The organism is Cupriavidus sp. GW823-FHT07A04 (assembly GCF_058794615.1).
In genome coordinates, this window is sequence record NZ_JBXAHA010000007.1 from 253,715 (window position 1) to 369,057 (window position 115,343).

A 115,343-nucleotide genomic window follows, 5' to 3' on the forward strand; every position below is an offset into this window, starting at 1 on the left:
GTCATACATCGGACTTCAGCGATGGGGCAACGCATCGCTGAGCTAAATCCAGCGCTGCCGTAGAGCAAACCAGCGTTGTGCATCTGTCCCGGCATGCATCGGACTTCAGCGAAGGGGCAAGGCATCGCTGATGCTAAATCCAGCGCTGCCGTAGCTCCCCTCTCCCGCCGTGCGGGAGAGGGGTTGGGGGAGAGGGCGGGCGTGCGCAAGAGCGAGGCGTTTCACGTTGCGCGAGCGCCCGCCCTTCACTCCGGCTCGATCCCCGCCGCCTTGATCACCTTCGCCCACTTCTGCGTTTCGCTGCGCACGAAGGCGGCGAGCTCTTCCGGGGTGGACGGCGCGGGCTCGCCGCCGGTGCGGCTGAAGTACTCGGCGGCCCTGGCGTCGGTCAGGCCCTTGCGCACCATCTGGTTCATGCGCTCCACCACGGGCCTGGGGGTCGCGGCGGGAAAGAATGCTGCGGACCAGGCCACCATCTCGTAGCCGGGCAAACCGCTTTGCGCCATGGTTGGCACGTCTTTCAGCACGGGATGGCGCTGCGCCGTGGTGACGGCGATGGCCCGCAGCTTGCCGCCCTGGATCAGGGGCATGGCGGGCGATATGTCCGAGATCATGAAGTCGACCTGATGGCCCATCAGGTCGGTGAGCGCGACTGGCACGCCTTTGTAGGGCACGTGGAGCGCTTGCACGCCGGCCATCATCTTGTAGAGCTCGCTGGCGATGCGGGTGGAGGAGCTGCCGCTGGCGAAGGTGAGCTTGCCGGGCGTGGCCTTGGCCAGCGCGGTCAGCTCGGCCACGGTGTGCACGGGGCTGTCGGGCGGCACCACCAGTACCAGCCCGCTCTTGGCGATCAGCGAGACCGGCGCGAAATCCTTGACCGGGTCATAGGGCAGCTTCTTGAACAGCGATGCATTGGCGGCGTGCGTGGTGTTGGTGGTCACCAGCATGGTGTAGCCATCGGCTGGCGCGGTGGCAACCGCCTGCGCTGCGATAAAGCCATTGGCGCCGGGCCGGTTGTCCACCACGACGGATTTGCTGGTCTGGCCGGTGACGGCTTCGGCGACGAAGCGCGCGCTGCTGTCGGTGCCGCTGCCGGCCGGGAACGGCACGACCACGCGTACCGGCTTGGCGGGGTAGTCGCCCGTATCGGAGGCGCGCGCCAGGCTGGCAGGCATGGCTGCCAGCGCCAGGACGGGCAGCAGCAACCCGGCGATCGCGCGCCGGGTGAGCCGGGTGTGCCGGGTGATGGGGTGCGTCATGTTGTCTCCTCGTTTACCACTTTTACGTTTTTTTATTACGCTTTTTTACAGCTTGTGCCTTTGCGGCATCTGCTGGGTTTCTTTCGGGGTAACGCTCAGCTGCGGCTGTCGGGTACCGCGAGCGCCGGGTAGCGATCGGCCAGGTGGGCGGGCAATTCCACGTCGAGGATGAAGCGGTCCCCGCGATACCAGAAACACCCCGCCGTGAGCACCTTGCCGTCGATATCCAGCGTGGTGCGCACGATCTTGGCGATGGGCGCGGCAAAGCCGTAGGCCAGCGCGCGCGCCATCGCATAGTCGGCGGGTTCCACCGTCATGGTCTGATGCATGATGCCAAGGCGCTCTCCCACGGCCTCGCGCAGCAGGCGGGCGATCTTGCGGTGCTTTTCACTGCCGCGCGGGAACTGGCTGAAGACGGACTCGGCCACGTACAGCTCGATCAGGCAGAACGGCTCGCCATCATGCACGTGCAGCTTGTGCAGCAGCACGTAGCGGCCCAGCGGCTCGCCGCGCGTGGGCAAGCCCGGCGGCAGGCTGACATCCCTGCGTTTGTCCAGGATGCGGATTTCCAGCTCGGTGCCGCCGACCAGCTCGTTGTTGATCGCGGATCGCATGCCTTCGCTCGGCCCGGGCGGCTGGCCGGTGACGTGCGTGCCGCGCCCGCGCTGGCTGCTGACCAGGCCCTCCTCGGCCAACACGGCAAAGGCTTGCCTGACGGTGACGCGGGCGATGCCGTAGGTCTGCGCAAGGCGCTCCACCGTGGGCAACTGGTGCCCAAGCGGCCATTCGCCAGAGATGATCCGGTGGCGCAGCACGCTGGCTAGCTGCCGGTAGCGCGCCACGCCGCCCGTGCCATCGTCTGGCAGCGCATGCGCCTCGCCGTCGGGGGCCGCCGCAGAGTCGGCCTTTGCCTTCATGCTCGTTGCCTCACGCTAAGCCTTTGCCTTTGCATTTTCCGATCCGCGCGTGGTGCCCGCGGCCATCATGCGGTCGATGGCGGTGTCGTCATAGCCCACCTCGCGCAGCACCTCGCGGCTGTGCTCCCCCAGCGCGGGGGCGTGGCGCTGGCTGGTGGGCGGCGTGCCCGACCATTCGCTGGGGACCGCCATCTCGCGGATGCGGCCCACGCCCGGGTGATCGGTCTCGCGGAAGAAGCCGATGTCGCGCAGATGCGGATCATCGAGCAGCGTTTCGAACGTGTGCATGGGGAACACCGGGATATCGGCCTCCTTGAGCAGCGCGCGCCATTCGTCCGTGGTGCGCTTGGCCATTTCGTCGCTGACCATCGCGTAAAGCTCCGTGATGTGGGCGGTGCGCGTGGTGATGCTGGCGAAGCGGGGATCGGTGTCGAACAAGCCGGCCTTGCCGATGGCCTTGAGGAAGGTGCGCCAGTGATGGTCGTGATAGATCAGGCAGCACACATGGCCGTCGCGCGTCTGGTAGGGCCGGCGCTCAGGCGACAGCAGGCGCGGATAGCCAAAGCCGCCGCGCGGCGGCACGAAGGTCTCGCCGTAAAGGTGGTCGCCCAGCACATAGGGCACCATGGTCTCGAACATCGGCACGTCCACGCGCTGGCCCTTGCCGGTGCGCGCTTGCGCGTACAGCGCGGCGCAGATCACGCCAAAGGCGTAGAGCCCCACCGAGCGGTCGGCAATGGTGATCGGGAGATAGCGCGGGATATCGCCGCTGCCCTTGGCCACCGCCTGGGGCAGGCCGCAGGCCGCCTGGATCAGGTCGTCGAACGCGGCCTGCGGCGCGTAGCGGCCGCGCTGCGAAAAACCGAACATGCCGACATAGACCAGGCGCGGGTTCAGCGCGGACAGCGTTTCGTAGTCCAGCCCCAGGCGCTGCATGGCTTGCGGCCTGACGTTGTAGGCCAGCACGTCGGCGTCTTGCACCAGCCGCAGCAACGCTTCGCGCCCGTCTTCCGATTTGAGGTCCAGCACGACGCTGCGCTTGTTGCGGTTCAGGCCAAGGTAGAGCGGCCCCATCTTCTCGTCGCCGCACGGCCCGATGCCGCGCGTGACATCGCCCTCGGGCGACTCCACCTTGATCACGTCGGCGCCGAGGTCGCCAAGCATCTGCGTGGCCGAGGGCCCCATGAATACCGCCGTGATGTCCACCACCTTGACCCCGGACAGGGCGCCAGCCGTCATCTCCATCGTCTCCCCCCAACGTACGTTCGAATAGTTCTATGAATGGGACTATAGGAAAATAAAACCGATGGGACAAGGAAGGATCCGAACGCCGCCGGGCGCGGGGAACCTGGTCGAACAGCCCCCGCCGCCAGCCATTCGAGCAAACCCTCTAACCGCTTGACAATTTATGGCGCCCCATGAACAAAGCCCGTTTTTATGGGTCGTGTTATCCACAAATACTGTGGATAACAGGCACCTTGCTTCCCGCCAACCGGCTTGCAGCCGCCAATCCGGTCGGACTGCCTATTGTTTCAGCAACTTGAAGATTTTGTGGCACATTCATGGCAGGGATGCCGTATCGAAGCCACGGGCGTCGATCGCCACCCTTTGCCGGGGTATCGCGCAAGGCCGCGATAATGTGCGGATTACGTCTCACCGGCTGCTGCTTGCTGCTTGCCGCTACTGCAGGAAATCTCCGTAGCGAGCGCGGATCTCTTCGAGATTGGCGAGCGTGCCGGAAAGATGCCGGCGCAGGCTGGCCTGGGCGGCGTCGGGGTCGCCGCTGGCGATCGCATCGACGATGGCAGTGTGATCCGCCACAACCGCGTTGGCCTTGCCGGCGATCGGCAGGTGCAGGCGGCGCAGGCGGTCCAGGTGGCCGCTCTGGCGGCGCACCAGCATCCACAGGTCCGGCACGCGGGCGGCTTCGTACATCTGGCGGTGGAAGGCCTGGTCGAACAGGGAGAACTCCGCGAAGTCCTGGGCGGCCAGCATGGCCTGCTGCCGCGCCACGCTCAGGCGCAGCCGCTCCACCAGCGCGGGGTCGGGTTGCTCGGCCAGCGTGCGCACGATTTCCAATTCCACGGAGCGCCGCAGGAAATGCGCCTGCTGGGCCAGCGCGATGCTGATGGGGCTGACCACGGTGGCGTGCTGCGGGAAGATATCGACCAGCCCTTCCTCGGCAAGGCGCATCAGGGCATCGCGCACCGGCGTCTGGCTGATGCCGTACTGCGCGGCGAGATCCGTGCGCGACAGCACCGTGCCGGGCGGCAGCGTCATGGAGATGATCATGTCCCGCATATGCTCGAACACCTGCGGCGCGGCATGCCGGGTGCGGTCGAACTGGAATTGAATCTGCGGGGCGGACAAGGTGGCTTCAGTGGCTTCAGTGGCTTCCATCGGGCGGTCTGGTTTCACTGCACGGGCGTGGCTTATCACGCACAAAGACGCTGCATTGCGTCTCATGGCAGCAGTTTAATGGAAAGCTTTACGGTTTGACACACTAATATATTAGTGCTTTAATCCATCCGACGATATCAGATGTCGTATCTCTACCGCCCAGTTCTGGCACCGGAGGTCCGGCCCAATGACAACATCCGTGGAAGAGACAACATGACGTCACGCAAGAAGACGCCCGAGACCCTGCGCAGCGCGCGCTGGTTTGCCCCCGACGACCTGCGCTCCTCCGGGCACCGCTCGCGCATCATGCAGATGGGCTACTCGCCCGACGAATGGCTGGACCGCCCGATCATCGCGATCATCAACACGTGGTCCGACATCAATCCCTGCCACTCCCACTTCAAGCAGCGTGTCGACGACGTCAAGCGCGGCATCCTGCAAGCCGGCGGCTTCCCGATCGAGCTCCCCGCCATCTCGCTGTCGGAAAGCGCGGTCAAGCCAACCACCATGCTGTACCGGAACATGCTGGCGATGGAAGCGGAGGAACTGATCCGCTCCCACCCCATCGACGGCGCGGTGCTGATGGGCGGCTGCGACAAGACCACGCCTGGCTTGCTGATGGGCGCGTCGAGCGCGGGCGTGCCGGCCATCTACGTGCCGGCCGGCCCGATGCTGCGCGGCAACTGGAAGGGCAATGTGCTGGGTTCCGGCTCCGACGCCTGGAAGTTCTGGGACGAGCGCCGCGCCGGCAATATCAGCAAGACCGAGTGGATCGGCATCGAGGGCGGCATCGCCCGCAGCCACGGCACCTGCATGACGATGGGCACGGCCAGCACCATGACGGCGATTGCCGAGGCCATCGGCATGACGCTGCCGGGCGCCTCGTCGATCCCCGCTGCCGATGCCAACCATATCCGCATGTGCTCCGAGGCCGGACGGCGCATCGTGGACATGGTGTGGGAAGACCTGACCCCGCAACGGATCCAGACGCGTGCCTCGTTTGAAAACGCCATCGCCGTGGCCATGGCGATGGGCTGCTCCACCAACGCCATCATCCACGTGATCGCCATGGCGCGCCGCGCCGGGCATGACATCGGGCTGGAGGATTTCGACAAGACCAGCCGCCACGTGCCGGTGATCGCCAATATCCGGCCCAGCGGCGACAAATACCTGATGGAGGATTTCTTCTACGCTGGCGGCCTGCCCGCGCTGATGAACCGCATCAGCGACAAGCTGCACCTGGATGCGCTGACCGTCACCGGCCGCACGCTGGGCGAGAACATCGCGGGTGCCGAGGTCTATAACGACGACGTGATCCGCACCAAGGAAAACGCGCTGTACCAGGAGGGCGCGCTGGCCGTGCTCAAGGGCAATATCGCGCCGGACGGCTGCGTGATCAAGCCCAGCGCCTGCGAGAAACGATTCTTCAAGCACACCGGCCCGGCGCTGGTGTTCGACGACTACCCGTCGATGAAGGAAGCGGTGGAGCGCGACGATCTCGACGTCACCGCCGACCACATCCTGATCCTGCGCAACGCCGGCCCGCAAGGCGGCCCGGGCATGCCGGAATGGGGCATGCTGCCCATCCCCAAGAAGCTGGTCCAACAAGGCGTGCGGGACATGCTGCGCATGTCGGACGCGCGCATGAGCGGCACCAGCTACGGCGCCTGCATCCTGCACGTGTCGCCGGAATCGTATATCGGCGGCCCGTTCGCGCTGGTGCGCACCGGCGACATGATCTCGGTCGACATCGACCGCCGCAGCATCCACCTGGAGGTGTCCGACGAAGAGCTGGCGCGCCGCAAGGCCGCGTGGACGCCGCCGCCGCCGCGCTTCGGGCGCGGCTATGGCTGGATGTTCTCCAAGCATATCCGGCAAGCCAACGACGGCTGCGACTTCGACTTCCTGCAAACCGATTTTGGCGCGCCCACGGGCGAACCCAGCATCTACTGATAGCGGACCCATCATGACCGATACCACGACCGATACCACGACCACGACCCAGGCCGGCAAGCTCAGCCAGCAGACCATCGAGCAGTTCAAGACCGTCAGCACCGCGACGTTGTGCACGGCGCTGTTCAAGCGCGGCTTGCGCAACCAGTTCATCCAGGACGTGCACCCGCTCAATCCCGAGCGCGGCAACATGGTTGGCGAGGCCTTCACGCTGCGCTACATCCCGGCGCGCGAAGACCTGAACCCGATCTCGGTGTTCCTGGATCCGAACCATCCGCAACGCCAGGCGGTTGAGCAGTGCCCATCCGGCGCGGTGCTGGTGATCGACAGCCGCAAGGACGCGCGCGCGGCCTCCGCCGGCTCGATCCTGATCACGCGCCTGATGCAGCGCGGCGCGGCCGGCGTCGTCACCGATGGCGGCTTTCGCGATTCGCCGGAGATTGCGCGGCTGGCCATGCCGGCCTATCACCATCGCCCCTCCGCGCCGACCAACCTGACGCTGCACCAGGCCATCGAGATCAACGGCCCCATCGGCTGCGGCGACGTGGCGGTGTTCCCGGGCGACGTGGTGGTGGGCGATGCCGAAGGCGTGATCATCGTGCCGCGCCACCTGGCCGAGGAAATCGCGGCGGAAGCGGTGGAGATGACCGCGTTCGAAGACTTCGTCACGGAGGAAGTGATGAAGGGCCGCTCGATCATCGGCCTGTATCCGCCGACCCAGGAGCAAAGCAGGCTGGACTTTGCCGCCTGGCGCGAAACCAAGGGCCGCTGAGCATCGCCGCCTGCCAGACGGGACAAGCCTCGGCAAGCTACGAACAAGCCAAAACAAGCCAAAACAAGCCACAAACAAGCCACAAACAAGCACATGAGCCAGCCGGCTCCCGACGCGAGGGGCAAGGCGGCCACGGATGGAGACAAGATGCATCACAACAAGCGAGGCGCGCTGCGCCGCCTTGGCGCCCTCGGCATGCTGGCCGCGGCCAGCGCCCTGTTCCTGTTCAGTACCGGCGCGCAGGCCGAGGACAAATGGCCGTCGCGCCCGATCACCTGGGTGGTGCCGTTCGCGGCGGGCGGCTCCACCGATATCGTCGCCCGTACCATCGGGCAGGAAGTCTCGAAGGCGCTGGGCCAGCCGGTGGTGGTCGAGAACCGGCCCGGTGCGGCCGGTGCGGTGGGCGCGGGCTACGTGGCGCGCGCCAAGCCGGATGGCTACACGCTGTTTGGCGGCACCATCAGCACGCATGCCATCAACGCGAGCCTGTACAAGAATCTCTCATACGACCCGGTCAAGGATTTCGAGCCGGTCTGCCTGATCGCCTACGTGCCCAATGTGCTGATGGTCGACGCCAAGCTGCCGATCCACAACGTGAAGGAGCTGATCGCCTATGCGAAAAGCCATCCGGGCCTGAGCTTCGCGTCGTCGGGCGCGGGCACTTCGACGCATCTGGCAGGTGAGCTGTTCGCCGACATGATCAAGGTGCCGATGACCCACGTGCCTTACAAGGGCAGCCCGCAGGCGATCCAGGACGTGGCCGCTGGCCTCGTTCCCTTTCTCTTTGACCAGCTGACCGCGGGCGACGCCATGATCAAGGCCGGCAAGCTGCGCGCGCTGGCCGTGACCTCGCCCAAGCGCTCCGCGCTGGCGCCCAACGTGCCGACCATGGCCGAGGCCGGTGTGCCGGGCTTCGAGATGGTGTCGTGGCAGGCGCTATACGCGCCGCACGGCACGCCGAAGGACGTGGTGCAGCGCCTGAACGCCGAAGTGGTGCGCGCGCTGAAGCAGCCCGCCGTGCAGCAACGGATGACGCAGCAACTGGGCATGGAAGTGGTAGGCAGCAGCCCCGCCGAACTCGCGGCGTTCATGGGCAAGGAGATCCCGCGCTGGGCCGAACTGGTGAAGAAATCGGGGGCGACGGCCAATTGATGGCTCGTCCGGCGTTGCCACGGTTTGCTCCCCTCTCCCACGAAGTGGGAGAGGGGAGCCGCGCAGTTGCGAAATGATGCGTTGGCGCTCTCGCTGCGCGTTGGATGGAAAGCATTAAGCCGAAACAAAAACGCACAGGAGACTACATGCACTTCTACACCAAGCCCATTGCCGCAGCACTAGCGGGCATCGCGGCCGCACTCGCCTTGGCCGCCCCCGCCACCCATGCCGCCGAAGGCAGCTACCCCACCAAGACCATCACCATCATCGTCCCCGCCTCCCCCGGCGGCGCCATCGACCTGGTAGCGCGGCTGGTGGGCCAGAAGATGACCGAAGCCTGGGGCCAGTCCGTGGTGGTGGACAACCGCCCCGGCGCCACCGGCATCATCGGCACCGACCTCGTGGCCAAGAGCCCGCCGGACGGCTACATGCTGGCGCTGGTGGCCAGCAGCCACGCCATCAATCCCAGCATGGTGAAGAAGCTGCCCTTCGACACCGTCAAGAGCTTTGAGCCGGTGGCGCTGACCCACGTGGTGCCGCTGATGCTGGTGGTGTCCCCTTCCCTGCCTGTGACATCCGTCAAGGAACTGATCGCCTACGGCAAGGCCAACCCGGGCAAGCTGTCGTTCGCGTCCAGCGGTTCGGGCGGCGCGCCGCATTTCTCGGGCGAGCTGTTCAAGAGCATGACGGGCATCGACATGGTCCACATCCCGTACAAGGGCAGCACGCTGGCGCATCCGGACCTGACCAGCGGCCGCGTGTCGCTGATGTTCGACACCGTTGCCGCCATCGGGCCGCAGGTCAAGGGCGGCAAGGTGCGCCCGCTGGCGGTGACGACCGCCAAGCGCTCATCGGCCGCCCCGCAGGTGCCGACCATGGCGCAGGCCGGGCTGCCCGGCTATGAGACCAGCACCTGGGGCGGCGTGCTGGCCCCGGCCGGCACCCCCAAGGCGGTGGTGGACAAGCTCAACGCCGAGATCAACAAGGCGCTGGCTTCGCCCGACGTGCGCGAGCGCCTGCAGAACGCCGGCATCGAGCCCGCAGGCGGCACGCCCGCGCAATTCGCCAGCTTCCTGCAAGTGGAAATGGGCAAGTGGGCCAAGGTGGCCAAGGATGCGGGCATCCAGCCCGAGTGAGTTGCCGCCGGGCAACCACCAACCCATGCGTGCCGGCGCCAAGGCGCCCGGCCAGCAAGCCGTACTTTCGGAGACAAGACATGCGCTCGCTCTACACCCCCACACTTGGCCGCCGCGCGGCCCTGATCGCCCTGGCCATCGGCGCCTGGCTGCCCGCCGCGCAGGCCCAGCCCGGCGTTGCCTGGCCGACCAAGCCGGTGACCATCATCCTGCCGTTCGCCCCCGGCGGCGGCACCGACGTGGGCACCCGCCTGGTGGCGCTGCGGCTCTCGCAACTCTGGGGCCAGCCGGTACTGGTGGACAACCGCCCCGGCGCGGCCGGCAATGTCGGGCTGGACATCGTGTCCCGCGCCAAGCCGGATGGCTACACGCTGGTGGCCGGCAATGTCGGCACGCAATCGATCAATCCCTCGCTTTACAAGAAACTCAACTATGACCCGGCCGCCTTCGTGCCGGTCAGCCTGATGGCGGAGTTGCCCTTTGCCCTGGTGGTAACGCCCAAACTGCCGGCCAGGAACCCGAAGGAACTGGTGGCGCTGGCCAAGGCGCAGCCCGGCAAGCTGACCTATGCCAGCTCGGGCAGCGGCGGCTCGCCGCATCTGTCGGCCGAGATCTTCAAGGCAGCTACCGGTACCGACCTGCTGCATGTGCCCTACAAGGGCGGCGGCGCGGCCATGACCGACCTGATGGCAGGCAATGTCGACATGCTGTTCGCCTCGATCCTGGAAACCGCCGGCCATGTGAAATCCGGCAAGCTGCGCGCGCTGGCCGTGACCAGCAAGGTCCGCTCGCCCGCGCTGCCGGACGTGCCGACGCTGGCAGAGGCGGGCATCGCCGGCGCCGAGTCGGGATCTTGGGTCGGCCTGCTGGCGCCGGCCGGCACGCCCAAGGACATCGTCGACAAGATCGCCGCCGGCGTGAAGGAAGTGGTGGCGATGCCCGCGGTGAAGGAGCAACTGATCGCGCAAGGCGCCATTCCCGTGGGCAGCACGCCCACGCAGTTCGCCGACCTGATTGCCACGGATCGCAAGCGCTACGCCAAGATCATCCAGGACAACAAGCTCAGCGCGGACTGAATCAAGCACCGCCGGACCACCATCACCATTTTCACCATTTGGATCTCTTCTCATGAAACCACGCCTTGCCCAGCACGGACGCCTGCCCGCCGCGCTTGAAGCCAGCCTCGCCGAGCACTACGACGTCCACCCGCTGTGGGCCGAGACCGATCCCGCCGCCTTCCTCGCCAGCCACGGCGGCGAGTTCGCCGCACTGACCACGCGCGCCGCGATCGGCGTCGACGCCGCGATGATCGCGGCCTTGCCAAAGCTGAAGGTTATCTCCAGCTTTGGCGTGGGCCTCGACAAGATCGATCTGGACGCCGCACGCGCGCGCGGCATCGCCGTTGGCTATACGCCCGACGTGCTCAATGATTGCGTGGCCGATACGGCCTTCGGCCTGCTGATGGACGTGGCGCGCGGCTTCAGCGCGGCCGACCGTTTCGTGCGGCGCGGCGAGTGGCCAAAGGCGCAGTTCCCGCTCGCCACCCGCGTCAGCGGCAAGCGCATGGGCATCGTCGGCATGGGTCGCATCGGACGCGTCATTGCCCGGCGCGGCGCGGGCTTTGACATGGAAGTGCGCTACCACAGCCGCCGCCCCGCGCAGGATGCGCCCTACCGCCATGAGCCCTCCCTGAGCGAGCTGGCCAGGTGGGCGGACTTCCTGGTCATCGCCACCGCGGGCGGCCCCGAGACCCGGCACCTGGTGTCGGCCGAGGTACTCGACGCGCTAGGCCCGAAAGGCTTCCTGATCAATATCGCGCGCGGCACCGTGGTCGACGAAGCCGCGCTGGTGGATGCGCTGGTGCAGGGGCGCATTGCAGGCGCCGGGCTGGATGTGTTCGAGAACGAGCCGCAGGTGCCGCAGGCGCTGTTCGCGCTGGACAACGTCGTGCTGCTGCCGCATATCGCCAGCGCCACGCACGAGACGCGCAATGCGATGGCGGATCTGGTGTTTGAAAACCTGCAGGCTTTCTTTGCCAATGGGGCGGTGAAAGCCTCGGCGGTGTAGAGCGGTTAGATCGACGTTAACTGGGGGGCGACGCGGGCCAACGCCGCGCGCCACCCCCGCGCTCAGAAGGGCTTTGACAACGCCACGTAGAAGCTGCGCCGCGGCGCATACTGCGGCGCGCCCACCCCGATGCCGGTCCCGTCGCGCAACTGGTAGTTGCGATCGAACAGGTTGATCACCGTCAGCCGGACTTTGAATTTGCCGATGACCGGCGCATCGAAGGCGTGTCCGGCGCCCACGTTGACCTGGAAGTAGGCGCCCAGGTGATTGGTGTTGGCGAAGCCGTTGCGCAAGCCGCTGCCGAACAGCGCATCCGCGCTCAGCAGCGTGCCGTGCCACGTGTACGAGGTACCGAACGAGCCCGCCACCGTCTGGTCGTGGTCGAGGTGGACCCAGTTGCTGGCGATATACGCCAGCTCATCCGCGCCGAAATGGAACTGCCCGGTCTCGACCCCCTTGGCCAAGGCGCGCGAAACGCCCAGGTTGGCGTAAGCGGCAAAGCTCCCCTGCCGGTAGTTGGCCGTGCCCTCCAGCCCGTAGATCTTGCCTTGGTCGTAGTTGAACGAGGAGAAGATCAGCGCGTTGCCGAACTGCCCTTCGTCTTGCAGGTGGCGCACCTTGCGGTAGTAGGCATCCAGGCCCAGCGTGAGGTTGCGCGTGGCCTGGTGCGACACGCCAAGGTCGAAGTAATCCGAGCGCTCCGAGCGCACGGCCGTGTTGGCGTCCGACGGCAAGGCGTTGGTGGTGCCGGCGAAGCTGGCCACCGAGGTGGTGTCGATCTTCTCGGTCGCCGGTGGCGTGAAGTAACGCGCGTAGCCGGCATGCAGGCGTGTGACGTTGGTGAGATCGTAGGTCAGCCCCAGGCGCGGGCTGATCTGCTGCTCGCTGACAACCGTGTTGACGTGGTCATAGCGCGCGCCGTAGTTGACCGTCAGCTTGTCGGTGGCCTTCCACTCGTCTTGCAGGTAAAAGCCCAGCGTGGTGCCCGTATTGCTGGTGTTGTCCACGATGGTGAATGGCACCCCGCTGGTCTGGTTGCCGTTGGCGTCGGCGGGAAGCACGCTGGAGGTGTTGTCCACGCCGTAATGCTCGCGCTGCACGAACACGCCGGTGCGCAGCGTGTGGCTGGGGTTGAGCACGTAGCTGCCGTCGGCCTGCACGCCGTAGGCTTCGTTGCTGCGCGTGATGTTGGCGGCAACGCCGGTGTAGGCCAGGTCGCCGATCGGGTCCGGGTTGTAGTCGACGCGGCTGGTGCGATGGAACAGCGACACCTGGAAATCGAGCGCGGACGATACCTTGTTCTGGTACGAGAGGATCTGGAAATCGGTCTTCTCGCGCTGGTTGGCGTTGAGCTGGTCGGAGGGCGGCGTGGCCACGCCGTCGATGGTAAACGATGGCGACAGGCCCGGCCGGTTCGGAATCTGGAAGCGGTTGTCGGCGCTGCCAAACATGAAGCTCACCCGGCTGTCCGGATTGATCAGGTAGGACAGCATGCCGAATGCCTTGCCCTGGTCGGTGTGATCGTGAATGGCATTGCGCCCGGCGGCGGGGTTCTCGATGCCGAGGTTGTTCTCGACAAAGGAGCCGCTCAGGAAATAGCTCCACGGCCCTTTTGCGCCCTGCACATAGCCGTTGAGCTCATGATCGGCGTGGCTGCCGAAGACCGTGCCGATCTCGCCGCCGAAAGCCTTGGGCTGCCCCTCCTCGTCGGCGGCCGCACCCTTGGTGCGGATGTCCACGATGCCCGCCGTGCGAAAACCGTACTGCGCCGGCAGCGCCCCGGTGATCAGCTTGATCTCGTCCGCGAAACGCGTATCCAGCATTTGCCCGAAGCCGCTGATCGGCTCGGGAATGATGACGCCGTTGATGCGGTATTGCAGGTTGGCGTGGTCGCCGCGCACGTGCAACTGGCCAAAGGAGTCCTGCACCACGCCGGGGGCTTGCAGCAGGACCTGGTTCAGCGGCGTGTTTTCTCCCTGGGGCAGCGCGTTGATGTCCTCGCTGTCGAAACGATAGACCGAGCTGCCGGTCTCGGGCGACAAGGCGTTGCGCGCCTCGTCGAGCCGCTTGGCGGTGACCACGACGGCATTCAGGGCCTTGGCGCTGGCTGCCGGCGCGGGTGCCGGGGCGGGAACCGATGGCGAGAATGGTGAGGAAGAAGACGGGTCGGCCGGCGATGACTGCGCGTGGGCGGACAGGGCGAGCGCCGACGCGGCGCCGGCCGCGATGGCTCGAAGCGGAAAACGGGACATGGGGTGCCTCTGACGGAATGGGAATGTTGCGCACGGCCCTCAGGCCCGCGCGCATGCACTAAGCGAACAATCCGCCAGTCAGAGGGGGGCCACGGCTGCGGGGCCGTGGCGAGGCGATGGGCGCGATGTGCCGCTCGGCGAGCAGCGGGTAGTGCCAGCGGCGGAAGCTGACGAGCAGCAGCCAGCAAGCCATCGACGGCATGCCCACGGCGGCGGCCGCGAAGGCCAGGCATTGCAGGCAGGCGTCGTGGCCGGGCCCGCACTGTTCAATGTCGGCCGGTGCCGCGCATGGATTGCTCTGCTGGGACGCGTGGAGATGGGAAAGCGCGTGGACGACCGCACCCGCCTGCCCGAAGAGCAGGAACACGCAGAGCAGGAGCACTAACGGGCGTCGCCACATGGGATGGCTGGGAGGGCGAGGGCGCGGGGCCATGAGCGGCCCGGCCTTCTATTTTTGCAACAGTGTTGCAAGTGTGCCATCAGGACCCATCAGGACACAAGCGAACTCAACACCCATGTACCTGGCTGCCTGTGCGGCCAACCACGTTGTGATTCGGGCCACACCCCCCTCCGTCGAGTGGTAGCGAGCCAGGTGTGCTTTTGCGCATACTCGCGGCTAGCAAAAAAATAGCGCGAACGTGCATAGAGGGGTCGGAGATGGAAGCAACCATTACGTTTGCGGGGTACCTGCTGGCGTTTCTGCTGGCGCTGGTCCTCGGGGCGAGAAGCGTGAACCGGCACCATCCGGCGCTGCGCCAGGAATTACCGGTTGCCGCGGAGCCGCAGCAGCCATAAACGTGGTCCTTGCGGCCCCCGCCAGCACTTAGCACTTAGCACTTAGGGTTCAGCAACCACCGCGACGTCGTCGCTTTCCCCCTGCGCCAGCGCCCTGAGCCGCGCCATCGAATTGCGGATATGCAGGCGGGCCAGATGTTCCGCCTCATCGGCATCCGCGCCTTCGATCGCCGCCACGATCTGCTCGTGCTCCTCGATGGCCGCCAGTGCCCGGTCGCGGGCAAACAGGACCCTTGGCGCAAACACCTGCGATGTCATATGCACAATGGGCACCTGCCGCGCCAGGTACTCGTTCGCTGCCAGCCCGATGATGGCCGTGTGAAACTCGACATTGGCCGCTGTATAGACCTCGGGCCGCCAGGGATCGAGGCTCCCCCGCTGCGCCTCGATGATGGCGCGCAAGGGCGCCCCGGCCAGCTCGCTGGCGCGTGATGCCGCCAGCCGGGCCGCCAGGCCGTCGATCACCTCCCGCAACTCGTAGGCGTCCATCAGCTGCCGGAAATCCGCGCTGACCACGGTCACGCCGCGTGCCGTCTCGGCGCTGACCAGGCCCTCGCGCTCCAGGATGCGCAGCGCTTCGCGCAGCGGCGTGCGGCTGATCTTCAGGTCCTCGGAAATCTCCACCTGGCGCAGTGGCTTGCCCGGCGGGTAGATGCCGCGATAGATGCGCTGGCGCAGGACCTGGGCGACTTCCTCGACCAGCCGCACCCGGCCTTGCCATTCGAATGTTTCTGCCATTTGCCCCCAATTTTATGAAACTTCGCGCAATTTTTCGCATCCCGGCGCCGTTTGGGCACGGGGTGATTCAGCTTGGGTGGCGCAGTTTACAAGGGCTGCCCACGGGTCTACTATAGCCGCAAACAGTGGATTCTGGATCCAAAAACCAAAGCCTCGCAAAGCGCGGCATCCAGCCCCCCGAGACACTTTCTGGAGACGCCCGCCGATGAGCGATGCGCTTTGCTTTCTGTCCGCCGCCGAGCTTCAAGGCCGCATCGCCCGCAAGGAAATCTCACCCGTCGAGCTCACGCAGGCCGTGCTCGACCGCGCCGCCCGGCTGCAGCCTGAGCTGAACTGCTTCATCACGCTGTGCGCCGACCAAGCCATCGCCGCCGCCCGCGAGGCGGAGCAAGCCGTCATGGCGGGCAAGCCACTTGGGCTGCTGCACGGCATTCCCTTCACCGCGAAAGACCTCGTCAATACGAAGGGCGTGCGCACCACATTTGGCGTGGCGCCGTACCGGGACAACGTGCCCGACCACGATGCGGTGGCCATCGCCCGCCTGCGCGAGCACGGCGCCATCCTGATCGGCAAGACCACCACGCCCGAGTTCGGCTCCAAATGCCTGACCGATTCGCCGCTGTTTGGCCGCACGCGCAATGCCTGGAGCCGCGAGCGCACCAGCGGCGGATCGAGCGGCGGCGCGGCGGTCGCCGTGGCTAGCGGCATCGCGCCGCTGGCGGTCGCAACCGATGGCGGTGGCTCCACTCGGATTCCGGCCGCTTGCAACGGCGTGGTCGGCATCAAGCAGAGCAACGGCGTGATTCCGCACAGCCAGGCGCAGGACCTGTTCGGCAACCAGACCTATGTCACGCCGACCACGCGCACGGTCGCGGATACCGGCCTGATGCTGCAGGCGATGGCCGGCGAGCATGCCTGCGACCCCTGGTCCATCGGCGTGCCCAAGCCGGACTATGTCAGCGCGGCGCGAGCGCAAGGCGATCTGCGCGGGCGCCGCATCCTTTACTGCCTGACGCCGCCAGGACGCCCGGCATCAGCGGAGGTGGCGCGGGCCTTCGAGGCGAGCCTGTCCAAGCTGGCCGACCTTGGCGCGGAGTTGGAACCTTTCTCCGGCGAAGGCTTCGACGTGGAGCCGATCTGGCGCGCCATCAACCATACGGTCTGGCGCGCGCGCTTTGCCGCTATTGCCGAGGAGCACGGCGACCAGCTCAGCGCCACGTTCCTGCGGCAGGTGGCCTCCGCCGCGCAGGTCAGCGGCGTGGAGTACCAGCAAGCCATGTTCGACCGCACGAAGCTGTTCCAGCGCGTGCAGGCGCTGCTGCAGCGCGCAGACCTCCTCGCCATGCCTACGCTGACGCGCACGGCGCTGCCCATCGGGCAGGACCTGTTCGGCACCATCGACATCGACGGCGAGGCTTTCGAAAACGTGCGCGCGCACTGGTTCCCGTGGACCATGCCGTTCAACATGACCGGCCACCCCGCCATCAGCCTGCCCTGCGGCTTCGGCAGCGACGGGCTGCCGATCGGCTTGCAGCTGGTGGGCCAGTTCCGCGGCGACGCTGAACTGCTGCGTGTGTCGGCGCTGTTCGAGGCGTCGCACGGGCTGCTTGGCCAGTGGCCGCAACCGTAATCCGCTGCAACCGCCTCCCCCTTCATCACCGATAGACTTCGCCACCGCATCCGCCATGACCCAAGCTTTACGCCGCAACCTCGTGATCCACACCCTGGCGCTGTCGGCCTGCGCCGTTGCTGTCCTCGCCCTGCCCCGGCCAGCCAGCGCGGCGGACAACCCGGATGCCGCGATGCACATCATCGTCGGCTACGCCCCCGGCGGCGCGGCCGACAGCCTCGCCCGGATCTATGCCGAGCAACTGCGCCAGGATGGGCATGGCACCGTCATCGTGGAGAACAAACCCGGCGCATCGGCCCGCCTGGCGCTCGACTACGTGAAGCGCGCCAAGCCGGATGGCAAGACCATCTTCATCGGGCCGTCGCCGCTGTTCACCATCTTCCCGCTGACCTACAAAAAGCTGGGTTACGACGCGGACAAGGACCTGGTGCCCGCAGCCGTGCTGACCGACGTGCCAACCGTGATCGCGGCGGGCGTGCAGCAGCCGTACAAGAACATGAAGGAGTTCGTGGAGTGGGCCAGGCGCAATCCCAATAGCGCCAGCCTGGGCCTGGCGACCATCGGCAGCGCCGGCCACCTGGGCACGGTAGCGCTGGGCAAGGCCGCCGGCATCGCCATCACGCCGGCCGCTTACCGCGGCGCGTCCCCGATGCTGGTCGACGTGATCAGCGGCACGGTGTCGATCGGCTGGGATGCCGTGGCCAGCATGATGCCGCTGTACAAGGGCGGCAAGCTGCAGTTCCTGGGCGTGAGCGGCACGCGGCGCGCCAAGGCGCTACCGGATGTGCCGACCTTGAAGGAGCAAGGCTTCAGCCAGTATGACTACGCCACCAGCTGGTACGGCGCGTTCCTGCCGGCCGGCACCCAGCCGGATGTCGTTGCCAAGGTCGAGAAGATGTTCATCGTCGCCTCCGGCAACGCCGCGACCGCCGGCAAGCTGGAGGCCCTTGGGCTGGAAGTGGCAGCCAAGCCTGGCCAGGAGGCGCGGCATCGCATCCAGCTGGAGCGCGCCGCCTGGAAGCCGATTGTGGAGGCTACCGGTTTCGTCGCGGAGGACTGATCAGGATCAGAGGAAGGGGCGGATGACTCCGCCCCTTCCTCCCGCTCTAATGCGCCGCGCCTTCCCTGAGCGCCTCGCGCACAGCCATCAGCGCAAATCCGAGCAGGTTGGGCCCGCGCCACTGATCGGGATTGGCCGCGCGCGGATCGTCAGCGGCCAGGCCAATGCCCCATATGCGGTCCACCGGGCTGGCCTCCACCAGCACGCGCCGCCCGGTGCCGAGCAGGTAGCCAGCGAGGTCCGGATTCTGGCGGAATTTTTCAATATTGCCCTGCGTCACCAGCGCCTGGCACGCGGCATTCCAGCGCCCTTCGTCAAAGCCGCGCACCTCGCGGCCAAGCCGCTTGGCCGCGGCGGGCGAAGGCGCCGCCAGGATACGCGCCAGGGCGGGCTCGTCGCCGAACAGGCGCGCCTTGCCAGCCATCATGAAATGCTCGGCGCTGGCGAACACCTGGCCATCCACGCTGAACCGCGCGGGCCACCACTGCGACAGGCACTCCTTGCCCACCGCGGCTCCCGGCCTGGCGCTGTGGCCCCAGAAAAACAGGTAGGCGGGCCGGTGGCCGCGCCGGAAGGCACTGATCAGGGAGGCGTGGTCATGGATATCGGGCTGGGTCATCGTAAGTCGGTATGGTCTGGCATGGATGGAGCCTGGGCGCCCCCAAAGCTCTCTAGTATTGTTCGCGGCAAAGGTGTGCGTCAAATGGCACAAGGCGCGTGTTCATGAGTAAGGCGTTTTGAGCGCCGGGGCACCGGATCCTCGCCAGCGCAAGCCTGTGGTATCATCTGCGCCGTCTTAGGGGAGTAGCTAGCCTCCAGTCCCCCTGGAGGAGCCTGCGTCAACATACTTGGTACAAAAAACCATGGCGCCGGCAGCCTGATTGGCTCAGCGAGACCTTTGACTTTTCTGTCCACCAGCTGGGGCTGGCACTGGGCAGCGAAGTCATTGGTTCGTTTGTTGCCGGCCCCCTTTGGATGTCACATGGAAGCACTCATTGCTTCGTTCGGTATGGTCGCCCTGGCTGAAATGGGCGACAAGACTCAGCTCCTTTCCTTTCTCCTGGCCTCCCGGTTTCCCGGCAAGCAATGGAGCATCATTGCGGGCATTTTCGTCGCAACGATCTTCAACCACCTCTTTGCCGCCGCCTTGGGCGACTGGGCTGCATCGCACGTCAGCCCGGATGTGACACGCTGGGTGCTGGGCATCGCCTTCCTGGCCTTTGCCGCCTGGGCGCTGATCCCCGACAAGCTGGACGACGAAGGGAACAACGGCAAGCGCGCCGGCGCCTTCGCCACCACCGTCGTCGCCTTCTTCCTCGCCGAGATGGGCGACAAGACGCAGTTCGCCACCATTGCGCTAGGCGCGCAGTATGCCAACCTGAGCATGGTCGTGGTCGGCACCACCCTCGGCATGATGGCGGCCAACGTGCCCGCGGTCCTGCTGGGCGAACGCCTGACCCGCATCATCCCGCTGTCCAAGATGCGCTTCGTCGCTGCGGCGCTGTTCGCCATCTTCGGCATCCTGATCCTGTTCAAGGTGAACTTTGGCCTGAACCTGGGGACCTGAGCCAGCCGCATGGCATGGTCAACTCGCATGGCCAACTCGTGTGCCTTCGCCAGCTTGCGCTTGCGCGCTGGCGTGGCAGGCGATTGGCCGCGATCGACGCTGGCCGAGCCATGAACAGCAACGCGCCGCCGCTGCACGCGCGGCGCGTACCACCGCAGGTGTCTATGGCGCCACTGCCCGGAGGCCAGTATCCTCCTACAGTTGCCCCGCCCCGAGCCCAATTCATCAGCCCAATGAGAACAAGAGCCGAAGTCGTCGTGCTGGCAGCCGATCTTGCCGGCACCACCGTGTTTGCCGTGGAGGGCGCCATCGTCGCCATGCGGCATGGGCTGGACTTTCTCGGCGTGCTGGTGGTCTCGCTGGTCACCGCGGTCGGCGGCGGCATCATCCGCGACCTGCTGATCGGCGCGGCCCCGCCCAATGCAATCCGGGACTGGCGCTATCCCGCCCTTGCCTGTCTTGCCGGCACCGCGGCGTTCGTATTCCACTCGGCGGCGCAGGGGTTTACCGGCCCGCTGATCATCGCGCTGGATGCTGCGGGCCTGGCGCTGTTTGCCGTAGCGGGCGTGCAAAAGGCGACTAACTACGGCGTACGCCCGCTTGTGGCGACGCTGATGGGCACGCTCACCGGCGTGGGCGGCGGCGTGGTGCGCGACATGCTGCTGGCGCAGGTGCCGACCGTGCTGAGCGCCGACATCTACGCCACGGCGGCCTGGCTGGGATCCGCGGTACTGGTCAGTGCCCGGGCCCTGCGCCTGCCGCCGAGCGTCGCGGCGCTGGCCGGCGGCGCCAGCTGCTTTGCGCTGCGGCTGCTTGCCGTGCAACATGACTGGCACCTGCCGAAGGTGCCGGTCTGGTGATCATGCCGTTGAAAGACACCCACCCCCCAAAGGACTGGGTTCTGCGCGCGCCGCAAGCAGGCCGCATGGAACGCATCGAGGCGTTCTTTTCCGGGCATGGCTACGATCCGCATCGCCACGATACCTATGCCATCGGACGGACGCTGTCGGGCGTGCAGCGCTTTCAATATCGTGGTGCAGAGTGCAACAGCGTGCCTGGCGGGACCATCGTGCTGCATCCCGATGAAGTCCATGACGGCGAGGCCGGCACCGAGGCTGGCTTCCAGTACCGGATGTTGTATATCGAGCCAGCGTTGATCCAGCAGGTGCTGGGCGGTAAGCCGCTGCCCTTTATCAAGAACGGCCTGTCCTCGGATGCGCGGCTGTGCGAAGCGACCGGCGTCTTGCTGCAAAGCATGGAGAGCCCGCTCGATCCGCTGGAGGAGGACGATGCGCTGTTCGATCTCGCGCATGCCCTGAGCGCCGCTGCCGGCGCCCGCGCCAGGCACCAGGGCTATGACTACCGGGCCGCAGAGATCGCGCGGGGATTTATGCACGGCGCGCTACACCGCACGGTCACCTTGAGTGAGCTGGAAGCGTGCAGCGGGCGCGATCGCTGGAGCCTGTCGCGCGACTTCCGCTTGCTGTTCGGCACCAGCCCTTACCGCTACCTGACCATGCGCCGGCTTGACCTGGTCCGCTCGCTGCTGATGCGGGGCCAGTCGCTGGCCGATGCCGCGCTGGCCGCGGGCTTCACCGATCAGAGCCACATGACGCGTCACTTCGGCAAGGCCTATGGCATGTCGCCGGCACGCTGGGTGAAGATGCAGCAAAGGCTGCGCTGAGGGCGCCGGCTGACAGCTTGCACGATCGTACAAGATTTCGCGCGCCGGCCTTGCTAACGTGTGCGTTCATGACAAGGCAAGGAGATACACACCATGCAACACGATCTGGCAAGCGCCCCACACAAAGAGCCCGGTGAATACAAGAGCCTGAACTTCGCGCAGAAGCTCGGCCTGATCCATGAGCGCTGGACGCCGAAAGTCATCGCCGAGATGAACGACTACCAGTTCAAGCTGGTCAAGATCGAAGGCGATTTTCTCTGGCACCACCATGCCGAGACCGATGAGGCGTTCATCGTGCTGGAGGGCGCGCTGCGCATCGATTTTCGCGACGGGCACGTGTGGCTATCGGCCGGCGAGATGTTCGTGGTGCCCAAGGGCGTGGAGCACAAACCTTTTGCCGAGACGGAGGTGAAGCTGCTGTTGATCGAGCCCCGGGGCGTGCTCAATACCGGCGGCGAAGGGGGCGAGCGGACGGCGGTCAACGACGTCTGGATCTGATCGCCCCGCCCGCCCTGCCCGCCCCGCCCCGCCCGATCGTCCCGGCGCTCAGGCCTTGCGATAGCGTGCGATGCCGTCCGGGCCCACCTCCATCACGGCCTCTTCCCGATGCACGAGATAGTTCAGGTGGGCAATGCTCTCGCCGGTTGCCATGCCGAGCAGCCCGGGCTCGGCGCCGATGGGGCGGGAGAATAGCTCGCCGAAGACATCCACCGCCCGCCTGGGCTCGGCCAGCGCGGCGCGCAGCCGGTCCAGCGCGTGGTGCTGGCTGCGCTCCAGATAGTCGATACGCGCGTGCAAGCCACGGAAGGGCTCGTTGTGTGCCGGCAGCACCAGTACGTCGTCCGGGACTTCCCGGCGCAGCTTGGCAAGCGAGGCCAGCCAGTCGCCCATCGGATCGGCATCGGGCTCGGTCGGGAAGACCGACACGTTGGAAGAGATGCGCGGCAGGATCTGGTCGCCGCTGATCAGGATCTTCAACGCCTCGCTATAGAGGCAGGCGTGTTCAGGCGAGTGGCCGTTGCCAACCACGACCCGCCACTGGTGCTCGCCAATCGTCAGGTTCTCGCCGTCGCGCAAGCGCCGGTAGCTGTCGGGCAAGGCATGGACGTACTTGCCGAAGCCGCCAAAGCGCACGCGGTAGGCCTCGATGGCATTGTCGCCCCAGCCTGCGCGGCGATAAAAGCGCACGCCGTCTTCCGGTGCCTCGCGCCCGGTGTCCGCCGCGAGCACGCGGCAGTTCAGGTACTCCAGCCGGGTCATCCACAGGCGGCAGGCAAACTTGCGGGTCAGCCAGCCGGCCATGCCGATATGGTCGGGATGCATGTGCGTGACGAAGAGCCGGGTGAGCCCGTCCGCCAGCGCCCCACCCTGCGCGAAAAGCTCGCTCCAGGCGGCGGCGGTTTCGCTGGTTTGCAAACCGGCGTCAACCCCCGCCCAGCCTGCGCCGTCGCGCACCGCCCACAGGTTGATATGGCTCAGCGCGAATGGCATTGGCATGCGGATCCACAGCACGCCCGGTACGATTTCAATCGCGCTGCCAGGCGCCGGCGCTTCTCCGCAGGGGTAGTCGAGAACAGGCTTGCTCTCGGTCCCGGGTGAGGGGGTCAGACTCTCGTCGCTCATGTTGTTGTTTTCCTTGGGTCCGTGCGGACATGCCAGTTGCGCCACGTGGCGCTCCGGATACTGCACCGGCATGGGGCAAGGCTGCGCATCCTTGCGTGCGACGCCGTGAGCGATTCTACCGAGGTCCGGCCGTTCGCGCAGCAGCACGTACCCGGCTCAGCTGGCGCGCGCGGGCGGCGCGTGATCGCCCGGACCCGCCGGGTCGGCCATCAGCGGCGCAGTCGCCACGCCCTTGGCGCCGCGGCGGCGCCAGCCTGCCGGCGGCATGCCGAACTCCGCCGGCAGCGCATCGATGCAACGGCGCACCGCCTCCACAAAGAGCAGTTCGGACAACCTGGCAAGGACGATCTCGGTACCGGCCCGCCATTGCCCCGCCTCGGCCGTTGCGAACTGCAGCAAGGCATCAAGCCAGGCCGAACGGGGATCGTTGCGCAAAACCATGTTCGGCGAGACCGCCCGGGCGATCCACACGGCCACCTGCGAGTTCACCTTCCGCTACCGCTCGCCGGCGCACTGGATCGAAGTGTTCCGCACCTGCTATGGCCCGATGCACAAGGCGTTCGGCGCGCTGGACGCCGGGAAGCAGGCGGCCTTCTCCGAGGAAGTGATGGCGCTGATGGTGAGTCGCAACCGCTCGGGCGATGGCACGCTGGTTTTGCCCAGCGAATATCTCGAAGTGGTGATCGAACGCCACCGCTAATGCGCAGCGCGAAGCGTGCCCTGAAAAACTGACAACCCTGGTGGAAAAAGAACTTCAGGCATTCGATCGCAACCGGCGCCAGCTCCCTACTCTGCTGGCTGGTATCCACCCCCTTTCAGCAGGGTACTGAAATTGCTGTACTGCAGCACACTTACCAACGGCAACTCGATTGACCCTGTTGTTGCCATTCCTTGAGGGTGTAGGCGATCTCCCCGGCCTACACCCCTTTTTCCCCTTCCTCTCTCCATTTGAAGGGCCAGGACGCGTCAATCCAGGGGCGTTTTCACAAAACCAATCCCCCCATCAGAGGGGATGAAAATAATAGATGCGGCGTAACTCCTGGCATTCCATCGTTTTTATGTCAGACATTAAAATATTGCAATGCGTATCACAAATAATCTCGGATATAGTGCGTCGCAACAATTGAATATTTAGCATTTTATTTATTTCATATCGATTTACTGCGGGAAGTAACTCAGAATATGAACGGTTCAGACCGACAGGCATGAACTGGCTATTTCAGTTTCCAGCACCGTGCAAGACAAATACAACGAGCGAGGCCGCAGCCGGCGCGGGAGGGGGGAACCTCCGCATCGTGCAGCCGACCCGCCGGACACATCAAACAACCACGCGGCACGCGCGGCGCTGCAAGCGCCGGGCGGCACGTTGTGGAATCGGTGAAAACGGGGTCCCACCAAAAGGTAGGGGGGCAAAAGTGCAGCACACAGGGGTATTCACGCGTCAGGAACTAGACAACTACTTTGCCTCGTACGTAGGGATGGAAGGCGGAAACCCCAGGGCCAGTCTCTGGATCTGCGACAGAAGCCCGCATCCCTGGTACGAGCGCCTGGCGGGGCCATTGCGGTCGCGCACGGAGCCACCGGCATGGGATGCGGAGTTTCGCGCGAAGCATCGGGAAGACATGGGCAAATGGCTGAACCACCAGCGCATTGCCCGCATCATGGCCGCAGCGCGCGCGCAAGCGCTCGGTATCCGGCTGGATGACAATGACTGGAAGGCGTACTACCGGGACGAGCTCTACGCACCCGACGGCGCGCAATTCAAGCTGAACCTGTTTCCGCTGCCCGTCATGCTCGATGGCCTGACACCCTGGTCCAAAGTGTTCCGCGGCCAGTCCGAACTCGTGCCCAAGGATCGCTACCTGGACCTGTGCCGGCATGGCGGGCGATTCCGCTTCCTGCGCACGCTCTGCGCGCACTGGCGGCCCAAGGTGGTCGTCTGCATCGGCTATCGCCAGGCCGACGACTTCGTACGCGCATTTGGGCTCGAGCAGGTCGCATGTGAAGAGCGGCAATTGCAGCCGGCAGACCAGGTAAGAATCCTGCACATCTACAAGAGGGATGGCACCACATGGATCGTCTGCCCTGCACTCGCAGGCAGCGCGGGGCTGACCTCCGACGTGCAGCTCAACGCGTTCGGCAAGCTGCTCGGCGCCAGCCTGGCGCCGAGCGACTTCGACCACCCTCCCGCGGCGGCATGCGGTCCGGGCAGATTGCCGGAGAGCCTGAATGCGCTGTTGGCCGGCAATGCATCTGGTGGACTGCCAAGCGGCGGATATCCTGCCCAACGGCATCACCACCCTGACCCAAGGGACGCGCGGCAACACAGATCCGATTTCGTGCCCCAGGCCATGTAGCCGCCAGGGCCATGCGCCGGGCCTACGGATTACGCCTATATTCAAAGACCGAACCAAGCGCACGGACAGGGAGCAGCCATGGATCCTGAAGCCTTTGCCGCTCTCCTCGCTCGCGAGGGGTTCCAGGAAGTCGTCACCGTCACCCGTGAGGCTAACGGATCTCTTGACGTCCATGCGCATCCCTTCGCAGCCAGGGCGCTGATTCTCGAAGGCATGCTCTACCTGGCCACCGAAGGCGAGGAACAAGCCTTCCGGGCCGGGGATGAATTCCACTTGCGCGCCAACGAAGCGCACTCGGAGCGCTACGGGCCACAGGGCGTGAAGTACATGGTCGGCAGGAAATAGCGCGCCGCGGCTGCCGGCCGCCCGGCGGGATTTGCACCAGTTGGCCAACTCATGCGAACATCCTTCGTTTTTTGGGAGCCCTGCCCATGAAACGCTCGACCTTGCTCGCATCGCTTGCCCTGCTCACGCTGGCCGTGGGGCAGCCCGCGCTCGCGGACACGCTGAAGAAACCCGGCCTCGACGCACTAGCCGCCGCCGCGCAGGCCAGCCCGCCAGCCGATTTCAACGCATTCCTGAGTGCGGCAGCCAAGGCCGATCCCTCGCTGGCAGGCAGTGTCACCGCCTATCAAAAGCACGCCCCGCTGCACGGCGACGACCTGACCAATATCGGGCGCCTGCTGGGCCTCTATAACCGGATTCACAACCACCAGGCGGTGATCGGCGCCATCGAGCGCATGGTGGCCTTGCGCACCGTGCGCGACGACAAGATCCCGCAGCATGAGAACCCCGCCATCATCGCCTTCGGCAACCTGGTGGAAGGCATGGCCAAGGACTTCGGCCTCACCTTCCGCAATGTCGACAACCGCGTGTTCGAAGTCACGCTGCCGGGCACGGGCAAGGAAGAATTCGGCTTGCTTACCCACGCCGACGTCGTCCCTGCCGTGGCGGACGAATGGGTGCTGGACGACGGCACCAAACTCGATCCGTTCAAGGTCACGCGCGTGGGTGATTATCTGTACGGCCGCGGCACCATCGACGACAAGGGCTCGATTGCCACCGTGCTGTATGCAATGAAGACCGTGAAGGAAAGCGGGCTGAAGCTCAACCGAACCATCCGGCTGATGATCGAGACCACCGAGGAAACGGGCGGCGACGGCATGAAATATTACCGGCAGCACACGAAGCTGCCCGAGTACAACATCGTGCTCGACAGCAAATACCCGGCCGTGGTGGCCGAGAAAGGCTCGGGCAGCCTGAAGGTGTTCTTCCCCGTGCAGGCCACCGACGGCAACGCTACCGCCATCGTCGGCATGAGCGGCGCGGCCGCCGCCAACGCCGTGCCGCAAACCGCGAGCGCGCAACTCAAGGGCGGCGACCTGAACGCGACCCGCGCCCGGCTTGAAGCAGCACGCGCCGCCTTTATCGAGAAGTACGCGCCGCAGGGCAAGTTCGCCATCGATATCACCCAGCGCGCCGACAGCCTGGAGGTCAAGGTCACCGGCAGTTCCGCCCACGGCTCCCGGCCTGAGGAAGGCGTGAATCCCCTGCCGCGCCTGACGCTGTTCCTGCGGGAATCCGGCATCGCGCTGGCCGACAACCACTACGCCCGCGCAGCGAAGTACCTCGACGACCTGTACGGCACGGGCTACTTCGGCGAAAAGATGGGCGTGGCCTACAAAGACGACTTCATGGGCCCGCTCACCCTGTCGCCCAACCTCGTCCAGGAAAAAAATGGCCAGCTGGAAGTCACCACCAACGTGCGCATGCCGCGCGGCAACACGCCGCAAGCCCTGTCCAAGGCCGTGGCCGACAAGATCAACGCCTGGGCTGGCGCCAACCACGCAACGGTGACCATCAGCCACGACCAGGGCGACTGGATGGCACGCGACCCTAAAGGCGCGTGGCTGTCCACGCTGCTCAACATCTTCGGCGACACCACGGGGCTGGAAGCCAAGCCCGTGCCCACCGCCGGCAGCACCACCGCCAAGCTGATGCCGAATGCCATCAACTTCGGCCCCGCCATGCCCGGCAAGAAGTACACCGCGCACAACGCCAAGGAGTACAAGGAAGTCACCGACCTGGACCTGGACATGCAGATGTTCACCGAGATGCTGATCCGCATCGGGGATCTGAAGACGATGCAGTGAGGACCTGGCGGCTGCTCAGTTCGTCATGCTATGCACCGCCAAGGAAATGGGGGGCTGTTCGCTTCATCGAGAAGACGATTCCCTTCGCCAAAGACGTGACTGAGAACACTTACGGCGATCTCAACCAGGGCGAGCGCATCGCCCTCCTGTTTCTGCTTCGCAAGATGATGAGTATGCAAGCGAATCGAGCGCGGATGGATCCGCGTCGCCAATCGCGCAGGGCCAAGTTGAATCCATGATCGATCCACACTCTCTTTACATGGCCACACATCGCTTGTTAACAGCGAGGCGCTCATCAGACGCATCGGCAAAGTAAGTTCGACCTTTAGTTGCAACCGCCAGAGCAACATGGACCGTGAAGGCAACAGCAAAGCCGATGTACGCCGACAGGCCTGCAAGGATTGGGTCCTTTGCGAAGAACCAGAGCCATGAGGCGACAATCGTGCCCGACAACAGCGCAATGACACCGACCGGATTGCATGCGCGGATGTGGCCGGTACGATATTCAATCGGGCCAGTCACGATTTTCAATGCACCGCGGACTACGACAATGTCCGATACGACACAGGCGACCCAAGAGAGCAAAAAGATGCCAGTCCATTCCAGATAGACGGTAAGGTTACCCAGCACGTTGAACCACATCAGGGCGATCGACGCAACAGTTACCATCAGGAGCCAGAATCGGCGGTGGAGCTTGCGTGCCCCGACGGCTTCGGCCCCGGACGCAAACGCTACGGAACTCACATGGAGATTCGTCAGGTTCACGCGGATTTGCGACACCCATGCCAGCGCAACACCGGGAAGCAATCCAATCAATCCGATGAAGTAGATCGATGGGTCCACGCTCCCGGTCACAAGCGTGAAATACATACCCAGGGGGATGGCCCCAAAGAAAAGCAGCGCATACGGCAGAACAACGCTGATGAGCGCCTTACGCTTGAACTCTTCGGCCCGGATGAAGCGATTGTAGTCCGCGGCCTCGAATGGATTGATACCCACCGTCCCCGCCAGCGCCGCAACAATCGCGATGGTGCCGGCGACACCCCCAACCGCGCCCGCGGGCATGGCCGTGAACATGCCGGAAGGCATTCCGGGATTCTTGTTCCACGCAGCCACAATCGCGGCCCCAAGGAGAATGACGTAGACCGGCACGGTCCATGCAAGAATCTTCGTCATGGTGTTAATGCCATTCCAGGCCATCGGCAGAAAGATCAGGGAGACCACCACGTACCAGATCTGCTCGGGGATATGAAAGATCTGGTTAATGGAGTGAGCCAGGATCTGCCCCTCAGTCCCGGCATAGATGACAAAGGTGCTTGCATAGATAGCGGAAGGGAGAATCGAACCCACTGCGCCAAAGCCAGTTCCCCGGGTCAGCAGTTCGGCGGTCAAGCCTTCTTGCGATGCGGTCCGGCAGACGATGAGCGTGAGGACGACCAAAATCACGAACGAAATGACGAGGCCGGACCACGTCGCGGCGGCGCCGCTCTTGGCCAGGAACAGCCCCCCGACGAGTACAAAGAAGAAGGCTGTGACGAAGCCAACCAGTACGGTGAGAATCGAGCCTGCTCCACGCTTAGCGTGATCAGGCACTCTCGAACGGGCATAGTCGTCATGCTCGCCGGAAGCGGCATCGGCTCCTGATGCATGCGGAACTACCCCGCTGCCAGGTGTAATTTCAGAGGTATTGGACATTTCGCTCTTTCGCCTGACTTCAGGCCCGATTGATTTGGTTGGTCGTACAGTCCAGCACATGGGCAGGTAGCTGGGGCCTTGTGGGCCGACCTGTCAGGCCTGTGCTGGCAAGCTTGCAATCCGCCAATAAAGCGCATGAGCGCGGGGCGAAAAGGCGGTCATTCCGCCGCGCGAACCTTCCTCATGCGCCGCGCTGTCGTGCCTCTTATGGCACCTCTGCATGCGTCGAGCGCGTATTCGATTCATTTGGGGTGGCGTGTCTACACGACTACTTGGCGATGCTCGGCAGGACGTTCGCTGTCATCGAACGATGAGGTGGGGTCCCAAGCTTCTCCGTCAGTTCGTCCGCAAGCATCAGGTCGACGAAGGTGGGATACAGGTTATTCAGCGTGGCGTTGTGTTCCTCGTCACTTAGCGTCGCGTTAGCGTCTGCAACGAACACGACGTCATAGTTCAACTGGTGGGCATCGCGCGCCGTGGACTCGGAACAGCAGTTGGTGAGTGTGCCGGTAATGATCACTGTTTCGATGCCGCGCTCCATCAGCCGTTCGTGCAGTGAACAGGTTCCGGGCGTAAATGCACTAAAGCGTGTTTTTTCGACGATCCAATCACCCTCTCGAACATCAAGTTCGGGCCAGAGCTGATGCTCTCGCGCACCACGGCGGAAAGCTGCGCGGGATAGAGCGGCGACTTCCGGGCCACAGAACCTTTCGTACCATCGCGTCCACGGGGTTCGCTCATGCGGATCGTAGGTATATCGCAGGAACACATTGACCCCGCCGCCCTCTCGCACTGCAGTACATATCCGGTTGACGTTCGGAACGATTTCACGCGCAACAGGCACTTCTACGGGAGCACCAACTTCCAGAAATCCCACCTGGAGATCGATGACAAGGTGTGCGGTGCGCGTTACATCAATCGGCCTTGGTGTCAGGTGTCCGCCACGCTGACGTTGGGCGCGCTCCACAATGTGGGGCGAGAGCTTGATTTGATGCATTTATCCCCTCTTGCTGTGCGAGACGGTTGAAACGAGTTCATCCGCCACTTTTGCTCATATCGAGTGTCTACACTCTATTTCATAAGAAGAAACAGGGAATATAGGTAGATACCATGAGCGTAGTCACTGTATTTAAGAGCGATCCCCCGCAAGTATCGCGCTAGGGAAGCCCTCCGATTGCAAGCTGCCAGATTGGTTGAAAATCAACGATGCTGCCAACAGGCCGATGGACTGAATATCTGGACGTACGAGGTGACGGGGCCCCGCAAGTCGAGGCGGCTTCACGGCTACCTTCTTGCAGACCCGAAGCGTTTCCTTGTCTCTCCCATCGGATGCGCAACAGGCCTCTTGTGCGCATCGTCGCCGGCCTCGGCGTGCTTCTCGCTTTCGATGGGCTCGACTTTGCCGTGGCTACCATCCTGATGCCGATAGTCCGGAGGCAGGTCACCACCGAGGCCATCGTCGCCTATGGGGTGGTGGCGTTCCATGATTTTCGAAGCGCAGGCCAAGGCAGTCGCACTCCCTAATGCGCCATCGACTGCATCCGGGATGCCAAGGGATCACTGATGCGCGCACAGCGGCTGTTTCAATTGCTGGGGGTACTTTCTATTGTGCATTGGACGCAGAAGTATGTACCCATCAAATCGCCACATGCCGCAGCGTGTGCGCGTCCTGATCCATTTCCTGCTACGCCGGCTGGGCCTATCTGCTTAGCAATCACGCTTGGCACGACGATGGACGCGCTCACCATCCTGAATCATGGCCGCCACAGGCAACCGCCCCGTTGAACACGGCCCGGCCCCCTCATGTGAGACAGAACGTCGGTTTTTGTGAGACACAGCGTCAAGTGACTAAACGATAACTCTGCAAAAATTGGCGCCGGTTCGTGGTACGCGCCACCCATCTAGCAAGAGCGCGGCCCGGGCCTGAGTGGCACGCGACCTTCGATGGCAAGCACGACTCGCTTGCCGCCACCTGGCCGCGCACGACCAGGCCACCCCAAAGGCTCTCGATAGCAGCCCGGCAGCGCAGCTTGTGCGCGGCGCAGCGCGCCGCGGCTTGCCGGCACCATGCAGTTCCTGCGGGATGCGCCCGGCACGAGCCATAGCGTACTGAAAACACAATATTGAAGGCGGGAAATCTCATGTTGAAAAGTAGGACGACATTCATATCGCTGACACTTCTGGCCGCCGCCGCGCTCTCGGCATGCGGAGGTGACAATCCAGAGAACGCGGCCGCGAACGCTCAGACGCCCGCCGCGCCCACGCCCACGCCGGTGCCCCCGGCGTCCACCTGCGCCGAAACCGGCGTGGATGCGAAGTTCGCCTGCCAGACCGGGGCCACGGAGCCGCTCTACATCTACCAATGGGCGCTCAAGCAGGCCACCAGCTACTTCAAGTCTTTCTCCGGGATCGCGGATGGCGTCACCGATCTCAACGTGGAAGACGTGCACGCCGCGGGCATCAAAGGCCAGGGCGTCAATGTCCTGGTGCTCGATGACGGCGTCGATATCGGCAATGAGGACCTGGCCGCCAATGTGAACAAGTCGATGACTTACAACTTTGACGACGGCACCAACAACCCCACGCCCGCCGATATCCCCAATAACGTTTCGGAGGCCCATGGCACCCATGTCGCCGGCATCATCAGCGCGGCGCAGAATGGGAAAGGCGTGATTGGCATCGCGCCCCGCGCCACCCTGGGCGGCGCGCGTTTCATCGGCACCGCGAATGCCAGTATCTTGCAGGCCTACGGCGGTGCCGACTGGTCCAGGAACGCCCACATCATCAATGCATCATACGGAGGCAATCCCGTAGTGCCGGACGAGTACGACACCGAATCCGGGAGCAGCTCCGTCATCAGGGCCTTTCCAAACCTGAGAAGCGGCAAGGGCCTGGTCATGGTGAAGGCCTCAGGCAATGAGTACAACAACACCGGCGGCGACAACCCCAGGTTTTGCCCGGATGTCGGTGGGATACGCGGCGTCATCAGTTGCGAGAATCCCGCGAACGACACAGAGGCGCTGGAGCCAGGTGTCATCCTGGTCGGCGCGGCCAACGCCAAGGGCATCAAGTCAAGCTACTCCAACGCCGGGGCGGTCAACTGGATCACCGGGCTTGGCGGTGAATTCGGAGAAGCGGGGCAATACGGCGAGCTCGGCTCCGGTCCGATGATCTTCTCGACCGACCTGAGCTCTTGCGCGAGAGGCTATAGCCGCAACTTCCTGGAACTCACCAACGCATTCAGCATTGGCGGCAGCGCAACCAACAAGAAAGATAATCCGAACTGCGACTATGCCAGCATGAATGGCACCTCGGCCGCCACCCCGACCGTTTCGGGGGTGGTTTCACTGATGCTGGCGGCAAATCCAAACCTGACGTGGCGAGACGTGCGCGAGATTCTGCGCGCAACCGCCAGGAGAATCGATCCGGACTATGGCTCGCGCGACAACCGGAATCTCCGGCTTGACCTGAAGCAGGGGACATTTACCGGCAGCGAAGATGCCGGCCTCGTCGATGGCAGCCAAACGGCACGGCTGGATCTGGGCTGGCAAAAGAATGCCGCGGGCAACTACTACTCGAACTGGTACGGCTTCGGCCTGGCGGATGCCGCGGCCGCTGTCAGGCTGGCGAAGGCGTACAGTGCCTACAAGCCGGCAACCCTGGCCATTGGCGACTTCACCAAGGCGTTCGCCGATAGCGCCCAGCTCAAGTACGGCTCGGTCCAGAAACTGGGGCAGTTCACGGTCGGCGGCAATGACAAGGTGGATGCCCTGCAGCTGAGACTGAGCGGCTCCATCTGCGTCGGCAGCGTTGGCGTCTTTGTCAAATCGCCCTCCGGGACCATTTCCGCACTCGCTGTTCCATACAACAGCTACTACAGCACGGGCGTTCCGGAAGTGAAAAGCTACGGGCTGGGCAGCTATGCATTCCATGGCGAGAGCGCCGCCGGGAATTGGGAGGTGTATGCGGTCAGCGTGATGCCGGCCACCGCTGCGCCCGGCACGTGCAGCAGTTTCCAGCCGGAAGCCGACGGCGTCAGCGTCAAGCTCAGCAAGCCCTTGGCTGTTGAATACCGTGTGATTGCCGCGAAATAACGGGGCGAGGAGAATGATGATGAAAATGAATTTGTCCTTCAAGGGCTTGCTGTGCGGCGTCGCAGCGCTGGCCACCACGCTGTGCTACGCAGGCGCGTCGACTTATGTGGCTGGGCAACAGCTGTCGCCCGCGCAATTGAAGAGCCTTGCGGGCGCAACGGTCGTTCGCCTTGGCAGCCAGTCGCTCCAGACGCTGCCGGCCTCGGCCACGGCGAAGAACGCGGGAGCCGTGGGCAGTGCGGTGACGCTGGTCGTCAACGATCGGGGCGTTGTGGGCGAAAGCCGCAACGAGGTGGTTGTTTCGCAAGTATCGACCCAGGAAGTCCAGCAGACGATCGGCAAGCTAAGCCACGCCGCAATCGGGGTCCAGTACTTTGACCACATGCGCATCAGCCAGTTGACGTTCGCTACGTTCCAGGACGCGGTCAGCGCCAGGGAACAGCTCAAGACACTGCTTGCACCGGGGGCGGCGGTCGATGTCCCGATCCGGTATGGCAAGCCCAAGGTGCGCTGAGCCGGCTTTCGCGGCCGGAGTCACGCCTTCCTGCCGCGCTTGAAGACCCCGGCCGCCCGGGGCGTTGCCAATGCGACGGTGCTTGCCTGGCGTGCTACACGCAGTGCGGCGGGCAAGCGATCGACATCGAGGATGGAGGCCTTGCAGTCAGGCGCCGGCACCGATGGCAGTGAATTCGCTCCGGAGGCTCTCCAGCCATTCGTTGATGGTGGCAGCTTCGCTGCCGTTGGCCGACGCCGCTGGCCAGTTGTTGCGGGGACGCTCCGCGAGCGCGCGCACCTCCCGCGGACTCAGGCTGAAGCGCCGGCGAAAGGCGCGGCTGAACGTGCTCTCGTTGGAATAGCCGTAACGATATGCCAGCTCGGCGATACTGAGCCCGCTGCCCTTGGATCGGGCCAGTTCATCGAAACAGCGATCCAGCCGCCTGCCCTGGATGTAGGCGTTGACACCGCCGTCGCTCTCGAACAGCCGATAGAGGCTGGCTCGCGACAGGCGGAAGACGCTGGCAACTTGCTCCGGCGAGAGCGCTTCCGTGGCCAGATGTTGTTCGATATAGCGCCGTACCAGCTTGCGCATGCTGCGGCGTGCCGCCGTTTGCACTTCGGGCTCGCTATCGCGCAGCTTGGCGCCGCTGCCCTCCAGCATGATCAGCGCCGCGGTGACCGATGCGGCCGTCTCCTGCGCTGTCAGGCTGGCGCCGGCCAGCATGAGTTGCGACAGGTGAGACGCCAGCAAGCGTGTGGAACCCTGGCCGGCATCCAGCACGGTGCCGTGCAGGTTGCAACTCCTCAGCGAGGCGGGAAGGCGGTCGCGCGGCACGGTGAGGGTGATGTTCGAGAACGCCGGCGTCCGGCTATCCAACGTCCGCCCCAGGTCGAGCAGGCTGATCGATCCCTCGCTCGCATGGAACGGCCGGTTGCCGTACTCGCCCTGAACGCCGCCCGTGACGTAAAGCTGGATCAGGATGTGGTCGATATTGCTGCGCCGGATCTCGACGCTGCCCCGCTTGAAGCGATGCGCCACGGAGCCCCCGACACGGGCGATCAGGCTGTCGCCCAGATGGACGCCCTTCAGCTCGGCCGAGAAAGCGTCAGATGCGGCACCAATCTCGACGTCAAAGAGCGGCGATAGCGCTGCGCGCCAGAGTTCGCCGGCGTCGGGAAGCGCCCGCCCATCAAGCCGGACATGCACTTGCGGCGGCGGCGGCGCCGCGCCGTCTGCCTGCGCGCCGGTTTCGGGTTCTGCCGCCATCTGTGCTGATGCTGGGCCTGCCACGCGGTTCTTTCCTTTTTGATTCATCCGACTTTCGTGTGGGTTGATGCATCGCTGGGCCAAATCCAGCGCTGCCGTAGCTCCCCTCTCCCGCATGGCGGGAGAGGGGTTGGGGGAGAGGGCGGGCCTGCGCAAGAGCGAGGCGCATCACGTTGAGCGAACGCCCACCCTCTCCCCCGGCCCCTCTCCCATTTCATGGGAGAGGGGAGCAAACCAGCGTTTTGCTTCCCGCCACTTATCCACGCGAAAGTCTGAATAACCTCTTTTTTGGGGGGCCGGTAAAAGGCTTCGGCGCGCTCCGCATCGGTACCCCGTCCACCCCACCCGGGTGTGATGCCATGCCGTAGCGTGCGCGCTGGTGCCGCTGCAGGGCACATGATATCGAATGGATGAAGCCATGCGTTAGCGCGGCGGCTTGCCCCAAATAAAAACGCCCCACCGGGACCGCGTGGGGCGTTGCCTGACTGTGCGATGTCTCTGCGCGTTACACCGGCACGTCCTTCATCGGGTCCGGTTTCCGGTTATCGAACCAGCGATACAACGTCGGCACCATCACCAGTGTCAGCAGGGTCGATGTGATCAGCCCGCCGATCACCACCACCGCCAGCGGGCGCTGCACTTCGGAGCCCGGGCCGGTGGAGAACAGGAAAGGCACCAGCCCCAGCATGGCGATGGTGGCGGTCATCATCACCGGGCGGAAGCGCTGGGTCGCGCCCTGGATCACGGCCTGGTCCAGCGACAAGCCGGAGTCACGCAGCGTGCGGATGTACGACACCAGCACCACGCCGTTGAGCACCGCCATGCCCCACAGGGCGATAAAGCCCACCGAGGCCGGCACCGACAGGTACTCGCCGGTAACGAACAGGCCGATGATGCCGCCGATGGAGGCAAACGGCAGCACGGTGATGATCAGCGTGGCAAAGCGCACGGAGTTGAACAGCAGGAACAGCAGGAAGAAGATCGCGGCGATGGTCACCGGCACGATGATCTTCAGGTGGCCCATGGCGCGTTCCATGTTCTGGAACTGGCCGCCCCACTCCAGGTAGTAGCCTTCCGGCAGCTTGACCTTGGCGTGTGCGGCCTGCTGCAGCTCGGCGACGAAGCCGCCGAGGTCGCGGTCCTTCACATTGATCATGACCACCACGCGGCGCTTGGCCATTTCGCGGCTGATCTGCGCGGGGCCGTCGGTGACCTCGATCTTGGCCACGCTTTGCAGCGGCACCTGGGCGCCGTTGGGCGTGGCCACCAGCAACTGGCGGATGGCCTGCACGTTGTCGCGGAACGCCTCGGGCAGGCGCACTGCGGCGGCAAAGCGGCGCTCGCCTTCGAAGATGTCCGTGGCGCGCTTGCCGCCGATGGCGATCTCGATGATGTCGTGGATGTCGGAGGCATTGAGCCCATAACGCGCGATGGCCTGTCGATCGATCTCGATCGACAGGTATTGCTGCCCGGAGATCCGCTCGATGCGGATGTCCTGCGAGCCCTGGATGCCACCGGCAACCCGCGCGATCTCGCCGGCCAGCTCGCGCAGCTTGTCGAGGTCGTCGCCGAACACCTTCACCGCCACGTCCGAGCGCACGCCGCTGACCATCTCGTCGACGCGGTCGGAAATCGGCTGCGCCATCACGATCTGCACGCCGGGAATGGCCTTGAGCTTCTCCCGGATGGCGTTGGCGATATCGTCCTGGGTCCAGCCGTCGGGCCACTCGTCGCGGTCCTTCAGGCTAGCAATCGGCGTCGATTCGTTCTGGCCCTGTGGGTCGGCCGGGCTCTCGCCGCGGCCCACACCAGACACCACCGACTTCACGCCGGGCACCGACAGCACCAGCTTGTTGGCTTCCATCTCCAGCTTGACCGATTCCTCCAGCGAGATGTTAGGCACGCGGTCCAGCGCCGGCACGATCGAGCCCTCTTTCATCTCGGGGATAAAGGAGGTGCCCAGCAGCGGCACGATGGCCACGGTGGCCATGAATGCCACCACCGCGCCAATCACGGTCTTGCGGCTATTATTCAGCGCCCAGTGCAGCATGCGCAGGTAGTGGCGCTTCATGAAGGCGATCAGCCAGGTATCGTGCTCCGCGCCGCCCTTGAGCAGGTAGGACGACAACACCGGCGAGAGCGTCAGCGACAGGAATAGCGAGATCGCCAGCGCAATCGAGATGGTGAACGCCAGCGGCGCGAACATCTTGCCTTCCATGCCGGTCAGCGTCATCAGCGGCAGGAACACCAGGATGATGATGCCCACGCCGACGATCACGGGCGTGGCCACTTCCTGCACCGCCTTGACCAGGATCTCGGTCTTGCTCATGCCGCTCTTGTCGCGGTGGCCGAGCCGCTCGAACGCGTTCTCCACCACCACCACCGAGCCATCCACCATCAGGCCGATGGCGATGGCCAGCCCCCCGAGCGACATCAGGTTGGCCGACAAGCCCACCTGGTTCATCACCATGAAGGTCATCAGCGGTGTCAGCACCAGCGTGGCCAGCACGATGACGGACGAGCGCACATCCCCCAGGAACAGGAACAGCACGATCACCACCAGCACCACGCCTTCGAGCAGCACCTTGGTGACGGTCCACAGCGCGGAGTCCACCAGCTCGCTGCGGTCGTAGTACGGCACGATCTGCAGCTTGCCCGGCAGCATGCCGCGCTCGTTGATCTCGGCCACGCGGGCCTTGACGCGGCTCACCACTTCCTTGGCGTTGCCGCCGCGCATCATCATGACGATGCCGCCGACCGACTCGGTCTCGCCGTTCTTGACCAGCGCGCCCTGCCGTACCTCGTGGCCGATGGTCACGTTGGCCACATCCCGCACATAGACCGGCGTGCCCGCGACCTCCTTGAGCACGATGCTGCCGATATCCTCTACGCCCCGGGCCAGGCCCACGCCGCGGATCAGGTACTGCTCGGCGTAGTGCGGCAGCACGCCGCCGCCGGAGTTGGCGTTATTGCGCGCGAGCGACTGGTAGACCTGCTGCAGCGTGACCTGGTAATGCCGCATGCGGTCCGGGTTGACCAGCACCTGGTATTGCCGGACAAAGCCGCCCTGCGAGTTGATTTCCGCTACGCCCGGGATGGAGCGCAACAGCGGGCGCACCACCCAGTCCTGCGCGATGCGGCGCTCGGAGAGTTCCTCGGTCGTGAGCGCGCGCTTGCCATCATCGACGCGGTCCAGCGTGTACTGGTAGACCTCGCCCAGGCCGGTGGAGACCGGGCCGAGCACCGGCGTCACGCCCTCGGGCATGCGCCCGGCCACCTCGATCAGGCGCTCCATCACCAGTTGCCGCGCAAAATAGACATCCGTCGCATCGGTAAACACCAGCGTGATCAGCGACAGGCCCGCCTTGTTGAGCGAGCGCATTTCTTCCAGGCCCGGCAGCCCGGTCATGGCCATTTCCACCGGCACCGTGACAAAGCGTTCCACTTCCTCCGGCGAGCGGCCGGTGGCTTCGGTGGCGATCTGCACCTGCACGTTGGTGACGTCGGGGAAGGCATCCACCGACAGTTTGGTTGCCGCGCGCAGGCCAAAGAAGAACAGCACCACCGCCAGCACGCAAACCACCAGCCGCTGTTTGATGGCGGCTTCCACAAGGGATTTCAGCATGATCGATTACCCCTGTTCCAGGCGCTTGCGCTCGTTGTCGAGGTGGAAGGCACCATCCACCACGATGCGCTCGCCCGCCTTCACCCCGCTTTGCACCACGCGCATGCCGTCGCTCTCGGCGCCCAGCTTGACCTTGACCTGGCGGTACAGGCCGCCGGCCTGCTCCACGTAGACCAGCTCGTCGTTGCCGTCGCGCACGATGGCGGATTCCGGGATCACCAGTTGCTCGGACGCAGCGCTGGCAATCAGCATGCTGGCCAGCATGGCCGGCTTCAGGCGCCCTTCGCGGTTATCCAGCTCGGTGCGGACCAGCACGGTGCGCGTTTGCGGATTCACGGTGCGGCCCACGTAGATGAGCTTGCCGGTGATCTGCTTCTGGCCCGCGCCGTTGCCAAGGGACGGCACCTCGATGTCCACGCTCTGGCCCTCGGCCACCAGCGCGGCCTGCTGCTCGGGCACTTCCGCCACCACCCACACGCGCGACAGGTCGGCCACGGTGTAGAGCGCATCGGCCGGCTGCACCACCTGGCCTTGCGCGACGTTGCGCTCCACCACGGTGCCGCTGATGCTGGAGAACACCGGCGAGTAGGAATCGATGCTGCCGCTCTTGGCCAGTTGCGCCACCGCGGCGGCCGACATGCCAAGCACGCGCAACTGGTCGCGATAGGCGCGCATCTCGGCCGAGGAAATGGCCAGCTCGCTCTCGCGGCGTTGCAGCTCGCCGCGGCCGATCACGTCGGCGGCGAACAGCTGGCGCGCGCGCTCGGCGTTGCGGGCCTGCAGCTCGGTCTGCGCCTCGGCCTTGAGGAAGGCCATCTGGGCCGCGCCCAGCTCGCTGCTATGCAGGCGGGCGAGCACCTGGCCCGCCTTGACCTCCTGGCCCAGGATGCCGTAGAGATCCGTCACGCGGCCGGTCACGCTGGCGCCAATGCGCGCCACGCGCTGCTCGTCGAAATCGATGCGTCCGGACACGCGCAGCACTTCGCTGAACGGGCTGGCAGCCACCGCGGCCACCTTCAGGGTTTTTTGCAGCGTCTCTTCCGGCTTGACGACGCCGGGCGGCTGCCTAGGCGGCTCGGCGGCCGGTGCGGGTTCGTCGGAGCAGCCAGCGAGGGAAAACAGCAGGGCTGCGGTTGCCGTCAGGGAAAGTAGAAAATGGGGGCGCATGCTTATTTGGTTTCCGTAGATGCCGGGGGAGCCGTGGGTACGGACGGGGCCGTGGGTGCCGCGGTCTGCCCGGGCACGCTCGACAGCAGCTTCTCGATCTGGATGGTGGCGGCCTGCAGCTCGAACTGCGCGGCAATCAGGTCGCTGCGCGCGCCGCGCAGCACGCGCTGCGCATCGAGGTAGTCCAGGATGCCGCGCTCGCCGAAGCGATACGCCGACTCGGCCACCGCCAGAGCGGATTCGGCCTGGCGCACGATGCCGCCCTCCAGCGCGCTGACCTGCGACTGCGTGATCTCGTACTGGCGGTAAGCCGATTCCAGCTCCTGCATGAGCTCGAACTCGCGGGCCTCCAGCGCGGTGCGGGCCTGGATCGCCTGCGCGCTCGCCTCGCCCACCGGGCCGCTGCGGCGGTCCCACAACGGGATGGTGAGGACCAGGCCAACCTGCGAGACCGTGTTGTCCGGCTGGCGCTCTGCGCTGGCGCGCACCGCCAGCTCGGGCAGGCGCAGCGAGCGCTGGTAGTCCACCGCCAGGCTGGCGCGGTCCGCCTCCAGGCGGCGCTGGGTCAGCTCGGCGTTGGCGCCGGTCAAGGTGTCGCGCAGCATCGGCAGGGCCGGCAGCGCGGAGGGCTGGCTCAGGCTGCCGGACAGCGAATAGGCCGCCGGCATGGCGCCGCCCACTTGCTGGCGCAGCGCCGCCTTGGCCTGGTTGACGCGCAACTGGGCGCTCTGCAGCGTCTTCTGCGCGCTCAGCAGCTCGGTCTCGGCCTTGATCAGCTCATAGCGCGGCGCTTCGCCCACCTCCACCCGCAGCCGCGCGCGGTCCTGGATCTGCCGCATCATGGCCAGGTCTTCCTTGGCCGCGGCCAGCTCCATCTCGCGCCGCAGCACATCGAAGTACGACGTCTTGACCCGCGCCGCCAGGTCCGCGCGGAACGCCTGGCGGCCGGCTTCGGTGGCCTCCAGGCTGCGCCCGGCGATCTCGGCGCGCAGCTTGCGCTGCTGCGGATAGTCCAGCTTCTGGGTGATAGCCATGGTCGGCGCGGCGCCACCGGTCACACCGGCAGTGCGCGGCGACAGACGGCCGTACATCACCTCGACCTGCGGATTGGGATAGGCACGCGCGCTGGTCACAGCGGCGCTGGCGGCATCGACGCCGGCCTGCGCCGCCTCCACGCCTTTGTTGGTGGACTGCGAAAGGGACAGCAGTTGCGGCAAGGTGAACGTTTGTGCCGCGAGAGCCGGCAAGGCTCCGAGCGACAGCAACGCCACCATGGAAAACATAGTGATCTGTTTGATCTGCATGACAAATGGGGGCAGGCGAAACGGCTGCGCGCCCGCCGCCGGCGCACGCAAAAAGCGTGCGCCGGCGGTCAGCCAGCGATCGCCGACGCGATCGGGCCAAGGCGCCCAGGCAATAGGAACGCAGCCCGGGCGCACAACGAGCGCGCCGGGGTTGCCAGGGCTGTCAGATCAGGGAGATAGGGGGCTTGAAAAACGCCGCGGGCAAAGGATCCGGACGTGCGGGCAGCTGTTGCGCGATCTCGTTGGGGGGCAACGACACACGCACGGTGGGCAGCGCGAAGAGCGCGCTGGATTCTTCGATCTCGTCGAGCATGTCGAGGGGGTCGAGCAGGTCGGCAGACCAGATCTCGCAGTAGCCGGGAGGATCGTCCTCCACCGCCGCTGCCACCATCGCTTCGCCCGCCAGGCCGTCGTCGCCCGGCGCCACGACGCGCTCCAGGCCGGCACTGCCGTCCAGCTCATTGAGGGTGCGGGAGAACGCCGGTTCGGCAATCAGAAGTTCGGCGCGAACAGGATCAAATGCGGGATCAAATGCGGAATCAAATGCAGGCCCCGGCATACCGGCGTGCGTGTTCGCCGCTGCCCCGAGGGACAGCGCAGACAAGCACAGAACGGTGATCAGGAGCAGCAGGGATCGCATGAATCGGGGTAGAACGACAAGGGCCGAACCGGCGCGGATGGTGATAAATCAGCCACCCAGCGCCGATGGTGCACCACAGCATTGTAACGCGGATGTAAGTCATAGACCGCCAAAGGGCCGGTGTGTTCCGGTCACGCGCGACAAAAGTTGCTTGCGCGCAGGCCGGGCTGGCACGGCGCCACGGGGACGGCGCCCTCGCCGGCCTCACTGAGCTGATGCTCATCTGCATCCCGGCGGGGCTGCCGCAAGGGATGGCGCTGGCAGCCATCTGAGCGCCATCGACAGTGCTGAATCACGCCAGCACTACCCGCCGCGACCGCGTCTGGCTCGCCGTCCCGCCGATCGGTAGCCCCGACGCCGGCACGGCCCGCTCCCGGCCCCAAGCCCGGATGGATTCGATCTGCTCGGGGCTGGTCTTGGACAACGGCACCAGGTTCTGGAAACTGCGGCGGAAGAGATCATCCGAGACAGCGCCGTCACCGTTCAGGTAAGCCTCCTTCACTACCTCGCGCACGGCCGATTCCAGGTCCGAACCGGCAAAGCCTTCCGAGGCCTCCACCAGTTCCGCCATCAGCGCCGCAGGAATCTCTCGCTTCAGGCCGCGCTGCACATAGATGCCAATGATCTCCCTACGCTCCTCGGCAGTCGGGAGATCCACGAAGAACAGCTCATCAAAGCGCCCTCTGCGCAGCAACTCGGGCGGCAGCCGCGACACATCGTTGGCCGTGGCCACCACAAACACACGCGAACGCGCCTCCTGCAGCCAGTAGAGGAACTGGCCGACCAGCCGCGTCGAGGTGCCGCCATCGCCGGCGCCCTGCGTCGCGCCGGCGAGGCCTTTTTCGATTTCGTCGATCCACAGCACGCACGGCGACACGTGGTCGGCGGTGCTCAGTGCTTCCTTGAGCCGGCCTTCGCTCTGGCCGAGGTACTGGCCGTGGATGGTGGAAAGGTCCAGCCGGTACAGCGGCATCTTCCAGTTATGGGCGATGGCCTTGGCCGACAGCGATTTGCCGCAGCCCGGCACGCCGACCAGCAGCACGCCGCGCGGCGGGCGAATGCCGCGCTCGCGCAGGTCAGCGGTGAGCAGCGGGCGCTCCTTGTCCAGCCACCCTTTCAGCCCGCCAAGGCCGCCGACGTTCAGCTCGGAGCCACGCACCTGCACGCGTTCTATGCCGGAGATATCGGCAAAGATGCGGTCCTTGGCATGGGTGAGCTCGGCCAGGTCGGCCTTGACGATCCGGCCATTGGCCAGCAGCGTGGCGACGATGTTCTCTGCCTCGATGCGTGATACGCCGGTAAGGATGGCGGCAGCCTCGCGCTCGTCGGCGTCGTCCCATTCAATCACGTAGTCGGCACGATAGGCGCCGATCTGCTCGTGGATGATGTCGAGCATTTCGTCCTCGGTCGGCGGCGACAGCACCAGGGACATGCCCAGGCGCTGCAGTTGCCCCCAAACCGGCTTGGTGGTGATGACAGCAACCGCGCCGCCGTTCTCGGCCGCCAGCATCACGGCGTCCAGCAACTGGCGGGCAAAGGGCGTGTCGTCCTCGGTGTCCGATACCTCGGTCAGCACGAAGGTGAGGCTCTGCCGCTGGCCGATCTGCTGGCTGGCAAAATCCAGCGCGCCGATCACCGATCGGTCTTCATTGGCCGACCTGCCGCTGACCAGTTCCTTGGTGCCTTGCGACAGCGTATGCACGTAGACAGGGGCATTGTTCAGCCCTTGCGCGATCTCGCGGACGATGTCGAGCACGCGGGCGCGTTCCGCGCTGCGGATGGAGATAAAGGGCACCCGTGCCTTGAGGTAACGGGTCAGGGTGCTCTTGAATTCTTTGGTATCGCTCATGTCTAGGCCAGGATGTTTCTGCGGCGCGGCGCAGGGCCGCCCGCAGGCGTACTCGCGGCAGGCTGCGCAACGCCGCCGCCGGATGTGGCTGCCGCGTTCGTGGGATTCGCGGAACTTGCAGGATTCGGTTCGGCGTCGAATCGCAGCAGCGAGTGGTTGCGGATGATGCTGGCAAGCAGCCCGCTGCGCTCGCTACGCGCGCTGTCTTCCAGCGATTGCTGGGCCTGCGCTGCGTACTTGCGCAGCTGTTCCTGCAGGCTGCCGGCCAGTTCGCCCGGCAAGGACGGCAGTTGCGCCACGCGGTTGAGCACCCACAGCTTGCGCCGGGCATCCAGCAGCGTGCGCGACAGCACGACGTGGTCGCTGCCGGAGCTTCCATGACGCAGGGCGCGCGTCATTTCGTCGGCAACGCGCTGCAGGCGCAGGCTGAACACTTCGCTGATGCGTTGCGCGAACAGCGGTGCAACGCCGCCGGTCCAGCTCAGCACGCCAGCGCGCATCGCGGCGATGGCCTCCTCGTCACTGCCGCCGCGAGCGAGGGCATCGATGCAGGCAGACCATTCGGCGTAGGTATGCGGTGGCGTCATGCGGCGGCGGCGCTGTCGCTCACCGCACCCGGCGCACGAACGGCGCGGCGGGCAGCAGGTCCCAGGCGGGGAACGCGCCGGCCAGGGCTTCGTTGAGCGGCGCCACTTGCGCAGCCTGCACCGGTTCGGTGGCTGCAGACGCGCCAGGCGTTGCAGCGACGGTACCAGCTTGGGCCGCGTCGCCCGTAGCGACGGCCAGGATCTGTCGGGTCATGTCTATTCCTTGTTGAGCATCAGGCCGCCGCGGCGATAACGCGGCGCGTGCTTTCGTGGGTGCTGAGCGTGTACTGCTCCGGCGAGATGGCATCGAGCAGCTGGGTCACCTGCACGGCAACCGCGTCGCGGGCAGCTAGCTCCCGGCGCCATTCGACCAGCTCGGCCAGCGTTGCCTTGAGGGCTTGCTCGCACTGCGCTTTCTTCTTCTTGGCTTCCTGGATCACGAGTTCCTTCGCCTTGGCGATCTTGCTGCGGGCGACCACGACCCAGCCGATGGCCGCGATGCCAACGAGGGCCGGGACCATGCCGCCCTTGATGGCCATCAGCAACGCCATCACGCCGACCACACCTGCCACCCAATGGCCCACGCCCAGCTTGAGCTTGGCCAGCGTGGCATCGCGCTCAGCGTCCAGGTGCGCGCCCAGGCCCGCCAACAGCTCGCGCTCGTTCTCGCCACCGCGGGTGTTGCCCGCCCAGCCTTCGATGGCCACTTCGGCTTCGGCCGGCACGGCATTGCGGAACGTGGCGCTCAGGTCATCGTGCGCATCGCGGATCCAGGCGCGCGACAGGGCAATGGCATAGCGCTGCGTGGCACGCGTTGCCTTGCTCAGCTCGGGGTTCATGGCGGCGTTGGTGAGCAGTTGCGTAAAGCTCACGCGCTCGTCGAGCGCCGCGTTCTCCAGCGCCTGGCGGCGCTCGGCGGCCTGCCGGTCGCCGGATTCGTTGATGATGAGCTGGTTGAGCCGGTCGTCCCGGCGCAGCGGTAGTTCCTCGTCGTCGAACTGGCTCACCAGCGTGTCGAGCAGGCCGTCCACCGCCGCGCCAATGCTCTTGGCGCTGGGCAGCGCGCCGTCGAAGATGCCCTGGAAGTGCCTGAGGACCACCTCATGGGTGGCGGCCTGGTTCATCGACTCGTTCAGGCGCGGCCACGTCGGGCTGAAGCGTGAGAGGTGGCTGTACTTGTCCGAGCGGTCGGGCGTGGGCATCTTGGTCAGCAGCCCGTCGGTCCACTGGCGGCGCTGCGTCTCGACAAAGCCGGCTTGCTCGCTCAGTTCATCGATCCACGACTCGATGCGGCGCGTGCACTGCAAGCGGATCTCGCCGCCGAAGATGCCGCTGGCCACGGCATCGACCAGGATGACGCTCTGCCGGTCGAGGCTGGTCGGGTCCTGCATGCCGAAGAAGCGATCAAGCCAGGTACGGCAAGCCTCGCCGCGGCCGGCACGCCGGCTGACCAGCGCGAAGAACAGCGAGGTCTTCTCGTCATCGCGCCGGATGGCTTCGGCCAGCGCACGCCTGGCCAGCTCCGCATGGTCGCTCAGCCAGGCGGCCAGCGCCACCAGCGCGGGCGCCAGCCAATAGCGCGGCGCCGACAGCATCAGGCTTTCGGTCGCGGCCTTGATGGTCTCGTTGCGGACCACGTTGACGTCCGCTGCCTGCAGGATGCCGGTGGCCTGGCGGCGGACTTCCGCGTAGTAGCCGTAGGTGGTTTCGAGTTCCTGGCGGATCTTGACCTGCCGTGTTTCCGCCAGCGACAGCTCCTTGGCTTTCAGGTCCGCGGCGACAAAACGCAGGAAGGCATCTTCCAGCCGCTTGAGTTCCGAGCGGGTATTGGACAACACGTTGCCGACATCGGACACCTGGCTGGAGACCGCTTCGATGTCCTTGTTGAGGCTGTGCAGGCTCTTGGTGATATAGGTCAGGTCCGCGACCTGGATAATGCGTTCTGCCGTGCTCATGTCATCCCTTGACGATAGAGGTGTCACCGGCGGCAGTCACCGCGATAACTTTGTCCGTGTAGATTTCTACGAATGCATATTGCGCGTGCACGGCCAGTGCCCGGCCTCTTGCCAGCAACGGCGGCAAGGATTCGAAGGTCTTGTAGTGCTGGATGATGTTGCCCTGCCGGTCCAGCGTGTGGACCTCATAGGGCGGGCCTAGATGACATCTGGCGACAATGCCGACCGGCTGCTGGTCGATGGTGATATCGGGAAGCTCTTCGCTGATCGCCGCCACCAGCGCGTCCACGGCGTGGCGATCGTGCACGTGAGTGCCGGCATCCAGCCGCTGGACCGCCTCCATATAGGAGGCCGAGCGTTTCTTGCGCAAGCGGGCCTGCAGTTGCTCCGCGGACAACGCAATCGTGGATTGCGGTCGCGACTTCACCAGCAAGCCCAGATCTGGACCTGCCCCCGGAACCAACAGCTTACGTACCATGGACGCCCCGATGCGCCTCGCCGGGTGTGGCCCCAGCTTGAGCATTCAATAAAAACAATCGGCCACATGTTAGCTATCAGGCATATCGCCGTCAATCGAACCGCTTCAGGTCAGCGATCTGGATTCCCGCCGTCGCCCCGATGTCACACCTAATGGCAGACTGCATCGATATCGGCAGCCAGCGGAAGCGGCAACACCCCTCCGTGGTTGGGTGTGGGCTGCCAGCCGCGCTATGCGGGCGCGGCCACCGGCGGGCGCAGCGCCGCGCTCTCGATCTGCGCCAGCCACAGGACCAGTTCCCACCAGCGCGAGGCGGTGTTCTCAACCGGCCCGCCGCCAAAGCCCGCCAGCGCGGCCTCGATGCGCAGCGCCGTCTCCACCAGCCCGGCGCGCGACAACGCCGCGGCTAGTTCGCGAGCTCGCTCAAGCGCGGCTGGACGCTGGTTGCGCAAGCCCTGGCGCAGCCACTGCGCCAGCAGCGCCAGCGCGGCGCCGGCCAGGGCGGCATGCGGCACCGTTGCCGCCGCGACGCAGGCCGGCATGGCGCCGGGGCTGGCGGGCTCGGTCGCCAGCACCACGGCGCGGGTCTGGGTCATCAGGGCCAGCGGCTCCATCTCCAGGGCGCCGCCAATCACGCGCACCGTGCCCGCCACGCGCTGGATGGCATCGCCTCCGGCCTCGGCAGTGCGCAGCACGCTCGCCAGCGCGTCGACGGCGCCGGGCGCGCCGCTGCCGTGGCGGCAGCGCAGCAGGCAGCGCTGGCCATCGGTGTCGAGCAGGCCGGCGAGCAAGGTCTGCGCGGCGGCGTCCCAGCCCCACTGCTCCACGGCCATCACGTCCAGCACGTGCAGGTGCCCGATGGCCTGGCGCGGCAGCAGGCAGGCGGGCGCGGCTTGCGTGAGATGCTGGCGCAATGCCGCCACCGTGGCAAAGGCCAGCGGTGGCCGCAGGTCGTTCCAGGCTTGGGCGGAGAGCGGCAGCACATTGGTCTGGCGCGCGGCGCTGCCGATCTCCAGCAAGCCGTTGGCGCGGCGGCGCGCCGCGCGCGTGACCACCTGGCTGGCGGCCAGGCGGCCCATCGGATTGCCCGCCACGCGCCGCTGCACCAGCGGCACCGGCGGCGCGGCGCCCTCCGACCTGGGCCAGCTGCGCTCGAGCGCGACAACGCCCATGGTGTCCGGATCCGCGAAGGCGATGGAGACTCCGCAGGCGGCATCGGGATGGTCGCCGTCGTCCCACATGACGGCGCCCAGCGAAACCAGCTTGAGGTGGTCGAGCGCGACTTCGCCCTTGACGCCAAGGCCGAGGATCTGGCGCGCCGGCAGCAGCGCCCCGGGCTGCCCGCCAGCCGGTCCGGCGGTGCTGGCGGTGCTGGCGCTATCGGCCGATAGCGCGGCGGCCAGCCGGCCTTGCAGGCACGCCAGCGCGTCCAGCAGGCGGCGCGGGTCATAGCGGGCACTGCGGTTGTGCTGGTCGTCGAGCTGCGCCGCCAGCGCGTCGACGTCGGCGCTGACCCACGCCGCGCCGAAATCGGCGGCCAGGCTGCGCATCAGACCCAGGCGCGGGGCGAGCGCCAGCGGCGCCTGGGCCGTGCCTTCCGCCCACAATTGCCGCGCCAGTGCATCGGCCGCAGCGGCAAGGGCACGCAGTGTTTCGGCATCGGCATCGGCTTGGCGTGTATCGGCATCGGCGGCGTCCGGCTCTGGCGGCGCGATCTCCACAGTGGCATCGACCTGGCCGGGATGGCGGCCGGCCGCAGCGCGAAAGGCCCAGACCGCCAGCGCCACGTGGGCGCAACTACTGCTCTCCTGGCAATCGCAACGCGCGTGGCCAAGGCTGTGGCGCGAGAAAAACCGCACCGTGCACATCGGCAGGTGTGCGGTGGGCACCGGCGCTTCCACGCGCCAGCCGGCCAGCCGCGCCACCGGCCGCGCGCGTGCCAGCTCGGCGGCCTGGCGCAGCGTGGCCGGGCGCAACGCGGCTTGCAACGCGCCGTCGTCGAAATCCGCCGGGGACCATGGGCCGCCGGCCAGCCCTTCGGGCGCGGTGACGGGCGTGGTGACGAGCGTATGGGCACTGCCCTCTTCCACGCTGGCCACTTCCCGGCAGGCCTGCTGGTAGGCCAGTACCAGCAGGATGCGGTGACGGCAGAGGCCCGAGGCAATGCAGCTACAGACCGCATCGCGCAGCGCGCGGCCTGCGGCAAGGCTGGTGCGGGTGCCGTCGGCGTACGCGGCATGCAAGGTGCCATCGGCATCTTGTGCAAGCTCGGGCGCCTTGCCCTCGGCCATTTCCTTCTGCGCACGCTTGACGAAGCCGGCATTGGCCAGCGCCACCAGCGCTTCGGGCGTCAGCTCCAGGAGATCGGCGCGGTCTGCCCTCATGCGACCAGCCCTCCGGGCACTTGCCCGCCGGCCTTGCCGGAGACTTTCTCGGCCAGCCAGGCGGCCAGCTCGCCAGGCGTCATTGCGGCCACGTGGGCGCCTTCGCACACCAGGCGGGCTGCCAGTTCGCGGTTAAAGACCGGCTCGGCGCGCGCATCCAGCGCGGCCAGGCCGAGCACGGTCACGCCGGCGCCGACCAGCGTCTTGACGCGGCGGACCAGTTCATAGTCGCTGCCGCCCTCGTAGAAATCGCTGACCAGCACCACGATGCTGCGTGTCGGCGTGGCGATCTGCGCCTGGGCATAGGCCACCGCCCGCGCGATATCGGTGCCACCGCCAAGTTGCACACGCATCAGCAACTCAACCGGATCGGCCACGTCGGCGGTGAGGTCCACCACCGCGGTATCGAACGCCACCAGCCTCGTGCGCATGCCCGGCAATTGCCACAGGCAGGCGGCCATCACCGCGGCATGGATCACCGAGTCCACCATCGAGCCACTTTGGTCAACCAGCAGGATGATGTCCCACGATTGCGCGTGGCTGCGCACGCGGCTGAAAAATGCCGGCGCCTCCACGAACAGCTTGCCGCGCTGCGGGTCCCAGCGATGCAGGTTCTCGCGCAAGGTACGCCGAAAATCGAAATTGCAGGCGATGCGCGCGCGCGAGCGTCTTCGCCGGTCGCGCGTGCCGGCGAAGGCCTGGCGCACTTCGGTGGCGAGCTTTTCCATGATGCGCCGGACCACCTCGGCCACCAGCTTGCGCGCGGCGGCCAGCACCTCTGGGTTCATCAGGTGCTTGGTGTGGAGCACCGCGCGCAGCAGCGCTTCGGACGGCTCGATACGCTCCAGCACTTCAAGGTTGGTGACCACTTCGTCGATGCCGTAGCGCTCCACGGCGTCCTGCTCCAGCCGCTCGATCACTTCGCGCGGAAAGAGGCGGTGGATCTCGTTGATCCAGTCAGGCGTGGTCAGTTGCGAGGCGCCGCCGCTGCCGGTGCGCTCGCCGCGCCGCGCGCGCTCGGGGTCGCGGCCATAGAGCCAGTCGAGGGCGGCGTCGGCCGCAGCGGCATCGGCATCGAGCTCGCCCAGCGCGGACTGCGCGGCTTCGCCCAACAGCAGGCGCCAGCGTTGCAAGGAATCAGGCAGGTGCAGGCTCATGGCGCGGTGGGCTTCGGGTTGGGATCGGGGGCCGCGCCGACGGGCACGCCCCAGTAACGCAGGCGCGCCGTCACGGCGGCCTCCAGCAAGCGCGCGGCAGCAATATCCACGGGATCATGCGCGCCCAGCGGCGCGGTGAGCGAGCGCTCGCCATAGGCTTCGCCGCCACGCAGAGCCAGCACCTGGCGCGCCAGCGCGCCGCGCTCCGCCGGCGGCAGCCAGGCAAAAGCCATGCGCATGGCGGGCAGCGCCTGCACGAAGGCCTCGTCATCGAGCTGCTGCAACAGGCCATCGAGCCCGCTGGCAAACCCGCCGGCATCGGTCAATACATCGCGCGCCAGTGCCAGCAGGCCGGCCAGCGCATCGCCGATGCTGGCCGGCGGCAAGCCCGCCAGCAGGCGCAGTGCGCCCGCGATGCTGTCGTCGCCGCCGCCGTCGCCGTCTTGCGGCGCAGCTGGTTCGTCCAGGCTCGCCAGCGCACCCAGCGCCGCGCCACGGCTGGCAGCCGCCGCCTGCGGGTCGCGCGCCTTGCGGCGCCACACAGCCAGGGCACGCTGCGGATCGAGCGCGGGCAGCGGCTGGCCATCGCCGAACGCGCCATTGCGCACATCGCGCACCACATCGCGCACCGCACGGAAGGTCTGCAGGTGTGCCCGCTGCTCGGCGCTGGCCACCTGGCCCGGCAGGTCGAGCAGCCACAGGGCGCGCTCGACCGCGGCCACCACCACCGTATGCAACACCGGCGCGCCGGCCATGCCGAGTACCTGGCCATGGCGCAGCAAGGCATGGAGCAGCCCCAGCGCCTCGCCCAGCGCCTCGAAGCGGGAGGCCGCGCCCACCGCCCGGCCCAGTTCAGCAAGTGAGGCGGCGCCGGCTTCCGGCAGCCCGGCAAACGCGGCATCGTTGAGCAGCGCTGCCAGCGCCGCCAGCTTGCCCGCGGCGTTGCGCAGCGTTTCCTCCAGCCGGGCGCGCGCGGCGTCGTGCAGCGTGGCGCCATAGGCGCCGGCCTCGATCAGCGCGGCACGTTGCTCCAGCGAGCCAAGCAGCCGCCAGTGCTCCTCGCGCTCGCCGGACAGCGCCAGCGACGGGCCCCGCTCGCGCTGGATCCCGGGCAACGCCAGGATGCGTAGCCGGTGCAGGCTGCGGCTGCGCTCGCGGTCGGCGGTTTGCAGCAAGTCCAGCTTGAGCTGCAGCGCACGGCCCGGCTGCAGCACGATACCGTGCGCGGCCAGTTCGGCGTCGACGGCATCGACCAGCGGCGGCTGCGGCGTGCCGGCCGCCAGCCCGCCAACCTGGTCGCCTGCCAGCACATCCATCAGTTCGACCAGCACGGGATCGGTGCCGCGCAGCAGCGGGCCGCGATAGGTCCAGGGCAGCGGCGCGTCGAGGGCGTCCTTGATCAGGGTGGCGGCGCTGGCGTCGAGCCAGTCGCAGCGCAAGGGCTGGGCATGGCCGCGCAGCATCGCCAGGCCGTGGGCATGCGCGTGCAAGGCCTTGAGATCGGCGGTGGAGGCGGGAAGCTTCTTCTCGCGCAGGCGGCACATGGTGCGGGCGAGGGCCAGCTTGCCGGCTTCGGCGCTGCCGTGCTGCCACATCCACGACTGGTACATCGGCGACGGCATGCCAGAGGCATAGCCAGCGAAGGCGTCGAGCCGCTTGCTGGTGTAGGGCACGAGGTAGCTGCCACTGCGCACGGGCGTTGCGCCGTCTTCAACGTCGGCGGCTACCTCTGGCTGCGGCACGGCGGGGGGCTCGCTGCCAGCCGCCTCGGCATGCCCGCGCCATAGCGCGCGCAGTGCGGGCGCGTGATAGCCGCCGCAAACGACCAGCACCGGCGCGCCCTGCGCCTGGCGCATGGCCCATGCAATCCAGCGCGACATCATGGCCTCGCGCTCGGCATTGGCAGGGGAGCCGGGATCGTCGCCACGCAACTGGCCAAAGTGCGTATCCAGCGCTGCGGCCAGCGCCGGCAGCGGCATCTCGCTCTCGAACAAGTGCTCCCACAACGCGTCGCGGCCGTCGATGCCCAGCGCGGTGCACAGCGCCGCCTCGTAGCCGGCGGCGCGCTCGGCGTGATGTTCGTCGTCAGCGTCGGCGTAGCGGTTGGTGCGCCCGGACAGTGCATCGTGCCAGGCCGGCAGGTCGATAAAGCGGGCCTGCGCGCCGATGCGCCCGGCGCCCTGCAGCGCCACCCATTCCGGCGAGTATTCGCAAAACGGCGTCCACGAGCCGCGCTGCGCGCCAGGGCCCGACAAGTAGCTGAAAATCGCCACCGGCAAGCGGTGCGGCAGGTGCAGCTCCGCCAGCCGCGCGTTGAAATCCGCCGGCCCTTCGATCAAGACGAAGCACGGGCGCAGTGTGTCGATGCGCTCGGCCACCAGGCGCGCGCAGGCGGGGCTGTGGTGGCGCACGCCGATCACATGCGGCTCGGTGTGCGGCTCGGCGTAGGGCATGGGGGTCGGCGCTGTCATCGGCCTGGGGCTGCGTGGCGTATCAAGGCAGGCGGTCGCGCGCGGCGAAATAGGCCTGCCAGTGCGATCCGGCGCGGCGCGAGACCTTTTGTTCGAAGTAGCGGCGCAGCTTGGCGCGGTCGTCGGCGTTGTCCTTGACCACGGTGCCGCCGATGCAGTCGACCAGGTCAGCCGGGCTGCCATCGCGTTGCTCCAGGAACCATGCGCGCACGCCCACCGCGTGCGCCACGTTCACGGCCTCGGCGGTGGACATGACTGCGCTCATGCGCTCGGCGCCGCCCTCATCCGCGTTGCGGCGCGGCTGCGTGCCCTGCCCGCGCAAGTCGCGGAAGGTGGTGACCAGCAACTCCAGCACCGGCTCCGGCACGCGCCGGGGAATGCCGCTGCGCGCCAGCAAGCGTGCCGAGGCCTGCTCCACCAGTTCCAGCTCGCGCTGGAAATCCAGGATCGGGAACACCGTCTCGAAATCAAAGCGGCGCTTGAGCGCCGCGCTCATCTCGTTGACGCCGCGGTCGCGCGTGTTGGCGGTGGCGATGATGTTGAAGCCTTCTCGCGCGTACAGCATGCCGGCGGCGCCTTCGAGCTCCGGCACCGCCATCACGCGGTCCGACAGCATGGCCAGCAGGCAGTCCTGCACCTCCAGCGGCGTGCGGGTGATTTCCTCGAAGCGCACGATGCGGCCCTGCTGCATGCCGAGATACAGCGGCGCGGGCACCAGCGCGCGCTGGCTCGGGCCCTCGTTGATCAGCAGCGCGTAGTTCCAGCCGTACTTGATCTGGTCCTCGGTGACCGAGGCTCCGCCCTGGATGGTCAGCGTGGAGGTGCCGCTGACGGCCGCCGCCAGCAACTCCGAGAGCAGCGACTTGGCGGTGCCGGGCTCGCCCACCAGCATGAGCCCGCGCCCGGTGGCCAGCGTGACCAGCGCCCGCTCGATCATGGCCGCCGGGGCCACCAGCTTGGCGGCGATATCGCTGCCGGCATCGCCCAGGATAAAGCGGCGCGCGGCGGTCAGCGACAGCGCCCAGCCTGGTGGGCGCGGCGCATCGTCGGTGGCGGCCAGCCGCGCCAGTTCGTCCGCGTAGAGCAGCTCGGCGGGCGGGCGCTGGAGCGTGGGGCTTGTCTTGTCAACCATGGTGGTTTTCCATTGGTGCGTTCAGCGGCGCCATCAGGAGCGGCGGGATAGGGGGCCGCGGAATAAGGAGCCGCGGGATAGGGGATGCATGGACGCAGGCGTTCATGCGCGCAGGCTCTCCATGTCGCGGATCAGTTCGCTGGCGGCGATCGGGTCGAGCCCGGCGAACTTCTTGCCGCCGTTACGGGCGATGCCCCAGCCGTGCGCGTCCACGCCGAACTGCAGGCTTTGCAAGGTCTGCTCCGGATATTCGTCGGGCATGCCCACGATCATGCCGGGATCGAACGTCAGTTCGATGGCCCGTCCACCCTCGACCTGCTTGGTGTAGTACCAGATGCCGCCACCGTCCTGCGCCGCGCCGCGCCGCCAGCCGCGGTTGGCCAGGCCGAACAGCTTGCCGGTGGGGATGACCACGCCCTTCCAGCGATCCAGGTCGATGGCCTGCCGCTCGGCCTCGGTCAGCGCGTAGGTGTCGCGGCCAATCTGCGCAAAGGGCTGCAGTAGTTCGTAGTCGGCGAACAGCTGGCCGAAGGCGGCGGCATCTGCGGCCGGCAATTCCAGCGCGTGGGGAATGCCCACGCGGATATCCTCGCCTTGCGGCAGCACGTAAGCATCGTCGTCGGCCGTGGTGTAGCTGCCGTCCTCGGCCACGCGAAAGCACGCCAGGAGTTCGCCGCCGCTGTCGCTGCCGTGCGCCACGCGGTACACGCCCCACGCCAGCCGCTGCACCAGGTGGCGCACCAGCGGATGCTGCGCCAGGAAGGGCTCGAACACCGCGGCGCTCCAGCGCCGGCGCGCGCACATGGCCAGCTCCAGGCGCAGCACCTGCTGGCTGGCGATGGTGCGGGCGTCTTTCTTGAGCGCCTTGAAGCGTTCCACGGCTTCCTTGGACAGCGCCGCGTCGTCGGTTTTCTTGGGCTTGGGCAGGTCGGCCAGGCGTGCGCCATCGGTGTCGCGCACGAAGGGCTTGAGGGCTTCGTCGAAGCCAACACGGAACTGGCGCGGCCCGAAATCCAGCAGCAACGTGCCATGCGCGTCCAGCCCAAGGTCGGGCGCGAGGCGGTCTTCGAGCTCTTCGAGCGAGAGCCCGCGCGCCTCGGCCACTTCGTCGATCTTCTCGCGGGCACGATCCTGCAAGCCCTTGAACTTGACCTTCTGCGCAATGCCGTTGAGGTGCATCAGCGCCACGTCACTGCCGATCAGGGCGAGCACATCCAGCCCGGCCACGGCGCGCGCATGCGCGGCCTCGCCGGGCCAGGCGCGGATATACGGGGTGAGCCGGCGCGCGGTATCGTCGTTGCCGAGCACGCCCAGCGCGCTCAGCGCCCAGCTCTCCTTGGCAGGCGCATTGACCAGCAGCCACGCCGCGAAATTGTCCCAGGCGAAGTCCGCCAGCGACTCCGGCGTGCAAGCCGCCTTGACCATGTCCAGGCCCGGATAGCGCCCTTGCGCCGCGGGAAACGCCAGCATGGTGCCCAGGTGCTGCAAGGCTGAATCCGGCAGCGGCTTGCCGGCCCCCGTGCCGGTGGCGAGCACGGGGCGGCGGAAGCTGCCTGGCTGGTAGAACTCGGGCAGCTTGGGCAGCTTGGCCGGGAAGCGCTGCAGCGGATCTTCATCCAGCACCCCGCGCACGGCGGCCACGATGGCGAGGTCCGCGTCGCGCTGGGCGAAACGCTCGGCCACGTCCATCACCAGCGCCTCGTGCCCCTCGCCGGCCAGCATGCGCAGCGCCGTGGCGGCGTTGTCGCGCGTCTCGCCAATGCGGCCCACCGCGGCCGGGATCAGGCCGGCGACGGCATGCTCCGGATGGCGCAGCAGCCAGGCCCGGCCCACTTCGCGCAGCGACTTGAGCCTGACCAGCGCGCGCGCCGCCGGCGCCGCCAGCTCGACCGCGCCAAACGGCATCGCCAGCGGCAGCCCCTCGGTGGGCGCGCGGCGCACCGTGCCCAGCACGCCGGGCAGTACCCGCAGGCCGAACCTGGCTGCCATATAAGTGTCGTTGTGGGTTGTGCTCTGCGCGGCCACCATATTGAACAGCGGCAGTGCCAGTTCCTCGGGCAGCAAGGCCGCCATCATGGCATCGAGCGAGCACCAGCTGGTGAGCTTGCGCAAGGCCTGCCAGGCGGCGAACAGCGCCTGCACATCGCGCTGGCGAATCGCCAGCATGGCCTGTTCGAGCAGGCCGGATTGTTTGCCGCGTGCGTTGCCGAACCCCAGGTCGCTCGCCAGCAGTTGCACATCACGGGCCTTGGCCTGGTCGTAGCGACGCACCTGCCAGTCGCTCATCGACGCCCATTCCTCGCGCTTGCCCTCGGCCCAGCGCTCGACCGCGGGAAGATCCAGCGGCGCCAGCGTCAGCGGGCCGACGGCGGCAACGCGCTTCTTGCCAAGCCAGGGCGGATCGGCCAGCACCGTGGGCAGGTCCTCAACGGCGGCCGCCTCGGCAGGCTGCGCCAGCCTGGCCTGCAGTTGCCTCATCAGGTCGCCCTCGGCCGGGCTCAACCACGGCAGCACGCGCTCGGCCCCGGCGGCATGCGCCTGCAGCAGCGCGGCCAGGCTGGCCGTGTACAGGCTGGCATCCTTGCCACCGGCAAGCGCCAGGCCGGGCAAGGCCCCAAGCGCCGCCAACGGCCAGCGGGCGGTAGCCTGCTGGAAGCGCGCCATGGCGGGCTTGCCGTTGGTCGCCACCCGCGCCAGCGCGGCAACGGCGTCGGGCAGGCCGATGGCCGCCAGGCCTTCGCCAGCCTCTTCGATGGCCGCGCCTGGCGCCAGGATGGGCAACGCATCGGCGCCGCGCTCGCGCAGCACGGTGGCCACCATGGTCTCCACGCCCCAGAAATTGCTGCCCCAGCCCTCCACCTTCTGCCGCTGCGCGAGCGCAAGCGCCACAGGATCGGTCACGGTCATCTGCAGCCAGTGCAGCGACGCCGGCGCCTGTGGCCCTTGCAGGCGCTGCGCGGTCTCGTTGCTGAGCTCGGGCAGGTCGGGCAGCAGCATGGCCATGACCGGCTGGCGCGACGGCGGCAGCAGCGGCAGGGCCGCGCGGATCTTGTCCGCGCAGGCTTGCCACTGCGCAGGCTCGGCACGCGCCAGCAGGGCGCGCAGCGCCCACTCGGCATCGCTGTGGATGCCCGCGTAGCCGGTGCCGTGCGCACTGTCGACGTTGTCGTTCAGGCTCAGGCGGCGCTTGCGCGTATCGCGCACCCAGCCGAGCTCCGTGCCCATGGTCTGCGCGGTCAGCAACGCATCCACCGCGCCTTCCAGGCCGAGCCGGCCCGCCATGAAGGCCATGCCATTGGCGCCCAGTTCCACGTCGTCGCGGTAGTGCTGGGAGGACAGCTTGACGAGGATCGTCATCAGCACCGCGTCGGACGCGGGCGAGCCCTCCATGCGGCGGCTTTCCACGCGCTGCCATGCCTCGGCATAAGCGGCCTGCCAATGGGCGGCACTGGCGTCGATTTCCGGCTGCAAGTGCTTGAGCAGGGATTCGCGCACGCGCAGCCAGGCCCGCATCGGGTCCAGCGGCTCGGCGGGCGCGGTGCCGGGATGGCGCCGGCTGGGCTGGGCCAGGTCCTTGAGCGATTCCGGCATCAGCTCGGCGGCGCCCCCCTCCAGCCAGGGCGGCGAATCGCCACGCGCGGCAGGCACGATGACGGCAGCAGGCGGCGCAACGGGTTCCGGTGCTTGCGCCCGGGGCGCAGAGGCCGGGGCGGTATCCTGGGGAATGGCGGCGGCGGCGGGCGCGGCGGCCCGGGGGGCGGGGGCGGCAGCAGGCGCCGGCGGCGCCGTGGCCCCGATGCTGGCGCCGGCCGCTACCTGCGCCTCCACATAGCCTTTGCCGGTTTTTTCGGCAATCAGCTTGGTCATTGCCGCAGCCGCCTTGGCGGCATCGGCAAACGGCTTGCTCTGGCTCTGGCCATGGGTGCCGATCTTGCCCCAGCGCAGGTTGAGCTGCGCGTCGTCCTGTTCCACTTCCCAGAATTTGCTGGAGCTGTCGCTGCGGAATTCGAAACGCCTCATACCTTGCTTTTCCTTTGGCTTCACATCGTCGACAAACCCACCGGGCAACGGGAATCGCCGTGGGTTCGGCGGGCGGCTATGCGGGTTTCCCGCCTGGCTGCGCCTCGCGCCCGCCCGATATGTTAAGAGAAAGGTACATTTTCGCAAACAAAGTTACATTTAGTTGGCTTTTGATTGGCGCTGGCGCGCCAATCAAGCGGCGGCCAGCACGGCTGCCACCGCCCTTTCCGCCGCCGGCGACAGCGTGCGCTGCGCCAGGTGCACGACGACAAAGTCCATGGCCATGGGGACCATGCTTGCCAGCGCCAGCGCTACCAGCGCGCCGCTCTCCAGCTCCGCCCTGAGCGCCCGCGCGGGCGCCAGCAGCACCACATCGGATTGGCACGCCAGATGCCTGAGCGCATGAAAATCATTGCTCTGCACCTGAAACGGCAGGCTCTCGCCCGGCCGGCAGCCGAGCAGCCTGCGCAACTGGTCGTGGCCTTGATCCGGCAACGGCACGGACACCAGCGTAGCCTCGCGCAATTGCGCCGGCGTGACACGCCCGCCCGCAAGGGGATGGCCCGGGCGCGCGAACCAGCCCGATGGCTCGGGCCGCAGGCGCCGGACTTCCAGCTCTGCCGCCGCCGGCATGGTACGGCGCTCGGCAACCAGAAAATCCAGCGTCTCCGCGTGCAGGGCGGCGAGCAGCGCCGGGGCGCTGTTGACCTCGGCCTTCACCCGCAGCTTCGGCCAGTCCCGGTTGAGGGCGCACAGTACCCCGGGCAGCAGGATGGCGGCGGGAAACGGCCCCATCCCCATCTGCACGCTGCCGATCTCATGCTGCTGCACCAGCGTGAGGTCTCGCGCCAGGCAACGCGTCTCGAACAAGATCCGCCGTGCCCGCTCCGCCACCATGCGCCCGGCCGCGGTCAGCGCCACGCCGCGCGGGCCGCGATCGAACAGCGGCATGCCAGCCTCCGCCTCCAGTGCCTGGATGCTGCGGGTCAGCGCGGGCTGGCTCAGGTGCACACGGCGGGCGGCCCCCGCCAGCGAGCCCTCTTCCGCCACCGCGATCAGGTGCTCCAGCCGTTTCAGGTTCAAGACATGCGCTCCTTGCATCGCTGAGATAAAAAACTTGCAATTGAATTATAGGTGGCGGTGGACTCCAATAGACGTCCTCTTCGTTTCGCCGAGCCTTGCCATGCCCCTTCGCCGCACCCTCCCCGCCATCCTGGCGCTCGTTGCCTTCCAGTCCGCCACCGCCCAGACGGCCAGCGCGCCTGCCTCGCCCGTCACCGCGCAAGCCAATGCGGCATGGCTGCAGGCACTGCCCTTTGGCGACCGGCAGGATTTCGAGGATGCGCACCGTGGCCTGGTGGCCCGCTTCCCCGAAGGCACCATCCGCGGCGCGGACGGCCGCGTGGCATGGGACTTCAACGCCTACGCCTTCGAGCGCGCCGATGCCGCGCCGGCCACGGTGAACCCGAGCCTGTGGCGGCTCGCGCAGTTGAACAATGAAGCCGGCCTGTTCAAGGTCACCGACCGCCTCTATCAGGTGCGCGGGGCCGACCTGTCGAACATGAACATCATCGAAGGCGACACCGGCATCATCGTGATGGACCCGCTGATCACTGCCGAGACCGCGCGCGCGGCGCTGGCGCTGTACTATGCGCACCGGCCGCGCAAGCCGGTGGTCGCCGTGATCTACACGCACAGCCACGTCGACCATTTCGGCGGCGCCAAGGGCATCGTCGACGAAGCCGACGTGAAGGCCGGCAAGGTGGCGGTGATCGCGCCGGCGGGCTTCATGGAAGAGGCCATCAGCGAGAACGTGCTGGCGGGCAACGCCATGAGCCGGCGCGCGCAATACATGTACGGCACCACCCTGCCCCGCAGCGCGACGGGCCAAGTCGACGCGGGCCTGGGCAAGGCCACCTCGCGCGGCACGGTCACGCTGCTGGCGCCCACCGATCTCATCGCCAAGACCATCGACACCCGCCGCATCGACGGCATCGACATCGAGTTCCAGCTCACCCCCGGCACCGAGGCGCCGGCCGAGATGAACCTCTACTTCCCGCAGCTGCGCACGCTGTGCATCGCGGAGAACGCTGCCCGCACCCAGCACAACATCCTGACCATCCGCGGCGCGCAGGTGCGCGATGCCAAGGCCTGGTCGTTCTATATCGGCCAGGCGCTGGCCCGCTACGGCGAGCGCAGCGACATCCTGATCGCCCAGCACCACTGGCCCACCTGGGGCAAGGCGCGCATCAACGAGTTCCTGTCGGACCAGCGCGACATGTACGCCTACCTGAACGACCAGACGCTACGCCTGATGAACCAAGGCCTCACGCCCACGGACATTGCCGACACGCTGCGCAAGCTGCCTGAGCCGCTGGCCAGCAAATGGTATGCGCGCGACTACTACGGCTCGATCAGCCACAACGTGCGCGCCGTGTACCAGCGCTACCTCGGGTTCTACGATGGCAACCCGGCCCACCTGAACCCGTTGCCGCCGGTGCAGGGCGCGAAGAAGACGATCGAATGGATGGGCGGCGCGGACGCGGTCCTGGCCAAGGCGCGCGAAGCCTACGCCCGCGGCGAATACCGCTGGGTGGCGCAGATCGGCAACGAGCTGGTCTTTGCCGAGCCGGCCAACACCGCGGCACGCGCGCTACAGGCCGACGCGCTGGAGCAGCTTGGCTACCAGACCGAAAACGCGACCTGGCGCAATGCCTACCTGACCGGCGCGCAGGAACTGCGCAACGGCATCAAGCGGGGCGCGCCCAGCGGCACGACATCGCCCGACCTGGTGCGCGCGCTGACCGTGCCGCACTTCTTCGACTACCTGGCGGTGCGCCTGAATGCGGACAAGGCCGCCGGCAAGGCCATGACGCTGAACTGGAACTTCACCGACCTGCAAGAGCGCTACGCCATGACGCTGCGCAACAGCGCCCTGACCTACCTGGCCAACGCGCAATCCGCGCAGGCCACGGCAACCATCACGCTGGACAAGGCCACGCTCGACCGCATCAGCCTGAAGCAACTGACGCTGCCGGACGCGATCCGCGATGGCAGCATCCGCATTGACGGCAACCCGCAAGCGGTGGCGTCGCTGTTCGGCATGCTGGATACGTTTGACGGGTATTTCAGCATTGTGACGCCACAAGCGGCGCCCTGAGGGGGGACGGGCAGCACGTCACCGGCGAGGGCTTTTAGCGCGGTGGGGGCGGCCCTGGCTTGCCCAGGGCCGCCTCGAAAAACTGCATCAATGCCTGTACCCGCGCCGTGCGGCCCCGCCGCGTGGGCACCAGCAGGGTCACCGGCGCGCTGTCGAACTCCCAGCCGGCCAACACCCGGACCAGCGTGCCGCGCGCCACCGCATCCGCCGTATCCCACTCTGAGCGCAGCACCAGGCCAAGCCCCTGTTCCGCCCACTGGCGCGCCACGCTGCCATCGTTGGTCGTAAAGGCCGGGACAACGCGCAGCGTTTCGCGGGCCGATGGCCGCCGCGCTGTGCCGGAACCCGCCCGGCGAAAACGCCACAGCGTCACGTCCTCGTCGTTCTCGCGAATGCAGATGCACGCGTGCCCCAGCAAGTCGCGCGGCTCTTGCGGCGTGCCGTGGGCGCGCAGGTAGGCCGGGCTGGCGCACAGCCAGCGTTCATTGGGGGCGAGCGTGCGGGCAATCCAGGATGAGTCCCGCACGGCGCCGATATGCACTACCGCGTCCGAGTCATGCTTGTCCGGCCAGGGCACCTCGCGCAGATCCAGCTGCAGGCGCAAGCCGGGATGGCACTGCGCAAAGCGCGCGAGCACCGGCGCCACATGGTGCCGGCCATAGCCGAAGGGGGCGGCGACGCGCAGCGTGCCCGTCAGGCGGCTGTCTTCCCGGCGGAACGACTCGGGCAGCGCCTCCAGCTGCGCCAGCAGCGCAGCGCCTTCCTGCGCAAAGCGCTCGCCCTCGGGCGTGAGGCTCAGGCGACGGGCGGTGCGGGTGGCGAGCGCCAGGCCCAGCGTGGCCTCCAGCTTGCGCAGGCGCATGGACAGCGCTGGCGGCGTCACATTGAGCGCGCGGGCGGCTGCGCTCAGGGACGGGGCCTGCGCCAGCGCCTCGACCAGCCGCAGGTCTTCGATCTGGATCATTCACTTCAGCTTAACGATTGATGTTCCGGCATTTAACCACGGACCACGTACTCCTTCCTACACTGAGGGCCTGATGTTACGCAGCGCCGCAGCTCGGCTATTGCGCTATTGCGCTATTGCGCCCACACAAAAAGGAACGTATGGAAATCCTCGACCAATCGCCCGCCCCTGCCTGGCCCCGCGCCGTGCTGTTCGACCTGCTCACCGCGCTGCTGGATTCCTGGACCGTATGGAACGCCGCCGCCGGCTCGCAGGCGCAAGGCCGGGCCTGGCGCGCGGAGTACCTGAAGCGCACCTACGGCTGCGGCGCCTACGTTCCCTACGAGCAACTGGTGCGCGAGGCGGCCAGCCACGTGGGCCTGCCCGCCAGCGCGCCGGAGGCGCTCGACGCAGGCTGGGACAAGCTCCCCGCGTGGGACGGTGCCCGCGAACTGTTGCGTGCCCTGCGGCCGCATTGCCGCCTGGCGGTGGTCACGAACTGCTCCGAGCGGCTGGGGCGGCGCGCCGCGGACTTGCTGGAGATCGACTGGGATGTCGTGGTCACCTCCGAGCAAGCGGGCTTCTACAAGCCGGATCCGCGCCCCTACCAGCTCGCGCTGAAGCAGCTGGGCGTGCAGGCAACGGATGCCGCCTTTGTCGCGGGCTCGGGCTACGACATGTTCGGCACCTCGGCCGTGGGGCTGCGCACCTACTGGCACAACCGGGTCGGCCTGGCGCTGCCCGCCGGCGCGCCAGTGCCCGATGCGGAGTTCGCCACGCTGGAGCCCGCGCTGCCCTGGTTGCGGTCCTTTCATGCGGCAACCCCAACCCAGCCGCAGGCCAAAGTCCAATTGCTGGACTGACTGATCACTCTCAAGAACGCGATGAACACTGCCACCCACACACTGGCGAGCCTGGAAACACCGGCAGCGGTGATCGACCTCCCCCGCATGCAACACAACATCCAGCGCATGCAGTCGCGCATGGACGCGCTTGGCGTGCGGTTCCGCCCGCATGCCAAGACCAGCAAATGCTCGGCGGTCGTGCAAGCCCAGATCGATGCCGGGGCGCGCGGCATCACCGTTTCCACCCTGAAGGAAGCCGCGCATTTCTTTGCCGATGGCATGACGGACATTCTCTACGGCGTCGGCATGGTCTCGACCAAACTGCCCCAGGCCCTGGCGCTGCGCCGCCGGGGCTGCGACCTGAAGATCGTCACCGATAGCGTGACGTCCGCCGCGGCCATCGTCGCATTCGGTGCCGCGCATGGCGAGTCGTTCGAGGTCTGGATCGAGATCGACACCGATGGCCACCGCTCGGGCATCCGCCCGGACGAAGCCGCGCTGATCGACGTGGCCCGCGTGCTGCATGAAGGCGGGGCCCGCCTGGGCGGCGTGATGACGCACGCCGGCTCCAGCTACGACCTGGATACGCCCGAAGCCCTGGCGGCGATGGCGGAGCAGGAGCGGGCCGGCTGCGTCATGGCGGCCGAACGGCTGCGCGCGGCCGGGCTGCCATGCGCGGTGGTCAGCGTCGGATCGACCCCCACGGCGCTATCCGCAACGAGCCTGGAAGGCGTCACCGAGGTGCGCGCGGGCGTCTACGTGTTCTTCGACCTGGTGATGCGCAACGTCGGCGTATGCGCAACGCAAGACGTGGCGCTGAGCGTGCTGACCACCGTGATCGGGCACCAGGCGGACAAGGGCTGGGCCATCGTCGATGCCGGCTGGATGGCCATGAGCCGCGACCGTGGCACGCAAAAGCAGAAGTGCGATTTCGGCTACGGGCAGGTCTGCGGCATCGACGGCACCGTGCTCCCGGGCTATGTGCTCAGTGGCGCCAATCAGGAACATGGCATCGTGTCGCGGGAAGGCGCGCCCGAGCCGGACATCGCGACGCGCTTGCCCATCGGCACGGTGCTGCGCATCTTGCCCAACCACGCCTGCGCGACTGGCGCGCAGTTCCCCGAATATCACGCGCTTGCGCAAGATGGCACGCTCGCTACCTGGAGCCGGTTCCATGGATGGTGATCAGGCGAGCGCCGCGGTAAAGACGGTCAACCCTGCCGGGCTATCCGCGCCGGGCGGGCACTACAGCCATGCAACCGTGGCCAACGGCTTCGTGTTCGTATCCGGGCAGTTGCCCATCACGCCCGCCGGCGAAAAGCTCGCCGGCGCGCCCTTCGAAGATCAGGCGCGCCAGGTGCTGGCCAATGTGGAAGCGGCGCTGATCGCCGCCGGCAGTGGCATCGGCGGCCTGGCGCAGGTGCGGGTCTATGTGGACGCCATTGAAAACTGGCCGGCATTCAACGCCATCTTTGCGTCGTGGGCAGGCAGCGCGCGCCCGGCACGCGCCGTGGTGCCGACCGGCGCGCTGCACTTTGGCCTGAAAGTGGAGGTGGAAGCGGTGGCGGTGCTCCTGCCCGCTACGTAGCCGCTAAGCGGCTACGCAGCCAGGCGGTGGCGTCAGCCCATCTGCGGCTGCGTCGCGGCAAAGCTTGGCCGCTCGCGCATCACTGCCTGCGCGCGCCGCACGTTGGGGCACTTCTCCAGCAAGGCGGCGCCCTCGGGAAACATGCCGACGTACGCCAGGATTGGCGCGAGAAACAGGTCCGCCATCGACATCGCCGTACCGACCAGGTAATCGCGATTGCCGTAGGCTTCGTCGAACGCGCCTAGCTGCGTGGCCATCTCCGGCAGCGCGGCTTCGATCACCGCGCGGTCGGGCTGGCCGTTTTCGCCCTTGGGAAAGATGTACTGCAGTACGTAGCGGCGCACCATGGCATCGTAGGCATGGCAATTGATCACGCTGATCCACTGCTCGCAGCGCGCATGGCCAATGGCGCCAGATTGCTGCGGGAGCAGGCTCGGCCCCTCGAAGGCTTCCTCTATATAGGCCAGGATTGCGCGGGTCTCATAGAAGGAAAGCGGGCCATCGCTCAACACCGGAATGCGGCCGAACGGGCTATGCGCAAGCACCTCCGGCGAGTGCGGCGGCACGGGCTGCAGCTTGTAGGCCACGCCCTTTTCCTCCAGCGCCATGCGCACCGTGCGGCAATAGCTGCTGCGCGGGTCGCCGATCACGGTGATGGAGCCGGCGCTGCCCTCCGGATCCAGGAAATCGCTGAGGCGATTGAACACCGATTGCCAGCCGCCCGTGTGCGAATCGCGCTCGCCCGCCTCGGGAAAGCCGCTGTGGCGCATGTGCAGGTGGGTGCCGCCATCCTTGGCCGTCAGCGTGACCTCGATCAGCGTCTTGATCTCCGGCGGCATCGGGCCGGCTTCCCAGGCCCAGGTATAGGCGAGGAAGTCCGCCCGGTCGATTGCCTGATACTCGCCGCCCACGGTGTACCTGGCACCATCGCGCCCGCCCATCACGATGCGGTACTTGCCGCCGACCCGCGCATCGGCGCTAGCCTCCAGCACGTGCATGCCGCGCGGGCAATGCCACTCGGACAGCGCGGCCTGGCTGGTGAATGCATCGAACACCTTCTCGCGCGGAGCGCGGATGAAGCGGTCCATTTCCAGATGGAAGGTAGCAGCTTGGGTCATGATCTTTTCCCTCGGGCTTTGCCTGCGTTGCTGGTGCCTTCGGTCGAGCCCGCCGCATGGGTGCGTTCGACGAACTCGACGAGGCGATCGAGATTGCCCTCCCAATGGCGCCGGTAGGTGCTCAGCCAGTCATGCGCGTCGCGCAGCGCATCCGCACGCAGATGGCAGATGCGCCAGCGGGCGCTGACCTCCCGCTCGATCAGCCCGGCGTCCGCCAGCACGCGCAGGTGCTTGGAGATGGCCGGAGCCGACATGTCGAACGGCCGCGCCAACTCGCTCACCGGTGCCTCCCCTTCGGCCAGGCGCGCAAGGATGGCGCGGCGAGTGGGATCAGCCAGTGCGGCAAAGATGGGGGTCAGCGGGTCGGTGGAGGATGGCATGGCTTCATTTAACCAACAGGTTAAATGAAAGTCAAGAAAGTAGATGGCGTGCGGGCGGCGTGTTGCCGCACCCGGCTAGCTGACGCCAGCACCACGTACGGCAACGGAGCCTGGGGTTGTCCTAAGCCCAACGCGTCGCAATAGCGTCTGAATGGCAGCTGCGGCAACGTCATCCGTTTCGTGCACATCCTTGAGCACCGCCCGAATCCGCAAGGCCAGTGCTTCGGCAAGCCTTGCAGCAGTCACGCGCAGCGGACAAGAGTCGCATCGCGCATAAAGCGCAACATCCCTGACCAGGGTGTCGCCTCGATAGATAGCCACCAGGACCTTTGGTTGGTAGCTACCGTCGACGAGCGCCTTTGCGCGCGGCGTGACGCGATAAGTCACCGCCTCAAGCATGGACATCTTCCGATCGCTGCAAGAGCCTGCTCCAGTCTCGTCACTCGATGACAGCAGTATTGAAATCCGCGATGCGGACATCGGTCACTCGCCGTCCTTCTTGGCCAGAACCGTGGCGCCAACCTGGGGTCGGGTTGCATAGGCCACCCCATGCTGCTCCAGATAGTCGCGAATCAACTGACGCACGACCTGTGATGGCGTTTGATCCTGCGCCGCGCACAGTGCCTCAAAGGCCTTCTTCTTCACGGGGTCGATCAACACGGTGAAACGGGCAGTCTTGGATTCCATACGCTTCAGAGTAGTATTGTATGATAATAGCATTATCATTATATACAACTGATCGACCAAGTGCGGCCTGGCAACGGCCTTCGCCAGAAGGCTTTGAAGGCATGCCAGAACCACGCAATGCGATCTTTAAATATCTTTTATGCCCCTCAGGACCAATCCGACGACGCTTTTTCGGCCTGAGGCGGAAATCCGATGGCCTGGCGCCTGCAAGTTGCTTAGGGGCCGCTTTTCGTTTGAGGGCGATGTGGTAGACGCGACAATTGAGAAGTCATCGCCGCGCTGTTGACTGAGTGACAAATCGAATAACAAGCCTGATCGAGCCCGCAGATGGATCCCAGCCGTACATCCTTTGAAGCCTACTTGAAGTTCCTCTCCGAAGCCCCTGACGACGGCACCCCGACTGTGCTGGAAACCCCGCTTGCACTTTCACTGCATTTCGATGCGCTGGCGACCCAAAGCATCATGTCGCGGCATGACCCCGACAAGCTTGTGCTCGGCTACACACGGACGATGATGGCATTTCTGCTGCTGCAGCCGGCACCCACCAGGATCTCGATGATTGGCCTGGGCGGGGGATCATTGCTCAAGTATTGCTATCGGCATCTTCCGCAGGCAAAGGTTGTTGCCATTGAAATCGATCCGGCAGTGATCGCCTTGCGCGATACGTTTCACATTCCGCCCGACGACGAGCGGCTCGAAGTGGTCTGCGCGGATGGCGCCGAGTACGTCAAGAGTCAGGACGCGCGGCCGGAGGTCATCCTGGTGGATGGCTTTCTCGCCCATGGCATGCCGACACAACTGGGGAACGCCGCCTTCTACGCAGCGTGCCATGCGCGGCTCGCCGACGACGGGGTATTGGTGGCCAACTTCCTCGACAGCGATGCTGATATCCCGTTCTACCTGGAAGAGATCCGTTCGGTGTTCGGCGAGTCATTTTCCATTGCCCTGTCCGAGGACAGTTGCAACTACACGCTGTTCGCGTGGAAGGGGGCGCGGGCGCTTCCCTCCCAGGACGAGCTGCTGACGCGGGCTCGCGCCCTGGAAACCACGCACCCGCTGAATCTGCGATCGGCCGCGCGTCGCCTGAAACAAGGCAAACGGCTCGCGTCGGATCGCATATTCTGGCAAAAGCTCGCGGGCTGAAGGACACGGCCTGAATGGCTATCGCAGCGAGCCGTGAATGTTCCGCACCCGATGCCTGGGCGTACGCAAGCGGCCACCAGGCCAATCATAGGTACGCAGGCAGGCCAATGAAGAGGGACGTCAAATGATCAGTCAAAAAATCAGGTTCTTCCGCTCACGGATTCCCGCATTCGCGTGCACCCCGGGCTGCCACGACTGCTGTGGGCCGGTGATGACCTCGACGCACGAGATGTCGAGGCTTCCCGTCAAAAGCGATGCCGAGCACGAAGCCGCGCTGACAGACCTCAGTTGCCCTCATCTTGGCAGCCAGGGTTGCCAGGTCTATGCCGAGCGCCCGTTGATCTGCCGCTTGTTCGGCACGACGCCGCGGCTGGCCTGCCCGAATGGGAACCGGCCCGAGGAGATGGTCGATCCGGACATAGATCGCCAGATTCAACGCTTCTTCGTTGAAACACGTCACGTGCTGGTTTGAACTGATTTGAAGCAAACAGCGAGTTCACTGCCCCGCGCGGGCGGGAAGACTAACTGCCGCGCGGGACGTAGTTCAGCCGCCCGTCAGGCCGCGGGCACCAGCACGCTGGCAATCGCTTGTGCCACCTGGGTCACGTTGCGCTCGTTCAACCCGGCCACGCACATGCGTCCCGAACGCAGCAGGTACACGCCGTGCTCCGTGCGCAGGCGGTCCACCTGATCGGCCGTCAGCCCGGTGTAGGTGAACATGCCACGCTGCGTGAGGTAGCGCGACAGCGCCTCGCCACTAACGTGGGCGGCCAGGCCCTTGTGGATGGCCGCGCGCATCTTGGCGATGCGCTCGCACTTGCCCGCCAGCTCGCGCTCCCAGATCGTACGCAGCGCCGGCGTGGTCAACACCCGGGCCACCACCCGGGCGCCATGCGTGGGCGGGTTGCTGTAGTTGGCGCGCACCGCGCCCGTCAGCTGGCCGAGCACCCGGCCGGCTTCTTCGGCGCTGTCGCAAACCACGCTCAGCCCGCCGCAACGCTCGCCGTACAGCGAGAAGTTCTTCGAGAACGAATTCGCCACCAGGCACGGCACGCCCTGGGCCACCAGCTCGCGTACCGCGAAGGCGTCGTCGTCCAGGCCGGCGCCAAAGCCCTGGTAGGCCATATCGACGAAAGGCAGCAGCTCATGCTGCTTGAGCAGCGTGATGAGCTGGCGCCATTGGTCGTGGTTCAGGTCCACGCCGGTGGGGTTGTGGCAGCAGGCGTGCAGCAGCACGATGCTGCGCTTGGGGATCAGGCGCAGCGCGTCCAGCATGGCGTCGAACTTCAGGCCGCCGGTGGCGTCGTCGTAGTACGGGTACGTGTTGACGGTGAAGCCCGTGCGCTCGAAGATCACGCGATGGTTCTCCCAGCTCGGATCGCTGATCCAGACCTGGGCGTCAGGGAAATAACGCTTGAGGAAATCCGCGCCCACGCGCAGCGCGCCGGAACCGCCCAGCGTCTGCACCGTCGCGATGCGCCCCTCGGCGCGCGCCTGGCACGGCTCGCCGAAGACCAGCGCCTGCACGGCGTCGCGGTAGGCCGCAAACCCGGCCATGGGCAGGTAAGGCCGCGGGCCCATGTCGGCCATCAGCTCGGCTTCGGCTTTCGCCACGGCCTGCATCACCGGCAGCCGGCCTTCGTCATCGAAGTAGATGCCGATGCTCAGGTTGACCTTATCGGTCCTGGGATCGAGTTGAAAGCTCTCGTTGAGGGAGAGGATCGGGTCGCCCGGATAGGCATCGATGTGTTCGAACATTGGATACTCTGGCTGGAGTGCTGGGATGGGTCGGAGCCGGCGGCCAGTGGCCGCCAGGGTCATCATTATGCCGATACGCGTTCGGGCAGGGCCGGTTCGGCGCGCTTTTGCTTTTGCCTGAGGCGGTAGCTCAGGCCCAGTACGGCCAGCCATGCCGGGATCAGATACACCGAGACGCGCAAGCCGGGCGTGAGGTACATCACGTAGAGGATACCCGCCAGGAAGGCCAGGCACACATAATTCGTCAGCGGATAGCCCAGGCTCTTGAAACGCGTTTCCTGGCCGGCTGCGCGCTTGTCGCGGCGGAACTTGAGGTGAATGATGCTGATCATCGCCCAGTTGATGATCAGTGCCGAGACCACCAGCCCCATCAGCAGCTCAAAGGCCTCGCCGGGCATGAAGTAGTTGATCACCACGCAAGCCGCGGTGGCCAGCGCGGAAACACCCAGCGCGGCCAGGGGGATCCCGCGCTTGTTGACCTTCAGCAGCGCCTTGGGCGCATTGCCCTGCTTGGCCAGGCCGTACAGCATGCGGCTGTTGCAATACACACCGCTGTTGTAGACCGACAGCGCGGCGGTCAGCACCACGGCGTTCAGCACCGTGGCAACGATCTCGCTGTTCATCGCGTGGAAGATCAGCACGAACGGGCTGCCGCCGGTGACGACCTTCTCCCACGGGTACAGCGAGAGCAACACGCCGAGAGCGCCAACGTAGAAGATCAGGATGCGATAGATCACCTGGTTGGTGGCTTTGGGAATGGTCTTTTCCGGCTCATCCGCTTCTGCCGCGGTAATGCCCACCAGCTCCAGCCCGCCGAACGAGAACATGATCACCGCCATGGCCATGACCAGGCCGGAGATCCCGTTCGGGAAAAAGCCGCCGTGCTGCCACAGGTTGGACACGCTGGCCTGCGGGCCGGCCGTGCCGGACGCCAGCAGGTAGCCGCCGAACACGATCATGCCGACGATGGCCAGCACCTTGACGATGGAGAACCAGAACTCCATTTCGCCGAAGGACTTGACGCTGGTCAGGTTGATGGCGTTGATCATGAGGAAGAACGCCAGCGCGGAAACCCAGGTGGGGATGTGCGGCCACCAGTACTGGACATAGATGCCCACCGCCGAGAGCTCCGCCATGCTGACCAGGATATACAGCACCCAGTAGTTCCAGCCCGACATGAAGCCCGCGAAGCTGCCGCAGTATTTGTTGGCGAAATGGCTGAAGGAGCCTGCCACGGGTTCGTCGACCACCATTTCGCCGAGCTGGCGCATGATGAAGAACGCGATGATGCCGGCCACCGCGTAGCCGAGCAGGACCGAGGGCCCCGCCATCTTGATGGTCTGGGCAATGCCCAGGAACAGCCCGGTGCCAATCGCGCCACCTAGCGCAATCAGCTGGATGTGCCGGTTTTTCAAGCCACGCTTGAGCGTCGCGTCTGTATTGTCGGAAGCGTTGGGAACCATCTTTGTCTCTCTACCCACTCTTTTGGAATGTCGGCCTGCGCCTCTCGCGTGTCGCGGGCGCTTGGGCTTCGGCCAGGCACCACCGGCGCGCAGTCATGCTGCTGCGCCGGCGGTGTTGATGCGGTCAGTGCCGGGCGTGCCGGCTTGCCTTGTGGGCCTCAGACCTTGAGCGTGCCGCGCTCGATCTGGTCGCGTTCCAGCGATTCGAACAGCGCCTTGAAGTTGCCTTCGCCAAAGCCTTCGTCGCCCTTGCGCTGGATGAACTCGAAAAACACCGGGCCGAGCGAGGCCTTGGAGAAAATCTGCAGCAGCAGGCGGGGCTTGCCGCCTTCGGTGGTGCCGTCGACCAGGATGCCGCGCGCCTTGAGTTGATCCACAGGCTGGCCGTGGCCGGGCAGGCGCGCTTCCAGGCCGTCGTAGTAGTAGTCGTTGGGTGCCGTCATCAGGGGCACGCCGGCCATCTGCAGGCTGTCGATGACTTCGATCAGGTTGTCCGTCAGGAAGGCGATGTGCTGGATGCCTTCGCCATTGAAGGCCATCAGGAATTCCTCGATCTGGCCGCTGCCCTTGGACGATTCTTCGTTCAGCGGGATGCGGATCTTGCCATCCGGCGCGGTCATGGCCTTCGAGGTCAGGCCGGTGTATTCGCCCTGGATATCGAAGTAGCGGATTTCGCGGAAATTGAAGAGCTTTTCGTAGAAATTAGCCCAGTAAGCCATGCGGCCACGGTAGACGTTGTGCGTCAGGTGGTCGATCAGGCGCAGGCCATGGCCCACCGGATGACGGTCCACGCCTTCGATGAACTCGAAGTCGATGTCGTAGATGGACTTGCCTTCTTCAAAGCGGTCGATCAGGTACAGCGGCGCGCCGCCGATGCCCTTGATCGCCGGCAGGCGCAGCTCCATCGGGCCGGTGGCGATTTCCACCGGCTGCGCGCCGAGTTCCAGCGCGCGGGCATAGGCCTTGTGCGAATCCTTCACGCGGAACGCCATGCCACAGGCGCTGGGGCCGTGCTCGGCGGCAAAGTAGGCAGCCGGGCTGTGCGGCTCGCGGTTGACGATGAAATTAATGTCGCCCTGGCGGTACAGCACCACGTCCTTGGAGCGATGGCGCGCCACCAGCGTGAAGCCCATCTGCTCGAAGATCGGTTCCAGTAGGTTGGGAGTAGGCGAGGCGAATTCCACGAATTCGAAGCCCATCAACTGCATCGGGTTTTCAAACAGATCGGCCATGGTGTGCTCAACGAAAAGTTGGGGGACGAGAGAAATAATATTGCGGCTCCTGCGCGCCAGCGCATCGATGCGCAGTGCCAGGCACGTGCGGAACAGGCTCTCATTTACCCGTCCGCACTGCTAATCTGGAGTTCAGTGTATATTCCGGGCCGCAAAATAGGATTTCGTAATCCACGCAGGCAAACCCTAGATCATGAGATAAAATTTCATGATTCACGGCAGGTAGGAAACAAAAGTGCACAAAGATGAGCTAGACCGCATCGACCGGCGCCTGCTGGGGGCGTTGCAGGAAAATGGGCGCGCGTCCAACCTGGAACTGGCCGAGGCCATCCGCCTGTCGCCAGCCCAGACGCTGCGCCGCCACCGGCGCCTGGAAGAGCTTGGCGTCATCAAGCGCTATGAGGCCCGGCTGGACTCCGCCAGCCTGGGCTTCGGCGTGGTGGCCTTTATCCATGTCACGATGGAGCGCGGCCATATCCGGGACCTGTCGAACTTCAAGGGGTTGGTCGCCGAGCTGGCGCAAATCCAGGAGTGCTTCTCCGTGACCGGCGATATCGACTATGTGCTCAAGGTGGTGGCGCGCGATCTGAAGTCGCTGTCGGACTTCCTGCTCGACACCCTGATGCGCATCCCGGGCGTGAGCGGCGTGAAATCCAGCGTTTGCCTGGACGAGATCAAGTGCACCAGCGCCATGCCGCTGGAGCCTTGAGCCAGGTCCTCTGACTGCTGGATTGCCGAGGCCGCGGGGCAGCCACAGCCAGCGCACGATCAAGCTTGCACCGCCGCGAGCGCGCCGATGCGGTCGAGCGCGGCAAGCAGCTTTGGCGTGGCCGGCTGGGCGCAATTGATCCGGACATGATGCGCGTACCGGCTGGCGTCAGGGCAGAACATGGCACCCGGACCGATGCTGATGCCCTCGCTCGCCGCCGCCTCGCACAGCGCTAGCGCGTTGACATGGGCAGGCAGTTCCACCCACAGCAAGAAACCATCGTCGGGCGCGCGCAGCTTCGTCCCCGCTGGCCAGGCGGCCGCGATGCGGGATGAGAACGTGCGCACCGAGTCCTTGATCCGCTGGCCGTAGCGCCGCAGATGCCGGTCGTAGTCGCCGCTCGAGAACATGTCGGCCAGCGCCGCCTCGAACAGCGGCGATCCGGCCAGGCTCGCCTCGACCCGCGCCTCCAGCACCGCCTCGAAGCGGTGGCCCGGCGCGATCCAGCCGATGCGCCATCCCGGCGCCAACGTCTTCGACACCGACGTGCAATACAGCACATTGCCGGACTCGTCGAACGCCTTGCAAGCCGGCGCCCGCGGCTTGCCGGCCGAGAGATCGCCGTACACGTCATCCTCGATCAGCGGCACCCCGGCATCGTCAAGCAGTTGCACCAGCGTGCGCTTGTCGGCGATGGACATCGTGAAGCCCAGCGGGTTGTTGGCGGTGGGCACCGACACCACGGCGCTAACCCGATGCCGCTGCAGGATCTGCGCCAGCGCCGCCAGGTCCATCCCGGTACGGGGATGGGTGGGCACCTCGATGGCGCGCAGCCCGAGGCTGCGCAGCAGCATCAACGTCCCGAAGTAGCAAGGCGACTCGACCGCGACCACATCGCCCGCTTTGCAGGTCACCTGCAGGGCAAGCCGCATGGCCTGGCTCTGCCCTTGTGTGAGCACCAGTTGATCGGGCGAGATGTGCAGGCCCCAGCGCGCCGCGCGGCGCGCGATCTGGCTGCGCAAGTCGAGGCGGCCCGGTGGCACGCTGTAGGCCAGGCCAGACGCCCCGAGCCTGCGGGCCGCGCCCAGCATGCTGCGCGCCAGCGCCTTGTCCGGCAGCCATGCCGCGCACGGCGATGCGGCCCCCAGCGCAACCGGGCCGGGCGCGCGCACCTGGGCGAATAGCGCATGCACATTGGCGGTCAGCGTCACCGGCCGGGCCGTGGCACCAGGTTGCGGGGCCAGCGGCTCGGCGGGCATGTCCGCGCAAACGTAGAAACCTGACCTTGGCCTGGCCACCACAAGGCCGCTCGCCTCCAGCACCCGCAGCGCGTGTTCCGCCGTTGGCGCGCTAACCTGCTCGATCTCGGCCAGCCGGCGCACCGACGGCATTTTGGCGCCGGGTGCCAGGTCGCCACGGCGGATGGCCGCGCGCAGCCGGTTGGCGATCACCTGGTAGTTCGGAGGGCTGTCCGCCATCTCTATCTGCTATCTGTATAGCTATGAAAATTGATTGATTGACTATACAGCCAAGTCGCGAGCGCGGTGAGAATCCCGTCTCCGAAGCGGACATTCCCTTCATTGATCCAATAGGAGAACCCGATGAACATTGCCATGCTGGCTTACGATGGCTTCACCGACGTCGATCTGTTCCTGCCCTGGGACCTGCTCAACCGGGTCCAGGACCCAGCCTATGTCGGCTACGCCAAGCCTTGGTCGGTGCGGATCTGCGCAGACACGCCGCAGGTGACCTCCAACACCGGCATCACCATCACGCCGCATGGCGGCTTGAGCGAGCTTGCCAAGGCCGATGCTGTGTTCATTGTCAGCGGCCCCGGGTCGCGGGCCAAGCTCAACGATCAAGGCTTCATGGGGCAGCTCAAGCTGGATCCGGCCAGGCAGGTGATTGGCGCGATCGACTCGGGTGTACTGTTTCTCGCCCGCCTGGGGCTGCTCGATGGCCTGAGCGCGACCACCTACCCGGGCGTGTTCGAAGAGCTCGAGGCCATGGGCGTGAAGACCGAGCATCGTCCGCTCGTGGTGCACGGCCAGATCGCCACGGCGGGTGGATGCCTGGCGACGCAGGATCTGGCGGGCTGGATGGTCTCGCGGCTGCTTGGCCAGGATATTGCTGACAGCATGCTGGAGATGATCGCCAAGGTCGAGTGACGAACCGAGGCCGCGGGGCTTAGCGCTTGATCACGGACGGGCTGGATGGGCTGAAGAAATACGGCGCCACGGCAAGCGCCACTACCGCGGCAGCCGTGAGGAAGATCGTCGAATAGGTCTTCGCCACCGGCCAGTGCCGGGCATCGCCCATGCTGGCGATCAGGCCGAATCCCCACGACGTCAGCGCCGAGCCCAGGAACACAAAGGTGTTGAGCACGCCAAGCCCGCGCCCGCGCGAAGACGGCGGCACCAGGCCGCGCCCCTGCGCCATGACCAGCGGATGCAGCATGCCGATGGTCGACAGCAAGGCCATCAGCCCCACACCGGAGACGATGCCATGCGTGGGCCAGAGGCTCAGCAGGATGGCGCCCGACATCGCAAAGCAGGACCATCCCGCGATGGTGGTCTTGAGCGAGCTGCGCCGGACCAGCACGGGCAGGAAGAACGCCGTCAAGAACCCGCTCACGCTCAGCAGCGTCAGCGCGATGCCCCGCGAGCCGGAATCCAAGCCGTACACGCTGGCCAGGTAAGGGCCGCTCCATGCGTTGCGGAACGCCGTGCCTGCCGCCATGGCCACGCACATCGGGATCAGGGTCCACAAGGGGACGATGGCCAGCAGCTTCGCGCTTTGCGAGAGCATGGCGCCCAGCGGCACACCACGCGCCTGGGCATGGCCATCATCCCGCACGAAGCGCCAGACACCGTAGCAGGCCACCACCATGCACAACGCCGCGGCGGACATCGCCACGCGCCAGCCGAGCAGATGCATGGCCCATCCGAGCGGCGCCGTGGCGCACAGCGCGCCGATCATGCCGGTGGCATTGGACTGGCTGACGACCCGCGTGTAGTTTTTCTCGGAAAGTTGCTCGGAAGCAAAATGCAGCAGCCCCATGAAGACCGGCGCGCAAGCCAGCCCCAGCCCGGCCTGCGCCAGCATGGCGACGGTACCGTTCGGCGCCAGCGAGAACATCACGGCGGACACCGCGCCAATGGCCAGCAGCAACGACGTCGGCTTGCCCACGCCATACCGGTCGAACGCGATCCCCACGGGAATCTGCGCAACCGCGAATGCCAGGAAGAAGGAGGAAGACAAGGTGCCGAAGCCCGCCGCCGACAGGCCGAAGTCGTGCTGGAGCTCCGGCGCCATCACCGCCAGGCAGCTGCGATAGAACTGGCTCAGCGCGAACGCGAAGGTCAGCAGGAAGATGCCCCTGCGCGCGCGCCGCGCCAGAGTCGCGGCGTCAGCCACGGAGGTGAGCTCGCGATCATGCGCAGCGCTGGCCGGATTGTTCAACTTGATGTCTCTTCTCGTAGTAGGGCTGCCTTTTACCAGGCTTGTCCCGCAACTTGCCGGAGCATTCGGGATGCAGGACCGGTATTTTACGCCCGCTCCCGCTGGCCTGCTCCGGCCGGCCTCTCGCCCGCGTTATGCCCCGGCGGTGAACAGCGCAAATGAGGCAATGATCGCGATCAGAAGGATCGGGAACGCCCAATACTGCATGGGAATCCAGAACAGCGTATGGCGCTTGCGCAGTTCCACGGATTCCTGCGTGTTGGGATCGACCAGGATGCGGCCCGGACGCGAATTGAGGCGTTTGCCAAGATAGAAGACTGCCGCGGCCGACAGGATCAGCGATAGCACGATGGTCGCGATATTGGAGAGATTCACCAGCGCGCCTAGCAGGCTCATGACAAGCAGGACGGCAAGGGGCAAGATGACAACGAGAAAACCTAAACCTTGCCAGATCAGAAACATGGAACACTCCCGGGTATGGATATCAAGCGGATATAAAAAAAACGAATGCCCCGGATCCGGGGCATTGACGACGAATTATATCCATGCGCCGGATTAATCACAAACCAGAATCCGGGGCCGCCTCGTTATGTCGGGGGCCTGGTCACAACAAGAGCCATCAACAAGCGCGGCTTAGCGCGCCAGCAACTGCTTGGTCTGGTCCGTCAGCGCCTTGAGCCCTTTCTCCACGATCTCGCGCCAGTCGTCCCCGGTCACCATCTGCTTGGACTCGGACACCTCGGTCTTCAGCACCTGCTTGTCCTTGATGCCACCCACATTGCCCTGAAGCTCGACTTCCGATTTCTGGTTGGTCGTGATCGCCCAGAACCCCGGCTTGATCCACGCCCAGCCAGCGTCAGTTGGAAAGAAAAGATCCAAGCCTGGCCGCAATGAGGAAGATGGCAAAGGCGCGGCACGCCGCGCCATTTCCCCTGTATCAGCAACGCAGGCTCAAGTAATGTATCGACAACTTTTTCTGAACCTTTAGCGGTGCGTGACGCCTCCCCTCTTCAAAACCCAACGTTGTCACGCCCCTTCAGCTTCAGCAAATTCCGCGCCTCTTCCGGCGTGGCAACCTCAAGCGACAAGGCTTCGATGATGCTGCGCACCCGCAGCACCTGCGCGGCATTGCTGTTGGCGAGCTTTCCCGGGCCATCCCATAGCGAATCCTCAAGGCCAACGCGCACATGGCCGCCGACCGATGCGCTGATCGCCGCCGCCGGCATCTGGCTGCGCCCTGCCCCCAGCACCGACCAGACATAGTCCTTGCCGAACAGCCGGTCCGCCGTGCGGCGCATATGCATGAGGTCTTCCACATGCGCGCCGATGCCGCCGCGCAGCCCGAGCACCGACTGAATCAGCAGCGGTGGCGTCAAGAGCGCGCGATCCAGGAAATGGGCTGCCGTGTACAAGTGGCCGATGTCATAGCACTCGATCTCGAAGCGGGTCTGGTTTGCGCTGCAGGACTGCAGGATATAGGCGATGTCCTTGAACGTATTCCTGAAGATGCCGTCGTAGCTGCGCTCCAGGTAGGGGCGCTCCCAATCGTGCTTGAGGTCTTTAAAGCGGTCCAGCAGTTCATAAAGGCCGAAGTTCATCGTGCCCATGTTCAGCGATGCCACTTCGGGGCTTAGCTGCAGCGCGGGCTGCAGGCGCTCCTCCACGCTCATGGTGGGCGCGCCGCCCGTGGTCAGGTTGATCACCACGTCGCACGCCCCCTTGATGGCGGGCACGAACCGGCGAAACAGCGCCGGGTCCTGCGAAGGGCGTCCATCCCCGGAGTCGCGCGCGTGGAGATGCACGATGGCGGCGCCGGCCTGCGCGGCGCCGATCGCGCTCGCGGCGATCTCATCAGGCGTGAGCGGCAGATAGGGCGACATGGACGGGGTGTGGATCGACCCGGTGATGGCGCAGGTAATGATGACTTTGTTCATGGCGACGTCTTTGTCTGGGTAGGTGGTGCTGCGGCATGCATTGCATGCCGCTGCCCGTCAGTGTTCCGGGCGCGAGCCGGCCGGCGCATCCCGGGCCGTGGCGCGCCTTGCGAATCCGGCGCGCGCCTGGCGCTCGCGGACATGCCCGTAGCCACGCACACTGGCAGGCCAGGAGAGCAGTTCCCGCAGGCGTGCCTCGGGCCATTGCGCTGCCGCGTGCCCGATGTCATCCAGATCCTCTTCGTAGGCATCGCGCACACGGCGATTGAGCTGCGCTTCCACGCCACGGGCAAAGGGATCGAGCCAGCTGCCGCGCAGGAAGCGCACGCCAGCCAGCAGGCGCATGGCGGGCCGGATCCAGCTGCCAACCGCCGTCTTGCTGATCTTGCCGGTGACGTTGTCTAGCTTGCCGAACGGGCCGCCCGCCAGATGGAACCTGACCTGGAACTCGCCTTCGAACGCCTCGTTCAGGGACTGCAGGAAGGCCGGGCGCGAATACAAGCGCGCCACCTCGAACTCGTCCTTGACCGCCAGCACGCGGAAATACTGCGTCGCCACCTGCCGGACCAGGGCGTCGGCATCGCTTCGGCCTGCCAGCATGCGCCGCACCGATTCCATCCGCTGGCGGTAGCGATCCGCCAGCGCGGTGTTTTGATAATCGACAAGGCGCCGTGCCCGGTCATCGATCAGCGCCGCCAGGGATCCCCCGGCGTTCATCGTCAGCTGAACGACCTGCGCGGGCGCCATCAGGCGGCGCACCGCCGCGTTGTCATGCGCGAGCCAGCGGCCCAGCGCGAACGCCTTCAGGTTGGTGTCGGTCGATACGCCATTGAGCTGTATCGCCTTTTCCATCGCTGCCCGCCGCACGGGGATCGCACCTTGCTGCCAGGCATAGCCCAGCAGCAACATGTTCGACAGGATCGCGTCGCCCAGCAGATGCTGCGCAAGCACCGTCACGTCGATGCACTCGGCGCGCCCGCCCAGCGCTTCGTTCAGGCGGTGCTTGAGCCCGGCCTCATCGGCGGCCCAGTCGGGCTGGCTGGTGAAGTCGCTGGTGGGAACCACCTCCGTGTTGACAAAGGCGCGCGCCAGCCCGGGACGCAGCCTGGACAGCGCGTCCGCGCCGGCCGCGACGATCAGGTCGCAGCCCAGCAGCACGTCGGCTTCGCCGGTGCCGATGCGCGCGGCGTGCAGCATGGCGGCGCTCGGGGCAATGCGGATATGAGAGCCCACCGCGCCGTACTTCTGGGACAGCCCGGTGACATCCAGCGAGCTCCCGGCCCTGCCGTCCAGGTGCGCCGCCATGGTCAGTACGCCGCCAATCGTCACCACGCCGGTGCCGCCGATGCCCGCGACGAGGATCGCCATGGGCTCGAAATCGCCCGGGATAATGGCGTCGGGCAACGCGGGAATCTTGAAGCCCGCCGCCGCCGCGCCTTGCGGCCGGCGCGGCTTTGCTCCCTGCAACGTGACAAAGCTCGGGCAGAAGCCGCGCACGCACGACATGTCCTTGTTGCAGGACGACTGGTTGATCTTGCGCTTGCGGCCCAGCGCCGTCTCAAGCGGCTCGATGGCGAGGCAGCCGGACTGATCGCCGCAATCGCCGCACCCCTCGCACACCTCGGGATCGATATAGGTGCGCACCTGCGGGTCGGGCAGCTTGCCGCGCTTGCGCAAACGGCGTGCCTCGGTGGCGCAGGCCTGGTCGTAGATCAGCACCGACAGCCCGGGATACGCGCGCAGCTCGATCTGCACTGTCTCCAGCGCCGCCCGGTCGTACACCGGCACGCCCAGCGTGGCCCGGCGCGGCGCATCGTATGCCGTCACGTCGTCGGTGACCACGACCAGCTTCTTGATCCCCTCCGCCCGCAGCTGGGCCACGGCCTTGTCGACGCTAAGCTCGCCATCCACGGGCTGGCCGCCGGTCATGGAGACAAAGCCGTTGAACAACAGCTTGTAGGTCATCCGCAGATTGGCCGCAAGCGCCTGGCGGATGGCCAGGTAGCCGGAATGGAAATAGGTCCCGTCGCCCATGTTGGCAAAGACATGGGGCTCGCTGGTAAACGGCGACTGCCCCATCCACATCATCCCCTCGCCACCCATGTGCGAGACGGTGTGTGTCTTCTTCGGGTCATTGAGCATGGCGATCGTATGGCAGCCGATGCCCGCCAGTGCCCGGCTGCCATCCGGCAAGCGGGTCGATGTATTGTGCGGGCAGCCCGCGCAAAAGCTCGGGCGGCGCAGCGGCACGGCTTGTCGCGGCTGGTCCACCGCAACGGCATCCGGGGCCGCGGTCTCAAGCCCCAGCAAGCGCTGGATGGCCTCGGCGATCTGCAGCACGCTCAGCTCATTGCAGATAGGCAGCACCGGCGCGCCTCGGGAGGCCGACCATTCCGGCGCGCCTTCGAACTTGCCGCGCACCACCGGCGGCTGCGCCATGCGCGCATCGAAGAGGATGGACTTAAGTTGCGACTCGAGCAGCGGGCGCTTTTCCTCGATCACCAGGATGGTGTCGAGCCCGTGCGCGAAGGCGCGCACGATCTCGTCCTCCAGCGGCCACACCATGCCGATCTTCAGCACCCGCAGCGCGGCGCCGCGCGCATCGCTGGCGTCGATGCCAAGGCGTTGCAACGCCTGCATGGTGTCGGCGTAGGACTTGCCGGCGGTGACGATCCCGACCCTGGCGCTCGTGCCAGGCCACACCAGGCGGTTGAGCCCGGCCGCCCGCGCGAACTGCACCGCAGCCGGCAGCTTGTGCACGTACAAGCGCTCCTCCGCCGCCGGCGCCATTTCGAAGGCGCGGATATGCAAGGGCCCGTTGGCGTCAGGCAACGCCCCCAACGGCTCGTGCTGCCCCACGTCGACTTCGCCGGCGGACTCCACCACGTCGGTCACCAGCTTCATGCCAACCCAGCATCCGGTGCGCCGCGACATCTCGATGCCACGCAGGCCGAAGTCGATGATGTCCTGCACGTTAGCCGGATACAGCACCGGTATGCCCGCCGCGATCAGCGAGAAATCCGACTGGTGGGCGGTGGTCGACGACTTGGCGCTATGGTCGTCTCCCGCCAGCACCAGCACGCCGCCGGCTGCGCTGGTGCCGGCCAGGTTGCCGTGCTTGAGCGGGTCGCCGCTGCGATCCACGCCCGGCCCCTTGCCGTACCAGATGCCAAACACGCCATCCACCGTGGCGCCGGCAAAGGTACCGACGTACTGCGTGCCCCACACCGCGGTGGCGGCCAGGTCCTCGTTGACGCCGGGCTGGAAGCGCACGTTCGCGGCCTGCAACAACGGCTGGATGCGCCACAGCTCCATGTCCAGCCGGCCCAGCGGCGAGCCACGGTAGCCGGAGATAAAGCCTCCGGTGTTCTTGCCGAACCGGGCATCGATGCGGCGCTGGTCCAGCGCGATGCGCAGGATCGCCTGGTTGCCGGTGAGGAACACCTTGCCGGCCGGCTGCTCGAACCGGTCGTCCAGGCGGGGCGGCTGCAATGCCGCTGGCTCCGTCCGCGTGTTCATGCCGTACCGCCGCTATGTACGATTGCAGGGGCGGTTGCTAGCCGGTTGCCGCGAGAGCGCGGAAGAAGACAAGCCGTCATCGAAACAAACTCCGTGATGAATGAACAGAAAAAGCGCCGGGGGCAATCAGAAGCGCTGCGAGTACTGCACGCCAATGCTTTGCTGCCGCGTTGCCAGGGTCTCCTGGCCCGAGACCGTGGCGTTGCCCGAGAGCTGCGTGGCCACGGCCGACCCCAGCGCCGAGCTGCCCGAGGTGGTGTGGCCCGGCGACAGGGAGTAGAAGACCGACCAGGTGGCATTGGCGGCGGTCGCATAGCCCAGCCCGAGCGTGTAGTGCCGGCGGAACGTGGCCGGCGAGGTGACGTTGTTGGCCGTATCCACATCCGCGTAGGCCGCGCTGTTCAAGGAGACGCCGCCCGACACGTGCCAGGCCGGCGTTACCTGGTAGCGCACGCCGAGCTTGAAGACATTCATGTCCTTCCAGCCGTTGCCCGGGCCACCGCTGCTGCCGCGCAAGGCGGTGCCATCGAACGCGCGATTGCCAAGGCCCGACGTGCCCGAGTAGTTGATGCGCTGGTAGTCGAACAGGAAGGAGAGATCCTGCCTCGGCGACCATTGCATGCCGAGCAGCAGGTTCTCCGGGATATCCAGGCGGCCCTGATCCGCCAGCAAGCCCTCGTACTCCTTGAGCCGCCCCATGCGGATGCGGGGCGAGTACGCCGCGCCAAAGCTCAGCGCATCGCTGGCGCGCCAATAGGACCCAACCCGCATGCCGATGCCAAACGACGACGCCGTGCCCTGGTTGGTCAGGTGGTTCGGCGCCGCCGACTGCGGCGCAAGTGCCTGCAGGCCCTCCGCGCTGAAAAGCTGCCCCGCGATCAGCAGCGAGAAGCCCACCGAGAACGACTCGGAGACCTTGGCGGAGACCGTCGGCGCCATCGTCAGCTGCTTGATCGTGGTGGCAGCCCTGCCGCTGCCGCATAGCAAGTTGCCACGATAGGTGGTGCCGGCCGGTGCCGGCGACGGCGCCAGGCAGGTGGTGGTGTTGCCCTCAAAGTACGTGCCAGCGCCATTGCTGTAGCCGACAAGACTCAGCGACAGGTCCGGATTGATCATGCGGCTGTACGCGATATCGGCCAGCGGCACCCAGCGGCTCTCGCTGTCCGTGCGCGTGTCGAGCACCCCGCCCACTGGCGCCGGCAGGCCCGCTGCGCGGCTCATGCTGGTCCTGCCGTTGATCGCGATCAGGTTGCCGTCGAAGCGGTTGCCGGCCCAGACGGTGGTGGCGGGGTTGCTCGCGCCGCCGAACGCATCCCGCGTCGACGCCGCCGCGGCGCCGGCCACGCCGCGCGCTTCGGCGCCGTAGCCGATCTGGAAGTAGCCGTTGTCGGCCAACGCAAGCGCGGGGCACAGTGCTGCCGCGGATGTGACGATCCACTGTCTTGAATTCACTGCTGTCTCCATTGTCGTTGTGATCAAAGCGGGATCGTCTTTGCGCTCCTCGCAGTAAATTTTTGGGAGGATTGCTACGGTTGATGTCCGGTGATCGAGTTCGTCAGCATGCCAAGCCCGGCGATTTCCACGTCGACCCGGTCGCCGTCGTCCAGGAAGCGCCATTGCTCGATGCCGGCGCAGTTCGGCACGCAGCCGGTGGCCAGCAGCTCGCCGCCGTGCAGCGTCTCGTTGGCCGACGCATAGCTGACGATGCGGTCGATGCGATGGGTCATGCCAGCCGTGCTGCCTTCGCCGCGCACCTCGCCGTTGACGCGCACGGTCACGCCCAGCGCGTGGGGATCGCGGATCTCGTCCGCGGTGACGATCCAGGGGCCGAGGCTGTTGCTGCCATCGAAGTCCTTTCCCTTGGCCGGGCCCGCGCTGGGCCGGGCGCGCATCTCCCTCATGAGCTGTGCGCGTTCGGAGAAGTCGTTGAAGATCACGTAGCCAAAGACATGCGACATCGCCACCGAGGCGTCGATGTTCTTGCCGGGACGCCCGACAACGACGCCCAGTTCGGCCTCGTAGTCCAGCCTGGCGCCGGGATCCGGCCGCAGCACCTTGCTGCCATGGCCGGACAGGTTGAGGCGCACGCCTTTGTAGTAGATCGGTGTCTCAAAGAAGGCCTTGGGCACCTTGCCGGCACCGAGCGCGCGCATCAGCATGCCCGTCGCCGGGCTCACGCCATGCGCCATGACCTGTTGGAACGCATTCTTCAGATGCTGCTCGTACACGCTGAAGCAGCGGATCTGCGGGGGACGGTATGGCACCTCGAAGCGGACTTGCCGCAGCGCATGCGCCGGGTGCGCGCGGCCCGGCTTCGTGCCTTGCGCTTCCAGCTTGCGCAAGGCGGGCAGCGTTTCGTCCTGGTGTTCGATCAGCGCCAGCAAGGTGGCAAAGCGCGGATCCCCGGCAAAGGATGCGGTCACATCCAGCACGCGGTCGCCCGCTAGCGCCAGGCCGACGTGGCTCGCCACATCCGCGGTGGAAAACGTACACAGTCTCACGGTGGGCGGCCTCTCAACGCAACGTCAGGAACTGGCGGCTGGTCACCTCGCCGGGACGCATCAACAGCGCTGCGGGCTCGCCCGCCTGGTAGCGCTCCAGCAGATGCTCCGGATCGAACTCGACGCCGATGGCGTTCTCGGCGAACGCGCCGGAGTGGAACCAGGCCTCCAGTTCCTCCGGTGTGGCGAAGTTGTCGACCTGAAGCTCGGCCTGGATGCCGTCGGGATCGCGGTAGTACAACGACGTGGTCGGCCCGTGGTTGATGCACCATTGCGGGCGCAGGCCGTGGCCCTTCAGGCGCTCGTAGGTATGCAGCAGGTCGCCGAGCGAGCCGAAGGTGAATGCCACATGGTCCAGGCCTGTGCTCTCGCGACGCTTCGGCTCGAAGTTGGCGGCATTGATCAGGGCCAGGCGGTGGTGCTCGTCGTCGTAGGAGAGGAAGCAGAGCAAGGCGTTGCGGTACATCACCCGCGCGCCCAGCACCACGCTCCACCAGTGGATCGTCTCGTCGAAGCGCCGCGTGGTGAGCACGATGTGCGCAAGCTTCTGCGGCGCACGGGCCTCCGGGTCCGGGCAGGGGATAGGAAACTGGTCCATGCTGTCGCTCATTGCATCTCCTTGGTGAGGCTGATGGGGCTGATGGGGCTGATGGGGCTGGGGGGACTGGTAGGGCGTGCCGGCGGTGCTGCGGGGATGGCGGACTGGGACACCAGGCGCGAAATCACATCCGGTAATGTCGCGCACGGATCGGCGCACTGACGCCGGCTGCGCCAGGCCACGATGCCGTCGCCGCGCAGCAGCACCGCGCCGGACTCATCGATCTCCATCGCAGTGGCGAAGGCCGAGGGGCGGATGCGAAACTGCGCGCCGTCTTCGGTCCCGATGCGCGGACAAGCCACGTCGATGCCCCAGTCGGCACGCAACTGCGTCAAGGCCGCCTGCCAGCGCACCCGCTCCCGGTCGCCCACCAGCAGCGTCAGCGGCGCGCGGCGCGCGAGGTCCCGCGTCGACAGCGACTCGCCAGCGGCCTCGCTCCAGAGATGCGGGATCAGCGAGCCCGGGCTGGTGGTCGGCCAGTACTCAGTGCCGCTGTGCGGGGACTGCGGATGCGGATGCGGCTCGCGGCAGACGAATCCACTCGATAGCGCATAGCCAAGATCGGTACCGAGCGTGACAAAGACTTCGCGTTGCTTGTCGATCGCCCTTCTGACCTTGGCGCGCACGGCAACTCCCGCGGGCGCGGTGCTCGCCAGATGGCGCAGGGGTTTCAGGCCGGCCCCCGCCACGGTGCGCAACAGTGTGCGCGCGGCGCGCCTGGGCAGCAGGCGGACCACCGTGGAGCGGGAGAGCGCGGCCAGCGTCTTGAGGCCGGCGGGGTCCGCACCGGCGGCACGCAATACTTCGTCGGACAGGTCGCTGAGCTGCTGCGTGCGGTGCGCGTGGGCGGCGGCGCTCTGCGCGCGCTCGGTGGCATAGCTGGACAACAACCCGTGCGCAAGGCCTTCTGGCACATACCCGCCCAGCAGCAATTGCAGCCGCCACGCCAGGCTCGCGGCGTCTTCGATCCCATGGTTCATGCCAAAGCCGCCGATGGCGGAGAAGCCGGCAGCGGCATCTCCCAGCAACACCACCCGGCCCACCCTGCTGGTCTCGGCGCGGCGCAGCGCCATCGTCCAGGGACGGATCGAGACAATGCTGGCATCGACGCGTTCATCGCCAATCGCCGCACGCACCAGTGCCAGCGCCCGCGCTTTGGGCATTTCGCCGGCGGGCTCGATCTCGGGCAGCACCACCGTCGACAGGACCCAGTCTTCGTCGTCGGCGGTGTGGGCCGTGAGCGTGCCCACGACGTCGGGGTTGAGAATCCAGTACAACGGGCTGGGCCGCGACGTGGTCAGCCTGCCCAGCTTGGCGCGGAAATGGATCTGCGCGACCGCTTGCAATGGGGTTGTGGTGGAGCGCACGCCAAGCAGATGCCGCACGGTGCTGTGCGCGCCATCGGCGCCCGCAACGAAGCGCGCGGTGCGCCGGACGACCCGCCCGCTGCGCAGCTCGCGCAGCGTCAACGTGCAGGCGTCATTGTCCTGCGACAGCGCCTCCAGCTCATGCCCTGCCAGCAATTCGATCAGCGGGCTGTCGGCCACGCGCTGCCGCAGGATGGGATCGGCCACGTTCTGGGACAAGTGCAGCGGGCGGCAAGGGCCGCTGCCCAGGAGGCGGGCGGTATGCACCGGGTCGTTGCCGATCGGCACGCAGCGCCCGAGATCCACCCCTGCCAGTGCCGTGCACCACGTGATGTAGCGCAGCTTGAGCGGCGGCGAGCTGATCTCGCGCAGCGCCTCGGCCAGTTCCGCATCGATCGAGCGGATCACCTCCATGGCGCGGGCCGACCAGACATGTCCGCGCGGATGCGTATCCGTGCCAGGCTGGCGGTCGACCAGCAGGCAGCGAATGCCGCGGCTGGCCAGCAAGAGCGCCAGCACGGAGCCGGCGATGCCGGCACCGATGATCGCCACGGGGCTGGGCTGCCCGGCCTGTCGGAGAGGCACGGCTTCGGGATCGATGTTCACGGGTGGACCTTTCTCTTGAGCTTTGGTGATGTCAGGCACGGTCATGCACTGACAGGCACGGGGACTTGCAGCACTTCGCACAGGGCGGCCAGGACGTCGCCGGGCGCTACGTCCGCCTGCAATGCGTAGCGCCATGCAACGTGCCCATCGGGGCGCACCAGGATGGCGGCGTCGGGAAGGCCACCATTCCACGCGGCAAGTTGCGGGTGGTCGTCGCGATGCGCGATGGCATCGAGGTCCAGACCGCGCACCGGCACGCCTAGCGCCTGGCTCACGCCATGGCCGAGCGCGGCGCACGGCTTGCCATGGCGGCCAAAGCCGGCGAGCAGGAAGTGCGCGTTGCCAACGAGATCGTGCGAAGTGGCCGGCGCCCCCGGGGCGCCTTGCAACCGGAAGTGCGGCAGGCGTGCGCCCGGCGTGAACGACTGCGCCACCTCCAGTACGGGATGTACGGGATGCGATGCGATGGGCACAACCGGCGTTGCGGCGCCGCTCGCACAGATTGCCGCGCTCCGGTAGACGTAGCCCAGGTCCAGCCCCAGTGTATTGAAGTGTTCCATCTGCGCTTCGGCGGCCCGCTGCACGTCTTGCCGGATGCGGGCGAACTTTGGCGAGGACGCTTGCTGCACGTTCCGGGTCCGCGCTTCCACGCTCGCCACCAGCAGGCGCTTGACCGCCGAGCGCAGGGCGCCGGGCAGCACGCGGGCCGGGGCGCTGGCGCGCAGCCGCGCGAGCGTCGGCAAGCCCGCTTCGTCCAGGCCCAGCGCCGCGGTCACCTGCCCCATCTTTTGATGGTTGGCCACGCTGACGCGGCTGTTGGTCTCGGCAACCGGCTTGCGCTCGGCGCCATACGTGTCGAGCAGCCCGGGCGCCGCTTTGCCCTGCATGACAAGGGCCAGCTTCCACGCCAGGTTGTGCGCATCGGCTGCGCCTGTGTTCAGCCCCAGCCCGCCCGTGGGCGGAAAGCGGTGGGCGGCATCGCCGATCAGGAAGGTGCGCCCTTTGCTGTAGGGCTCGGCAATGTGCGCCTGCATCGTCCAGTTCGACAGCGACGTGATGCGCAAGGGCAGATGGCGCTCGCCAAGCGCTGCCCGCAACATGCGCTCGCACCTGGCCACCGGGAAATCGGCCGGCGATTCGTACGCCGGGAAATACGGCGTCATGAACACGGCGTAGCGCGCCGCATCGTGCACGATGAAGGTGCCCGGGGCCTGCGCCGAGAGGATCCAGAACAGGATCGACGGACTGTCCTTGACCAGATGCCGGATGTCGGCCTCGAAGTTGATTGTGATGAGATGCGCCAGGTTGGTCTCCCCCACCATCGGCAATCCCAGCCCACGGCGCACGGCGCTGCCCGCGCCGTCGGCCGCGATCAGCCAGTCGCTGCGCACCCGATACGCTTGGCCGGTGACGGCATCGCGCACCTCTGAGGCCGCGCCGTGCGCGTTATGCTCCGCGCTTTGCCAGACGTGGCCGAAGCGCGCCTCGCAGCGGGCGCGGCGCGATACCTGCGCAAACAGCAGGCGCTCAAGATGGTGCTGGGGAATATTCGCGGTCCGCTTGCTGCTGGCCGCCGCCAGATTGGCAAGGTAAGTGTCGCTGGCGATATCGATGCGCGCCAGGTCTGCCTCGGCCAGGTTGCGCCGCCAGGTCACGAAGCGCGCCCCGGCCGCATGCGTGGTGATGCCGGCCAGGTCCTCGTGCGTGACGCCGATGCCGGCCAGGATCTCCTGCGTTCTCGCGTTGATGACATGCGCCTGCGGGGCGAGATGCAGGTCATCGCGCTGCTCGATCAGCATCGACTCGATCCCCTGGTCCGCCAGCAGCGCCGCCATGAGCATGCCAACCGGGCCCGCGCCCACGATCAAAACCGGAACTTCCAACTCCCGCATACCTGCCCCCAATGTTGCCAGCCACCTCACGGCCGCCATGGGACGTGAATTTATACAAGTATAAGTCAGCGGCACACTGGTACTTATACTTATATCAGGATGACTAGCAAAGGACTGGCAAGGAACTGGCGTTACCGGTTACCGGCGTTCGGCCGCCCGGATTCAAGCCCGGGGCATGTGGGAGAATGACGGGATCGTTACCGTGTGCGAAACGCGTCGCTAGCCAACATGACCCCTGTCGAGACCCGACGCCCCAAGACTTCCGCCCGCAAGCCAGCCGCGCAGACACCTGTGGCCACGGCGAGCGCATCCCGCGCCGCCGAAGCATCGGGGCGGCAACGGCTGATCGAAGCCGCCGAGCTCGAGTTCACGCAAAAGGGGTACGACGGCGCCTCGGTGCTGTCGATCGCCAACCGCGCGGGCGTGAAGCAGCCCCTGCTGAACTACCACTTCGGCAGCAAGGAGGGCCTGTGGCGCGCGGTGGTGGAGAACGCGTACACGGGATCGCTCACAACATCCCGGCAGGCAGCGGATGCGCCCGAACCCGCCGATCCGCTCGCGCGGCTGCAAGCCGCGCTAAGGGCTTTCGCGGTCAGCAATATCCTGCATCCGGCGGCGCACTCGCTTGTGCTGATGGAAGTCGCGCAGGATGGCCCCAGGCTGGACTGGCTGGTGGACAACTACATGAAGCCGTTTCATGACAAGCTCGATGCGCTGATCGCGCAGTGCCACGCGGCGCAATTGCTCAAGCCCTACCCGCCCGAACACGCCAGCGTGACAATGACCGCCACGCTCACGGCGGTTCAGTCGGCCACGCATCTGATCCAGCGCCTTTACGGCGTCGGCCCCATGACGGCCGAACAGGCGGAGCAGCACGCGGAACAGGTCATCGACGTGCTGCTTAACGGCATGCTTGCGCGCCCCGCCAGCCGCCGGCGGACGGCCGGCGCCAGGTAGCGTTCAGCGCGCGGCGACGCCTTTTTCGATGTAGCGCGCCAGCTCATCGGCGCTCACGCCGATATACGGCCTGGCGCGCGCCTTCATGCTCATGTCGCAGTTGCCAGCCTTGGCGGCGCCTTGCATGACATGGCTGATCGCGCCCGCCATTTCCGGGCTGATGGCCTTGCCGGCATTGCCCAGCTGCCATGACAGCACATCCGCCACGGCCATGCCGCAGCGTTGCGGGTCGCGGTATAGCGCGGCGTCGTGCTCCAGCAGCATCTTCACCTTGGCTTGCTGGCCCAACTGCATCATGATCACCAGCGGCAGCGCGTCGTTCTGGTCCACGCCGTTGATGCGCATGCCACCGTCGCTGCGGTCGGTCTGGTCGGCCCCTGCCTTCAGCCACGCCAGGTACAGGTCATCCGGCAGCCATGGCGCGCTCAGCGGCGCGATCGCGTTGTCCTTCATGCCCTGCACGCTGTTCTGGTATTTGAGGCTGACGCCGGCCGCGACCATCCGCTCGGCCGTGGCACGCGCGCTGGCGCGCAGGCCGTCCCATGCGGGGCTGTCCTTGCTGGCTTGCGCACGTGCCTCCAGGTAGCTCCACGCGCGCAGCAGGGCCGACAGGGGCTCGCTGGTCAGCGGCGCCGCCGGCTTGCGTGAGGCCTGCACCAGCCGGTCTACCAGCGCGGGCTGCAAATAGGAGGCCGAGACGCTCAGCGCCTCGTCCAGGCCGTTGCGCGCCACGGCGTCCTTGCCGCCATAGCCGCCCACCGAAGCGTCCGCGCCACGATCGAGCACAAAGGCCACGCGCTCCGGGATGGCGAGGGCCGCGCCCGGCTTGAGCTCGCCACTCGACTCGCGCAGCGCTTCCAGCAAGGGCGTTTCCCACATGAAGCTACTGCCGTAAACCATGCGGATGTAGGCCGCGTTGATGTCGGCGCCCTTGGCCAGCAGTTGATCCGCAAACCAGCGCGTGCGGAAGTTGCTGATGGCGGCGTGCAGCACGGTGCGGCCTTTTTTTTCATGCGTGTTCGGATCGGCGCCGTGGGACAGCAGGTATTCCAGCGTGGCGCGATCATCCCCATAGTAGGACGTGCGCGTGATCAGCAAAGGCGTGCCGTTGATGTCGGGCGCCTCCAGCGAGGCGCCCGCCGCCAGCAGGATGTCCGCGATGGCATAGCGCTGCGCCAGGGGCCGCTGGTCGCGCCCGTCCGGCATGGCTGAAGCCATCAAGGCCGAGCCCCGGTTCGGCCCGTCCACCCTGGCGCCACCGGCCAGCAAGGCGCGCACGATCTCCTCCTGCTGGTAGTACACCGCCACGCTCAGCGCGGAGACGCCATGCTCGTTGACCCCGTTCGGATCCTGGCCGCGCGCCAGTTGCAGGCGCACCGCCTGCAGGTCGCCGGCCTTGATCGCCGGGAAGATCTCCAGGCGCGGCCGGCAGGTGGCCGCGGTCAGTTGCTTCTCGTCCAGCGCGGTGCTGATGCGGGCCGCCACGTTGGACGGGATGGCATTGTTGGACACCAGCCGCAGGCTGCAGTACTGGCGGTAGTCCTCGCGCGCCAGCGCCAGGTAATAGTCGCGCTTTTCCGGGTTGCGCTCGCGCTCGCGCTGCTGCCAGCGCGCGTCCGCGCGGTTCAGGTAGGCCGCGATGCGCGACGGGTCCCGGCGCAGCACCTCGCCCAGGATCAGGTCGGCCTGGGCCGCATCGCCGGCCTCGGCCAGCCAGAATCCATAGTCGTTCAGGGCGACCAGTGTGTCGGGGTAATCGCCCTTGGGATCGATCTCGCGATAGTCCTGCTCCATGACGAAGGTGCGCAACTGCGCCAGCGCGCGGGCGAATTCCGCGGTCTTCGAACGGGGGATGACGCGCGCTGCCTGGTGCAGCGCCCGGAAGGCAGCCAGCGTGTCGACTGGCGGGCGCTGCACGAAGCGCAAGTCGGCCGGCATGGCCGTCAGGCGGCTGGGGTAGCTCACCAAGGCTTTGCGCAGCGTGGCCATGGCCTGCGCCTGGCGCGCCGCGTCCCAGGGCCGCGTGCTGGTCACCGTTGCGGTGCTGGCGTCGGCGCGCACCGTGATGGCTTCGCCGGCTGTGTCCACCAGGTAGCCGTTCACCTGCTTGCCGTCGACATCGTTGTAGGTGTAGGCCACCCAGTAAAAGGTCTCGTCGCCCCTGGGCGTGGTGACGGACACGTTTTCCTCGTGCGCAGGCCGCCAGGTGTCCGGGTCGATCACCAGCGGTGGCGAGCGGAACGCCAGCCTGGAGGTGCCGCCTTCGCGCACATAGCGGTAGAAGAACAAGCGGTTTTCGACCTGGCCGACCAGCAGCGCATCGCGCGCGTTTTCGGTGCCCCACACGCGCCGTTCAGGCGCGTTCAGGGCATAGCGGCTAAGGCGCATGGCGTCGATCACCGCGCCGATATCGTATGCCAGCGCGGGGCGCGGCGTGCCGGCGAGGCAGGCCAGTGCCAGCGCCGCGGCGCCGAGCAAGCGGGAGATGCCGGGGAAGCGTGGAACGAAGGAAACGTGGAGAGCTTGAGATTGAGCCGTGGCAGGAATGCGCAACATCCGGGACCGGGAAGAGTGACAGGCGGCCCGATGATACTCCGCTCACCCGTCAATGCCACGATTCGTTCACTTTTAACGCGGCATTCCGTATCGGCAGGCTAAGCCACATCCTTCTGCATGAACACGCTCAGCGGATCGTGCGCATAGTCGCCGAACGGGTCGCACCGCAGGTAGCCGGCCCGGGCGTACAGCGCCAGCGCCTCGGGCTGGCTGACGCCCGTCTCAAGCACAAAGCGCGGACAGGCCCTGGCCACGGCCTCTTTCTCAAGCGTGGCCAACAGCCGCATCGCAATGCCGCCGCCCCGGTTCGCCGGGCGCACGAACATGCGCTTGATCTCGCCGAACTCCGGCTGCAAGACCACCGCCCCGCAACCAACGGCAATGCCCTGCTGGTCTCGCACGACGGCAAAGAGAACGTTGGGTTGGGCCAGCGCGTCAATGTCGATGCCGTGGTGGCTCTGCGGCGGGTACAGCGGCTTCTGGTAGGCGTCCAGTTCGTCGATCAGGCGGATGACTTCTGCCTGCCTGGGGCTTTCAAACGCAATGCGCATGTTTCGTAGCGTTGGTGCGAAAGCATGGGATTTTATTCCCGCATTGGATCGTACGGCAAAACCTGCTCGTGCTCGTCCGGCTGGTTGCGCGCAACGATGGCTTTAGCGGGCATCGTCGCACTCAGGTTGAACGGCTGGTGCGGCACGCCCGGCGGTATGAACAGGAAGTCGCCGGCTTCGGAGATGACCGACTGGCGCAGCCCCGGCCCGTAGCGGGTCTCGACACGCCCTTCGAGTACGTAGATGCCCGTCTCGTGGCCGCAGTGCACGTGCGGCTCGGCGTGCCCGCCTGGCGGCACGACCACGAGGTACATCGACAGGCCCTTGGCACCCGCGCTAAGCGCGGAAATGCCGACGAAGTAGGGCAAACGCTGGCTGGTTGCAATTTCCCGGTCGGGGCGCACCGTGACCAGGCTCGCTTCCACACTGGATGAAGGGTCCGGCATGTGCGCTCCTCTCGGTATCCCGACGAGGAATTCTACGCCGGAAAACCGGCAGGGAGGCCACCAGCGGCCCACACCCTGCCCGTTCCGCCAGCGGCAAGAGGCCGCTCAGAGATGGCGCGCGGGCGTGTCCACCTTCTGGTGCGCGTCCGCGTCGAGCGACTTTTCCGCATCGTCCCCCGAGAGCCCCTTGTAGTACAGGTGCACCCCGATCGCCAGCGAGTCGTGGCGGATTTCCTGGAACGCTTTCCATGCCTTGGCGGGGTCCTTGAAGACCAGGTAGTGCGCTTCCTGCGAGACCAGCGTCGCCACCTCGTGCAGGCCGTGGCCGTGCAGCGTGCTGACCAGCGTGTCTAGGCTTTGGTGCGTGCGCGCGTCGGTGCGCGGGTACAGCATGTGCAGCACGGCCACGCGCTGGTCGGCTACCAGCGCCGACAAGGCGACGACGATCTCCTGGTGGTTGAGCGCGGTAACGACGCTGCCGGCGGCGCCTTGTTGCTTCGGGAACAGTGCTTCGATCGTGGAGCTCATGGGTTCACTTCCTTTCCTGCAGACTTGGGTGAAGGCGCACCGGGGTGCGCCCGGGCACGAGGCTGCGCCAACGACATGAAATCCTGCTTGCCGCTGGCAGAGCGCGACATGATCACTGGACACCCTCGGGTTAACGCTGCGCCCGGGGTTTTCGCCGACATCCAGTGCGGCATGCCGATGCGTGAATTTACTCCTGTCCGGGGACTAGGGGAAACCCTGAGATAGACCGATACACTTTCCTGCACGCCAGACAATGCCGCCCGGCCCGCGCCAGCACTGGATGAGGCACCTGCGTTTCTTCTGGTGCAATGCGTCAATCCGGATTCCGCAACGCCCGGCGATCACGCCGTGGCGTCGAATGCCTCGTGATTGCGCGCGGCGCCTGCGGCCCGGCCACCCGGTCAAGTGCCCCTATCGCCGAGGACTGTTGAATCGCGGTCAGATAGACGAGTCCTTCCGTATTCACCCAAAGGCGGACTTCCACCAGGACGGGCTCGGGCAGACGCTTTCATTTCATGCCGGCGCTGCCCGCGGTGGCCGCCCTGCCAACGTCTCGCAGATCAGATCCGCCGCCTGCTCCGGCCCGACGACTTCGGTATCGATCTCCAGGTCTGGCGCAAAGGGGGCTTCGTACGGGGCGCTCAGGCCAGTGAACTGGCTGATCTGCCCGGCCGACGCCTTGGCATAGAGCCCCTTGGCATCGCGCCGCGCGCAAACCGCGAAGCTGGCGCTGAGAAACACTTCAAGGAACGCATCGCTGCCGATGATCTCGCGCGCCTGCTGGCGCTGGCTGCGCAGCGGCGAGATGAATGCCGCCACCACCCACAGGCCGCTGCGATTGGCGAGCCTGGCCACTTCAGCGGCGCGGCGGATGTTCTCCGTGCGGTCCGCGTCCGAAAAGCCCAGATCGCGGTTGAGGCCAGCGCGCATTTCATCGCCATCGAGCAGCAGCACCGGATGGCCGGCGGCCAGCATGCGCTTGCGCAGGGCGTGGCTGAGCGTGGTCTTGCCCGCCCCTGATAGCCCGGTGATCCAGACCGTTCCCGGCCGGCGCCCGGTGTCGTGCGATGAATTTGGCGTGAGGTGCGTGAGGTGCATGCTGTGCGTGATCCGGTATTTGGCGTCGGGCTGCGGGATCAAAGGCCGCGTTCGCGCTGCATCAGACCCAGCAGCGCGGTCCAGGCATCGCCCGCCAGGCTATGGCGCTGGCGTGCCAGCAGCACGGTACCGGGCAATTCGCGAGACAGAGGGAGCGAGTCGCAATGCGACAAGCGCACGCGGAAGATGGCCGTGGTTGGCGCCAGCCCATTGTGCTGGCTGCGCGTGACCGCGATGGGGCCGCCATAGAGGCTGGCCAGCGTGCGCTGCTCCAGGCCGGCGACATTGACCTGGTCCGTCTGCGCGGCGGCGCAGCGCACCGAGCCGAATTCCGGGAGATTGGCGACAAAGACGCCGCTGCTGCCGGCGGTGAGCGCGGCATGGTCCTGCTCGCCGATGAAGGCCTCCGCCTTGAGCTCGCTACCCTGGCCGACGATATGGTAAAGCGGTTCGCCGCGCGCCAGCCACGCGCCATCGGCGAGGAACAGGTTGGCGTCCACCACGCGCCCGGCGAACGGCGCGCGCACTTCCATGCGCTTGCGTTCTTCGGCAAGGCCCGTCACCTCCGCCTGGGCGGCGGCCCAGCGGCGGCGCAGCACATCGCCCTCATCGCGCAGTTTGGTGGCAAACGGCTGCTGCTCCATTTGCCAGCGCAGCTGCTGCGCCTGCGCCTGTGCGGCGGCCAGGCGGAAGTCCAGTTCCGGCGAGACCAGTTGCGCCAGCAACTGGCCCGCGGCGACGGTCTGCCCGGCTTGCACCGCGCCACCGCTCACATAGCCGGGCTGGGCCGCGTAGAGCGACTGGCTCTGGCTGGCGCTAAGCACGGCCGGTGCGCGAATGGTGCCGCCCCAGGGGATCACGACCAGGGCCAGCAGCACGCCGAGCAAGACCACGGCGCGCCGGGTCCGGGCGTTCCAATGGATATCCGCACGGCGGTGGCGCCACACCAGTAATTCGCGAACGACTGGCATGACGATGAACACGCCTAGCTCGATGGCCAGCAGGGCCAGCCCCAGCGTCTTGAAGAACAGGTGATAGACGGTCAGCGCGATGCCGAAGAACAGGCCGAGCCGGTAGAGCCAGGTCAGGATGGCGAAGACAATGAGGAAGCGGCGCCGCGAGGCGGAAAAGGATTCGGGCGCCGGATCCGCGAAGCCGAACAGCCGCTCCCGCAGCCACCAGCGCGCCATCGCGAATGCCCGGTCGTGCAGGTTGGGCATGTTGAGCCAGTCCGCCAGCAGGAAGTAGCCGTCGAAGCGCATGAACGGGCTGGCATTGATGGCGAGGGTCAGCAGCCACGTGCTGGTTGCCAGCATGAACGCGCCCGCACGCAGCGGCCCATCCGGCAGGAAGCTCCACGCCACCGTGGCAAAAGCGGCCAGCGCCAGCTCCGAGAGCATGCCGGCGGCGCCGATCTTGAGCCGGTCCTCGCGCCGCATCAGCTTCCAGGCTTCGTTGGTGTCCGTATAGAGTACCGGCCACATCACCAGGAAGGCGACCCCCATGGTGGGTACGCGACAGCCGTAGCGGTAGGCGGTAAACGCGTGGCCCAGCTCATGCAGCACCTTGGCCAGCGACAGCGCCAGCCCGATGCCCAGCAATCCCTGCAGGCCCGCATAGGAGGCAAAGGTATGGGTGAATTCATCCCAGCGGCGCGAGACCAGGTAAAGGCCAAGCAGGGCCACCAGCCCCACGCCCCACCAGAAACGCGGCTTGAATGCCCACTCCACCCACGGCGCGCAACGCTGCAGCATGGGCATGGGCCGCACCAGCGGCACGCGGAAGAACAAGTAATGCTTGAGCAGCCACATGGCCTTGCTCACGCGGTGCGCGCCCGCGATGCGGCCCAGCCGCGCGCTGTCTTCTGCCCGCCACGCAAGCAGCAGGTTGTGCCGGTGGAGCAACTGCACCACCGCTTCGAGTTCGTCCTCGCCCACGGTCAGCGTGGTCTCGCGGTTCACCGCATCCAGCAGCGCGCGCGCGTCTCCAAGCGGCCAGCGCGAGAGGATCTCGAATGCCGGCCAGGATAGTTGATAGAACTTGTTGGCGGCCGGGTCGTGCAAGGTCCACGTGGGTGCACCGCTGGTGTCGGCCGGACCGGGGTGCAGCGTCAGGTCCTGACGTAATGGGGGCAACACGTTAGAGGCCTATCCACTGGCGCGCCACCGTCAACGGACGGCGCAGCGCATGATAGAGAAAAGGAACCCAGCCGGCCGACAGCCGCGCGGTGCCGCGCAGGCCTAGCCGCGGCAGGTCCTTGGCGGCAAAGCTCGCGCGCACGCGGTAGGCCAGCACGCCGCCATCGGTTTCGGCCGCGGCGTAGGACACGCTGATGATGCGGGCATCGAACGCCTGGGTCGGGTTGGCGTCCGGGTAAAAAGTGATTGTGTCGCCGGCCTGGATGCTGACCTGCTCCGCCACCGGCATCTGCGCGGTGAGTTCCACCTTGGCCGGATCGGCCAGCAGCAAAACCTTCTCGCCAATGGTGACGGCCTTGCCCTGCCAGTCGTTCACATCGCCGAAAACGGCCACGCCCTCGCGCTCGGCCTTGACCTGCACGCGCGCCAGCTGCCTGGCGGTGTAGTCGAGTTCCAGTGCCTTCTGGTCCAGCTCACCACGGGTCTGGGCCATCTTGAGGCGGCTCTCGTCGTCGGTCACCGCCATCTGCGCCGACTGGCGGTACGTCTCCTGCGCCGTATCGTAAGCGCGCTCGGCCACGGCGCGGCGGGTCTGCAGCGCCACTGTATCCAGGCTGAACAGCGGCGCGCCTTGCGGCACCGGCTGGTTCGGCTGGACGTACACGCGTTCGATCACGCCATCGAGCGGCGCGCGCACCAGGAACGGATCCCGCGCGGACACCTCGGCCGGCGCCAGCACGGTGAGCCGCATGGGAATCAGGCAGACCACCAGCAGGCCGAGCAGGACCCGGCGGCGGGTTCTCCCCGGCCGCAGCATGGCCTTGAGCCGCTGGCCCAGCGGCTGCGCGGGCCGGAACGCCGCCAGCGCGTGGCCATAGGCATGCGTGACTTCGGCCAGCACCGCCAGCTCGTGCTCGGTAAACGGCGCTTCGCGCGCGAGCAGCAACGCGCCGTCGCGCCGGCCGAGCTGGTCTTTGAGCGGCAGCCACAGGGCGTGCGCCGGCAGCCAGTCCGCCCAGTCCGCGCTGGCTTTAGCTGGCGCGGCACCGGCATCGACGGGCGTGGTATCGGCGTGCGCATGAGCCAGCCCGCGGCAGAGCTGGGTCAGCCATTGCAGATAAGGCGCGTTGGGGTCGACCTGCGGCAAGCCGGATACGGCCGAGACCTGGCCCAGGCCGCTCTCCAGCCAGACCGCCGCCTGCCGGTAGGGCACGAGGCTGAGCGTCTCGTTGGCCATCACAAACCCGAGCGCCTCCACGCTTTGCGCTTCCCGCGCGCGGCGCTCCAACTGCAGCAGTGCAAGCAGCGGGGCAACCGCCGTTGGTGCATCGGCGCCTTGCGTCATTTGTCCGGGAAACTCGCCCAGCCGCTCATGCCCGGCAGCAAGGAGGCCTGGCTGCCGTCGATCTTGCCGGTGATGGAAATCGCCTGGCTCACCGGGTCGATCCTGGCGCCGATGCGGCTGACCTTGGCCGGGAACGACTGGTTGAGTTCATCGACCAGGACCGTGAACGGCGTGCCGGGCTTGATGCGCGCCAGCCACCTGGACGGCACGATCATCTGCAGCTCGAGATCGCTGGAATCGACAATCTCAAGCAGCGGCTTGCCCGGCGTGACAAACTCGTGCGCCATCGCCAGGCGCTTTGTCACGCGGCCCGAGAAAGGCGCCGCGATGCTGCACTTGCTGACGGTGGAGCGCATATAGGCAGCCTCCGCGGCCGATTCCTTGGCCTTGGCTTGCGCCTGCTCGATCTCCAGCTTGCCGACCGAGTTCAGTTCCGCCAGGCGCTTGTTGACGGCAAGCACCTGCTGCGCGGCCTCGGCGGAGGCTTCGGCCTTGCGCAGCTGCGCGCTGAACAGCGCGCAGTCAAACGAGACCAGCGTCTGGCCGGCGCGGAAGCTGTCGCCGTCCCGCAACGGCAGGCGGTCGATCTTGGCGTTGATCTCGCTGGAGATAGTGGCGAATTCGCGCGCTGCCAGCTGGGTCCGGATACGGCCATCCTTGTCGGCGCCGGCAAACGTGGTGGGCGTGGCCACGGGTGCGGCATCGGCCGCTGCTGCCGCCAGCAGCAGCGGCAGCAAGGCAGCGGCGTTTAATGCAAAGCGTTTCATTACGGAGTGACGGTAAAACTGGATTACGGGATGAATGGCTTGCTCGATTGCTCGATTGCTCGATTGCCTGGTTACTGCGCCTGCTTGGGCGGCTCGACCAGGGTTTTCTCGTGCTCGGCGATGGCCGCGCGCAAGGTCGGCAGGTCATAGCCGCCAACCGCGGTCGGCAACGGGTCCAGGCCCAGGGTGGCCATCATCTGGCCAGAGGCATTCTGCAGCGCGCCGTAGGCTTGATACAGCCGCAGCTCGGACATCACCGCGCTGGCGCCCGCACGAATCTCGGCCAGCTTGCCGGTCGCATCGGAACGGGTGGCATTCTGCGTATGCGTCAGGATGCGCTGATCGACGTCGTTCATCTTGCCGGACAACTCGAAGGCGCGCTTGTAGCCAATGTAACCACGATATGCCACGTGCACCTGCGTCAGCACCGCCATGTTCAGCGCCAGGCGCTGCTGCTTGGCGACTTCATACTGCGCATCGGCGGCGGCACGGATGTTGCCGGCGTTGAGCAGGTTGAGCAGGTTCCAGCTCATGCGCAGGCCGATGTTGTTCCAGGCATTGTTCACCAGGAAGTTGTCGGTGTCGAAGTTCGCGCCCAGCTGGAAGGTCACGCCCGGCAGCAGCTTGGCGAGGGCCTTCTTGGTTTCATCCAGGCCAATGCGCTCGTTGTAGCCCGCCTCGACCAGTTCCGGCCGGTTGACGAGGGCGGTTTCTTCCATCTTGTCGGCGGCCACCGGTAGCTTGGGCAGGCTGAAGCCCGTTGGCGCGGCCAGCGTGTAGTCATCGCCCGGCGGCACGTTCATGATCGAGGCCAGGCGCGGCTTGGCTTGCGCAAGCTCGTCGCGCACGGCTTCGAGCTGGCGCAGGATGTCGAGCAGCTGACGCTGGTAGTTCAGCGTTTCCAGCGGCGACTGCAGCCTCTCCTTCTCGATGCGCTGGGAGTCGTCCAGCGCCGCTTGCGTCAGCTTGAGGATGGGTTCCACCTTGGCTTCGAGCTGCTGCGCGCCCACGGCTTGCCAGTAGGCTTGCCTGACCTGCTGCATCATCAGGTGAACCACCTTGCGGCGGCGCTCGCTCATTACCAGCACGCGGTCGGCCTGCTGGCGCGCGGTGTAGTAGCTGACGCCGAAGTCCAGCACGTTCCACGACAGGTTCAGGTCGCCGTTATAGTGCGAACGCTCGGACGAGGTCGACGGCACCAGGGACTGCTGCCCGGTGACCACGTCCCTGGAGGACGAGGCGAGTTCGTTGCTGCGCCAGGCGTAACCGGCGTCGGCCGTCAGGCGGGGCAGCATGTCCCAGCGCGACAGGTCGAGCTGGCGCTGCGCCATGGCTTCTTCCATCAGTTTGAGCCTGCCGTCGAGGTTGTACTTCAGCGCGCGCGCCATGGCCTCCTCGAGCGTAACCGGGCCGGCCAGCGCCTCCTGGTTCTGGAACATCGCCTGGCGTTGGTCAGGCAGTTCGGCCTGGCGCTCGGCCAGGGTGGTGGCGACGGGCTGAATGGCACAGCCACCCAGCATCGCGGTGGCGGCCAACACGGAAACCAGCCGTTTGGGTCCAGGTTGGACAAGGCGAGAGATAGCGTTCGACAACGGATTTTCCTCTTTCCGGGGTTGCTGCGTTTTATTTGGATTCATGGCGTGATTCGCTATCGGCCTAGGCCCGCTCCGGTTGTGCTGGTGCTGGCGCTTGCGGCTGCCGGCTCATTTGCAGGTGGCGCAGCAACGCCGCATTGGCGGCCTGTTGCGCGGGCCGGCCAAACTGATCGAACTGCACCGCCAGCGCCGGCTTGCCGGCTGGCTGCGCCGTGGCGGCTTGCAGGAGGCCGGCCAACGGATCGGCATGGCTGCCGTCGCCCTGTGCGAGCGTGTCGGCGTGCTCCAGGCCCGCACGCGAGTCGGCCGACGCTTTCACGTTCAGGTCCAGGTGGCTGCTGGCGCGATTGCCCTTGCTGTCCCGTGCGGTGACTTCGATCTGGAGTTGCTGGTTCATGCCTTGCGGCGGCTTGCCGGCCAGCGTGCCGGTCACCGGATCGAACTTGAGCCACGGCGGCAGCGGGCGCCCGTTGGCCAGGCGCACTTCCACCGTCACCGTGGCTTCGCGGTCGCTCGCGCGGAACAGGGACGCCGGCAGCGCGATGCTGACCACCTCGCCCGCCCGTGCCGAGAAACTGCCGATCTCCGGCATGGCTTGCAGGCCAATGCTGCCGGCGCCACCAACGTCGACCAGATTCATGCGCCCTTCCGGCGCCTGCAGCGCATAGCTCAGGCTGCCCGCTGAAAGCGGATCCGCATTGAACGGGTTCCGGCCAACGGCGTCGGCACTGAAGCCGGTGCCGTTGCCGGCCGGGTTGAGCGTCGGCGCGTCGACGCCAGGCGCCGAGTCAAGCGCGGTCAGCGTGATCAGAGGCGCCGACTGGGCTGGCGCCAGCGGTGCCGGCCCCGGCACGGGCGCCGGAGCTGGCGCGGGTTGCGTCGTCAGATGGACCGTCGAGCGCACCTCGTACGGATCGCCGCTCGCGCCTGCAGCGAGCGCATTGCCCGCGCCATCGGCAATGCCCGTGCCGCTTGCATTGAGCGTCAGGCCAATCTGCCCCGAGCCGCCGAGACCGGTGACAAGCACGGTATAGGTCCGCGCATCGACCTGGGTGACGCCGCTGATGACGCCCGTTGCGGAGCCGGTCCGGGTCAGCACGAAGTCGGCCGCATCCACGCCGGTGACGCCTTCGGCGAACGTCACCGTATAGCTCACCGCGCGGCCCGAGGTGGGCGATGCATCCACGCGCGCAATGCCCACAGCCGTGGGCGGCGTGGTGTCCACCGTCACGGCACGCGTATCCGCCACGCCGTGCAGGGACACATCGATCGCATTGCCGGCGCTGTCGCGCATCGTGCCACCGTTGGCCTGCAAGGCGGTCACGGTGATGCCATTGGCGTCGTTCTGGCCAGCCGCAACGATGTAGCGGAAGGTCAGCGCGGTGGTCCCGCTCCCGGACACGTAATCGGCGTAGACCGTCTGGCCACCGACATCGAGCGCCAGGCGCGGCGTGCCCCTGGTGGTATCGATCACCGTGTTCTCGGACAGGCTCACCGTGAAATCAAGCACCTTGCCAGCGTTGTAGTCGCCACCGGCCGGCGCGCTCACGCCGAGCACCACCGGGGCGGTGTGGTCGACCACGTAGCGCTGGCCGGCCAGGCCGCCGGCAATGGCGTTGCCTGCCACATCGGCAATGCCGGTGCCGCTGGCCTTCAGGTCCAGGCCCAGCTGGCCGTCGCCGGTCACGTTGTTCACCACCACGCTATAGGTATGCCCATCGACCTGCATCACCGAGGCGACCTGGCCAGTGGCCGTGCCGGTGCCCGACAAGACGAAATCGCTCACATCCACGCCGGTGACGTTCTCGCTGAAGGTCACCGTGAAGTGGACGGCGTTGCCCGCGGTCGGCGTGGGGTCCGCGTCGATGACCGCTACCGCCGACGGCGCCACCGCATCGACCAGTACCCCGGTGGTGGAAGCCACACTGTTCAGCGCGGTCACCGCATCGTTGCCCGCGACATCGCGCACCGTGCCGCCGTGGAGATCCAGCGCGGAGGCAACGGCCACGCCATTGCTGTCGAGCTGGCCGCTCGCCACGGTCAGGCGGAATGTCAGGGCGCTGGTGCCGGAGCCGGACACGTAGCTGGCGTAGACCGTGCCGCCAGTGTCCAGCGTCACGGCGATGCGCGGTGTGCCGCCGGTGGTGTCGACCACCACGGCCTCGCTGTAGTTGACGGTAAAATCGAGGTTCTGGCCGGCGATGTAAGTGCCGTTGGCCGGCACGCTGACGGTGGCCACGGTCGGCGCAATGCCATCGACCACGATGTCATGCTGGCCGCCCATCGAATGGGCGCCGCCCACGGCGGGCAGCGTCAGTACCGCGGCATCGCTGCTGGTGTTGGTAATCACGCCGCCGTTCAACGCCAGCGCGGCTGACGATGCCACATCGAGATCGGCGCTGCTGTCGCCGGCCTGCACGGTATAGCGGAACGTGAGCGTATTGGTGCCGGAGCCCGAGATGTAGGTGGCATTGCGGTCCACCGCGCCGGTTTCCAGCAGCAGGGTCGGCGTGCCGCCCGTGGTGTCGACGGTCACCGCCTGGTCGAACGTCACCACCACGCTGACCGTATCGCCAACCTTGTAAGTGCCGTTGGCGGTGAGGGCATCGACGTTGGTGACGACGGGATTGATGCTGTTGACGGTGATCGCGATCGTATCGGTAGCCGTCTTGGCGCCGCCGGAACCCGTCAGCCCTTGGTCGTTCGTGGTGATCTGGATGCTGCCTGCGCCGTGATAACCAGGCGTAGGCGTATAGACAAGGCCATTCAGCGCGGCGTTGATGTCCGCCAGTGTCCCCGTGAATGTCATGGTGGCGTCACCCACACCGGAGCCGGTCAGAAAGCTCAGGCCCGACGTGCCGGAGAGCGTGATCACGCCGTTGGTTGCCGTCAGCGTTACTTGTTCGACGCCGCCGCCGGAATCGACATCGCTGACCGAGATCAGGTTGCCATTGCCGGCGCTGAATGTCAGCGCGCTGTTCTGATCGACACTCTGGGCCGCTGGAACGGCGTTGACCGGGGTGTCATTGACGGCATCCACGCTGACAAGCTTGGTGGCGGCGGCACTGTCGGTCGTGCCATCGTTGACCGTGAAGCTGATGGTGCGGTTGCTGGCATTCGGCAGGTCCGACGTATCCGTGTACGTGACGGATCGCAGCGCCGCTTGCCACTGTGCCGTCGTGGCGCTCGCGCCGGACGACGTCAAGGTCATCACCCCGGTCCCCAGGTTGTAGCTCGCCGTGATATTGCCCATGGTGGCGCCGTCGTTGGTGAACGCCAGCACATCCTCGGCGGCATGGAAATTGCCGGTAATCGACACGGTGGCGCTGGCGAGCGTGGTGTTGTCCAGGTCGCTGAGCGTCAATCCGCTGTCGATGGCAACCGGCGTGCTCGCGACGTTGTTGCCCTCGGTGAACGCGGTGGTGCCACCGCTGGTGGTAGCCACCGGCGTATCGTCGACCGCGGTAACGCTGACCGTCTTGGTGACCGTATTGCTATCGGCCGTGCCGTCGTTGACGGTGAAGCTGATGGTGCGGTTGCTGGTGTTCGGCGTGTCCGAGCTATCGGTGTAGGTGACCGAGCGCAGCGCCGCTTGCCACTGCGCCGTCGTGGCGCTCGCGCCCGACGAGGTCAGGGTCATCACCCCGGTCGCACTGTTGTAGCTCGCCGAGATATTGCCCATGGTGGCGGGGTTGTTGGTGAAGGCCAGCACGTCTTCACCGCCGTGGAAGTTGCCGGTAATGGCAACGGTAGCGCTGGCGAGCGTGGTGTTGTCCACATCGCTGACCGTGAAGCCGCCATCGATGGCAACCGGCGTGCTGGTGACGTTGTTGCCCTCGGTGAACGCGGTGGTGCCGCCGCTGGCCGTTGCAATGGGCGTGTCGTCAACCGCGGTCACGCTGACCGTCTTGGTGACCGTATTGCTATCCGCCGTGCCGTCATTGACGGTGAAGCTGATGGTGCGGCTGCTGGTGTTCGGCGTGTCCGAGGCATCGACGTAGGTCACGGCGCTCAGCGCCGATTGCCATTGAGCAAGCGTGGCGGTCGCACCGGACGAGGTCAGGGTCATCACCCCGGTCGCGCTGTTGTAGCTCGCCGTGATATTGCCGTAGGTGCTCGCGCTGGTATTGATAAACGCCAGTACATCTTCGCCGATGTGGAAGTTGCCGGTAATCGCCACCCTGCCGCTGGCGAGCGTGGTGTTGTCCAGGTCGCTCAGCGTCATGCCGCTATCGATCACAACCGGCGTGCTGGCAACGTTGTTGCCTTCGGTGAACGCGGTGGTACCGCCGGAACCAGTGGCAATGGGCGAGTCGTCGACAGCCGCGACGGTAACGACCTTGGTCGCCGTATTGCCATTGGCCGTGCCGTCATTGACGGTAAAGCTGATGGTGCGGTTGCTGGTATTCGGCAGGTCCGACGTATCCGTGTACGTGACGGATCGTAGCGCCGCTTGCCACTGTGCCGTCGTGGCGCTCGCGCCGGACGACGTCAGGGTCATCACCCCGGTCCCGAGGTTATAGCTCGCCGTGATATTGCCCATGGTGGCGCCGTCGTTGGTGAACGCCAGCACATCCTCGGCGGCATGGAAATTGCCGGTAATCGACACGGTGGCGCTGGCGAGCGTGGTGTTGTCCAGGTCGCTGAGCGTCAATCCGCTGTCGATGGCAACCGGCGTGCTCGCGACGTTGTTGCCCTCGGTGAACGCGGTGGTGCCACCGCTGGTGGTCGCCACCGGCGTGTCATCGACCGCGGCAACGCTGACCGTCTTGGTGACCGTATTGCTATCGGCCGTGCCGTCATTGACGGTGAAGCTGATGGTGCGGCTGGCGGTGTTCGGCGTGTCCGAGCTATCGGTGTACGTGACCGAGCGCAGCGCCGCTTGCCACTGCGCCGTCGTGGCGCTCGCGCCCGACGAGGTCAGGGTCATCACCCCGGTCGCGCTGTTGTAGCTCGCCGAGATATTGCCCATGGTGGCGGGGTTGTTGGTGAAGGCCAGCACGTCTTCACCGCCGTGGAAGTTGCCGGTAATGGCAACGGTAGCGCTGGCGAGCGTGGTGTTGTCCGCATCGCTGACCGTGAAGCCGCCATCGATGGCAACCGGCGTGCTGGTGACGTTGTTGCCCTCGGTGAACGCGGTGGTGCCGCCGCTGGCCGTTGCAATGGGCGAATCGTCGACCGCGGCAACACTGACCGTCTTGGCCGCGGCATTGCTATCGGACGTGCCGTCATTGACGGTAAAGGTGATGGTGCGGTTGCTGGTGTTCGGCGTGTCCGAGCTATCGGTGTACGTGACCGAGCGCAGCGCCGCTTGCCACTGGGCCGTCGTGGCGGTCGCACCGGACGAGGTCAGGGTCATCACCCCGGTCGCGCTGTTGTAGCTCGCCGAGATATTGCCCATGGTGGCGGGGTTGCTGGTAAAGGCCAGCACGTCTTCGCCGCTGTGGAAATTGCCGGTAATCGCCACCTTGCCGCTGGCGAACGTGGTGTTGTCCACATCGCTGAACGTGACGCCGCCATCGACCACCACCGGCGTGCCGGCAACGTTGTTGCCTTCGGTGAATGCGGTCGTGCCGCCGCTCGTGGTGGCGATGGGTGCGGCGTTCGGGATGTAGGTCTTGTCGAGAATACCGCCGGTGTCGTTGTAGATCTTGCCAACGGCCGTTGGGCTGATACCGGTAAGCCCTCCGCCGAGTGCCGGGCCACCCGCCCCGCTTCCGCCCGCGTTGCCGGTTATCGCCGCATAGGCCGAAGCCGTGACGTGCACGGTGCCCTGGTTCCATATGGCGCCCACGCCCAGGCCACCGGCACCGCCGTTTGAGGCGCTCCCGCCCAAGCCGCCCCCGCCGCCACCGCCGCCGCCTGCGCCCAGGTTGTTGCTGATGATCGAGTTGCCAACCACGTTGAGGGTTGCGCCCGTCGCGTTGAAGATGCCGCCCGCCGCGCCGCCACCGGCGGCGCCGGTGGCATCCCAGCCGCTGCCGCCGCCGCCGCCGCCGATCGAGATGGTGCCATTGTTGGCAGTCCCGCCGTTGCCGCCGCTCGAATAGTTTGCAGCGCCGATGCCCCCCGCACCGCCAGTGGTAGCGCCGCCATGGCCACCCATGTAGCTCGGGTTGTAACCGCCGCCGTTGCCGCCAACGCCGGTATGGCCTGACGTACCGGCATAGACACCTGTTCCGAAGCCAGCCGCGCCCCCCGCTCCACCGCCAACGCCGGACATGCCGCCACCGCCGCCGCCGCCGCCGCCAACAGCGCCGCCGACATAGGGGGCGGCCACACCACCGCCACCGCCGCCACCGGCAGCCGCATTGGCCGTGACGGTGACATCCGTCAGAGTCAGCGTCCCGGCGTTGTAGATGCCACCACCTTTCGCGGCGGTTGCGGCCACCCCGCCGGCCCCGCCCGTCCCAGAAACCAGACCATGCTCGATTACCAGCCCCTCCAGCCCGACGGTTGAGCCGGAGGTGATTTCCAGCACACGGCCGTTGTAGTGCCCATCGAGCGTGACATCGGCAACGCCATCGTGATTGATGTCGCCATCGATGGTGAGGTTCTTGTTGATCACCAGCAGCGAATTGCCCGACGTGATGGTCGACAGGTTGATCGTCATGCTGGTGCTGAAGGTGATGGTGTCACCCGCCTGCGCCGAGGCGATCGCGCTGCGCAAAGTACCGGCACCGGCATCTGCGGTGCTCGTCACGGTGATCAGCGCCAGGTCGTGCGCATAGGCGGATTCCGCGCTGGCCGACAGCACCGAGGTGGCTTCGATCTGGCCGGTGGTGATTTCCAGGTTCCAGTCGCTGCCCGCGCCGGTGCGGTTGTCCGAGGCGGCAATATCGCGGCCCGTCAGCGCCGCCAGCGAGTCGACGAACGACAGGCCGGCCGCGCCTTGCGCGGTACTGCAGGCATAGATCAGGATGTCGCCACCGCTCTGGATGCCGCTGCCGATCCTGGCCAGGCTGCTGGCGTAGTTGCCAACGTTGTCGCCGGACAGGTAGGTATTGCCAAGCCACAGGTCGCCAGCCTCGCCGTGCGCGATGATCTGGACGGACTTGGCGCCAGGGTGGGCCGACAGGTAATCGGCCATCTGGGCCAGGCCGTCCGCGTTGCGGTTCAGGTAGACGATTTCCGTGCCGGGCGCGACACCGGCCAGCAGGCTCGCGCTGTCCTCCACCCGGCTATCCACGAACAGCACGTTGTGCCCGGACGGCGCCGGAGCCGGCGAGGACGGGGCACCGGCTTCGGCCGGCGCGGGAGCATGGCCGGCGGCGTCCGCAGGCTGGGCAGTGGCTGGCGCTGCGGCCGGTGCCACATGGCTATCCGTGGGGTGGCTATCCGCTGCGTGGCTGTCCGCCGGCGCGCCATGGCTATCCGCTGCCGGGTGGGCCGCCGCGGCCGCCGTGGCGACAGCGGCGCCGTCGAACATGATGCGGGGCTCCAGCGCCATGATCAGCGACGAGGAGAGCGGGCTGGACCGCTTTGCGGGCCGGGCCGGGATTGCAACCGCGCCCTCTACCTTCTGCTTCCGGGTCCACCACATATCGCTCTCCTCGCGCATCCGCGCCGGGCACGGCTCAGGAGGCGCGCGGCGGGCTGCAATTTTCTGGTCGGTTTTCTGCAATCGGCCAGCGAGTGCCAGCCCTTGTTCGTCGAACTAAACGCGCCAATCGTGCTAGTTGCGCTATTCGAGCTTTGCGCGGATGACATTGGCCGCGCTTTTGCTGCCGTCCTCCCAGAACGACAGCGCAGCGTACTTCTCGAACAGGTCCGGCGGCAGGATGCTGCGCCGTGCTTGCTTTGCCACCTTGGATTTCACCTGGTGCAAGCCGGACACGCCCAACGCCTGATCGAACTCTGGCGCGTCGTATTGCACGTTATTGAAATCGTGCGCAAACCACGGCTCGCCGATAAAGTCATATACCAGGCGCATTACCTTGTCGGGCGCCTGGCTGAGCAAGTCGTAGTCGACCAGCAACAGGGAACCGGCGTTCTCGCCGTAATAGGCTTCCTTGAGCGCGGCCCATGCAAAGCCAACCAGGCGATTGCGCTGCGCCAGGGTATCGACCCGGCTATAGACGGTGCTGCGTTCGGCGTCATCGGAAAACAGCTTGGTGTTTTCATACGGATTGGCGCGATACAAACGCTCAAGGCTGTCCATGACCCAGGCAACATTGCGCACGCAGGCAATCACCTTGGCATTGGGAAACAGATCCTGCAGCGCGGGCATGCGTGCGCACCAGTTGCGATTGGTGTCGAACACCACGCCTTTGCCGGCCTTGTCCGCGTAATAGCTATCGAACAGGCCACGCAGCAGCCGGCGGCGCTGGTCCTGGGCGATCACGGGCCCGAATTCGCTGCCGGCACTGCATTGCGCCAGCACGGCATTGAACAGCGTCCCCACCGGACTCGTCATCCCGGCGTGGAACCGGGGATTCTGCAGCAGTAGCGCGGACAGTAAGGTTGACCCTGACCGGGGTAAGCCTGAGATGAAGTGGAATTGGTTGGAAGACACCCGATTCACCGCTGTTTTTATGTTTTAAGCCGGTAGTCTATGCGATGGACATGGCGCTCGTACATATGACAGACGGGCAAGATTGGGGCCGCCGCAGGGATTTTCAGCGGACTTGTATTACAGAATATTGGCGCGCGGCAAGGCGCTTTCCCGCAAATCGGGCACCCGCGCGGGCCGGAGAATTAACACCCCTCTAACGAGGGGATCTGACACAATCTCCATATCTGCTATCCGGTACTCCCACGCAATCGCCGGAGTGTCGACGGCAAACAACGCCCGACAGCTTCGTGGCCGACAAATGCTTAAAAAAATAGCGGGATGGCGTCGCCGCCCTCCCGCTATGCTGCTATGCCGCCGGCGGCCTGGTCAGAAAACCAAGGTGCCGGCCAACGTGCCTGGGCCCGCTATGAGCCCGCTATCAAACCACGCCCTGCGCCAACATCGCGTCCGCAACCTTCACAAACCCGGCCACGTTCGCACCCTCGACGTAGTTGATGAACCCGTCGGCCTTCTGGCCGTAGTGGATGCAGTTGCCGTGGATGTCCTTCATGATCGCGTGCAGCTTCTCGTCGACCTCGGCATGGTGCCAGGACATGCGCATGGCGTTCTGCGACATTTCCAGCCCCGAGGTGGCGACACCGCCGGCATTGCTGGCCTTGCCCGGCGCGTAGAGGATGCGCGCGGCCAGGAAGCGGTCCACGGCGTCCAGCGTGGAAGGCATGTTGGCGCCTTCGGCCACGCAGAACACGCCGTTGGCCAGCAAGCGTTCGGCGTCATCGCCGTCCAGCTCGTTTTGCGTGGCGCACGGCAGCGCCACGTCCGCCGGCACGTGCCAGGGCGTGCGGCCGGCTTCGAAGTGCAGGTCCTGCTCGGCGGCGAAATCCCCCAGGCGGCCGCGCGCCTCGTTCTTGAAAGCCATCAAGGCCGTCAATTGTTCGCTGTTCATGCCCTTGGGGTAATGCAGCACGCCACCGGAGTCAGAGACCGTGAGCACCTTGGCGCCCAGTTCGATCGCTTTCTCGGCGGCATACTGGGCCACGTTGCCCGAGCCGGACAGCAGCACGCGCAGGCCGCTGAAATCGCGCCCCCGGCGGTGCAGCATCTCCTGCGCGAAATACACCGTGCCGTAGCCGGTGGCTTCGGGCCGCATCAGGCTGCCCCCGAAGGCCATGCCCTTGCCGGTGAAGACACTGGCGGAGCTGTTGGACAGCTTTTTCATCATGCCGGCCATGAAACCGACTTCCCGCGCGCCCACGCCGATGTCGCCGGCGGGCACGTCGGTGTCCGGGCCGAGGTGGCGGTAGAGCTCGGTCATCAGGGCCTGGCAAAAGCGCATCACCTCGCCGTCGGACTTGCCCTTGGGATCGAAGTCCGAGCCGCCCTTGCCGCCGCCCATGGGCAGCGTGGTCAGCGCATTCTTCAGCGTCTGCTCGAAGCCCAGGAACTTCAATACCGAGAGATTGACCGTGGGATGCAGGCGCATGCCGCCCTTGTAGGGGCCGATGGCGGAGCTGTGCTGCACGCGGAAGCCCCGGTTGACCTGCACCTGGCCGCGGTCGTCGGTCCATGCCACGCGGAACTGGATCACGCGCTCGGGTTCCACCAGCCGCTCCAGCAAGGCCTGTTCGCCGTAGCGCGGATGCTGCTCGACGAAGGGCCAGAGCGTCATCATGACTTCCTTCACGGCCTGGAGGAATTCGGGCTGGTCGGGGTCGCGCCGGGCAACGCCGGCCAGGAATGTTTCAAGGGAGGCAGATGTCACAAGTGTCTCTTTGTTTCGATGTGCTGGTGCTTGGCAGAAGACGGCCGCCGCGGATACCTGTCCGGCAGGCGTGCCGAGGGATGCCACGGCGCTGCCCGGATGATCAGGGGCGGCGCAACTGCGGCGAGCCCGGCGGCAATGCGGCAACGGCCGCCGGGTCATGTCAATACATTCAAGATCGGGATTGAATGTATCGCCAAGGGCGAAGCTTAGCATTTGACGTAGGTGGCAAGACAGGCACAACCCCTTTGACCAGCAGACATATAAAGGCCGCCTGCCTGTATTTTTGTGCGATCAGCGGCCACCGAGCGGAGACTGGCGGCCTCGAAGGCGGGCCTGAGCACGCCGTACAATGCTCGGATCGCGCACAGACAAGGGGGCAAAGAACGTGGAAGTCCCGATCGATCAAGTTGTCAGCCTGCTCCACGAAGCGGCCTACGGCACCCTGGCCACGCACGCTTGCGCCCTGCCCGGCTACCCCTACGCCACCGTGGTGCCGTTCGTGACCGACGCGGCCAGCGCGCCCGTGATCTGCGTCAGCACACTGGCCGAGCACACGCGAAACCTCCTTGCCGATGCGAGAGTGAGCCTGTCGGTGCTGCAGCCCGGCGCCGCGGACGTGCAGAACGCCCCGCGCCTGACGCTGGCGGGCGATGCGGCCCGCATCGAGCCGAATGCCGACGAGCTGGCGCGTTACCTGCGCTATGCGCCGGCCACCGAGCCATTGCTGGCGCTGGATTTCCAGTTCTTCCGCATCCGCCCGAGCGCTATACGATTTATCGCCGGCGTCGGCCGGATGGGCTGGATCGGGCAATCGGCGTGGGATGCCTTGCCGCAGGTGCCGCCAGGCATCGAGGCCGGGATCGTGCAAGCGCTGTCTCTCGCCGCGCCGGACGGCGTACGCGTGCTTGGCGTGGATGGCCATGGCATTGACTATGACATCGCGGGGCGCCGCCGCCGCAGGTGCTTTCCCCATGCCCCTATCGCGCTGGACGCGTTGAAAACGACAGCCCTGGCTTTTGCGCCCAGCCTCGGCTGAACCCGCCTTTGCCGCCCTCAGGCGATGCGCAACACCGGCCCGCGCTCCTTGAGCGCAGCGGCCAGCTCGGGCTCAGGCGCCATATCGGAAATCACGTAAGACGCCTTCTCGAAATGCTTCACCAGCACCCCGGCATTACGGCCAAACTTGGTGTGGTCCGCCACCACGCAGGCCACGCTCGCCGCTTGCAGCATGCAGCTGCGCAACTCGGCGGCAGCACGCGAGAAATCGCTCATCTGACCGTCGGCGGTAATGCCGCCGGTGCCGATAAAGGCAAAGTCCGTGTGGTAGCGCGACAGTTGCTCGATGGTGTCCCAGCCGTGGGTGGCGTCCTCGTTGTCCTGCAGCTCGCCACCGAGCATCACCACCCGATTGCCGTTGCGCCGCCCCAGCAGCAGCGCGATGGCGAAGTCATTGGTATAGACCAGCAGGTTGTGATGGCCATGCAGCGCCTGCGCCACGGTGCGGGTGGTAGTGCCGTAGTCGATGATCAGCGAGGCGCCATCGGGCACCAGCTCCGCCGCGCGCATGCCGATGGCGCGCTTGCCCTCGGCATTGACCGCGGCGCGGGTCTGGGTGTCCGGCTCGGCCCGCTCGGGCGTGAGCGCGCCGCCGTGCGTGAGAATCAGCAGGCCGCGCGCCGCCAACGCGTTGAGGTCGCGCCGGATGGTCTCGCGCGAGACATCCAGCTCGGTGACCAGCTCGCTGATGGCCAGCGCGCCGCTGGCGGCGAGCTGGTCGAGGATGAATTTTTGCCGCTGTTCAGCCAGCACGTGGACTCCGCTGCGTAGGAAAAACAAAGGTGGATTCTAACGTGTCGAGCGTGATCGACTTCCTGAACTCCGTCCTTCTCACCAAGCCCCGAAGGATTCCTGCCGCGCCAACAGCGCCAGGTGGATCCAGTGGCAAGGGATTGCGATTGCACAAATCGGCGCGCGGAGCAGATCTTCACATGCCCGATGGATCACGTTGCCTGCCACGCGGCGATAGCATCCGCAGTTTGCCAAAATGGCGCTATTCAATACGCGCTTACGCGCGAAGGAGCCGAAATGCGGCAGAGCGCGATCAAGCCGGATAGCGAGGTATTCCGCGCCTCGGCGGAATTCGAACAAGCCATTGCCACCCATGGCGAGACCGCTGCGCGCGAGCACCTCGACAAGGGCCGGCCGGTCTACTACGCCGATCCCAAATACCCCGGGTTTATCGTCAAGAAGAACCCCGATGGAAGCGAAGAGCTGGCACGCGTCGACCTCGACGGGACGATTACGGTCGTGCGGGCGATCTGATCCGCGCCGCAGCTATGGGTGATTGCCGGCCCCAATGGCTCGGGGAAGACCACGGTGGCGGACCGCTGGTTCTCCAGCCGGATTCCAGTGGTGTCACCGGATTCGATCGCTGCGGAGCTTGTCGACTCCCCCATTGAGGCCGGCCGGCTCTTGCCCCAGTTCGCTAGGCCACCGTATTAGTGGCCATTTCAAAAAAAATTCTGGCGTCGTTGCGCGGCCTTGGCCGATTCACTTGTACTGTCTGCGGCCGCACGCCTAGCCAGTAGCCAGAACCGCTTCGCTTCATTTTGAAACGGTCACTTGAGAACCCATCGATCGAGGGCGCCTTGCCCGACCGCGGCATCGACCTGCCCTCGATACGCCAACGACGAAGCGTATCCTCGTCGACGGCACGCATTTTAGTACTCGTCCTATTCTAAACGACCTGCATTCTCGATATCCTAGTTGCTTCAGGACGCCTTGTCGCCGGTATTTGCACCATTCCGCTTCGGGCTATGGCCGTCGTAAGGCCGCGGGATGCAGACGGTAAGCGGCGCACCGAAAATAGCATCCATCTTTCAGCCCCAGGGTCGATCAAGGTGACATCCGGAGCGACCAATGCCATCGTGTTGCCCACCTTGCTATCACATAGCCTGAAGGCGGTCGGCGCGGTGTCGGATGCATCGGCACCCTTCTCCATTGGGGTGAATTGCGATGGCAATGTGGGGCTGTACGCGACACTCACGGACGCCTCGAATCCGGCCAATATCAGCAATGCACTGACGTTGGCCGGCAATTCCACCGCTGCCGGCGTGGGCATTCAAATGTTCCGCTCGGGCGAAACGACGCCGCTGGGGCTCGGTTCGGATTCGGCGGCGAAGGGAAACACCAACCCATGGCATGTCGGCCGCTCGTCGGCGTCGGCGGGGCAACCTCAACATTCCCCTGGTTGCAAAATATGTGAAGACCGAACCGACCATCAAGCCAGGCACGGTTAGCCCGCGGAGCACGATTACGTTCTCGTATCCGTAGCGTCAACCGGTTTCGGTTCAGTCTGCCCCGCCGCCCCCGCTGACAACGACCTGAAGACATAAGGACTCTCAAATGAAGATGAAGATGAATTCCCCAAGAAAATGGCAGTTGTGGCAGCTTGCCTCGAAGGGCAGCGGATACTGCGCGCTGGCCACCGCATCCCTGGCAAGCCTGCCGCCGCAAAAGCAAGACATCGCCCAGAACATTGCAGCCAGGCTCTTGCCACGCGACCGTTACTCCGACGTCAAGGCAGCGCTATTGGTCCTTGTCACGCTGGAGTTGGGCGATAAGGTGCGCGATGAGGGCCGCCCGCAAGCCGCTGGCACAGCCGTGGGGCGAGCGCTGCACTACGTTTACGCGCCCTGGAGTCTGCAATTTGCCTATCGCCAGCTCAATCACACCGGCCCGGTACCTTGCTGATGGTCCATGGCGCATGGGATCGGCTGGCCAGCTCGGCTGGTGCATCCGTGAGAAGCGTCAAGAGGTTATTTCGTCGGCCAGTTCAGCAACGACGCGGTGACGCTGCCCCTATCGCTCACCATGCCTTGATGACCACTTAGCCCCCTTTCAAGGTGACGAAAATTAGGGCACCCTCCGTGCTCTCGAACAGAAACCGGAGTCAATGTGGAGACTCTGCTCGCATCGGCCAAGCCGGCCGAAGATCCCCCTGCGGGGTTGGTCGTTGTTTCTTTTAGCGGCGTTGGTTTTTGGACCCAAGGGCCATACGACATCCCCCTGCGGGGGCTGCCGGTCACTCTTCTTTGCGTCGGCAAAGAAGACTAACGAGAAGAAAGCCGACCCTGCCGGGCGCAGAGCAATCGCGGGTGCTAGGGGTGTTGGTTTCGTCGTACAGCCACAGTTCTGCTGGCATCTGCCGGTACCAGATTGATGGGCCGCGAATCTGCTATTGCCTGGGATGCGTGGTGCGGCCCCCGGTAGCGGAATCCTTGCCCGTTCGCCAATCTGCCGTTACCGGCGCGAAGCACCACGACACATCGCCCGTCAA

General features: G+C 66.3%; 93 protein-coding genes and 1 riboswitch. Of the genes, 34 read left to right on the top strand and 59 right to left on the bottom strand.

Translation table 11 applies throughout. The features are described 5' to 3' along the window. Window positions 1-245 precede the first annotated feature (245 nt). From AC1Q7Q_RS14530 to AC1Q7Q_RS14545, 4 genes are all read right to left on the bottom strand, one after another. Window positions 246-1,259: a Bug family tripartite tricarboxylate transporter substrate binding protein gene (locus AC1Q7Q_RS14530; RefSeq protein ID WP_492375809.1), complete on the bottom strand. Its 1,014-nt coding sequence runs from the start codon at window positions 1,257-1,259 to the stop codon at window positions 246-248. Between the two features lie 95 nt (window positions 1,260-1,354). Continuing rightward, window positions 1,355-2,176 carry a GntR family transcriptional regulator gene (locus AC1Q7Q_RS14535; RefSeq protein ID WP_492375808.1) on the bottom strand — a complete coding sequence of 274 codons (822 nt, stop codon included), beginning with the start codon at window positions 2,174-2,176 and terminating at the stop codon, window positions 1,355-1,357. Window positions 2,177-2,191: 15 nt separating this feature from the next. After that, window positions 2,192-3,421, bottom strand: a complete 1,230-nt coding sequence (locus AC1Q7Q_RS14540; protein ID WP_492375807.1) for a CaiB/BaiF CoA transferase family protein — start codon at window positions 3,419-3,421, stop codon at window positions 2,192-2,194. A 435-nt stretch (window positions 3,422-3,856) separates the two neighbouring features. After that, window positions 3,857-4,576: a GntR family transcriptional regulator gene (locus AC1Q7Q_RS14545; RefSeq protein ID WP_492375806.1), complete on the bottom strand. Its 720-nt coding sequence runs from the start codon at window positions 4,574-4,576 to the stop codon at window positions 3,857-3,859. Window positions 4,577-4,789: 213 nt separating this feature from the next. Between AC1Q7Q_RS14545 and araD the strand changes: the two genes are divergently transcribed. The 6 genes from araD (at window position 4,790) to AC1Q7Q_RS14575 (ending at window position 11,656) form a co-directional block, all read left to right on the top strand. Next, entirely contained in the window at window positions 4,790-6,529 is a 1,740-nt protein-coding gene (gene araD / locus AC1Q7Q_RS14550; RefSeq protein WP_492375805.1) for an L-arabinonate dehydratase, read from the top strand. A gap of 13 nt (window positions 6,530-6,542) precedes the next feature. Next, complete coding sequence (locus AC1Q7Q_RS14555) at window positions 6,543-7,301, top strand: ribonuclease activity regulator RraA (RefSeq protein WP_492375804.1); 759 nt, start codon at window positions 6,543-6,545, stop codon at window positions 7,299-7,301. Between the two features lie 147 nt (window positions 7,302-7,448). Next, window positions 7,449-8,453, top strand: coding sequence for a Bug family tripartite tricarboxylate transporter substrate binding protein (locus tag AC1Q7Q_RS14560; protein WP_492375803.1), 1,005 nt, complete (start codon window positions 7,449-7,451; stop codon window positions 8,451-8,453). A gap of 146 nt (window positions 8,454-8,599) precedes the next feature. After that, window positions 8,600-9,589 carry a tripartite tricarboxylate transporter substrate binding protein gene (locus AC1Q7Q_RS14565; RefSeq protein WP_492375802.1) on the top strand — a complete coding sequence of 330 codons (990 nt, stop codon included), beginning with the start codon at window positions 8,600-8,602 and terminating at the stop codon, window positions 9,587-9,589. Window positions 9,590-9,669: 80 nt separating this feature from the next. Continuing rightward, the gene (locus AC1Q7Q_RS14570; protein WP_492375801.1) at window positions 9,670-10,665 is read left to right on the top strand and encodes a Bug family tripartite tricarboxylate transporter substrate binding protein; all 996 of its coding nucleotides are present in this window, start codon (window positions 9,670-9,672) and stop codon (window positions 10,663-10,665) included. Window positions 10,666-10,717: 52 nt separating this feature from the next. Next, window positions 10,718-11,656, top strand: a complete 939-nt coding sequence (locus AC1Q7Q_RS14575; protein WP_492375800.1) for a 2-hydroxyacid dehydrogenase — start codon at window positions 10,718-10,720, stop codon at window positions 11,654-11,656. A gap of 62 nt (window positions 11,657-11,718) precedes the next feature. Here AC1Q7Q_RS14575 and AC1Q7Q_RS14580 read toward each other — a convergent pair whose 3' ends face one another. Beyond that, window positions 11,719-13,908: a TonB-dependent receptor gene (locus AC1Q7Q_RS14580; protein WP_492375799.1), complete on the bottom strand. Its 2,190-nt coding sequence runs from the start codon at window positions 13,906-13,908 to the stop codon at window positions 11,719-11,721. Window positions 13,909-14,059: 151 nt separating this feature from the next. On the opposite strand from AC1Q7Q_RS14580, the gene AC1Q7Q_RS14585 reads away from it, so the two are divergent. After that, entirely contained in the window at window positions 14,060-14,293 is a 234-nt protein-coding gene (locus tag AC1Q7Q_RS14585) for a hypothetical protein (RefSeq protein WP_492375798.1), read from the top strand. 272 nt (window positions 14,294-14,565) lie between these two features. Further along, window positions 14,566-14,703, top strand: coding sequence for a hypothetical protein (locus AC1Q7Q_RS14590; protein WP_174426420.1), 138 nt, complete (start codon window positions 14,566-14,568; stop codon window positions 14,701-14,703). A 42-nt stretch (window positions 14,704-14,745) separates the two neighbouring features. Here AC1Q7Q_RS14590 and AC1Q7Q_RS14595 read toward each other — a convergent pair whose 3' ends face one another. Further along, complete coding sequence (locus tag AC1Q7Q_RS14595) at window positions 14,746-15,441, bottom strand: GntR family transcriptional regulator (protein WP_492375797.1); 696 nt, start codon at window positions 15,439-15,441, stop codon at window positions 14,746-14,748. Window positions 15,442-15,646: 205 nt separating this feature from the next. Between AC1Q7Q_RS14595 and AC1Q7Q_RS14600 the strand changes: the two genes are divergently transcribed. Together AC1Q7Q_RS14600 and AC1Q7Q_RS14605 are read left to right on the top strand one after the other, a co-directional pair. Next, window positions 15,647-17,071, top strand: a complete 1,425-nt coding sequence (locus AC1Q7Q_RS14600; protein ID WP_492375796.1) for an amidase — start codon at window positions 15,647-15,649, stop codon at window positions 17,069-17,071. Between the two features lie 55 nt (window positions 17,072-17,126). Beyond that, window positions 17,127-18,131, top strand: coding sequence for a Bug family tripartite tricarboxylate transporter substrate binding protein (locus AC1Q7Q_RS14605; RefSeq protein WP_492375795.1), 1,005 nt, complete (start codon window positions 17,127-17,129; stop codon window positions 18,129-18,131). A 46-nt stretch (window positions 18,132-18,177) separates the two neighbouring features. Here the strand turns inward: AC1Q7Q_RS14605 and ybiA are convergent, their stop codons facing one another. After that, window positions 18,178-18,750 (bottom strand): riboflavin biosynthesis intermediates N-glycosidase, encoded by a 573-nt coding sequence (ybiA, locus tag AC1Q7Q_RS14610; RefSeq protein WP_492375794.1) that lies wholly within the window; start codon window positions 18,748-18,750, stop codon window positions 18,178-18,180. Between the two features lie 166 nt (window positions 18,751-18,916). Then, window positions 18,917-19,104, top strand: a riboswitch (yybP-ykoY riboswitch). Window positions 19,105-19,113: 9 nt separating this feature from the next. On the opposite strand from ybiA, the gene AC1Q7Q_RS14615 reads away from it, so the two are divergent. The 4 genes from AC1Q7Q_RS14615 to AC1Q7Q_RS14630 all read left to right on the top strand — a co-directional run bounded on the left by AC1Q7Q_RS14615 (window position 19,114) and on the right by AC1Q7Q_RS14630 (window position 21,880). Beyond that, window positions 19,114-19,698: a TMEM165/GDT1 family protein gene (locus tag AC1Q7Q_RS14615; protein ID WP_174426415.1), complete on the top strand. Its 585-nt coding sequence runs from the start codon at window positions 19,114-19,116 to the stop codon at window positions 19,696-19,698. A gap of 233 nt (window positions 19,699-19,931) precedes the next feature. Then, window positions 19,932-20,558: a trimeric intracellular cation channel family protein gene (locus tag AC1Q7Q_RS14620; RefSeq protein WP_492375793.1), complete on the top strand. Its 627-nt coding sequence runs from the start codon at window positions 19,932-19,934 to the stop codon at window positions 20,556-20,558. Between the two features lie 2 nt (window positions 20,559-20,560). After that, window positions 20,561-21,382, top strand: coding sequence for an AraC family transcriptional regulator (locus AC1Q7Q_RS14625; RefSeq protein ID WP_492375792.1), 822 nt, complete (start codon window positions 20,561-20,563; stop codon window positions 21,380-21,382). Between the two features lie 93 nt (window positions 21,383-21,475). Beyond that, window positions 21,476-21,880: a cupin domain-containing protein gene (locus AC1Q7Q_RS14630; RefSeq protein WP_492375791.1), complete on the top strand. Its 405-nt coding sequence runs from the start codon at window positions 21,476-21,478 to the stop codon at window positions 21,878-21,880. A 48-nt stretch (window positions 21,881-21,928) separates the two neighbouring features. On the opposite strand, the gene AC1Q7Q_RS14635 is transcribed toward AC1Q7Q_RS14630, so the two are convergent. After that, window positions 21,929-23,005 carry an MBL fold metallo-hydrolase gene (locus AC1Q7Q_RS14635; protein ID WP_492376577.1) on the bottom strand — a complete coding sequence of 359 codons (1,077 nt, stop codon included), beginning with the start codon at window positions 23,003-23,005 and terminating at the stop codon, window positions 21,929-21,931. Window positions 23,006-23,161: 156 nt separating this feature from the next. After that, window positions 23,162-23,446, bottom strand: a complete 285-nt coding sequence (locus tag AC1Q7Q_RS14640) for a cupin domain-containing protein (RefSeq protein WP_492376578.1) — start codon at window positions 23,444-23,446, stop codon at window positions 23,162-23,164. On the opposite strand from AC1Q7Q_RS14640, the gene AC1Q7Q_RS14645 reads away from it, so the two are divergent. The 4 genes from AC1Q7Q_RS14645 (at window position 23,445) to AC1Q7Q_RS14660 (ending at window position 27,515) form a co-directional block, all read left to right on the top strand. Then, entirely contained in the window at window positions 23,445-23,705 is a 261-nt protein-coding gene (locus AC1Q7Q_RS14645) for a hypothetical protein (RefSeq protein ID WP_492376579.1), read from the top strand. The two genes, AC1Q7Q_RS14640 and AC1Q7Q_RS14645, sit on opposite strands and share 2 nt — an antisense overlap. A gap of 922 nt (window positions 23,706-24,627) precedes the next feature. After that, on the top strand, window positions 24,628-25,362 hold the full coding sequence (locus tag AC1Q7Q_RS14650) for an XpsR family transcriptional regulator (RefSeq protein ID WP_492376580.1): 735 nt from the start codon (window positions 24,628-24,630) through the stop codon (window positions 25,360-25,362). Between the two features lie 78 nt (window positions 25,363-25,440). Then, a complete protein-coding gene (locus tag AC1Q7Q_RS14655) occupies window positions 25,441-25,707 on the top strand; it encodes a cupin domain-containing protein (RefSeq protein WP_492376581.1) in 267 nt (88 codons plus the stop codon). Between the two features lie 86 nt (window positions 25,708-25,793). Then, window positions 25,794-27,515, top strand: coding sequence for a dipeptidase (locus AC1Q7Q_RS14660; RefSeq protein WP_492376582.1), 1,722 nt, complete (start codon window positions 25,794-25,796; stop codon window positions 27,513-27,515). Window positions 27,516-27,770: 255 nt separating this feature from the next. Here AC1Q7Q_RS14660 and AC1Q7Q_RS14665 read toward each other — a convergent pair whose 3' ends face one another. Both AC1Q7Q_RS14665 and AC1Q7Q_RS14670 read right to left on the bottom strand, forming a co-directional pair. Beyond that, complete coding sequence (locus AC1Q7Q_RS14665; protein WP_492376583.1) at window positions 27,771-29,210, bottom strand: purine-cytosine permease family protein; 1,440 nt, start codon at window positions 29,208-29,210, stop codon at window positions 27,771-27,773. A 268-nt stretch (window positions 29,211-29,478) separates the two neighbouring features. Continuing rightward, window positions 29,479-30,207 (bottom strand): cysteine hydrolase family protein, encoded by a 729-nt coding sequence (locus tag AC1Q7Q_RS14670; RefSeq protein ID WP_492376584.1) that lies wholly within the window; start codon window positions 30,205-30,207, stop codon window positions 29,479-29,481. A gap of 141 nt (window positions 30,208-30,348) precedes the next feature. Here AC1Q7Q_RS14670 and AC1Q7Q_RS14675 point away from each other — a divergent pair, with 141 nt between their 5' ends. From AC1Q7Q_RS14675 to AC1Q7Q_RS14685, 3 genes are all read left to right on the top strand, one after another. Further along, a complete protein-coding gene (locus tag AC1Q7Q_RS14675; RefSeq protein ID WP_492376589.1) occupies window positions 30,349-30,630 on the top strand; it encodes a conjugal transfer nickase/helicase domain-containing protein in 282 nt (93 codons plus the stop codon). Between the two features lie 721 nt (window positions 30,631-31,351). Then, window positions 31,352-33,304: a S8 family peptidase gene (locus AC1Q7Q_RS14680; RefSeq protein WP_492376586.1), complete on the top strand. Its 1,953-nt coding sequence runs from the start codon at window positions 31,352-31,354 to the stop codon at window positions 33,302-33,304. Between the two features lie 25 nt (window positions 33,305-33,329). After that, on the top strand, window positions 33,330-33,818 hold the full coding sequence (locus AC1Q7Q_RS14685; RefSeq protein ID WP_492387177.1) for a hypothetical protein: 489 nt from the start codon (window positions 33,330-33,332) through the stop codon (window positions 33,816-33,818). Window positions 33,819-33,965: 147 nt separating this feature from the next. Here AC1Q7Q_RS14685 and AC1Q7Q_RS14690 read toward each other — a convergent pair whose 3' ends face one another. The 16 genes from AC1Q7Q_RS14690 to AC1Q7Q_RS14765 form a co-directional block, all read right to left on the bottom strand. Then, window positions 33,966-35,069 carry a helix-turn-helix domain-containing protein gene (locus tag AC1Q7Q_RS14690; protein ID WP_492376588.1) on the bottom strand — a complete coding sequence of 368 codons (1,104 nt, stop codon included), beginning with the start codon at window positions 35,067-35,069 and terminating at the stop codon, window positions 33,966-33,968. A 505-nt stretch (window positions 35,070-35,574) separates the two neighbouring features. Beyond that, window positions 35,575-38,694, bottom strand: a complete 3,120-nt coding sequence (locus AC1Q7Q_RS14695; protein ID WP_492376191.1) for an efflux RND transporter permease subunit — start codon at window positions 38,692-38,694, stop codon at window positions 35,575-35,577. A gap of 6 nt (window positions 38,695-38,700) precedes the next feature. Next, a complete protein-coding gene (locus AC1Q7Q_RS14700) occupies window positions 38,701-39,861 on the bottom strand; it encodes an efflux RND transporter periplasmic adaptor subunit (protein WP_492376192.1) in 1,161 nt (386 codons plus the stop codon). Between the two features lie 2 nt (window positions 39,862-39,863). Continuing rightward, the gene (locus tag AC1Q7Q_RS14705) at window positions 39,864-41,135 is read right to left on the bottom strand and encodes a TolC family protein (protein ID WP_492376203.1); all 1,272 of its coding nucleotides are present in this window, start codon (window positions 41,133-41,135) and stop codon (window positions 39,864-39,866) included. 193 nt (window positions 41,136-41,328) lie between these two features. After that, complete coding sequence (locus AC1Q7Q_RS14710; protein WP_492376193.1) at window positions 41,329-41,805, bottom strand: cobalt-zinc-cadmium resistance protein; 477 nt, start codon at window positions 41,803-41,805, stop codon at window positions 41,329-41,331. A 292-nt stretch (window positions 41,806-42,097) separates the two neighbouring features. Beyond that, window positions 42,098-43,654, bottom strand: a complete 1,557-nt coding sequence (locus AC1Q7Q_RS14715) for an AAA family ATPase (RefSeq protein ID WP_492376194.1) — start codon at window positions 43,652-43,654, stop codon at window positions 42,098-42,100. A 2-nt stretch (window positions 43,655-43,656) separates the two neighbouring features. Next, window positions 43,657-44,241, bottom strand: a complete 585-nt coding sequence (locus AC1Q7Q_RS14720; protein ID WP_492376195.1) for a hypothetical protein — start codon at window positions 44,239-44,241, stop codon at window positions 43,657-43,659. A gap of 19 nt (window positions 44,242-44,260) precedes the next feature. Next, window positions 44,261-44,455 (bottom strand): hypothetical protein, encoded by a 195-nt coding sequence (locus AC1Q7Q_RS14725; RefSeq protein ID WP_492376196.1) that lies wholly within the window; start codon window positions 44,453-44,455, stop codon window positions 44,261-44,263. A 19-nt stretch (window positions 44,456-44,474) separates the two neighbouring features. Beyond that, the gene (locus AC1Q7Q_RS14730; RefSeq protein WP_492376197.1) at window positions 44,475-46,196 is read right to left on the bottom strand and encodes a hypothetical protein; all 1,722 of its coding nucleotides are present in this window, start codon (window positions 46,194-46,196) and stop codon (window positions 44,475-44,477) included. A gap of 1 nt (window position 46,197) precedes the next feature. After that, a complete protein-coding gene (locus AC1Q7Q_RS14735; RefSeq protein ID WP_492376198.1) occupies window positions 46,198-46,674 on the bottom strand; it encodes a hypothetical protein in 477 nt (158 codons plus the stop codon). Window positions 46,675-46,904: 230 nt separating this feature from the next. Further along, the gene (locus tag AC1Q7Q_RS14740) at window positions 46,905-49,058 is read right to left on the bottom strand and encodes a YehQ family protein (protein ID WP_492376199.1); all 2,154 of its coding nucleotides are present in this window, start codon (window positions 49,056-49,058) and stop codon (window positions 46,905-46,907) included. Continuing rightward, the gene (locus AC1Q7Q_RS14745; RefSeq protein ID WP_492376200.1) at window positions 49,055-50,215 is read right to left on the bottom strand and encodes a VWA domain-containing protein; all 1,161 of its coding nucleotides are present in this window, start codon (window positions 50,213-50,215) and stop codon (window positions 49,055-49,057) included. The genes AC1Q7Q_RS14740 and AC1Q7Q_RS14745 overlap by 4 nt, the downstream gene beginning before the upstream one ends. Next, complete coding sequence (locus AC1Q7Q_RS14750) at window positions 50,212-52,686, bottom strand: DUF5682 family protein (RefSeq protein WP_492376201.1); 2,475 nt, start codon at window positions 52,684-52,686, stop codon at window positions 50,212-50,214. The genes AC1Q7Q_RS14745 and AC1Q7Q_RS14750 overlap by 4 nt, the downstream gene beginning before the upstream one ends. Window positions 52,687-52,708: 22 nt before the next feature. Then, complete coding sequence (locus tag AC1Q7Q_RS14755; protein WP_183035408.1) at window positions 52,709-53,818, bottom strand: ATP-binding protein; 1,110 nt, start codon at window positions 53,816-53,818, stop codon at window positions 52,709-52,711. A gap of 102 nt (window positions 53,819-53,920) precedes the next feature. Then, window positions 53,921-57,838: a DUF4132 domain-containing protein gene (locus AC1Q7Q_RS14760; protein WP_492387178.1), complete on the bottom strand. Its 3,918-nt coding sequence runs from the start codon at window positions 57,836-57,838 to the stop codon at window positions 53,921-53,923. Between the two features lie 192 nt (window positions 57,839-58,030). Next, the gene (locus AC1Q7Q_RS14765; RefSeq protein WP_492375926.1) at window positions 58,031-58,921 is read right to left on the bottom strand and encodes a LysR family transcriptional regulator; all 891 of its coding nucleotides are present in this window, start codon (window positions 58,919-58,921) and stop codon (window positions 58,031-58,033) included. Window positions 58,922-59,021: 100 nt separating this feature from the next. On the opposite strand from AC1Q7Q_RS14765, the gene AC1Q7Q_RS14770 reads away from it, so the two are divergent. Further along, window positions 59,022-60,998 (top strand): alkyl/aryl-sulfatase, encoded by a 1,977-nt coding sequence (locus AC1Q7Q_RS14770; protein ID WP_492375925.1) that lies wholly within the window; start codon window positions 59,022-59,024, stop codon window positions 60,996-60,998. A 34-nt stretch (window positions 60,999-61,032) separates the two neighbouring features. Here AC1Q7Q_RS14770 and AC1Q7Q_RS14775 read toward each other — a convergent pair whose 3' ends face one another. Next, on the bottom strand, window positions 61,033-61,962 hold the full coding sequence (locus AC1Q7Q_RS14775; RefSeq protein WP_253928788.1) for a LysR family transcriptional regulator: 930 nt from the start codon (window positions 61,960-61,962) through the stop codon (window positions 61,033-61,035). 140 nt (window positions 61,963-62,102) lie between these two features. Here AC1Q7Q_RS14775 and AC1Q7Q_RS14780 point away from each other — a divergent pair, with 140 nt between their 5' ends. Genes AC1Q7Q_RS14780 through AC1Q7Q_RS14790 form a run of 3 tightly spaced genes read left to right on the top strand, consistent with a single transcriptional unit; the run spans window position 62,103 to window position 64,374 of the window. Beyond that, on the top strand, window positions 62,103-62,804 hold the full coding sequence (locus AC1Q7Q_RS14780) for an HAD family hydrolase (RefSeq protein WP_492375924.1): 702 nt from the start codon (window positions 62,103-62,105) through the stop codon (window positions 62,802-62,804). 21 nt (window positions 62,805-62,825) lie between these two features. Beyond that, window positions 62,826-63,971 carry a DSD1 family PLP-dependent enzyme gene (locus tag AC1Q7Q_RS14785; RefSeq protein WP_492375923.1) on the top strand — a complete coding sequence of 382 codons (1,146 nt, stop codon included), beginning with the start codon at window positions 62,826-62,828 and terminating at the stop codon, window positions 63,969-63,971. Beyond that, on the top strand, window positions 63,961-64,374 hold the full coding sequence (locus AC1Q7Q_RS14790) for a RidA family protein (RefSeq protein WP_492375922.1): 414 nt from the start codon (window positions 63,961-63,963) through the stop codon (window positions 64,372-64,374). The genes AC1Q7Q_RS14785 and AC1Q7Q_RS14790 overlap by 11 nt, the downstream gene beginning before the upstream one ends. 32 nt (window positions 64,375-64,406) lie before the next feature. On the opposite strand, the gene AC1Q7Q_RS14795 is transcribed toward AC1Q7Q_RS14790, so the two are convergent. From AC1Q7Q_RS14795 to AC1Q7Q_RS14810, 4 genes are all read right to left on the bottom strand, one after another. Next, complete coding sequence (locus AC1Q7Q_RS14795; RefSeq protein ID WP_492375921.1) at window positions 64,407-65,492, bottom strand: SRPBCC domain-containing protein; 1,086 nt, start codon at window positions 65,490-65,492, stop codon at window positions 64,407-64,409. Beyond that, window positions 65,489-65,872: an ArsR/SmtB family transcription factor gene (locus tag AC1Q7Q_RS14800; RefSeq protein WP_492375920.1), complete on the bottom strand. Its 384-nt coding sequence runs from the start codon at window positions 65,870-65,872 to the stop codon at window positions 65,489-65,491. The genes AC1Q7Q_RS14795 and AC1Q7Q_RS14800 overlap by 4 nt, the downstream gene beginning before the upstream one ends. A 75-nt stretch (window positions 65,873-65,947) precedes the next feature. Further along, on the bottom strand, window positions 65,948-66,277 hold the full coding sequence (locus AC1Q7Q_RS14805; RefSeq protein ID WP_492375919.1) for a hypothetical protein: 330 nt from the start codon (window positions 66,275-66,277) through the stop codon (window positions 65,948-65,950). 78 nt (window positions 66,278-66,355) lie between these two features. Further along, the gene (locus AC1Q7Q_RS14810; RefSeq protein WP_492375918.1) at window positions 66,356-66,559 is read right to left on the bottom strand and encodes a CopG family transcriptional regulator; all 204 of its coding nucleotides are present in this window, start codon (window positions 66,557-66,559) and stop codon (window positions 66,356-66,358) included. A 327-nt stretch (window positions 66,560-66,886) separates the two neighbouring features. Between AC1Q7Q_RS14810 and AC1Q7Q_RS14815 the strand changes: the two genes are divergently transcribed. After that, window positions 66,887-67,702, top strand: coding sequence for a fused MFS/spermidine synthase (locus AC1Q7Q_RS14815; RefSeq protein ID WP_492375917.1), 816 nt, complete (start codon window positions 66,887-66,889; stop codon window positions 67,700-67,702). Between the two features lie 124 nt (window positions 67,703-67,826). Continuing rightward, entirely contained in the window at window positions 67,827-68,174 is a 348-nt protein-coding gene (locus AC1Q7Q_RS14820) for a YkgJ family cysteine cluster protein (RefSeq protein ID WP_492375916.1), read from the top strand. A gap of 83 nt (window positions 68,175-68,257) precedes the next feature. Here AC1Q7Q_RS14820 and AC1Q7Q_RS14825 read toward each other — a convergent pair whose 3' ends face one another. The 3 genes from AC1Q7Q_RS14825 to hppD all read right to left on the bottom strand — a co-directional run bounded on the left by AC1Q7Q_RS14825 (window position 68,258) and on the right by hppD (window position 72,155). Continuing rightward, entirely contained in the window at window positions 68,258-69,460 is a 1,203-nt protein-coding gene (locus AC1Q7Q_RS14825; RefSeq protein ID WP_492375915.1) for an amino acid aminotransferase, read from the bottom strand. A 65-nt stretch (window positions 69,461-69,525) separates the two neighbouring features. Further along, complete coding sequence (locus AC1Q7Q_RS14830; protein ID WP_492375914.1) at window positions 69,526-70,923, bottom strand: amino acid permease; 1,398 nt, start codon at window positions 70,921-70,923, stop codon at window positions 69,526-69,528. 158 nt (window positions 70,924-71,081) lie between these two features. After that, window positions 71,082-72,155 carry a 4-hydroxyphenylpyruvate dioxygenase gene (gene hppD, locus AC1Q7Q_RS14835; protein ID WP_174426710.1) on the bottom strand — a complete coding sequence of 358 codons (1,074 nt, stop codon included), beginning with the start codon at window positions 72,153-72,155 and terminating at the stop codon, window positions 71,082-71,084. 235 nt (window positions 72,156-72,390) lie between these two features. Between hppD and AC1Q7Q_RS14840 the strand changes: the two genes are divergently transcribed. Continuing rightward, window positions 72,391-72,864: an Lrp/AsnC family transcriptional regulator gene (locus AC1Q7Q_RS14840; RefSeq protein WP_174426711.1), complete on the top strand. Its 474-nt coding sequence runs from the start codon at window positions 72,391-72,393 to the stop codon at window positions 72,862-72,864. Window positions 72,865-72,923: 59 nt separating this feature from the next. On the opposite strand, the gene AC1Q7Q_RS14845 is transcribed toward AC1Q7Q_RS14840, so the two are convergent. Then, complete coding sequence (locus tag AC1Q7Q_RS14845) at window positions 72,924-74,342, bottom strand: aminotransferase-like domain-containing protein (RefSeq protein ID WP_492375913.1); 1,419 nt, start codon at window positions 74,340-74,342, stop codon at window positions 72,924-72,926. A 123-nt stretch (window positions 74,343-74,465) separates the two neighbouring features. Here AC1Q7Q_RS14845 and AC1Q7Q_RS14850 point away from each other — a divergent pair, with 123 nt between their 5' ends. Then, window positions 74,466-75,032, top strand: coding sequence for a DJ-1/PfpI family protein (locus tag AC1Q7Q_RS14850; protein WP_492375912.1), 567 nt, complete (start codon window positions 74,466-74,468; stop codon window positions 75,030-75,032). Between the two features lie 19 nt (window positions 75,033-75,051). On the opposite strand, the gene AC1Q7Q_RS14855 is transcribed toward AC1Q7Q_RS14850, so the two are convergent. The 10 genes from AC1Q7Q_RS14855 to AC1Q7Q_RS14900 all read right to left on the bottom strand — a co-directional run bounded on the left by AC1Q7Q_RS14855 (window position 75,052) and on the right by AC1Q7Q_RS14900 (window position 88,734). After that, on the bottom strand, window positions 75,052-76,281 hold the full coding sequence (locus AC1Q7Q_RS14855; protein ID WP_492375928.1) for an MFS transporter: 1,230 nt from the start codon (window positions 76,279-76,281) through the stop codon (window positions 75,052-75,054). A gap of 177 nt (window positions 76,282-76,458) precedes the next feature. Continuing rightward, the gene (locus tag AC1Q7Q_RS14860; protein ID WP_492375911.1) at window positions 76,459-76,788 is read right to left on the bottom strand and encodes a hypothetical protein; all 330 of its coding nucleotides are present in this window, start codon (window positions 76,786-76,788) and stop codon (window positions 76,459-76,461) included. A 171-nt stretch (window positions 76,789-76,959) separates the two neighbouring features. Then, window positions 76,960-77,205 carry a hypothetical protein gene (locus tag AC1Q7Q_RS14865; protein ID WP_492375910.1) on the bottom strand — a complete coding sequence of 82 codons (246 nt, stop codon included), beginning with the start codon at window positions 77,203-77,205 and terminating at the stop codon, window positions 76,960-76,962. Window positions 77,206-77,336: 131 nt separating this feature from the next. Next, window positions 77,337-78,260, bottom strand: coding sequence for a 3,5-dioxohexanoate:acetyl-CoA acetone transferase (gene kce / locus AC1Q7Q_RS14870; RefSeq protein ID WP_492375909.1), 924 nt, complete (start codon window positions 78,258-78,260; stop codon window positions 77,337-77,339). Window positions 78,261-78,317: 57 nt separating this feature from the next. Continuing rightward, on the bottom strand, window positions 78,318-81,779 hold the full coding sequence (locus tag AC1Q7Q_RS14875; RefSeq protein ID WP_492375908.1) for an indolepyruvate ferredoxin oxidoreductase family protein: 3,462 nt from the start codon (window positions 81,777-81,779) through the stop codon (window positions 78,318-78,320). A gap of 126 nt (window positions 81,780-81,905) precedes the next feature. Next, window positions 81,906-83,231, bottom strand: coding sequence for an OmpP1/FadL family transporter (locus AC1Q7Q_RS14880; protein ID WP_492375907.1), 1,326 nt, complete (start codon window positions 83,229-83,231; stop codon window positions 81,906-81,908). Window positions 83,232-83,305: 74 nt separating this feature from the next. Beyond that, a complete protein-coding gene (locus AC1Q7Q_RS14885) occupies window positions 83,306-84,280 on the bottom strand; it encodes a fumarylacetoacetate hydrolase family protein (protein ID WP_492375906.1) in 975 nt (324 codons plus the stop codon). A gap of 13 nt (window positions 84,281-84,293) precedes the next feature. Next, the gene (locus AC1Q7Q_RS14890) at window positions 84,294-84,890 is read right to left on the bottom strand and encodes a VOC family protein (protein ID WP_492375905.1); all 597 of its coding nucleotides are present in this window, start codon (window positions 84,888-84,890) and stop codon (window positions 84,294-84,296) included. Further along, on the bottom strand, window positions 84,887-86,851 hold the full coding sequence (locus AC1Q7Q_RS14895; RefSeq protein WP_492387179.1) for an FAD-dependent monooxygenase: 1,965 nt from the start codon (window positions 86,849-86,851) through the stop codon (window positions 84,887-84,889). The genes AC1Q7Q_RS14890 and AC1Q7Q_RS14895 overlap by 4 nt, the downstream gene beginning before the upstream one ends. 41 nt (window positions 86,852-86,892) lie before the next feature. Further along, window positions 86,893-88,734: an FAD-dependent monooxygenase gene (locus AC1Q7Q_RS14900; RefSeq protein WP_492376254.1), complete on the bottom strand. Its 1,842-nt coding sequence runs from the start codon at window positions 88,732-88,734 to the stop codon at window positions 86,893-86,895. Between the two features lie 237 nt (window positions 88,735-88,971). Here AC1Q7Q_RS14900 and AC1Q7Q_RS14905 point away from each other — a divergent pair, with 237 nt between their 5' ends. Next, window positions 88,972-89,700 carry a TetR/AcrR family transcriptional regulator gene (locus AC1Q7Q_RS14905; RefSeq protein WP_492376253.1) on the top strand — a complete coding sequence of 243 codons (729 nt, stop codon included), beginning with the start codon at window positions 88,972-88,974 and terminating at the stop codon, window positions 89,698-89,700. 3 nt (window positions 89,701-89,703) lie between these two features. Here the strand turns inward: AC1Q7Q_RS14905 and AC1Q7Q_RS14910 are convergent, their stop codons facing one another. The 12 genes from AC1Q7Q_RS14910 to gdhA all read right to left on the bottom strand — a co-directional run bounded on the left by AC1Q7Q_RS14910 (window position 89,704) and on the right by gdhA (window position 111,001). After that, on the bottom strand, window positions 89,704-92,178 hold the full coding sequence (locus tag AC1Q7Q_RS14910; protein WP_492376252.1) for an ankyrin repeat domain-containing protein: 2,475 nt from the start codon (window positions 92,176-92,178) through the stop codon (window positions 89,704-89,706). Window positions 92,179-92,354: 176 nt separating this feature from the next. Then, window positions 92,355-92,807, bottom strand: coding sequence for a GNAT family N-acetyltransferase (locus tag AC1Q7Q_RS14915; RefSeq protein ID WP_492376251.1), 453 nt, complete (start codon window positions 92,805-92,807; stop codon window positions 92,355-92,357). A 32-nt stretch (window positions 92,808-92,839) separates the two neighbouring features. Beyond that, window positions 92,840-93,253, bottom strand: coding sequence for a cupin domain-containing protein (locus AC1Q7Q_RS14920; protein ID WP_492376250.1), 414 nt, complete (start codon window positions 93,251-93,253; stop codon window positions 92,840-92,842). Window positions 93,254-93,358: 105 nt separating this feature from the next. Next, window positions 93,359-93,781 (bottom strand): hypothetical protein, encoded by a 423-nt coding sequence (locus AC1Q7Q_RS14925; protein WP_441634547.1) that lies wholly within the window; start codon window positions 93,779-93,781, stop codon window positions 93,359-93,361. 513 nt (window positions 93,782-94,294) lie between these two features. After that, window positions 94,295-94,879: an adenylyl-sulfate kinase gene (gene cysC / locus AC1Q7Q_RS14930; RefSeq protein ID WP_492376249.1), complete on the bottom strand. Its 585-nt coding sequence runs from the start codon at window positions 94,877-94,879 to the stop codon at window positions 94,295-94,297. A gap of 38 nt (window positions 94,880-94,917) precedes the next feature. Beyond that, the gene (locus AC1Q7Q_RS14935) at window positions 94,918-97,017 is read right to left on the bottom strand and encodes a site-2 protease family protein (protein ID WP_492376248.1); all 2,100 of its coding nucleotides are present in this window, start codon (window positions 97,015-97,017) and stop codon (window positions 94,918-94,920) included. Between the two features lies 1 nt (window position 97,018). Further along, entirely contained in the window at window positions 97,019-98,362 is a 1,344-nt protein-coding gene (locus tag AC1Q7Q_RS14940; protein ID WP_492376247.1) for an efflux RND transporter periplasmic adaptor subunit, read from the bottom strand. Continuing rightward, on the bottom strand, window positions 98,359-99,129 hold the full coding sequence (locus AC1Q7Q_RS14945) for an efflux RND transporter periplasmic adaptor subunit (protein ID WP_492376246.1): 771 nt from the start codon (window positions 99,127-99,129) through the stop codon (window positions 98,359-98,361). The genes AC1Q7Q_RS14940 and AC1Q7Q_RS14945 overlap by 4 nt, the downstream gene beginning before the upstream one ends. Before the next feature lie 71 nt (window positions 99,130-99,200). Beyond that, window positions 99,201-100,667, bottom strand: a complete 1,467-nt coding sequence (locus AC1Q7Q_RS14950) for a TolC family protein (RefSeq protein ID WP_367651515.1) — start codon at window positions 100,665-100,667, stop codon at window positions 99,201-99,203. A 118-nt stretch (window positions 100,668-100,785) separates the two neighbouring features. Further along, a complete protein-coding gene (locus tag AC1Q7Q_RS14955; protein ID WP_492387180.1) occupies window positions 100,786-108,267 on the bottom strand; it encodes a DUF4347 domain-containing protein in 7,482 nt (2,493 codons plus the stop codon). 141 nt (window positions 108,268-108,408) lie between these two features. Beyond that, entirely contained in the window at window positions 108,409-109,248 is an 840-nt protein-coding gene (locus tag AC1Q7Q_RS14960) for a sulfotransferase family protein (RefSeq protein ID WP_492387181.1), read from the bottom strand. Window positions 109,249-109,657: 409 nt separating this feature from the next. Continuing rightward, entirely contained in the window at window positions 109,658-111,001 is a 1,344-nt protein-coding gene (gdhA, locus tag AC1Q7Q_RS14965) for an NADP-specific glutamate dehydrogenase (RefSeq protein ID WP_416050706.1), read from the bottom strand. Between the two features lie 388 nt (window positions 111,002-111,389). On the opposite strand from gdhA, the gene AC1Q7Q_RS14970 reads away from it, so the two are divergent. Further along, on the top strand, window positions 111,390-112,040 hold the full coding sequence (locus AC1Q7Q_RS14970; protein WP_492376687.1) for a HugZ family pyridoxamine 5'-phosphate oxidase: 651 nt from the start codon (window positions 111,390-111,392) through the stop codon (window positions 112,038-112,040). A 17-nt stretch (window positions 112,041-112,057) separates the two neighbouring features. Here AC1Q7Q_RS14970 and AC1Q7Q_RS14975 read toward each other — a convergent pair whose 3' ends face one another. Next, entirely contained in the window at window positions 112,058-112,813 is a 756-nt protein-coding gene (locus AC1Q7Q_RS14975) for a DeoR/GlpR family DNA-binding transcription regulator (protein ID WP_492376686.1), read from the bottom strand. Between the two features lie 276 nt (window positions 112,814-113,089). Between AC1Q7Q_RS14975 and AC1Q7Q_RS14980 the strand changes: the two genes are divergently transcribed. The 3 genes from AC1Q7Q_RS14980 (at window position 113,090) to AC1Q7Q_RS14990 (ending at window position 114,757) form a co-directional block, all read left to right on the top strand. Beyond that, window positions 113,090-113,326: a hypothetical protein gene (locus AC1Q7Q_RS14980; protein WP_492376685.1), complete on the top strand. Its 237-nt coding sequence runs from the start codon at window positions 113,090-113,092 to the stop codon at window positions 113,324-113,326. A 578-nt stretch (window positions 113,327-113,904) separates the two neighbouring features. Beyond that, the gene (locus tag AC1Q7Q_RS14985; protein ID WP_492387182.1) at window positions 113,905-114,303 is read left to right on the top strand and encodes a fimbrial protein; all 399 of its coding nucleotides are present in this window, start codon (window positions 113,905-113,907) and stop codon (window positions 114,301-114,303) included. Between the two features lie 106 nt (window positions 114,304-114,409). Further along, entirely contained in the window at window positions 114,410-114,757 is a 348-nt protein-coding gene (locus AC1Q7Q_RS14990; RefSeq protein ID WP_492376683.1) for a hypothetical protein, read from the top strand. Window positions 114,758-115,343 lie beyond the last annotated feature (586 nt).

Coding starts and splice junctions, on each gene's coding strand:
- AC1Q7Q_RS14915 (WP_492376251.1), bottom strand. CDS start 92,807: ATGCGCATTGCGTTTGAAAGCCCCAGGCAGGCAGAAGTCATCCGCCTG.
- AC1Q7Q_RS14660 (WP_492376582.1), top strand. CDS start 25,794: ATGAAACGCTCGACCTTGCTCGCATCGCTTGCCCTGCTCACGCTGGCC.
- AC1Q7Q_RS14575 (WP_492375800.1), top strand. CDS start 10,718: ATGAAACCACGCCTTGCCCAGCACGGACGCCTGCCCGCCGCGCTTGAA.
- AC1Q7Q_RS14530 (WP_492375809.1), bottom strand. CDS start 1,259: ATGACGCACCCCATCACCCGGCACACCCGGCTCACCCGGCGCGCGATC.
- AC1Q7Q_RS14540 (WP_492375807.1), bottom strand. CDS start 3,421: ATGGAGATGACGGCTGGCGCCCTGTCCGGGGTCAAGGTGGTGGACATC.
- AC1Q7Q_RS14645 (WP_492376579.1), top strand. CDS start 23,445: ATGTTCGGCGAGACCGCCCGGGCGATCCACACGGCCACCTGCGAGTTC.
- AC1Q7Q_RS14925 (WP_441634547.1), bottom strand. CDS start 93,781: ATGAGCTCCACGATCGAAGCACTGTTCCCGAAGCAACAAGGCGCCGCC.
- AC1Q7Q_RS14745 (WP_492376200.1), bottom strand. CDS start 50,215: ATGAGCCTGCACCTGCCTGATTCCTTGCAACGCTGGCGCCTGCTGTTG.
- AC1Q7Q_RS14555 (WP_492375804.1), top strand. CDS start 6,543: ATGACCGATACCACGACCGATACCACGACCACGACCCAGGCCGGCAAG.
- AC1Q7Q_RS14710 (WP_492376193.1), bottom strand. CDS start 41,805: ATGCGATCCCTGCTGCTCCTGATCACCGTTCTGTGCTTGTCTGCGCTG.
- AC1Q7Q_RS14655 (WP_492376581.1), top strand. CDS start 25,441: ATGGATCCTGAAGCCTTTGCCGCTCTCCTCGCTCGCGAGGGGTTCCAG.
- AC1Q7Q_RS14945 (WP_492376246.1), bottom strand. CDS start 99,129: ATGAAACGCTTTGCATTAAACGCCGCTGCCTTGCTGCCGCTGCTGCTG.
- AC1Q7Q_RS14680 (WP_492376586.1), top strand. CDS start 31,352: ATGTTGAAAAGTAGGACGACATTCATATCGCTGACACTTCTGGCCGCC.
- AC1Q7Q_RS14685 (WP_492387177.1), top strand. CDS start 33,330: ATGAATTTGTCCTTCAAGGGCTTGCTGTGCGGCGTCGCAGCGCTGGCC.
- kce (WP_492375909.1), bottom strand. CDS start 78,260: ATGAACAAAGTCATCATTACCTGCGCCATCACCGGGTCGATCCACACC.
- ybiA (WP_492375794.1), bottom strand. CDS start 18,750: ATGACCCAGCCCGATATCCATGACCACGCCTCCCTGATCAGTGCCTTC.
- AC1Q7Q_RS14730 (WP_492376197.1), bottom strand. CDS start 46,196: ATGAGCACGGCAGAACGCATTATCCAGGTCGCGGACCTGACCTATATC.
- AC1Q7Q_RS14875 (WP_492375908.1), bottom strand. CDS start 81,779: ATGAACACGCGGACGGAGCCAGCGGCATTGCAGCCGCCCCGCCTGGAC.
- AC1Q7Q_RS14980 (WP_492376685.1), top strand. CDS start 113,090: ATGCGGCAGAGCGCGATCAAGCCGGATAGCGAGGTATTCCGCGCCTCG.
- AC1Q7Q_RS14750 (WP_492376201.1), bottom strand. CDS start 52,686: ATGACAGCGCCGACCCCCATGCCCTACGCCGAGCCGCACACCGAGCCG.
- AC1Q7Q_RS14920 (WP_492376250.1), bottom strand. CDS start 93,253: ATGCCGGACCCTTCATCCAGTGTGGAAGCGAGCCTGGTCACGGTGCGC.
- AC1Q7Q_RS14620 (WP_492375793.1), top strand. CDS start 19,932: ATGAGAACAAGAGCCGAAGTCGTCGTGCTGGCAGCCGATCTTGCCGGC.
- AC1Q7Q_RS14845 (WP_492375913.1), bottom strand. CDS start 74,342: ATGGCGGACAGCCCTCCGAACTACCAGGTGATCGCCAACCGGCTGCGC.
- AC1Q7Q_RS14815 (WP_492375917.1), top strand. CDS start 66,887: ATGGATCCCAGCCGTACATCCTTTGAAGCCTACTTGAAGTTCCTCTCC.
- hppD (WP_174426710.1), bottom strand. CDS start 72,155: ATGGCCGATCTGTTTGAAAACCCGATGCAGTTGATGGGCTTCGAATTC.
- AC1Q7Q_RS14800 (WP_492375920.1), bottom strand. CDS start 65,872: ATGCCATCCTCCACCGACCCGCTGACCCCCATCTTTGCCGCACTGGCT.
- AC1Q7Q_RS14545 (WP_492375806.1), bottom strand. CDS start 4,576: ATGGAAGCCACTGAAGCCACTGAAGCCACCTTGTCCGCCCCGCAGATT.
- AC1Q7Q_RS14770 (WP_492375925.1), top strand. CDS start 59,022: ATGCCCCTTCGCCGCACCCTCCCCGCCATCCTGGCGCTCGTTGCCTTC.
- AC1Q7Q_RS14665 (WP_492376583.1), bottom strand. CDS start 29,210: ATGTCCAATACCTCTGAAATTACACCTGGCAGCGGGGTAGTTCCGCAT.
- AC1Q7Q_RS14830 (WP_492375914.1), bottom strand. CDS start 70,923: ATGGTTCCCAACGCTTCCGACAATACAGACGCGACGCTCAAGCGTGGC.
- AC1Q7Q_RS14955 (WP_492387180.1), bottom strand. CDS start 108,267: ATGTGGTGGACCCGGAAGCAGAAGGTAGAGGGCGCGGTTGCAATCCCG.
- AC1Q7Q_RS14850 (WP_492375912.1), top strand. CDS start 74,466: ATGAACATTGCCATGCTGGCTTACGATGGCTTCACCGACGTCGATCTG.
- AC1Q7Q_RS14820 (WP_492375916.1), top strand. CDS start 67,827: ATGATCAGTCAAAAAATCAGGTTCTTCCGCTCACGGATTCCCGCATTC.
- AC1Q7Q_RS14630 (WP_492375791.1), top strand. CDS start 21,476: ATGCAACACGATCTGGCAAGCGCCCCACACAAAGAGCCCGGTGAATAC.
- AC1Q7Q_RS14690 (WP_492376588.1), bottom strand. CDS start 35,069: ATGGCGGCAGAACCCGAAACCGGCGCGCAGGCAGACGGCGCGGCGCCG.
- AC1Q7Q_RS14825 (WP_492375915.1), bottom strand. CDS start 69,460: ATGTTCGAACACATCGATGCCTATCCGGGCGACCCGATCCTCTCCCTC.
- AC1Q7Q_RS14755 (WP_183035408.1), bottom strand. CDS start 53,818: ATGGTTGACAAGACAAGCCCCACGCTCCAGCGCCCGCCCGCCGAGCTG.
- AC1Q7Q_RS14795 (WP_492375921.1), bottom strand. CDS start 65,492: ATGACCCAAGCTGCTACCTTCCATCTGGAAATGGACCGCTTCATCCGC.
- AC1Q7Q_RS14940 (WP_492376247.1), bottom strand. CDS start 98,362: ATGACGCAAGGCGCCGATGCACCAACGGCGGTTGCCCCGCTGCTTGCA.
- AC1Q7Q_RS14625 (WP_492375792.1), top strand. CDS start 20,561: ATGCCGTTGAAAGACACCCACCCCCCAAAGGACTGGGTTCTGCGCGCG.
- AC1Q7Q_RS14790 (WP_492375922.1), top strand. CDS start 63,961: ATGGATGGTGATCAGGCGAGCGCCGCGGTAAAGACGGTCAACCCTGCC.
- AC1Q7Q_RS14715 (WP_492376194.1), bottom strand. CDS start 43,654: ATGAGCGATACCAAAGAATTCAAGAGCACCCTGACCCGTTACCTCAAG.
- AC1Q7Q_RS14905 (WP_492376253.1), top strand. CDS start 88,972: ATGACCCCTGTCGAGACCCGACGCCCCAAGACTTCCGCCCGCAAGCCA.
- AC1Q7Q_RS14705 (WP_492376203.1), bottom strand. CDS start 41,135: ATGGTGGCGTTGCTGTCGCTCGGAGCCTTGCCGGCTCTCGCGGCACAA.
- araD (WP_492375805.1), top strand. CDS start 4,790: ATGACGTCACGCAAGAAGACGCCCGAGACCCTGCGCAGCGCGCGCTGG.
- cysC (WP_492376249.1), bottom strand. CDS start 94,879: ATGCACCTCACGCACCTCACGCCAAATTCATCGCACGACACCGGGCGC.
- AC1Q7Q_RS14565 (WP_492375802.1), top strand. CDS start 8,600: ATGCACTTCTACACCAAGCCCATTGCCGCAGCACTAGCGGGCATCGCG.
- AC1Q7Q_RS14780 (WP_492375924.1), top strand. CDS start 62,103: ATGGAAATCCTCGACCAATCGCCCGCCCCTGCCTGGCCCCGCGCCGTG.
- AC1Q7Q_RS14785 (WP_492375923.1), top strand. CDS start 62,826: ATGAACACTGCCACCCACACACTGGCGAGCCTGGAAACACCGGCAGCG.
- AC1Q7Q_RS14725 (WP_492376196.1), bottom strand. CDS start 44,455: ATGACCCGACAGATCCTGGCCGTCGCTACGGGCGACGCGGCCCAAGCT.
- AC1Q7Q_RS14695 (WP_492376191.1), bottom strand. CDS start 38,694: ATGCTGAAATCCCTTGTGGAAGCCGCCATCAAACAGCGGCTGGTGGTT.
- AC1Q7Q_RS14560 (WP_492375803.1), top strand. CDS start 7,449: ATGCATCACAACAAGCGAGGCGCGCTGCGCCGCCTTGGCGCCCTCGGC.
- AC1Q7Q_RS14595 (WP_492375797.1), bottom strand. CDS start 15,441: ATGGCAGAAACATTCGAATGGCAAGGCCGGGTGCGGCTGGTCGAGGAA.
- AC1Q7Q_RS14605 (WP_492375795.1), top strand. CDS start 17,127: ATGACCCAAGCTTTACGCCGCAACCTCGTGATCCACACCCTGGCGCTG.
- AC1Q7Q_RS14735 (WP_492376198.1), bottom strand. CDS start 46,674: ATGGTACGTAAGCTGTTGGTTCCGGGGGCAGGTCCAGATCTGGGCTTG.
- AC1Q7Q_RS14890 (WP_492375905.1), bottom strand. CDS start 84,890: ATGAGCGACAGCATGGACCAGTTTCCTATCCCCTGCCCGGACCCGGAG.
- AC1Q7Q_RS14760 (WP_492387178.1), bottom strand. CDS start 57,838: ATGAGGCGTTTCGAATTCCGCAGCGACAGCTCCAGCAAATTCTGGGAA.
- AC1Q7Q_RS14700 (WP_492376192.1), bottom strand. CDS start 39,861: ATGCGCCCCCATTTTCTACTTTCCCTGACGGCAACCGCAGCCCTGCTG.
- AC1Q7Q_RS14600 (WP_492375796.1), top strand. CDS start 15,647: ATGAGCGATGCGCTTTGCTTTCTGTCCGCCGCCGAGCTTCAAGGCCGC.
- AC1Q7Q_RS14535 (WP_492375808.1), bottom strand. CDS start 2,176: ATGAAGGCAAAGGCCGACTCTGCGGCGGCCCCCGACGGCGAGGCGCAT.
- AC1Q7Q_RS14615 (WP_174426415.1), top strand. CDS start 19,114: ATGGAAGCACTCATTGCTTCGTTCGGTATGGTCGCCCTGGCTGAAATG.
- AC1Q7Q_RS14580 (WP_492375799.1), bottom strand. CDS start 13,908: ATGTCCCGTTTTCCGCTTCGAGCCATCGCGGCCGGCGCCGCGTCGGCG.
- AC1Q7Q_RS14810 (WP_492375918.1), bottom strand. CDS start 66,559: ATGGAATCCAAGACTGCCCGTTTCACCGTGTTGATCGACCCCGTGAAG.
- AC1Q7Q_RS14670 (WP_492376584.1), bottom strand. CDS start 30,207: ATGCATCAAATCAAGCTCTCGCCCCACATTGTGGAGCGCGCCCAACGT.
- AC1Q7Q_RS14775 (WP_253928788.1), bottom strand. CDS start 61,962: ATGATCCAGATCGAAGACCTGCGGCTGGTCGAGGCGCTGGCGCAGGCC.
- AC1Q7Q_RS14590 (WP_174426420.1), top strand. CDS start 14,566: ATGGAAGCAACCATTACGTTTGCGGGGTACCTGCTGGCGTTTCTGCTG.
- AC1Q7Q_RS14805 (WP_492375919.1), bottom strand. CDS start 66,277: ATGTCCATGCTTGAGGCGGTGACTTATCGCGTCACGCCGCGCGCAAAG.
- AC1Q7Q_RS14860 (WP_492375911.1), bottom strand. CDS start 76,788: ATGTTTCTGATCTGGCAAGGTTTAGGTTTTCTCGTTGTCATCTTGCCC.
- AC1Q7Q_RS14640 (WP_492376578.1), bottom strand. CDS start 23,446: ATGGTTTTGCGCAACGATCCCCGTTCGGCCTGGCTTGATGCCTTGCTG.
- AC1Q7Q_RS14720 (WP_492376195.1), bottom strand. CDS start 44,241: ATGACGCCACCGCATACCTACGCCGAATGGTCTGCCTGCATCGATGCC.
- AC1Q7Q_RS14570 (WP_492375801.1), top strand. CDS start 9,670: ATGCGCTCGCTCTACACCCCCACACTTGGCCGCCGCGCGGCCCTGATC.
- AC1Q7Q_RS14740 (WP_492376199.1), bottom strand. CDS start 49,058: ATGAGGGCAGACCGCGCCGATCTCCTGGAGCTGACGCCCGAAGCGCTG.
- AC1Q7Q_RS14635 (WP_492376577.1), bottom strand. CDS start 23,005: ATGAGCGACGAGAGTCTGACCCCCTCACCCGGGACCGAGAGCAAGCCT.
- AC1Q7Q_RS14650 (WP_492376580.1), top strand. CDS start 24,628: ATGGGCAAATGGCTGAACCACCAGCGCATTGCCCGCATCATGGCCGCA.
- AC1Q7Q_RS14990 (WP_492376683.1), top strand. CDS start 114,410: ATGAAGATGAAGATGAATTCCCCAAGAAAATGGCAGTTGTGGCAGCTT.